This is a genomic window from Pseudomonas sp. LRF_L74 (genome assembly GCF_965644255.1).
Taxonomy (GTDB): domain Bacteria; phylum Pseudomonadota; class Gammaproteobacteria; order Pseudomonadales; family Pseudomonadaceae; genus Aquipseudomonas.
The window spans coordinates 56,881-167,978 of sequence record NZ_CBFFRH010000009.1 but is presented as its reverse complement, the minus strand read 5'-3'; the positions used below and the strand labels follow the sequence as shown (position 1 = coordinate 167,978).

Annotated in this window: 110 protein-coding genes, 1 tRNA gene and 2 pseudogenes (2 of these 113 only partly in view); 51 read left to right on the top strand and 62 right to left on the bottom strand. The window is 61.8% G+C overall.

The genetic code is table 11. The features are described from left to right. From dsbC to ffh, 8 genes are all read right to left on the bottom strand, one after another. Positions 1 to 524 carry the 5' portion of a bifunctional protein-disulfide isomerase/oxidoreductase DsbC gene (gene dsbC, locus ACSZPK_RS21685; protein WP_437883619.1) on the bottom strand. Its footprint begins 208 nt before the window's first position, so 524 of the gene's 732 nt are visible here — the first part of the coding sequence; its start codon is at positions 522 to 524; its stop codon lies beyond the left edge, outside the window. A 74-nt stretch (positions 525 to 598) separates the two neighbouring features. Beyond that, positions 599 to 1,495: a site-specific tyrosine recombinase XerD gene (xerD, locus tag ACSZPK_RS21680; RefSeq protein ID WP_437883618.1), complete on the bottom strand. Its 897-nt coding sequence runs from the start codon at positions 1,493 to 1,495 to the stop codon at positions 599 to 601. A gap of 8 nt (positions 1,496 to 1,503) precedes the next feature. Beyond that, positions 1,504 to 1,911, bottom strand: a complete 408-nt coding sequence (locus tag ACSZPK_RS21675) for an acyl-CoA thioesterase (RefSeq protein WP_437883617.1) — start codon at positions 1,909 to 1,911, stop codon at positions 1,504 to 1,506. Between the two features lie 94 nt (positions 1,912 to 2,005). Continuing rightward, complete coding sequence (rplS, locus tag ACSZPK_RS21670; protein ID WP_437883616.1) at positions 2,006 to 2,356, bottom strand: 50S ribosomal protein L19; 351 nt, start codon at positions 2,354 to 2,356, stop codon at positions 2,006 to 2,008. A 40-nt stretch (positions 2,357 to 2,396) separates the two neighbouring features. After that, complete coding sequence (trmD, locus tag ACSZPK_RS21665; protein WP_437883615.1) at positions 2,397 to 3,140, bottom strand: tRNA (guanosine(37)-N1)-methyltransferase TrmD; 744 nt, start codon at positions 3,138 to 3,140, stop codon at positions 2,397 to 2,399. Between the two features lie 18 nt (positions 3,141 to 3,158). Beyond that, positions 3,159 to 3,692, bottom strand: a complete 534-nt coding sequence (gene rimM / locus ACSZPK_RS21660) for a ribosome maturation factor RimM (RefSeq protein WP_437883614.1) — start codon at positions 3,690 to 3,692, stop codon at positions 3,159 to 3,161. Between the two features lie 5 nt (positions 3,693 to 3,697). After that, a complete protein-coding gene (gene rpsP, locus ACSZPK_RS21655; RefSeq protein ID WP_437883613.1) occupies positions 3,698 to 3,949 on the bottom strand; it encodes a 30S ribosomal protein S16 in 252 nt (83 codons plus the stop codon). A 236-nt stretch (positions 3,950 to 4,185) separates the two neighbouring features. After that, a complete protein-coding gene (gene ffh / locus ACSZPK_RS21650; protein ID WP_437883612.1) occupies positions 4,186 to 5,559 on the bottom strand; it encodes a signal recognition particle protein in 1,374 nt (457 codons plus the stop codon). A 245-nt stretch (positions 5,560 to 5,804) separates the two neighbouring features. On the opposite strand from ffh, the gene ACSZPK_RS21645 reads away from it, so the two are divergent. Both ACSZPK_RS21645 and ACSZPK_RS21640 read left to right on the top strand, forming a co-directional pair. After that, positions 5,805 to 6,605: a cytochrome C assembly family protein gene (locus tag ACSZPK_RS21645; protein WP_437883611.1), complete on the top strand. Its 801-nt coding sequence runs from the start codon at positions 5,805 to 5,807 to the stop codon at positions 6,603 to 6,605. Positions 6,606 to 6,780: 175 nt separating this feature from the next. After that, a pseudogene (locus ACSZPK_RS21640) lies at positions 6,781 to 7,479 on the top strand (transporter associated domain-containing protein); the annotation flags it as partial. A 35-nt stretch (positions 7,480 to 7,514) separates the two neighbouring features. On the opposite strand, the gene purT reads toward ACSZPK_RS21640, so the two are convergent. From purT to ACSZPK_RS21620, 4 genes are read right to left on the bottom strand one after another with little or no spacing between them, the layout of a single operon-like run. After that, the gene (gene purT / locus ACSZPK_RS21635) at positions 7,515 to 8,696 is read right to left on the bottom strand and encodes a formate-dependent phosphoribosylglycinamide formyltransferase (protein WP_437883610.1); all 1,182 of its coding nucleotides are present in this window, start codon (positions 8,694 to 8,696) and stop codon (positions 7,515 to 7,517) included. A 26-nt stretch (positions 8,697 to 8,722) separates the two neighbouring features. Next, positions 8,723 to 8,920 carry a DUF1289 domain-containing protein gene (locus tag ACSZPK_RS21630; protein ID WP_437883609.1) on the bottom strand — a complete coding sequence of 66 codons (198 nt, stop codon included), beginning with the start codon at positions 8,918 to 8,920 and terminating at the stop codon, positions 8,723 to 8,725. Further along, on the bottom strand, positions 8,920 to 9,444 hold the full coding sequence (locus ACSZPK_RS21625) for a gamma carbonic anhydrase family protein (protein WP_437883608.1): 525 nt from the start codon (positions 9,442 to 9,444) through the stop codon (positions 8,920 to 8,922). The genes ACSZPK_RS21630 and ACSZPK_RS21625 overlap by 1 nt, the downstream gene beginning before the upstream one ends. Positions 9,445 to 9,453: 9 nt before the next feature. Beyond that, positions 9,454 to 10,062: a CoA pyrophosphatase gene (locus ACSZPK_RS21620; protein ID WP_437883607.1), complete on the bottom strand. Its 609-nt coding sequence runs from the start codon at positions 10,060 to 10,062 to the stop codon at positions 9,454 to 9,456. Between the two features lie 131 nt (positions 10,063 to 10,193). Between ACSZPK_RS21620 and ACSZPK_RS21615 the strand changes: the two genes are divergently transcribed. From ACSZPK_RS21615 to ACSZPK_RS21605, 3 genes are all read left to right on the top strand, one after another. After that, the gene (locus tag ACSZPK_RS21615) at positions 10,194 to 10,745 is read left to right on the top strand and encodes an NUDIX hydrolase (RefSeq protein ID WP_437883606.1); all 552 of its coding nucleotides are present in this window, start codon (positions 10,194 to 10,196) and stop codon (positions 10,743 to 10,745) included. A 10-nt stretch (positions 10,746 to 10,755) separates the two neighbouring features. After that, positions 10,756 to 10,989 (top strand): DUF2789 domain-containing protein, encoded by a 234-nt coding sequence (locus ACSZPK_RS21610; protein WP_437883605.1) that lies wholly within the window; start codon positions 10,756 to 10,758, stop codon positions 10,987 to 10,989. Between the two features lie 156 nt (positions 10,990 to 11,145). Further along, a complete protein-coding gene (locus tag ACSZPK_RS21605; protein ID WP_437883604.1) occupies positions 11,146 to 11,649 on the top strand; it encodes a L,D-transpeptidase family protein in 504 nt (167 codons plus the stop codon). On the opposite strand, the gene ACSZPK_RS21600 is transcribed toward ACSZPK_RS21605, so the two are convergent. The 3 genes from ACSZPK_RS21600 to purL form a co-directional block, all read right to left on the bottom strand. Next, on the bottom strand, positions 11,646 to 12,008 hold the full coding sequence (locus ACSZPK_RS21600) for a DUF2388 domain-containing protein (RefSeq protein WP_437883603.1): 363 nt from the start codon (positions 12,006 to 12,008) through the stop codon (positions 11,646 to 11,648). The two genes, ACSZPK_RS21605 and ACSZPK_RS21600, sit on opposite strands and share 4 nt — an antisense overlap. Before the next feature lie 103 nt (positions 12,009 to 12,111). Further along, positions 12,112 to 12,429, bottom strand: coding sequence for an NGG1p interacting factor NIF3 (locus ACSZPK_RS21595; RefSeq protein ID WP_437883602.1), 318 nt, complete (start codon positions 12,427 to 12,429; stop codon positions 12,112 to 12,114). 164 nt (positions 12,430 to 12,593) lie between these two features. Next, positions 12,594 to 16,490, bottom strand: a complete 3,897-nt coding sequence (gene purL / locus ACSZPK_RS21590) for a phosphoribosylformylglycinamidine synthase (protein ID WP_437883601.1) — start codon at positions 16,488 to 16,490, stop codon at positions 12,594 to 12,596. Positions 16,491 to 16,784: 294 nt separating this feature from the next. Between purL and mltF the strand changes: the two genes are divergently transcribed. Beyond that, positions 16,785 to 18,257: a membrane-bound lytic murein transglycosylase MltF gene (gene mltF / locus ACSZPK_RS21585; RefSeq protein ID WP_437883600.1), complete on the top strand. Its 1,473-nt coding sequence runs from the start codon at positions 16,785 to 16,787 to the stop codon at positions 18,255 to 18,257. A gap of 10 nt (positions 18,258 to 18,267) precedes the next feature. On the opposite strand, the gene ACSZPK_RS21580 is transcribed toward mltF, so the two are convergent. The 7 genes from ACSZPK_RS21580 to ACSZPK_RS21550 form a co-directional block, all read right to left on the bottom strand. Then, positions 18,268 to 19,572, bottom strand: coding sequence for an MFS transporter (locus ACSZPK_RS21580; RefSeq protein WP_437883599.1), 1,305 nt, complete (start codon positions 19,570 to 19,572; stop codon positions 18,268 to 18,270). Between the two features lie 504 nt (positions 19,573 to 20,076). After that, on the bottom strand, positions 20,077 to 20,556 hold the full coding sequence (gene tadA / locus ACSZPK_RS21575) for a tRNA adenosine(34) deaminase TadA (RefSeq protein ID WP_437883598.1): 480 nt from the start codon (positions 20,554 to 20,556) through the stop codon (positions 20,077 to 20,079). A 4-nt stretch (positions 20,557 to 20,560) separates the two neighbouring features. Continuing rightward, positions 20,561 to 21,940, bottom strand: coding sequence for a multicopper oxidase family protein (locus ACSZPK_RS21570; RefSeq protein WP_437883597.1), 1,380 nt, complete (start codon positions 21,938 to 21,940; stop codon positions 20,561 to 20,563). A gap of 119 nt (positions 21,941 to 22,059) precedes the next feature. After that, on the bottom strand, positions 22,060 to 23,631 hold the full coding sequence (locus tag ACSZPK_RS21565) for an ABC transporter permease (protein ID WP_437883596.1): 1,572 nt from the start codon (positions 23,629 to 23,631) through the stop codon (positions 22,060 to 22,062). A gap of 2 nt (positions 23,632 to 23,633) precedes the next feature. Beyond that, entirely contained in the window at positions 23,634 to 24,653 is a 1,020-nt protein-coding gene (locus ACSZPK_RS21560; protein ID WP_437883595.1) for an extracellular solute-binding protein, read from the bottom strand. A gap of 207 nt (positions 24,654 to 24,860) precedes the next feature. Next, positions 24,861 to 26,324 (bottom strand): sensor histidine kinase, encoded by a 1,464-nt coding sequence (locus tag ACSZPK_RS21555; protein WP_437883594.1) that lies wholly within the window; start codon positions 26,322 to 26,324, stop codon positions 24,861 to 24,863. Beyond that, the gene (locus ACSZPK_RS21550) at positions 26,321 to 27,037 is read right to left on the bottom strand and encodes a winged helix-turn-helix domain-containing protein (protein ID WP_437883593.1); all 717 of its coding nucleotides are present in this window, start codon (positions 27,035 to 27,037) and stop codon (positions 26,321 to 26,323) included. The genes ACSZPK_RS21555 and ACSZPK_RS21550 overlap by 4 nt, the downstream gene beginning before the upstream one ends. A gap of 143 nt (positions 27,038 to 27,180) precedes the next feature. Here ACSZPK_RS21550 and msrB point away from each other — a divergent pair, with 143 nt between their 5' ends. The 3 genes from msrB (at position 27,181) to msrA (ending at position 30,531) form a co-directional block, all read left to right on the top strand. Continuing rightward, positions 27,181 to 27,660, top strand: coding sequence for a peptide-methionine (R)-S-oxide reductase MsrB (msrB, locus tag ACSZPK_RS21545; RefSeq protein ID WP_437883592.1), 480 nt, complete (start codon positions 27,181 to 27,183; stop codon positions 27,658 to 27,660). 313 nt (positions 27,661 to 27,973) lie between these two features. Then, positions 27,974 to 29,794, top strand: coding sequence for a cytochrome c biogenesis protein DipZ (locus ACSZPK_RS21540; RefSeq protein ID WP_437883591.1), 1,821 nt, complete (start codon positions 27,974 to 27,976; stop codon positions 29,792 to 29,794). 5 nt (positions 29,795 to 29,799) lie between these two features. Continuing rightward, complete coding sequence (gene msrA / locus ACSZPK_RS21535) at positions 29,800 to 30,531, top strand: peptide-methionine (S)-S-oxide reductase MsrA (RefSeq protein WP_437883590.1); 732 nt, start codon at positions 29,800 to 29,802, stop codon at positions 30,529 to 30,531. Positions 30,532 to 30,639: 108 nt separating this feature from the next. Here the strand turns inward: msrA and ACSZPK_RS21530 are convergent, their stop codons facing one another. The 4 genes from ACSZPK_RS21530 to ACSZPK_RS21515 all read right to left on the bottom strand — a co-directional run bounded on the left by ACSZPK_RS21530 (position 30,640) and on the right by ACSZPK_RS21515 (position 37,223). Continuing rightward, entirely contained in the window at positions 30,640 to 32,790 is a 2,151-nt protein-coding gene (locus ACSZPK_RS21530) for a TonB-dependent siderophore receptor (protein WP_437883589.1), read from the bottom strand. Between the two features lie 325 nt (positions 32,791 to 33,115). Further along, positions 33,116 to 34,696 carry a glutamine-hydrolyzing GMP synthase gene (gene guaA / locus ACSZPK_RS21525; protein ID WP_437883588.1) on the bottom strand — a complete coding sequence of 527 codons (1,581 nt, stop codon included), beginning with the start codon at positions 34,694 to 34,696 and terminating at the stop codon, positions 33,116 to 33,118. 208 nt (positions 34,697 to 34,904) lie between these two features. Beyond that, entirely contained in the window at positions 34,905 to 36,374 is a 1,470-nt protein-coding gene (gene guaB / locus ACSZPK_RS21520; protein ID WP_437883587.1) for an IMP dehydrogenase, read from the bottom strand. 93 nt (positions 36,375 to 36,467) lie between these two features. Further along, the gene (locus tag ACSZPK_RS21515) at positions 36,468 to 37,223 is read right to left on the bottom strand and encodes a sulfite exporter TauE/SafE family protein (RefSeq protein WP_437883712.1); all 756 of its coding nucleotides are present in this window, start codon (positions 37,221 to 37,223) and stop codon (positions 36,468 to 36,470) included. A 120-nt stretch (positions 37,224 to 37,343) separates the two neighbouring features. Here ACSZPK_RS21515 and ACSZPK_RS21510 point away from each other — a divergent pair, with 120 nt between their 5' ends. Then, entirely contained in the window at positions 37,344 to 38,285 is a 942-nt protein-coding gene (locus ACSZPK_RS21510; RefSeq protein ID WP_437883586.1) for a LysR family transcriptional regulator, read from the top strand. Between the two features lie 12 nt (positions 38,286 to 38,297). On the opposite strand, the gene ACSZPK_RS21505 is transcribed toward ACSZPK_RS21510, so the two are convergent. Continuing rightward, a complete protein-coding gene (locus ACSZPK_RS21505; RefSeq protein WP_437883585.1) occupies positions 38,298 to 38,849 on the bottom strand; it encodes a sugar ABC transporter ATPase in 552 nt (183 codons plus the stop codon). 400 nt (positions 38,850 to 39,249) lie between these two features. Between ACSZPK_RS21505 and ACSZPK_RS21500 the strand changes: the two genes are divergently transcribed. The 9 genes from ACSZPK_RS21500 (at position 39,250) to ACSZPK_RS21460 (ending at position 49,199) form a co-directional block, all read left to right on the top strand. Continuing rightward, entirely contained in the window at positions 39,250 to 40,140 is an 891-nt protein-coding gene (locus tag ACSZPK_RS21500; RefSeq protein ID WP_437883584.1) for a metal ABC transporter substrate-binding protein, read from the top strand. Continuing rightward, positions 40,137 to 41,030, top strand: coding sequence for a manganese/iron ABC transporter ATP-binding protein (locus ACSZPK_RS21495; protein WP_437883583.1), 894 nt, complete (start codon positions 40,137 to 40,139; stop codon positions 41,028 to 41,030). The genes ACSZPK_RS21500 and ACSZPK_RS21495 overlap by 4 nt, the downstream gene beginning before the upstream one ends. Next, positions 41,027 to 41,884: a metal ABC transporter permease gene (locus ACSZPK_RS21490; protein WP_437883582.1), complete on the top strand. Its 858-nt coding sequence runs from the start codon at positions 41,027 to 41,029 to the stop codon at positions 41,882 to 41,884. Before ACSZPK_RS21495 ends, ACSZPK_RS21490 begins: the two co-directional genes overlap by 4 nt. Beyond that, entirely contained in the window at positions 41,881 to 42,723 is an 843-nt protein-coding gene (locus ACSZPK_RS21485) for a metal ABC transporter permease (protein WP_437883581.1), read from the top strand. The genes ACSZPK_RS21490 and ACSZPK_RS21485 overlap by 4 nt, the downstream gene beginning before the upstream one ends. Before the next feature lie 43 nt (positions 42,724 to 42,766). Beyond that, positions 42,767 to 44,146 carry an exodeoxyribonuclease VII large subunit gene (gene xseA / locus ACSZPK_RS21480; RefSeq protein WP_437883580.1) on the top strand — a complete coding sequence of 460 codons (1,380 nt, stop codon included), beginning with the start codon at positions 42,767 to 42,769 and terminating at the stop codon, positions 44,144 to 44,146. Between the two features lie 76 nt (positions 44,147 to 44,222). Then, on the top strand, positions 44,223 to 45,044 hold the full coding sequence (locus ACSZPK_RS21475; protein ID WP_437883579.1) for a peptidoglycan DD-metalloendopeptidase family protein: 822 nt from the start codon (positions 44,223 to 44,225) through the stop codon (positions 45,042 to 45,044). Between the two features lie 119 nt (positions 45,045 to 45,163). Then, positions 45,164 to 45,688 carry a sigma-70 family RNA polymerase sigma factor gene (locus tag ACSZPK_RS21470; RefSeq protein WP_437883578.1) on the top strand — a complete coding sequence of 175 codons (525 nt, stop codon included), beginning with the start codon at positions 45,164 to 45,166 and terminating at the stop codon, positions 45,686 to 45,688. Then, the gene (locus tag ACSZPK_RS21465) at positions 45,685 to 46,641 is read left to right on the top strand and encodes a DUF4880 domain-containing protein (protein WP_437883577.1); all 957 of its coding nucleotides are present in this window, start codon (positions 45,685 to 45,687) and stop codon (positions 46,639 to 46,641) included. Before ACSZPK_RS21470 ends, ACSZPK_RS21465 begins: the two co-directional genes overlap by 4 nt. Before the next feature lie 125 nt (positions 46,642 to 46,766). Continuing rightward, positions 46,767 to 49,199, top strand: a complete 2,433-nt coding sequence (locus ACSZPK_RS21460; protein ID WP_437883576.1) for a TonB-dependent siderophore receptor — start codon at positions 46,767 to 46,769, stop codon at positions 49,197 to 49,199. Positions 49,200 to 49,304: 105 nt separating this feature from the next. Here the strand turns inward: ACSZPK_RS21460 and ACSZPK_RS21455 are convergent, their stop codons facing one another. Then, positions 49,305 to 49,706, bottom strand: coding sequence for a DUF6491 family protein (locus ACSZPK_RS21455; RefSeq protein WP_437883575.1), 402 nt, complete (start codon positions 49,704 to 49,706; stop codon positions 49,305 to 49,307). Between the two features lie 84 nt (positions 49,707 to 49,790). Here ACSZPK_RS21455 and ACSZPK_RS21450 point away from each other — a divergent pair, with 84 nt between their 5' ends. Beyond that, complete coding sequence (locus ACSZPK_RS21450) at positions 49,791 to 51,029, top strand: mechanosensitive ion channel family protein (protein WP_437883574.1); 1,239 nt, start codon at positions 49,791 to 49,793, stop codon at positions 51,027 to 51,029. Between the two features lie 297 nt (positions 51,030 to 51,326). Then, positions 51,327 to 53,003: a 2-isopropylmalate synthase gene (gene leuA, locus ACSZPK_RS21445; protein WP_437883573.1), complete on the top strand. Its 1,677-nt coding sequence runs from the start codon at positions 51,327 to 51,329 to the stop codon at positions 53,001 to 53,003. Positions 53,004 to 53,221: 218 nt separating this feature from the next. On the opposite strand, the gene ACSZPK_RS21440 is transcribed toward leuA, so the two are convergent. Then, on the bottom strand, positions 53,222 to 55,174 hold the full coding sequence (locus ACSZPK_RS21440) for a hypothetical protein (RefSeq protein WP_437883572.1): 1,953 nt from the start codon (positions 55,172 to 55,174) through the stop codon (positions 53,222 to 53,224). Positions 55,175 to 55,359: 185 nt separating this feature from the next. Here ACSZPK_RS21440 and ACSZPK_RS21435 point away from each other — a divergent pair, with 185 nt between their 5' ends. Then, positions 55,360 to 56,418, top strand: a complete 1,059-nt coding sequence (locus ACSZPK_RS21435) for an NAD(P)-dependent alcohol dehydrogenase (RefSeq protein WP_437883571.1) — start codon at positions 55,360 to 55,362, stop codon at positions 56,416 to 56,418. 31 nt (positions 56,419 to 56,449) lie between these two features. On the opposite strand, the gene ACSZPK_RS21430 is transcribed toward ACSZPK_RS21435, so the two are convergent. The 23 genes from ACSZPK_RS21430 to trmJ all read right to left on the bottom strand — a co-directional run bounded on the left by ACSZPK_RS21430 (position 56,450) and on the right by trmJ (position 77,592). Further along, entirely contained in the window at positions 56,450 to 57,598 is a 1,149-nt protein-coding gene (locus ACSZPK_RS21430) for a YbfB/YjiJ family MFS transporter (RefSeq protein WP_437883570.1), read from the bottom strand. Further along, positions 57,595 to 58,482 (bottom strand): LysR substrate-binding domain-containing protein, encoded by an 888-nt coding sequence (locus ACSZPK_RS21425; protein ID WP_437883569.1) that lies wholly within the window; start codon positions 58,480 to 58,482, stop codon positions 57,595 to 57,597. The genes ACSZPK_RS21430 and ACSZPK_RS21425 overlap by 4 nt, the downstream gene beginning before the upstream one ends. 143 nt (positions 58,483 to 58,625) lie before the next feature. After that, positions 58,626 to 59,408: an amidohydrolase gene (locus tag ACSZPK_RS21420; protein ID WP_437883568.1), complete on the bottom strand. Its 783-nt coding sequence runs from the start codon at positions 59,406 to 59,408 to the stop codon at positions 58,626 to 58,628. A gap of 180 nt (positions 59,409 to 59,588) precedes the next feature. Continuing rightward, positions 59,589 to 60,737: a pyridoxal phosphate-dependent aminotransferase gene (locus tag ACSZPK_RS21415; protein WP_437883567.1), complete on the bottom strand. Its 1,149-nt coding sequence runs from the start codon at positions 60,735 to 60,737 to the stop codon at positions 59,589 to 59,591. 395 nt (positions 60,738 to 61,132) lie between these two features. After that, positions 61,133 to 62,593, bottom strand: a complete 1,461-nt coding sequence (der, locus tag ACSZPK_RS21410) for a ribosome biogenesis GTPase Der (protein WP_437883566.1) — start codon at positions 62,591 to 62,593, stop codon at positions 61,133 to 61,135. A 73-nt stretch (positions 62,594 to 62,666) separates the two neighbouring features. Further along, entirely contained in the window at positions 62,667 to 63,818 is a 1,152-nt protein-coding gene (gene bamB / locus ACSZPK_RS21405; protein ID WP_437883565.1) for an outer membrane protein assembly factor BamB, read from the bottom strand. Next, positions 63,811 to 64,452 carry a YfgM family protein gene (locus ACSZPK_RS21400; protein ID WP_437883564.1) on the bottom strand — a complete coding sequence of 214 codons (642 nt, stop codon included), beginning with the start codon at positions 64,450 to 64,452 and terminating at the stop codon, positions 63,811 to 63,813. Before ACSZPK_RS21400 ends, bamB begins: the two co-directional genes overlap by 8 nt. Positions 64,453 to 64,474: 22 nt before the next feature. Further along, positions 64,475 to 65,764 (bottom strand): histidine--tRNA ligase, encoded by a 1,290-nt coding sequence (gene hisS / locus ACSZPK_RS21395; RefSeq protein WP_437883563.1) that lies wholly within the window; start codon positions 65,762 to 65,764, stop codon positions 64,475 to 64,477. 17 nt (positions 65,765 to 65,781) lie between these two features. Beyond that, positions 65,782 to 66,897: a flavodoxin-dependent (E)-4-hydroxy-3-methylbut-2-enyl-diphosphate synthase gene (gene ispG / locus ACSZPK_RS21390; RefSeq protein ID WP_437883562.1), complete on the bottom strand. Its 1,116-nt coding sequence runs from the start codon at positions 66,895 to 66,897 to the stop codon at positions 65,782 to 65,784. Then, positions 66,894 to 67,886: a RodZ domain-containing protein gene (locus tag ACSZPK_RS21385; protein WP_437883561.1), complete on the bottom strand. Its 993-nt coding sequence runs from the start codon at positions 67,884 to 67,886 to the stop codon at positions 66,894 to 66,896. The genes ispG and ACSZPK_RS21385 overlap by 4 nt, the downstream gene beginning before the upstream one ends. Then, on the bottom strand, positions 67,886 to 68,647 hold the full coding sequence (pilW, locus tag ACSZPK_RS21380) for a type IV pilus biogenesis/stability protein PilW (protein WP_437883560.1): 762 nt from the start codon (positions 68,645 to 68,647) through the stop codon (positions 67,886 to 67,888). The genes ACSZPK_RS21385 and pilW overlap by 1 nt, the downstream gene beginning before the upstream one ends. A 13-nt stretch (positions 68,648 to 68,660) precedes the next feature. Then, positions 68,661 to 69,806: a 23S rRNA (adenine(2503)-C(2))-methyltransferase RlmN gene (gene rlmN / locus ACSZPK_RS21375; RefSeq protein ID WP_437883559.1), complete on the bottom strand. Its 1,146-nt coding sequence runs from the start codon at positions 69,804 to 69,806 to the stop codon at positions 68,661 to 68,663. A gap of 29 nt (positions 69,807 to 69,835) precedes the next feature. Then, complete coding sequence (gene ndk / locus ACSZPK_RS21370) at positions 69,836 to 70,267, bottom strand: nucleoside-diphosphate kinase (RefSeq protein WP_437883558.1); 432 nt, start codon at positions 70,265 to 70,267, stop codon at positions 69,836 to 69,838. A 128-nt stretch (positions 70,268 to 70,395) separates the two neighbouring features. Further along, complete coding sequence (gene iscX, locus ACSZPK_RS21365; protein WP_437883557.1) at positions 70,396 to 70,596, bottom strand: Fe-S cluster assembly protein IscX; 201 nt, start codon at positions 70,594 to 70,596, stop codon at positions 70,396 to 70,398. A 3-nt stretch (positions 70,597 to 70,599) separates the two neighbouring features. Further along, a complete protein-coding gene (gene fdx / locus ACSZPK_RS21360) occupies positions 70,600 to 70,938 on the bottom strand; it encodes an ISC system 2Fe-2S type ferredoxin (protein ID WP_437883711.1) in 339 nt (112 codons plus the stop codon). A gap of 2 nt (positions 70,939 to 70,940) precedes the next feature. Further along, positions 70,941 to 72,806 carry a Fe-S protein assembly chaperone HscA gene (gene hscA / locus ACSZPK_RS21355; RefSeq protein WP_437883556.1) on the bottom strand — a complete coding sequence of 622 codons (1,866 nt, stop codon included), beginning with the start codon at positions 72,804 to 72,806 and terminating at the stop codon, positions 70,941 to 70,943. A 45-nt stretch (positions 72,807 to 72,851) separates the two neighbouring features. After that, positions 72,852 to 73,373, bottom strand: coding sequence for a co-chaperone HscB (gene hscB, locus ACSZPK_RS21350; protein ID WP_437883555.1), 522 nt, complete (start codon positions 73,371 to 73,373; stop codon positions 72,852 to 72,854). 8 nt (positions 73,374 to 73,381) lie between these two features. Next, a complete protein-coding gene (iscA, locus tag ACSZPK_RS21345; protein ID WP_437883554.1) occupies positions 73,382 to 73,705 on the bottom strand; it encodes an iron-sulfur cluster assembly protein IscA in 324 nt (107 codons plus the stop codon). Between the two features lie 15 nt (positions 73,706 to 73,720). Beyond that, a complete protein-coding gene (gene iscU, locus ACSZPK_RS21340; RefSeq protein WP_437883553.1) occupies positions 73,721 to 74,107 on the bottom strand; it encodes a Fe-S cluster assembly scaffold IscU in 387 nt (128 codons plus the stop codon). A gap of 47 nt (positions 74,108 to 74,154) precedes the next feature. After that, positions 74,155 to 75,369 carry an IscS subfamily cysteine desulfurase gene (locus ACSZPK_RS21335; RefSeq protein ID WP_437883552.1) on the bottom strand — a complete coding sequence of 405 codons (1,215 nt, stop codon included), beginning with the start codon at positions 75,367 to 75,369 and terminating at the stop codon, positions 74,155 to 74,157. A gap of 37 nt (positions 75,370 to 75,406) precedes the next feature. Then, the gene (gene iscR / locus ACSZPK_RS21330) at positions 75,407 to 75,898 is read right to left on the bottom strand and encodes a Fe-S cluster assembly transcriptional regulator IscR (RefSeq protein WP_437883551.1); all 492 of its coding nucleotides are present in this window, start codon (positions 75,896 to 75,898) and stop codon (positions 75,407 to 75,409) included. A 139-nt stretch (positions 75,899 to 76,037) separates the two neighbouring features. Beyond that, positions 76,038 to 76,820: a serine O-acetyltransferase gene (cysE, locus tag ACSZPK_RS21325; protein WP_437883710.1), complete on the bottom strand. Its 783-nt coding sequence runs from the start codon at positions 76,818 to 76,820 to the stop codon at positions 76,038 to 76,040. After that, the gene (gene trmJ / locus ACSZPK_RS21320; protein WP_437883550.1) at positions 76,813 to 77,592 is read right to left on the bottom strand and encodes a tRNA (cytosine(32)/uridine(32)-2'-O)-methyltransferase TrmJ; all 780 of its coding nucleotides are present in this window, start codon (positions 77,590 to 77,592) and stop codon (positions 76,813 to 76,815) included. Before trmJ ends, cysE begins: the two co-directional genes overlap by 8 nt. A gap of 146 nt (positions 77,593 to 77,738) precedes the next feature. Between trmJ and suhB the strand changes: the two genes are divergently transcribed. Beyond that, complete coding sequence (suhB, locus tag ACSZPK_RS21315; protein ID WP_437883549.1) at positions 77,739 to 78,554, top strand: type III secretion system regulator SuhB; 816 nt, start codon at positions 77,739 to 77,741, stop codon at positions 78,552 to 78,554. A 54-nt stretch (positions 78,555 to 78,608) separates the two neighbouring features. Here suhB and ACSZPK_RS21310 read toward each other — a convergent pair whose 3' ends face one another. The 6 genes from ACSZPK_RS21310 to queA all read right to left on the bottom strand — a co-directional run bounded on the left by ACSZPK_RS21310 (position 78,609) and on the right by queA (position 84,745). After that, the gene (locus ACSZPK_RS21310; RefSeq protein WP_437883548.1) at positions 78,609 to 79,157 is read right to left on the bottom strand and encodes a glycine zipper 2TM domain-containing protein; all 549 of its coding nucleotides are present in this window, start codon (positions 79,155 to 79,157) and stop codon (positions 78,609 to 78,611) included. 178 nt (positions 79,158 to 79,335) lie between these two features. Then, the gene (secF, locus tag ACSZPK_RS21305) at positions 79,336 to 80,250 is read right to left on the bottom strand and encodes a protein translocase subunit SecF (RefSeq protein ID WP_437883547.1); all 915 of its coding nucleotides are present in this window, start codon (positions 80,248 to 80,250) and stop codon (positions 79,336 to 79,338) included. Positions 80,251 to 80,260: 10 nt separating this feature from the next. Beyond that, positions 80,261 to 82,129: a protein translocase subunit SecD gene (gene secD / locus ACSZPK_RS21300; RefSeq protein WP_437883546.1), complete on the bottom strand. Its 1,869-nt coding sequence runs from the start codon at positions 82,127 to 82,129 to the stop codon at positions 80,261 to 80,263. Between the two features lie 64 nt (positions 82,130 to 82,193). After that, the gene (gene yajC, locus ACSZPK_RS21295) at positions 82,194 to 82,532 is read right to left on the bottom strand and encodes a preprotein translocase subunit YajC (protein ID WP_437883545.1); all 339 of its coding nucleotides are present in this window, start codon (positions 82,530 to 82,532) and stop codon (positions 82,194 to 82,196) included. 39 nt (positions 82,533 to 82,571) lie between these two features. Beyond that, the gene (gene tgt, locus ACSZPK_RS21290) at positions 82,572 to 83,690 is read right to left on the bottom strand and encodes a tRNA guanosine(34) transglycosylase Tgt (RefSeq protein ID WP_437883709.1); all 1,119 of its coding nucleotides are present in this window, start codon (positions 83,688 to 83,690) and stop codon (positions 82,572 to 82,574) included. A 5-nt stretch (positions 83,691 to 83,695) separates the two neighbouring features. Beyond that, positions 83,696 to 84,745 (bottom strand): tRNA preQ1(34) S-adenosylmethionine ribosyltransferase-isomerase QueA, encoded by a 1,050-nt coding sequence (gene queA / locus ACSZPK_RS21285; protein ID WP_437883544.1) that lies wholly within the window; start codon positions 84,743 to 84,745, stop codon positions 83,696 to 83,698. 110 nt (positions 84,746 to 84,855) lie between these two features. Here queA and ACSZPK_RS21280 point away from each other — a divergent pair. From ACSZPK_RS21280 to ACSZPK_RS21240, 9 genes are all read left to right on the top strand, one after another. Then, positions 84,856 to 84,939 (top strand) — tRNA-Leu (locus tag ACSZPK_RS21280). A 190-nt stretch (positions 84,940 to 85,129) separates the two neighbouring features. Next, a complete protein-coding gene (locus tag ACSZPK_RS21275; protein WP_437883708.1) occupies positions 85,130 to 86,338 on the top strand; it encodes a tyrosine-type recombinase/integrase in 1,209 nt (402 codons plus the stop codon). 506 nt (positions 86,339 to 86,844) lie between these two features. Further along, positions 86,845 to 87,432 (top strand): hypothetical protein, encoded by a 588-nt coding sequence (locus ACSZPK_RS21270; protein ID WP_437883543.1) that lies wholly within the window; start codon positions 86,845 to 86,847, stop codon positions 87,430 to 87,432. 134 nt (positions 87,433 to 87,566) lie between these two features. Beyond that, positions 87,567 to 87,788 (top strand): helix-turn-helix transcriptional regulator, encoded by a 222-nt coding sequence (locus ACSZPK_RS21265; RefSeq protein ID WP_437883542.1) that lies wholly within the window; start codon positions 87,567 to 87,569, stop codon positions 87,786 to 87,788. After that, the gene (locus ACSZPK_RS21260) at positions 87,785 to 88,444 is read left to right on the top strand and encodes a hypothetical protein (RefSeq protein ID WP_437883541.1); all 660 of its coding nucleotides are present in this window, start codon (positions 87,785 to 87,787) and stop codon (positions 88,442 to 88,444) included. Before ACSZPK_RS21265 ends, ACSZPK_RS21260 begins: the two co-directional genes overlap by 4 nt. 3 nt (positions 88,445 to 88,447) lie before the next feature. Further along, complete coding sequence (locus ACSZPK_RS21255; RefSeq protein ID WP_437883540.1) at positions 88,448 to 88,750, top strand: helix-turn-helix domain-containing protein; 303 nt, start codon at positions 88,448 to 88,450, stop codon at positions 88,748 to 88,750. Then, positions 88,747 to 89,178, top strand: a complete 432-nt coding sequence (locus tag ACSZPK_RS21250) for a metallophosphoesterase (protein WP_437883539.1) — start codon at positions 88,747 to 88,749, stop codon at positions 89,176 to 89,178. The genes ACSZPK_RS21255 and ACSZPK_RS21250 overlap by 4 nt, the downstream gene beginning before the upstream one ends. A 51-nt stretch (positions 89,179 to 89,229) precedes the next feature. Beyond that, positions 89,230 to 89,469, top strand: a complete 240-nt coding sequence (locus tag ACSZPK_RS21245; RefSeq protein WP_437883538.1) for a hypothetical protein — start codon at positions 89,230 to 89,232, stop codon at positions 89,467 to 89,469. Positions 89,470 to 89,507: 38 nt separating this feature from the next. Next, positions 89,508 to 90,122 carry a KilA-N domain-containing protein gene (locus ACSZPK_RS21240; RefSeq protein WP_437883537.1) on the top strand — a complete coding sequence of 205 codons (615 nt, stop codon included), beginning with the start codon at positions 89,508 to 89,510 and terminating at the stop codon, positions 90,120 to 90,122. Between the two features lie 16 nt (positions 90,123 to 90,138). Here the strand turns inward: ACSZPK_RS21240 and ACSZPK_RS21235 are convergent, their stop codons facing one another. After that, positions 90,139 to 90,423: a helix-turn-helix domain-containing protein gene (locus ACSZPK_RS21235; RefSeq protein ID WP_437883536.1), complete on the bottom strand. Its 285-nt coding sequence runs from the start codon at positions 90,421 to 90,423 to the stop codon at positions 90,139 to 90,141. After that, positions 90,416 to 90,730, bottom strand: a complete 315-nt coding sequence (locus ACSZPK_RS21230; RefSeq protein WP_437883535.1) for a transcriptional regulator — start codon at positions 90,728 to 90,730, stop codon at positions 90,416 to 90,418. The genes ACSZPK_RS21235 and ACSZPK_RS21230 overlap by 8 nt, the downstream gene beginning before the upstream one ends. Positions 90,731 to 91,135: 405 nt before the next feature. On the opposite strand from ACSZPK_RS21230, the gene ACSZPK_RS21225 reads away from it, so the two are divergent. The 7 genes from ACSZPK_RS21225 to ACSZPK_RS21195 all read left to right on the top strand — a co-directional run bounded on the left by ACSZPK_RS21225 (position 91,136) and on the right by ACSZPK_RS21195 (position 93,395). Beyond that, a complete protein-coding gene (locus tag ACSZPK_RS21225) occupies positions 91,136 to 91,381 on the top strand; it encodes a hypothetical protein (protein ID WP_437883534.1) in 246 nt (81 codons plus the stop codon). Beyond that, complete coding sequence (locus tag ACSZPK_RS21220; protein ID WP_437883533.1) at positions 91,374 to 91,607, top strand: hypothetical protein; 234 nt, start codon at positions 91,374 to 91,376, stop codon at positions 91,605 to 91,607. The genes ACSZPK_RS21225 and ACSZPK_RS21220 overlap by 8 nt, the downstream gene beginning before the upstream one ends. Next, positions 91,604 to 91,888, top strand: a complete 285-nt coding sequence (locus tag ACSZPK_RS21215; RefSeq protein ID WP_437883532.1) for a hypothetical protein — start codon at positions 91,604 to 91,606, stop codon at positions 91,886 to 91,888. The genes ACSZPK_RS21220 and ACSZPK_RS21215 overlap by 4 nt, the downstream gene beginning before the upstream one ends. Then, positions 91,881 to 92,363 (top strand): hypothetical protein, encoded by a 483-nt coding sequence (locus ACSZPK_RS21210; protein ID WP_437883531.1) that lies wholly within the window; start codon positions 91,881 to 91,883, stop codon positions 92,361 to 92,363. The genes ACSZPK_RS21215 and ACSZPK_RS21210 overlap by 8 nt, the downstream gene beginning before the upstream one ends. Beyond that, positions 92,360 to 92,551, top strand: a complete 192-nt coding sequence (locus ACSZPK_RS21205) for a hypothetical protein (RefSeq protein ID WP_437883530.1) — start codon at positions 92,360 to 92,362, stop codon at positions 92,549 to 92,551. The genes ACSZPK_RS21210 and ACSZPK_RS21205 overlap by 4 nt, the downstream gene beginning before the upstream one ends. Beyond that, positions 92,548 to 92,826, top strand: coding sequence for a hypothetical protein (locus tag ACSZPK_RS21200; protein WP_437883529.1), 279 nt, complete (start codon positions 92,548 to 92,550; stop codon positions 92,824 to 92,826). Before ACSZPK_RS21205 ends, ACSZPK_RS21200 begins: the two co-directional genes overlap by 4 nt. 86 nt (positions 92,827 to 92,912) lie before the next feature. Beyond that, on the top strand, positions 92,913 to 93,395 hold the full coding sequence (locus tag ACSZPK_RS21195) for a hypothetical protein (RefSeq protein WP_437883528.1): 483 nt from the start codon (positions 92,913 to 92,915) through the stop codon (positions 93,393 to 93,395). Positions 93,396 to 93,629: 234 nt separating this feature from the next. Here ACSZPK_RS21195 and ACSZPK_RS21190 read toward each other — a convergent pair whose 3' ends face one another. After that, positions 93,630 to 93,986: a hypothetical protein gene (locus ACSZPK_RS21190; protein WP_437883527.1), complete on the bottom strand. Its 357-nt coding sequence runs from the start codon at positions 93,984 to 93,986 to the stop codon at positions 93,630 to 93,632. A 3,220-nt stretch (positions 93,987 to 97,206) separates the two neighbouring features. On the opposite strand from ACSZPK_RS21190, the gene ACSZPK_RS21185 reads away from it, so the two are divergent. The 9 genes from ACSZPK_RS21185 (at position 97,207) to ACSZPK_RS21145 (ending at position 107,594) form a co-directional block, all read left to right on the top strand. Beyond that, positions 97,207 to 97,539, top strand: coding sequence for a hypothetical protein (locus tag ACSZPK_RS21185; RefSeq protein WP_437883526.1), 333 nt, complete (start codon positions 97,207 to 97,209; stop codon positions 97,537 to 97,539). Between the two features lie 36 nt (positions 97,540 to 97,575). After that, a complete protein-coding gene (locus tag ACSZPK_RS21180; RefSeq protein WP_437883714.1) occupies positions 97,576 to 97,905 on the top strand; it encodes a hypothetical protein in 330 nt (109 codons plus the stop codon). Beyond that, a complete protein-coding gene (locus ACSZPK_RS21175; RefSeq protein ID WP_437883525.1) occupies positions 97,883 to 98,092 on the top strand; it encodes a carbon storage regulator in 210 nt (69 codons plus the stop codon). Before ACSZPK_RS21180 ends, ACSZPK_RS21175 begins: the two co-directional genes overlap by 23 nt. Positions 98,093 to 98,265: 173 nt before the next feature. Then, positions 98,266 to 99,303: an SDH family Clp fold serine proteinase gene (locus ACSZPK_RS21170; protein WP_437883524.1), complete on the top strand. Its 1,038-nt coding sequence runs from the start codon at positions 98,266 to 98,268 to the stop codon at positions 99,301 to 99,303. 502 nt (positions 99,304 to 99,805) lie between these two features. Beyond that, positions 99,806 to 101,317 (top strand): hypothetical protein, encoded by a 1,512-nt coding sequence (locus ACSZPK_RS21165; RefSeq protein WP_437883523.1) that lies wholly within the window; start codon positions 99,806 to 99,808, stop codon positions 101,315 to 101,317. Beyond that, complete coding sequence (locus ACSZPK_RS21160) at positions 101,314 to 106,584, top strand: hypothetical protein (RefSeq protein ID WP_437883522.1); 5,271 nt, start codon at positions 101,314 to 101,316, stop codon at positions 106,582 to 106,584. The genes ACSZPK_RS21165 and ACSZPK_RS21160 overlap by 4 nt, the downstream gene beginning before the upstream one ends. 41 nt (positions 106,585 to 106,625) lie before the next feature. Further along, a complete protein-coding gene (locus tag ACSZPK_RS21155) occupies positions 106,626 to 106,817 on the top strand; it encodes a hypothetical protein (RefSeq protein ID WP_437883521.1) in 192 nt (63 codons plus the stop codon). Next, positions 106,814 to 107,074: a hypothetical protein gene (locus ACSZPK_RS21150; protein ID WP_437883520.1), complete on the top strand. Its 261-nt coding sequence runs from the start codon at positions 106,814 to 106,816 to the stop codon at positions 107,072 to 107,074. The genes ACSZPK_RS21155 and ACSZPK_RS21150 overlap by 4 nt, the downstream gene beginning before the upstream one ends. Next, complete coding sequence (locus tag ACSZPK_RS21145) at positions 107,067 to 107,594, top strand: hypothetical protein (RefSeq protein ID WP_437883519.1); 528 nt, start codon at positions 107,067 to 107,069, stop codon at positions 107,592 to 107,594. Before ACSZPK_RS21150 ends, ACSZPK_RS21145 begins: the two co-directional genes overlap by 8 nt. Positions 107,595 to 108,374: 780 nt before the next feature. On the opposite strand, the pseudogene ACSZPK_RS21140 reads toward ACSZPK_RS21145, so the two are convergent. Then, positions 108,375 to 108,606 (bottom strand): annotated as a pseudogene (locus tag ACSZPK_RS21140) (hypothetical protein). 526 nt (positions 108,607 to 109,132) lie between these two features. Here ACSZPK_RS21140 and ACSZPK_RS21135 point away from each other — a divergent pair. The 3 genes from ACSZPK_RS21135 to ACSZPK_RS21125 all read left to right on the top strand — a co-directional run. Next, a complete protein-coding gene (locus ACSZPK_RS21135; protein WP_187807541.1) occupies positions 109,133 to 109,345 on the top strand; it encodes a cold-shock protein in 213 nt (70 codons plus the stop codon). Between the two features lie 167 nt (positions 109,346 to 109,512). Then, positions 109,513 to 110,016: an RDD family protein gene (locus ACSZPK_RS21130; protein WP_437883518.1), complete on the top strand. Its 504-nt coding sequence runs from the start codon at positions 109,513 to 109,515 to the stop codon at positions 110,014 to 110,016. A 213-nt stretch (positions 110,017 to 110,229) separates the two neighbouring features. Then, positions 110,230 to 111,098, top strand: the 5' portion of a protein-coding gene (locus tag ACSZPK_RS21125; protein WP_437883517.1) for an imelysin family protein. Its footprint extends 481 nt past the window's final position; the window shows 869 of its 1,350 coding nt (coding positions 1-869); the start codon lies at positions 110,230 to 110,232; its stop codon lies off the right edge, out of view.

Sequence of the window (111,098 nt, the reverse complement as noted above, 5' to 3'; positions counted from 1 at the left end):
GCACACCACACGGCCTGCATCTGCTTGTCGCCCTCGGAGCCCAACCCCTGACGCGGGAACGCCAGGTAACGAACCTCGATACCACGCGTGTTCAGCTCAGCCACTTCTCCATGCAGCTTGTGGCAATAAGGGCAGGTTGTGTCGGTAAAGACGGTTATATGGGTCTTGGCTTCACCCTTGGCCGGATAAACCACCATTTCCGCTGCGGGAATGCCATTGATCAGCTTGGCCACGGAGCGCGACTCGGTGGCCTCGGTCAGGTTGGTGACCTTGTCGCCATCGACCTGGTACAGGTAACCCTGGATCACGAACTTTCCGTCGGCACTGGCATACAGCACACGCCCGCCCTGCAGTTGAACCTCATAGAGACCGTTCAATGGGCTGCTGCTGATGGACTCGACCGGCACACCGGCCTGCAGCGACTCCAGGGTCTTGCGGATGTTCTGCTCGGCATTCTGGTCAGCCTGGGCGAACAGGCTGGCCAGGGCAATGGCGGCACCGGCGAGAAAACGGGTCACGCGCATGGATACTCCTGTAGCGGGCGGAGGGCGAAAGAAGGCGCAGAGGGTAGCACAGAAGCAGGACAGGCCGCCTTAAGCTAGCCCCTCGGATGATGTTGCGCATGCAATTCCTGCAGGCGCGCCCGGGCGATATGGGTATAGATCTGCGTGGTCGACAGGTCGCTATGGCCGAGCAGCATCTGCACCACGCGAAGATCGGCGCCGTGATTGAGCAGGTGAGTGGCGAAGGCATGGCGCAGGGTATGCGGCGACAACGACTTGGAAATCCCTGCCACCTGGGCCTGATGCTTGATCCGATGCCAGAAGGTCTGCCGGGTCATCTGCACGCCGCGCAGACTGGGGAACAGCACATCGCTGGGCTTGCCATCGAGCAGGAATGGCCTGGCCTCGCGCGCATAGCGCTCGATCCAGTGGATCGCCTCGCCCCCCAGCGGCACCAGGCGTTCCTTGCTGCCCTTGCCCAGCACACGCACCACTCCCTGGCGCAGATTGACCTGTTCGAGGGTCAGGGACACCAGCTCGGTGACGCGCAGACCGCTGGCGTAAAGCACTTCCAGCATGGCCTTGTCGCGCATGCCGATGGGATCTTCCAGCACGGGAGCGGCAAGCAGCGCTTCGACATCCGCCTCCGAGAGCGACTTGGGCAGCGGCCGGCCGATCTGCGGCAAATCGACCTGCAGGGTCGGGTCCTCGGCGATCAGGTTCTCCAGCAGCAGATAGCGATAGAAGCCTCGGGCGCTGGAAAGAAAACGGGCGGTGGAACGTGCCTGGTATTTCTGCTCCAGGCGCCAGGCCAGGTAATCGAGCACGGCATCGCGCCCGGCCGTCGGCAGTTCGATGCCCCGCTCCCGCAACCAGCTATTGAAATGACCGAGATCGCTGCGGTAGGCGCTGCGGGTGTGCTCGGACAAGCCCTTTTCCAGCCACAAGGCATCGAGAAAACGGTCGATCAATGGGTGATCAAGGATAGGCATCGGCTCATTCAGTCCATCGCCAGGACGGGAACCGGCTTCTTGTCCTCGCCCACGGCCACCAGGCTGAACACGCCACCGATGGCTTTTTCGCGGCCTGCGCAGGCCATGCTTTCAACGAACACTTCGACCTCGACCTTGAGGCTGGTGTTGCCCACCGCAATGACCCGGGCGATCAGTTCTACGATGGAGCCCTCTGGAATCGCATGCTTGAAGTCGATGCGATCGCTGGACACCGTGACCAGCGGCAGCCGGCAGAAACGCGTGGCGGCGATGAAGGCGATCTCGTCCATCCACGCCAGTGCGGTACCACCGAACAGGGTGTTGTGGTGGTTGGTGGTGAACGGAAACACGGCCTTGGTCACACGGGTTTCCGACAGTTCGGTACGGCGCTGGATTTCTTGCTCTCTAGGGGTCATGCCACGACTACTCGTAATCGGGGAGCGAACGATAGCAGCCCCCGGAAATGAAAAAAGCAGCCCTTGGGCTGCTTTTCTGTAAGGAACCATCCAATCAGGACAGTTTTTCCTTGATGCGCGCTGCCTTGCCAGACAGGTCGCGGAGGTAGTACAGCTTGGCCTTGCGCACGTCGCCGCGGCGCTTGACGCTGATGCTGTCAACCAGCGGCGAGTAAGTCTGGAAGGTACGCTCCACGCCAACGCCGCTGGAAATCTTGCGAACGGTGAACGCGCTGTTCAGGCCGCGGTTACGCTTGCCGATCACAACGCCTTCGAAGGCCTGCAGACGCGAACGGTCGCCTTCCTTCACTTTCACTTGCACGATCACGGTATCGCCTGGGGCGAAAGCCGGGATCTCTTTGTTCATCTGCTCGGCTTCGAGCTGCTGAATGATCTTGTTGGTCATGCTGTGCTCCTAAGACAAACCACGGTTTGCCATCGATACGTTAACTATCGTCCCGCTGGCGGATGAATTCCTCCAGCAGCTTGGTCTCTTCTCCAGAAAGCGAGCGGCAATCCAGAAGATCACGCCGACGTTCCCAGGTTCGCCCGAGGGCTTGCTGCAAGCGCCAGCGTCGTATGTGTTCGTGGTTGCCGCTGAGCAGCACCTGCGGAACACGCTTGCCTTCGTACACCTCGGGACGGGTGTAGTGCGGGCAATCGAGGAGGCCATCGCTGAACGAGTCCTCCTCGGCGGAATCTGCATGGCCGAGCGCACCCGGTAGCAGCCGCGTTACAGCATCGATCAGCACCATCGCCGGAAGCTCACCGCCGGAGAGGACGTAATCGCCAATCGACCATTCCTCATCGACGTGCGTCTCGATGAAACGCTCGTCGATGCCTTCGTAGCGGCCCGCGATGAGGATCAATGCCTCCTCGCCAGCCAGCTCGCGAACCGCCTGCTGATTCAACTGGCGGCCCTGCGGCGACAGGTAGATCACCTTCGCCCTGCCACCGGTAGCCGCCTTGGCCGCAGCCAGGGCACCCTCCAGGGGCTTGATCTTCATCACCATGCCAGGGCCGCCGCCAAATGGCCGGTCGTCCACGGTCTGGTGACGATCATCGGTGAAATCACGCAGGTAATGACAGTTGAGCTGCAACAGCTCCTGCTTTACCGCACGACTGGTAATACCGTACCGACTTATCGCTTCGAACATCTCCGGGAAGATGCTGATCACTTCAATCCGCATGGTTTACCGCACCGCTAGTCAGAAATCCGCATCCCAATCGACGTGCATTTCGCCAGCATCCAGATCGACCTTCAGGACGCATTGCGTCGTGTAGGGCAACAGGCGCTCGCGATCATCGATGCTGCCCGCACAGGGCTTCACTGCGATCACATCGTTGGCACCGGTTTCCATCAGATGGTCGATGACACCGAACAGTTGCCCGTTCTGGTCGATCACCTTGAGGCCCACCAGTTGGTACCAGTAGAACTCGTCATCGTCGAGAGCCGGCAGCAAGCTGCGCGACACGCAAATCTCGAAACCGGCCAAGGCTCGCGCCTCTTCCCGGTCATCGAGACCTGCAAGCTTGGCCACCAGGACCTTGCCTTGCAGTCGTCCTCGCACCTGCTCGACCTGCCGGGTCTCGCCATCGCGCCGAAGCGTCCACTGGCGATAATCGAGCAGGTTGTCGATCGGGTCGGTGAAGGAGTAGATCTTCACCTCACCACGCACACCATGTACCGACGTGATCTTTCCGAGAACGATCAGATTCTCGACGGATGGCGACGTGGTCATGAGACTCAGGCAGCGGCCTTGGCAGCTTCCTTCAGCAGCTGAGCAACGCGCTCAGACGGCTGGGCGCCTTGGCTCAGCCAATAGGTGACACGCTCCTGGTTTACGGAGAGCTTCACTTCGGCACCGGTGGCGATCGGGTTGAAGAACCCCACGCGCTCGACGAAACGACCGTCGCGCGCATTGCGGCTGTTGGTCACGGTCAGGTGGTAGAAGGGGCGCTTCTTGGAGCCGCCACGGGCAAGACGGATGGTTACCATGTGAACTTCGTTCCTGTAGTCGGTGCTAGCTTATAAGGCACACATTTAATGGGCCTAGGCCCGAAAAGCCGCGCATTTTAAAAGCAAACACCCCTCGCTTCAAGTCGCAAGGGGCAAGTAACGGCAAAAAAGATGCGCGCCTGTCGTTTTTCCTCAATCGCCTGGCAAGAAGAGCGCGACTGAACGTTCAACTCAAAAGCGCCTCGGCGAGTCGCTTTGATCTTGAAGCCTACGGCTCAAAGCTTGGGCATTCCGCCTGGCATCATGCCTCCGAGGCCACGCATCATCTTGGCCATGCCGCCCTTGGCAGAGAATTTCTTCATCATCTTCTGCATCTGCTTGTGCTGCTTGATCAGCTTGCCGATGTCCTGCACCTGGGTGCCGGACCCGAGGGCGATACGACGCTTGCGTGAGCCACTGATGATCTCCGGGTCACGCCGTTCGGCCGGAGTCATCGAGTTGATGATCGCTTCCATCTGCTTGAACTGCTTCTCGGCGACGCTCTGGGCATTGCCCATCTGGCCGAGATTCATGCCGCCCAGTTGCGGCAGCTTGTCCATCAGGCCACCGAGGCCGCCCATGCTCTTCATCTGCTGCAACTGGTCGCGGAAGTCTTCGAGGTCGAAGCCCTTGCCTTTCTTCAGTTTCTTGGTCAGTTTCTCCGCTTTCTCGCGGTCCATGGTCTGCTCGGCCTGCTCGATCAGGCTGAGCACGTCACCCATGCCGAGGATGCGCGAGGCCACGCGATCAGGGTGGAACGGATCGAGCGCATCGCTCTTCTCGCCCATACCGATGAACTTGATCGGCTTGCCGGTGATGTGGCGCACCGACAGTGCAGCACCGCCACGGGCGTCACCGTCGACCTTGGTCAACACCACGCCGGTCAGCGGCAACGCATCGCCGAAGGCCTTGGCGGTATTGGCGGCGTCCTGGCCCGTCATGGCGTCGACCACGAACAGGGTTTCGACCGGCTTGATCGCGGCATGAACCGCCTTGATCTCGTCCATCATCTCCTGGTCGATGGCCAGGCGACCGGCGGTATCGACGATGACCACGTCGATGAACTTGAGCTTGGCCTCGGCGATCGCCGCCTGGGCGATGGCAACCGGCTTCTGGCTGATATCGGAGGGGAAGAAGGTCACGCCCACTTCGCCGGCCAGGGTTTCCAGTTGCTTGATCGCCGCCGGACGGTAGACGTCGGCAGAAACCAGCATCACGGTCTTTTTCTTGCGTTCCTTGAGGAAGCGCGCCAGCTTGCCCGCCGTGGTGGTCTTACCGGCACCTTGCAGGCCAGCCATCAGCACCACCGCCGGTGGCGCGGCATTCAGCGCCAGGCCTTCGTTGGCGGCACCCATCAGTTCTTCGAGCTCGGCCCGCACGACTTTCACGAAGGCCTGGCCTGGGGTCAGGCTCTTCGACACCTCGGTGCCGACCGCGCGCTCCTTGACCTTGTTGACGAAGTCCTTGACCACCGGCAGGGCGACGTCGGCCTCGAGCAGGGCCATACGCACTTCGCGCAGGGTGTCCTTGATGTTGTCTTCGGTCAATTTCGCCTTGCCAGTGACATGGCGCAATGTCTGTGACAGGCGATCGGTTAGGTTCTCGAACATGCGCGTTCCTTCAGGGAGCTGGGCAGCGTTTTGCGGCAAGGCGCGGAGTATAACCGCAGGCCCGGCGGCGTTGCAGCCGGGAGACCGAATGGCAAGCGAGATAATGATCGCTTTACCCACGCTCGCCTGGTTGCCCTCGTGAGCCATGCGGCGCGATGTCGCCCTGCGGGATTGCCCCGCGGTCTTCTAGGAATGCTTCTTATATGCCAGAATCCCCCTCTTTCGGGCTCGCCTTACAAGGACTTATGCACCCTCTGCTGCCCAGCCTGGCCGCCGCCGCTCTCTACGCCGGTGCCACTCTTTACCAAGGCCTGCGCCTGGCCAGGCGCGAACGGCCGAAAATGTCGCTACTCGCGCTCCTGGTGGTGGTCGCCCTGTTCTTCCATGGCGCCAGCCTGTTCATGCAATTGCATGCAAGCCCGGGCCTGACCCTGGATTTCTTCAACGCCTCCAGCCTCATCGCCTACTCCGTGATCGTGCTCACCTTGCTGGCCTGCATGCGCATTCCGGTGGAAAACCTGTTGCTGATATTTCTGCCACTCGGCTGCCTGACGGTGCTGTTGGCGCAGTTCCTGCCATCCGGCACACAGAACCCGGTGGATGAAGCCCCTGGCATCCTGGTGCATATCCTGTTGTCGATCACCGCCTACGGGCTGCTGACCATGGCGGTATTCCAGTCCCTGCTCCTGCTGCTGCAGGACCACCAGCTCAAGCACAAGCATCCGTCCGGGCTGATTCGCAACTTCCCGCCCCTGCAAACCATGGAGAGCCTGTTGTTCGGCTTCCTCTGGGCGGGCTGGGTATTGCTGTCGCTGTCGCTGATCTCCGGCTGGCTGTTCGTCGAGAACCTGTTCGCCCAGCACCTGGCGCACAAGACCATACTGTCCTGCTTCGCCTGGGTGGTCTTCGCCGTGCTGCTCTGGGGGCGCCACCAGCTCGGCTGGCGCGGGCACAAGGCGATCCGCTGGACGCTGGCAGGTTTCTGCCTGCTGATGCTGGCCTACTTCGGCAGCAAGCTGGTTCGCGAATTCATCCTGCATGTCTGAGTTCGATCTGCAGGCCTGCCTGCCCTGGATCGCCGCCGTGGCACTGCTGGCGACGTGCATCACCTGGCTGCTGAGTTCAGGCTTGCGCCGACGCGGACCGGGCGGCGACGGCGCGCGCGACCACGAGCCAGCCGAACGATCGCCCGACGATGTACGCCTGCAACGCCAGCAGACGCTGTTCCAGTTGCTGGAGCTGGAGAACATGACGGTCGAGGACATCATGATCCCGCGCAGCGAGGTCAAGGGCATCGACCTCGATCACGACCTGGCCGATATCGTCGAGCAATTGCGCCAGAGCACCCACACCCGCCAACCGGTGTACCACGGTGAGCTGAACCAGGTTGCCGGGATCGTGCACATGCGCCGCCTGGCCAGCCTGCTGACCCGCAACGCCTTGACCAAGGAAAGCCTGCTGGCCTGCTGCGTCGCCCCCTATTTCGTGCTCGAAGGCACGCCGCTGGCCACCCAGCTGATCAACTTCCGCAAGGAAAAGCGCCGCCTCGGCCTGGTGGTCGACGAATACGGCGACGTGCGGGGCCTGGTGACACTGGAGGACCTGCTCGACGAAATCGTCGGCGACTTCAACGACCAGGGCGATGGCGACAACCCGGACCTCCAGACCCAGCCCGACGGCACACGCATCATCGATGGCGCCGCCAGCATCCGCGAGATCAACAAGGCGTTGAACTGGCACCTGCCCAGCGACGGCCCCAAGACCCTCAACGGCCTGATCACCGAAGCCCTGGAAACCATCCCGGATTGCCCGGTATGCCTGCGCATCGGCCCATACCGCCTGGAAATCCTCGAATCCAGCGAGAACCGAGTTACTCGCGTGCGCGCCTGGCACTCAGCGCTGCGGCGTACGCAGCGCTGATCGGTGACAAGCGTCGAGCGTGGCTCTGCTCGCCCTTAAAGCTTCACATCCACCGCTGCCGCGGAGCGTGTCGCCTTGGCGCGCGCCTGAGCCTCGGACTCGGCCCGTGCCAGGGCCACGCCCATGCGCCGCTGGCCGCTGACCTGCGGCTTGCCGAACAGGCGCAGGGCGGTATCCGGCTCGGCCAGAGCCGCCTCCAGGTTGCCGAAGGAAACCTGGCTCGACTCGCCTTCCACCAGGATAACCGCCGAAGCGGACGGACCGAACTGACGGATGGTCGGCACCGGCAGACCGAGGATCGCGCGGGCATGCAGGGCGAACTCGGACAAATCCTGAGAGATAAGAGTGACCAGGCCGGTGTCGTGCGGACGCGGCGATACTTCGCTGAACCACACCTGATCGCCCTTGACGAACAGTTCCACACCGAATAGCCCCCGGCCGCCCAGCGCCTCGGTCACCGCCCGCGCAACCCGCTCGGACTCGGCCAGGGCCTTCGGGCTCATGGCCTGGGGCTGCCAGGATTCGTGATAGTCACCCGCAACCTGACGGTGGCCAATCGGCGCACAGAAACTGGTGCCGCCACTGTGGCGCACGGTCAGCAAGGTGATTTCATAGTCGAAGTCGATGAAACCCTCGACGATCACCCGTCCCTTGCCGGCACGGCCGCCTTCCTGGGCATAGTCCCAGGCCTTGTGCAGGTCCGACGCCCCTTTCAGCACGCTCTGGCCCTTGCCGGATGAGCTCATGATCGGCTTGACCACACACGGAAAGCCGACGGTCTCCACCGCCACCGTGTAGGCCTCGAAGGTATCGGCGAACAGGAACGGCGAGGTCGGCAGGCCCAGCTCTTCAGCGGCCAGGCGGCGGATACCCTCGCGGTTCATGGTCAGTTGCGCGGCACGGGCGGTCGGAATGACAGTGAACCCTTCCGTCTCCAGCTCGACCAGGGTATCGGTGGCGATGGCCTCGATCTCCGGCACGATGTAATGCGGCTGCTCGCGCTCGATCACCTCGCGCAATGCGGCACCATCGAGCATGCTGAGCACATGGCTGCGATGGGCGACCTGCATGGCCGGCGCGTCGGCGTAACGGTCGACGGCGATCACTTCGCAGCCCAGGCGCTGCAGCTCGATCACTACTTCCTTGCCCAGCTCGCCGGAGCCACAGAGCAGAACGCGGGTTGCTGTCGGCGACAGCGGAGTACCGATACGGGACATGAAGAATTCCTCGGAAAACGGGTGGTTCAGGGTTGGATCAGAAATTGTCCCGCGGCCAGGGCTCGCTCGTCGCAACGACGCAATACCTCGCGGCGCTCATGGTTGTCCATGCGGCTCCAGCGGGTGATCTCGTCGACCGTGCGCTGACAGCCGGTACAGAGGTCGTCATCGCCCAGCGCGCAGATGCTGACGCAGGGTGAACGAACGGGTCGCTCGTCGCTCATCAGTCCTCCTGCACGGCCAGGTCGCGGGCGAAACGCCGCGCATTATGAACGTAGTGGGCCGCGCTGGCTTCGAGCATTTTCTTCTGCTGCTCGTTCAACTCACGCACGATCTTGCCAGGAGACCCCATGACCAGGCTGCCGTCGGGAATCTCCTTGCCTTCGGGAATCAGCGAATTGGCGCCGATGATGCAGTACTTGCCGATCTTCGCGCCGTTGAGGATCACCGAATTGATGCCGATCAGGCTGTAATCGTCGACCGTACAGCCGTGCATCATCACGTTGTGCCCCACCGTCACGCCCTTGCCCAGGGTCAGCGGGAAGCCCATGTCGGTGTGCATCACGCTGCCGTCCTGGACGTTGCTGTCCACGCCAATGTGGATCAGTTCCATGTCGCCACGCAGCACCGCACCGAACCAGACACTGGCTCCCGGCTCCAGGCGCACCTTGCCGATCACGCTGGCATTAGGCGCGATCCAGCTCTGCGGATCGGCATCGACCCGGCTATCGCCCAGGCGATATTTCATGGACATTCCTCACGGCTTGACGATCTTCACCGATGGCCTGGGTGGTCGCTCCAGGTCGATTCCGGCATCGAACACTAGGTTGACCAACTCGACGATCATCACCGCGGTCAGCCCCCAGATCTTGTAGTTTTCATATTGATAGCAAGGCACGTAAAAACTGCGTCCCTCGTAGTCGATGCGATGCGTGACCTCGCGCGGGTCATCGCAGAAGAAACGCAACGGCACTGCAAATACGGCGGCAATCTCGGCATCGTTGGGACGATACTCGACGTAATCCGGGACCACGCCCACATAAGGCGTTACCCGAATGCCGAAACGCGAAACCAGCGGGCTCAGCGGGCCGATCACCTCCACCAGTCCTGGCGGCAAGCCGACTTCTTCCTCGGCTTCGCGCAACGCGGTGTGGATCAGGTCACGATCGTCCGGGTCCCGTCGCCCACCTGGAAAAGCCACTTCGCCGCCATGGGTCGACAGGCCGCTGGCGCGTAGGGTCAGCACCAACTCGGGCTCGTCGCTGCGGGTGATGGGCAGCAACACCGCCGCCTCGGAAAGGCGCTGCGTATTTTCCAGCGTATTGGGGGTATGGCTGCGCACGCGCTGCAGGAGCTCGTCGAGCATGGCCTGTATCTCGATCCTTGTTTTCGCCTGGCATCATGGCATGAAGCTGCGCCACGCCCAAGTTTCACCGACCACCTGGCTTGCCGCCAACTCGCGCGGCGGCGAAGATGACTGCGACCAGGAGATGACCCATGAAATTCTGCAGCCAGTGCGGCAGCACCGTCGAACACCGCATTCCCGCTGGCGACAACCGCCCGCGCTTCGTCTGCACGAGCTGCGCCACCGTGCACTACCAGAACCCGCGCATCGTCGCCGGCTGCCTGCCGGTCTGGGGTGAGCAGGTGTTGCTGTGCCGGCGCGCCATCGAACCGCGACGCGGCTTCTGGACCCTGCCTGCCGGCTTCATGGAAAACGGCGAGACCACGGCCGAAGCCGCTGCCCGGGAAACCGTCGAGGAAGCCTGTGCCCGTGTCGGTTCGCTGCAGCTCTACACCCTGTATGACCTGCCCCACATCAGCCAACTCCATGTGTTCTTCCGCGCCGAACTGGTCGACGGCCAGTTCGATGTCGGCGAGGAAAGCCTCGAGGTACGGCTGTTCGACGAGGCGCAAATCCCCTGGAACGAGCTGGCCTTCCCTACCGTCGGACGTACACTGAAGTACTATTTCGCCGACCGCCTGCAGCATAATTACCCGATCCGCAACGAAGGCGTGGCACCGATGCGGCCAGCGAATCAAGACTAAGGAGCGCACCATGGACACCAGCGACCACCACAGCCTGACCACCCTGTTCGAGCAACTGGGCCTGCCGTCGAGCAACAAGGACATTGCCGCCTTCATTCGCGACCATCACCTACTGGAAGGCCAGCGCCTGCCTGATGCGCCGTTCTGGACGCCCGCCCAGGCCACCTTCCTTGCCGAAGCCCTCAATCGCGATGCCGATTGGGCCGTGCAGGTCGACGAACTGGCCACCTCGCTGGCCAAATAAGCCCGGCGACCACCTGTCGTCGGCGGACTACCGGTACACCGCGAGGATTGAACATCCACTGCGGCATAGGCAGACTCTCGCCCATAACGATCTGCCTCCCGGGACCTTCAGTTTCTGCCCCTGAAACGGTCCCGGCACCACTCCGGAACTCTCGCAATGCGCTGGCTGCTCGCCGTACTTTGTTTTTGCTTTGTCAGCCTCACCCATGCCTCGACCACCGTCACATTGCAGGGGCAGACCGTGGACAAGGTTCTGGTGCTCAAGACCGAGCACAAGCTGCATCTCATGGCGCGCGGCGAAGTGCTCAAGTCCTATCGCATCTCCCTGGGCAAACAACCGCGCGGGACCAAGCTGCGCGAAGGCGACAGCCGCACGCCGGAAGGCTACTACTGGATCGACTGGCGCAAGACCAGTGACCGCTACAACCTGGCCATGCACGTCTCCTACCCCAATGCCCGCGACCTGGCCAATGCGCGCCGGGAGGGCTTCAAGCCCGGCGGCATGATCATGATCCACGGCACGCCGCAGGATGAAGAGTATCCCGAGTGGTACTTCAACACCCTGGACTGGACCGAAGGCTGCATCGCCATGAAGAACGATGACATGCGCGAAGTCTGGAGCCTGGTGCGCGACGGCACGCTGATCGAAATTCGGCCCTAGGGCGGCATCGCGAGGATGACCTGGGCCAGTCGCAGGTCGCTATCCGCCGCATGCTCAGGTCGCTCGCGCAAAGCCAGCAGGGCCGCCTGCAGAAACGCGCCACGGATTTCGCCGTTGCTGGCAACGAAGCTGGCGGCATCGTCGCGGGCCAGCACGAGCTTGTAGCGCATTTCATCGATGGTGAGCTGGGTGCTGACGATGGGGCTGACGACGATGCCGATCGTGGTGAATATCGGATAGAAGGTCGAAGCTTCCAGCGGTTCCTGGTCGAAATCGGGAAAACCGAGGAAATCACGGCCCAGGGCGGGCTGGATGGCCCAGGCGAACAGCAACGTGGCGACGAGAGTAGCGGCTTTCATCCTGGACCTGCGCAGCAAAGAGGTCGGCGGCGGCAACGAGCTGCTCGATGCCATCGACCCGCAGCCCGTTTCGGCCAAGCCGTCCCTCGAGACTACACGAAAATCAGAACTTCAAATCCGACAGCCGCCACACTTCAAACGCTGGCGTCTCGTAAGGATGGGCCTGCTTCAAGGCTTTCACCGAGTCGTGCAGCAACTCGTCGGCCACCACCAACTCGACCTTCCATTCCTCCAGACGGTGCAACTCGTCCCGCGTCCCCAGAAACGGACTGCTCCCCTGCGTTGGCCGATACTGCCCCTGCCCCAGCGTCTGCCAGCAGCAACTGTCGTAATTACCGATGCCTCCCGCGCCCGCCTTGAACACCGCCTCCTTGACCTCTTCCAGATGGCTTTGCGGTACGTAGAAACACAGCTTGTACATCCCCCCCTCCCCAAATCACTCGCGAATTCATTGCCTTGCGAATGATGGCATTTTGCCGGCCTCTAATACAGCAGCGATGCCGCATCTTTCGTCGAACGCCGACGGAACCCTGTAACGAAAAGCCCGCCGGGGCTAGCGGCGGGCTTTGGTGCATCGGCTACGGATCAGTCTACCCAGACCCGCGCATTGCGGAACATGCGGATCCAGCCACCATCTTCCTGCCAATCATCCGGGCGCCAGGAGTTCTGCACAGCGCGGAACACCCGCTCCGGGTGCGGCATCATGATGGTCACGCGACCATCGCGACTGCACAGGCCGGTGATCCCACGCGGCGAGCCGTTGGGGTTGGCCGGATAGGACTCGGTAACCTTGCCGTGGTTGTCGACGAAGCGCAGGGCCACGGTGCCGGACAGATCGGCCTCCAGCAGCGCCTCTTCGTTTTCGAACTCGGCATGGCCCTCTCCGTGGGCAATGGCGATAGGCAGGCGCGTGCCGGCCATGCCACGCAGGAAGATCGACGCCGACTCCTGCACCTGGACCATCGCCACGCGCGCCTCGAACTGCTCGGAGCGGTTACGCACGAAATGCGGCCAGAATTCGCTGCCCGGGATCAGCTCGTGCAGGTTGGACATCATCTGGCAACCGTTGCACACGCCGAGGGCGAAGCTGTCCTTGCGTTCGAAGAACGCCTGGAAGGCATCGCGGGCACGGCTGTTGAACAGTGCCGACTTGGCCCACCCCTCACCAGCGCCCAGTACGTCGCCGTAGGAGAAGCCACCGCAGGCGACCAGGCCCTTGAACTCGTCCAGGCTGACGCGACCAGCGAGAATATCGCTCATGTGTACGTCGATGGCCGAGAAACCGGCGCGGTCGAAGGCAGCCGCCATCTCCACCTGGCCATTGACGCCCTGCTCACGCAGCACCGCGACTTGCGGACGCACGCCTTTCTTGATGTAGGGCGCGGCGATGTCCTGATTGACGTCGAAGCTGAGCTTGGCCGACAGGCCAGGGTTTTCTTCGTCGAGCAGCAGGTCGAACTCCTGCTCGGCACACTGCGCGTTGTCCCGCATGCGCTGGATGCGATAGCTGGTTTCCGCCCACTGGCGCTGCAGCATGCGGCGCTCGCCACCGAACACCTTCTCGCCATTGAAATTGATCGCTACGTCGCTGCCGTTGACCGGCTTGCCGATCACCGCCACGCAGTCTTCCAGGCCTGCCGCGCTGAATTGCGCCAGCACTTGCGGCGTGGCGTCCTGGCGAACCTGGATGACCGCGCCCAGCTCTTCGTTGAACAGCGCGGCAGCCAGTTCAGCCTGGTCGGCGACCAGGCCATCGAGTTGCAGTTCCAGGCCACAATGGCCGGCGAAGGCCATTTCCAGCACGCTGGTCAGCAGGCCGCCGTCGGAGCGGTCATGGTAGGCCAGCAGGTGACCGTCGGCATTCAGGCCCTGAATCACAGCGAAGAAGGCCTTGAGGTCTTCGGCATCGTCGACGTCCGGCACGGTTTGGCCGAGCTTGCTGTAGACCTGGGCGAGGATCGAGCCGCCGAGACGGTTCTGGCCACGGCCGAGGTCGATCAGGATCAGGTCGGTCTCGCCCTTGTCCAGGCGCAGTTGCGGGGTCAGGGTGTTGCGAATGTCGGTGACTGGCGCGAAGCCGGTGACGATCAGCGACAGCGGCGAAGTGACGCTCTTCTCCGCGCCCTCTTCGCTCCACTTGGTCTTCATCGACATCGAGTCCTTGCCCACCGGAATGGTCAGGCCCAAGGCCGGGCACAATTCCATGCCGACCGCTTTCACGGTGTCGTACAGACGCGCGTCTTCGCCCGGGTGGCCGGCAGCAGCCATCCAGTTGGCGGACAGTTTGATGTCGGAGATTTTCTCGATACGCGACGCGGCGATGTTGGTCAGCGTCTCGCCAATCGCCATGCGCCCGGAGGCGGCGGCGTCGAGCAAGGCCAGCGGCGTGCGCTCGCCCATGGCCATGGCTTCGCCGGTATAGACGTCGAAGCTGGTGGCGGTGACGGCGACATCGGCCACCGGGACCTGCCAAGGACCGACCATCTGGTCGCGGGCGACCAGGCCGGTGATGGTGCGGTCGCCGATGGTGATCAGGAAGCTCTTGCTGGCCACGGCTGGGTGGCGCAAGACGCGGGTCACCGCTTCGGCCAGGCTCAATTCGGCAGCATTGAAGTCATCGCCCTGTTCGGCCTCGCGCTTGACCGAACGGTGCATGCGCGGCGGCTTGCCGAGCAGCACCTCCAGCGGCATGTCCACCGGGGTGTTGGCGAAATGGCTGTCGGTAACGGTCAATTGCGGCTCGGCTGTCGCTTCGCCGACCACCGCGAACGGGCAACGCTCGCGCTCGCAGATGGCCTGGAAGCGCTCGAAGTCGACGGCACTGACGGCCAGCACGTAACGCTCCTGGGACTCGTTGCTCCAGATTTCGTGGGGCGCCATGCCTGGTTCGTCGTTGGGCACGTTGCGCAGCTCGAAGCGGCCGCCACGGCCGCCGTCGTTGACCAGCTCCGGGAAGGCGTTGGAGATGCCACCGGCGCCGACGTCATGGATGAAGGCGATGGGGTTCTTGTCGCCCAGTTGCCAGCAACGGTCGATGACCTCTTGGCAGCGACGCTCCATTTCCGGGTTTTCGCGCTGCACCGAGGCGAAGTCCAGGTCCGCCGAACTGGCACCGGTGGCGACCGACGAAGCGGCGCCGCCGCCCAGGCCGATCAGCATGGCCGGGCCGCCGAGCACGATCAGCTTGGCGCCGACGGTGATCTCGCCCTTCTGCACATGGTCTTCACGGATGTTGCCCATGCCGCCCGCGAGCATGATCGGCTTGTGGTAGCCGCGCACTTCCTCGCCATGGGGCGTGCTGATCGCCTGCTCGAAGGTACGGAAGTAGCCGGTCAGCGCCGGGCGGCCGAATTCGTTGTTGAACGCGGCGCCGCCCAGCGGGCCCTCGATCATGATGTCCAGCGGCGTGACGATGCGCTCGGGCTTGCCATACGGCACTTCCCAGGGCTGCTCGAAACCGGGGATGTTCAGGTTGGATACGGTGAAACCGGTCAGGCCGGCTTTCGGCTTGGCGCCGCGACCGGTGGCGCCTTCGTCGCGAATCTCGCCGCCGGAACCGGTGGAGGCGCCGGAGAACGGCGAAATGGCCGTCGGGTGGTTGTGGGTTTCCACCTTCATCAGGATGTGCACCGGCTCCTGCACCGCGCCGTACTGGCGGGTTTCCGGGTTCGGGAAGAAGCGTCCGGCGCTGTGGCCGACGATCACCGAGGCGTTGTCCTTGTAGGCGGACAGTACGTTCTCGCTGTGCATCTGGTAGGTGTTCTTGATCATGCCGAACAGGGATTTTTCCTGGCTCTCGCCATCGATGTCCCAGCTCGCATTGAAGATCTTGTGCCGGCAATGCTCGGAGTTGGCCTGGGCGAACATCATCAGTTCGATGTCGTGCGGGTTGCGCTTAAGGCCCTGGAAGGCATTGACCAGGTAGTCGATCTCGTCCTCGGCCAGGGCCAGGCCCAGCTCGACGTTGGCCTTTTCCAGCGCGGCGCGACCGCCACCGAGGATGTCCACGGCGGTCAGCGGCTTCGGCTCGGCATGGCTGAACAGCGCGGCGGCCTGTTCCATGGCCTCCAGCACCGCCTGGGTCATGCGGTCATGCAGTTGAGCGGCGACCGCGCTCACATCCTCGGCGCTCAACTCACCGCTGACGTAGTAGGCGATGCCGCGCTCCAGGCGCTGGATCTTGGCCAGGCCACAGTTGCGGGCGATGTCGCTGGCCTTGCTGGACCAGGGCGAAATGGTGCCGAAGCGCGGCACGATGAGGAACAGGCGACCGCTGGGTTCCCGGACCGGAACACTGGGGCCGTACTTCAGCAGGCGTGCCAGGACATGCTCTTCATCGGCGGTCAGCGTGCCGGTAACGTCGGCGAAATGCGCGAACTCGGCGTACAGACCTGTCACGGCAGGGACCTTGGCGGTCAGTTGCTCGAGCAATTTGCCGTGGCGGAAAGAAGAAAGAGCGGGCGCGCCGCGCAGGATCAACATCGTGAACAGCCTCTGGGAAGGGGTGTGCTTTGAGGCCGCATATTCTAGCCTAGGTTATGTACGAAAAGTGCCTGCGCTCGGTGATGCTTCGTTAAAAACGGGTTCGGAATGCTCATTTACAACGCGTAAACTCCGCTTCCTCACCCGTTTTTGCCTCGCCTGACCTTCGCTCGACGACTTTTCGTACAGAACCTAAAGCACTCGGCCGCGGCACCTGCGGCATGCTTCGCTTATCAGAGCGCCCGACGGCTGTCGAGATATGGTGGCAGCCGGGCTTTCGATATACTGCGCCGCATGTTTCCCCAAACAGCTTTCCGCATGCGCGCTGCCGCCTGGCTGATGGCGACCGGAATCTTTCTGCTGCTCGGCAGTTGTAGTAGTGAGGAGCCCAAGCCTACTACGCTCGAGCGCATACAGAAGGAGGGCGTCCTGCGCGTGGTCACCCGCAACAGCCCGGCCACCTATTTCCAGGACCGCAACGGCGAAACCGGCTTCGAGTACGAACTGGTGAAGCGCTTCGCCGAAAATCTGGGCGTCGAGCTGAAAATCGAGACCGCCGACAACCTGGACGACCTTTATGCGCGCCTGAGCCAGGCCGACGGTCCGGAACTGGCTGCCGCCGGTCTGGTCGCCAGCGAAGGCCGCAAGAGCGTGGCCAAGTTCTCCCAACCGTATCTGGAAGTCACGCCGCAAGTCATCTATCGCGACGGTGACCGCCGGCCCTCGCGCCCCGAGGACCTGGTCGGCAAACGCATCATGGTGCTGCAAGGCAGCAGCCATGCCGAGCAACTGCGCGAGTTGCAAGCCACCCTGCCCGAGCTGAAGTTCGAGGAGTCCTCGGCGGTCGAGGTGGTCGACCTGCTGCGCATGGTCGACGAAGACCAGATCGACCTGACCGTGGTCGACTCCAATGAGCTGGCGATGAACCAGGTGTACTTCTCCAAGGTGCGCGTGGCCTTCGACTTCGGCGACTCGCGCAACCTCGGCTGGGCCATGGCGCCGGGCGCCGACGACAGCCTGCTGCAGGAGGTCGATCATTTTCTTGCCCTGGTCGAGGAAAACGGCAGCCTGCAACGCCTGAAGGATCGCTACTACGGCCACGTCGACGTACTCGGCTACGTCGGCGCCTACACCTTCGCCCAGCACCTGCGCCAGCGCCTGCCGCGCTACGAACAGCATTTCCGCCAGGCCGGCGAACAACAGAAGGTCGATTGGCGCCTGCTCGCGGCCGTTGGCTATCAGGAGTCGATGTGGCAGCCCGATGCCACCTCCAAGACCGGCGTGCGCGGCCTGATGATGCTGACCCAGGGCACCGCCCAGGCCATGGGCGTGGCCAACCGCCTCGACCCGCGCCAGAGCATTCAGGGCGGCGGCAAATACCTGGCGCTGATCCATGCCGGCCTGGCCGATGAGCTGACCGAGCCGGATCGCACCTGGTTCGCCCTGGCGGCCTACAACATCGGCATCGCCCACTTGAGCGACGCACGCAAACTGGCGCAGAACGAAGGGCTCGACCCCAACAAGTGGCTCGACGTGCAGAAGATGCTGCCGCGCCTGTCGCAGAAGCAGTGGTACAGCAAGACCCGCTATGGCTATGCGCGCGGCGGCGAGACGGTGCATTTCGTGCGCAACATCCGCCGCTACTACGACATCCTGACCTGGGTGACCCAGCCTCAGCTGGAAGGCAACCAGATGGTCAACAGTGCCCTGCACATTCCTGGCATCGCCAAGGACGACGAGCAGGACGAAGACAAGTCGACGCTCTGAAGCCTGCGCCTCAGCCCTGCTGCGCTTGCGCCTCCGGGGCCGGCTCGGGGCTGGGGCTGGTGGTCATCACGTCCTGCACGACCTGCTCGTCGACCCGTGGATCGAGCGCCGCGGTCAGCGGCGAGCTGGCCGTGCTGTCCTGCATCGGCACGTGATGCAAGGGTGCATTCTCGACCTGGTGCAGGTTGGTCACCGCATCGGGCTTGATTCGCCACACCAGGACCAGCGAGCAGAGAACGAAGAAGACGTAGAGCATGTTGGCGCCGAAATATTTCATCACCACGCCGCCGAACAGCGGCCCGATACAGGCGCCTACGCCGAACGTCACCAGCAGCATGGCCGTCAGCGAAACCCGGCGCTCGGCCTCCACGTGGTCGTTGGAGAACGCCACCGCCAACGGATAGAGGGCGAACTGCAACAGGCAGACGACGAACGCCATCGGCAGCAACAGCTCCAGTGGTACCCGCGGCAGCACCGCCAGAGGCAAGGCTGCCACGCCCATCAACAACGCGCAGCCACGAATCAGCCGGGCCCGATCGTAACGGTCCGAAAGCCAGCCCAATGGCCACTGCACAACCAGGCCGGCGAAGATGCAGACGCCCATGAACAAGCCGACCTGCTGGGTTTGCAAGCCCATGCGCGCGGCATACAGCGGCGCCAAGCCGTAGAAGGAACCGATCGTCAACCCGGCGGCCAGGGTGGTGGTCAGCGATTGCGGCACCCGCTTGATGAAAAAACGTGGCTCCAACGGTGCCGGTCGCAGTGGTGCGGGGTGCAGTTTGCGCGTCAGCGCCACGGGCACCAGGCACAGGGAAAAACACAGGGCGACCATCATCAGCAGCTCCACGCCCAGGGCGGGGTGGATCACCAGCACCATCTGACCAAGCACCAAGCCGAGGTAGGACGCCACCATGTAGCCGCTGAACACCAGGCCACGCGACTTCGCCTCGGCCTGCTCGTTGAGCCAACTCTCGATGACCATGTACTGACACATCGCCGACATGCCGATCAGCATGCGCAGCGCCAACCACGCAGGCAGCCAGTCGATCAGGCCGAAGCCCAGCACGGCGGCGGTGACCACTCCGGCGCACGATACATAGGCACGGATATGGCCGACCCGCGCGATGAGCCGGTGCCCGACCTTGCCACCCAATACGAGGCCGGCGTAGTTGGCCGCCATCATGGCGCCAACCCACAAGCCATCGACCGACTCGGCCAGGCGCAAGGCCAGGTAGGTTCCCAGCAGGCCGGTTCCGAGCAGCATCAGGAGGGTGGCGAAATACAGCGAGCGAAACGACTTCCAAATCACAGGCATGGAGGGGTACCAATCGAACGAGGCAGCACGAACCGGTCGGATAGCGGCAGCGCCAGAGGATGGCATGCCGTCTTCTTGACATGGGGCTAAACACTAGCAGCCTCGCCTCGATTCGGCAGCCCTTTTCAACGCCCCCGTCGCGTTTGGACGGGCACATGGCGAAAAGGGACAGGCTCCTAGGGTCTGTTGCCGTTTCGTCGCAAGCCGCGTTGTCGCGAGAAATAACCCCCGGTTAGGCGCAGGACGCAGGCAATGGTCATTCCCTTACCAAGTCCTGCAACGACAGCGGGGGTTATTTCTCGCACAACCCGCAGGGCCGGGCCCGTTTTTATACGATGCAGCGTTACTCGATGGCTCATTTAGCCCACTAAACTTCGCATCTCGCGCCTCGCCTCGTATAAAAACTGGCTCCGGCGCGGTCGCGACGAAACGGCAACAGACCCTAGGGTCCGTTGATGTTTCGTCGCGACCGCGCGGAGCCTTCGGGTTGCGCGAGAAATACCCCTAGGACTGGCGACGCTGCTTGAAGAAGCCGCGCAACATGGCCCCGCACTCCTCGGCCAGCACGCCGCCCTCGACCAGCACACGATGGTTGAGGAAGCTCTGGTCGAAGAACGCTCCGCGACTCTGGGCGACGCCCGCCTTCGGCTCCAGCGTGCCGTAGACGACCCGGGCGATACGCGCGTGCACGATCAAACCGGCGCACATGCTGCACGGCTCCAGGGTGACGTACAGGGTGCTGCCAGGCAGGCGGTAGTTGCACGCGGCTTCGGCAGCGGCACGAATGGCGACCATCTCGGCATGGGCGCTGGGGTCATGGCGCAGGATCGGGCAGTTGTAGCCCAGGCCGATGACCTCGCCATCACGCACCAGCACCGCGCCGACCGGCACCTCGCCCTGCTCGGCGCCCAGGCGCGCCTGTTCCAGGGCCAGGCGCATGAAGCGCTCGTCCTGGCTACGGTCGATGATCGCTACCTTGCTCATCGCCTCAAACCACCGCGATCGCCGCCATCAGGCCGGTTTCCATATGGTCGATGACATGACAGTGGAACATCCACACCCCCGGATTATCGGCGACCAAGGCAATGCGCGCGGTCTCGTTCTTGCCCAGCAGATAGGTGTCGGTGAAGTACGGAATGATGGCCTTGCGATTGGAGTCGAGCACCTTGAAGGCCATGCCATGCAGATGGATCGGGTGCTGGTACTGGGCCATGTTGCGCAGCACGAATATGTAGTGGCCGTCCTTCTTCAGCGTGGCGATGGGCCGGTCGGCGCAGGTCTTGTCGTTGATGTCCCAGGCCTGGCCGTTGATCTGCCAGTATTTGTAGCGCCCCGCCGCTTCGTCGGCGGGCGAGGCCAGCGCGGCGGCCCACTCGAAATTGAAGCGCAGGGTCTCGGCGCGACTCAGGTCGGGCTCTGCCACCGGGTTGTCCGGCAAGGGCGCCGGCCACTCTGCGGCCGGCTCACTGCTGGCGACCGACTTGATCGTTGCCAGGCGCAGCGGGCCATTGCGCAACGGCAATTCAGTGCCGACCTCGGGAACCTTCAAGCCCAGGTCGATGCGCATGCCTGGCCCCAGCCAGTACTCCTTGCCCAGGGGACGCGGCTGGACCGGGTGGCCGTCGAGTGCGTAGATACGCACGTCGACATCGCTGGAAGCCAGGTTCAGTCGGTAGGTCACCGTATTGTCCAGGTTCAGCAGGCGCAGACGCACCACCTGGCCGGCCGGCAATTCGAGGGTCGGAATCGACACGGAGTTGACCGTGCTCAGCCGCCCGCGCGTGCCTTCCCGCGCCGCTTCGCGCGGCACGCTGAACGCGGTGAAGGCGCCCTGCGCATCGATATGCCAGGTTTTCAGGCACAGCACCCGTTCGTGCTTGAAGCCGCTGGCTTCGCGCTCCTCGATGATCAATGGGCCGACCAGGCCACGGCCCAGTTGCTCGGCGCTGGTGGTATGCGGGTGGTACCAGTAGCTGCCGGCATCCGGAACGAGGAACTCATAGTCGAAGTATTCACCCGGCAGCACCGGCGCCTGGGAGACATAGGGCACGCCGTCCATTTCCAGCGGCAGGCGGATGCCGTGCCAGTGGATGGTGGTCTGCTCGGGCAGCTTGTTGATGAAGCGCACCCGGAGCATGTCGCCCTGGCGACAACGCAGTTCCAGGCCAGGAGCTTGGCCGCCGTAGGCCCAGGCCGGCGTGACATGGCCGGCGACCAGTTCCATATCGAGCGGCGCGGCGATCAGTTCGTAGTCATGGGTCTTGGGCGCGGCCACGCGGCCCAGCCAGTAACGTGCGCCACCAGCACCGAGGCCAACGACGCCGAGGCCGGCGATACCGGCCAGGATCTGTCTGCGGGTAAAGGACATGGTTCAGGCTCCTGCAGCGAAACCGCCGACGCTAATCAGGGTGATCCGTACACGCCTCTGGCGGACGCTGGGGTGGCGCGCACGATACACCCTGGTAGACGAAAAGGTAAGCGAACGACTCACCCGCGCCGCTGGGCGTAGGCACGGGTGGTCAACAGATAGACCGGCAAGCCGGAGACCAGCACGATCAACGCCGCATAAGGCGCCGCACCGGCGTATTCGAGGTTGCCGGTGTGCGACCAGACCTTGGTGGCCAGGGTTTCCAGGCCGGTCGGGCCGAGGATCAGGGTCGCCGTCAATTCCTTCATGCAGTCGAGGAACACCAGCACGAAGCCGGCGCCGATGGCAGGGAAGATGATTGGCAGGGTTACCTTGAGAAAGGTCGAGATCGGTGTATGACCCAGGGTGCGTGCCGCCTCTTCCAGTTGCGGCGAGGCTTTTTCCAGGGCGACGCGAATCGGCCCCTGGGCCATCGGCATGAACAACAGCGCGTAGGCCACCAGCAGCAGGATCGCGGTCTGGTAGAGCGACGGCATGTAGCCGAGGGCGAAGAACACCAGCGACAGGGCGATGACCAGCCCCGGCAAGGCATGCAACAGGTACGGCAGGCGATCCGCCAGGTTCGCCATGCGTCCGTGGTAGCGCACCACCACCAGGCACACCGGCAGCGCCAGCAGGCAACTGAGCAAGGCGCCGCCGAAGGAATAGGACAGCGACGACCACAGCGTCTGCAGGATCTCGTCCAGCGGGAAGGCTGCCGAGCTGCCTTCGACGATCCAGAAACCGAGCATGGTCAGCGGCGTACCGCAACCGATGGCCACCAGCACCACCAGCGCCAGTTGCGCCGGTACGCTCCACGCCCCCAGCCGCACCGGCGCCGCGCTACGCGCCACGCCCTGGCCGGTACGCGCATAACCGCGACCGCGCAGACGGAACTCGCCCCACAGCATGATCATGCACATCGCCAGCAGCAGCGCCGACAACATCGCCGCGTTGCTGCCGCTGAACTCCAGCTCGAACTGTTGGTAGATCGCCGTGGTGAAAGTCTGGTAGCGCATGATCGACGGCGCGCCGAACTCCACCAGCATGTGCACCGCCACCAGCAGGCTGGTGGCCATCAGCACGGGGCGCAGCAGCGGCAAGGTCACCTTCCAGAACACCTGGCGGCGGTTGTAGCCGAGCATCCGCGCGGATTCTTCCAGCGCCGGATCAAGACTGCGCAGCATCGCCACCAGCGGCAGGTAGATCAGCGGATACTTGGACAGGATCATCACCAGCACCGTACCGCCAAGGCCTTCGAACATCGGACTGATCGAGACCCAGGTGAAACCGCTGACGAACGACGGAATGGCGAACGGCAGGCACAGCAGCACGTTCCAGTGCTTGCGCCAACGCAGGTCGCTGCGCTCGACCAGCCAGGCCAGGGCCAGGCCGATGAACGCACAGCCGATGGTGACCAGCACCATCAGCTTCATGGTGTTGGCCAGCAGGCCGAACACGAACGGTCGCCAGAGCAGCGCCCAGGCCTCGTGCCAACCGGTCTGCGCCGCACGGGCGACCACGAAGAACAGCGGCAAGGCCGCCACCAGCAGCAACGCCAGTACGGGAATCTGCAGCCAGATCGGCGGCGACTTGCGCCGGTATCGGCTTACAGGTGCGGGCAATGGTGCGCTTGCGGCCTCGGTTTGCATGGTCAGTTCAGTCCGACTTCGCGCTGCAGGTCGAGGGCATCTTCGGCCAGGCCGATTTCGTCGGCGGTAATGGCCGGCGGCTTGAGCTGGTCATAGGGCTTGAGCAACGGATCGGCCTGCACCTTCGGATTGACCGGGTACTCCGCCGACTTGCTGAGAATGGCCTTCTGCCCTTCTTCGCTGATCATGAAGGCGAGGAACTGCTGGGCCTCTTTCTGGTGCTTGCTCGACTTGACCACCGCCGCGCCGGAAACGCTGGACAGCCCGCCGGCGTCGCCATCGGCGAAGTAATGCAGCTTGGATTTCAGCTCGCCCTTTTCTTTCTTCAGGGCGGTCCAGTAGTAGCTGTTGACCAGCGCCGCGCCGACTTCACCGTTCTCCACGGCCTTCATCGCGATCACGTTGTTGGTGTAGGTGCCGCCGAACGCCTTGAGTCCGGTCAGCCACTCCTCGGCGGCTTCGCGGCCATTGATACGAATGACCGCTGCTGTCTGCCCGAGGAACTCGCCGCTGCTCGGCACGAAGGCGATCTTGCCAGCCCATTCGGGCCCTGCGACGTCGAGCACATGGCTCGGCAACTCGTCCTCGCTGACCAGATCGGGGTTGTAGGCCAATACCCGCACGCGCGAGGTGATACCCAGCCACTGGCCGCTGCTGTCGGAAAACTTGGCGTCGATCTGCGACAAGGTGCTGTCATCGACCTTGGCCAGCAGGCCCTGGCTGGCCAGCTTGATCAGCGGCGGCGCTTCCTCGGTATAGATGACATCGGCCGGCGAACGCTCGCCCTCTTCGGCGATCTGGTTGGCCAGTTGGCCACCACCGCCCTTGCGAATCACGACCTTGATCCCGGTTTTCTTCTGGAAGGCATCCGCGACGGCCTTGCCGGTCGCCTCATGCTGGCCGTTGTAGAGCGTCAGGGTCACCGGGTCGTCGGCCCGTGCGGTAGCGCTGCAAAACAGAGCGAACGACAGAACACCAGCGCCGATAGCGCGCGCCAGTCCGGTTACACGATGTGCTGACATAAGCCACTTTCCTCTCGGTAAGCCAAAGATTCGCGGGAGATTATACGGGCCAACTGCACCTCATTCTCAACTGTCAGGTTTCAACCTGTGTGAGCCAGACGGGTGCAGGGGCATGGCGGAACAGCGCGGACGAGGCAGAGGACGCCCGGCGCAAAGGGCGCACAGGATACAGGAAGGAGGCGCGGCGTGCTTCCCTGTGGGCAGCCGTCAGCTCGCCGTCGATAGCGAAAAGCGCAACGCCGCGCCCTGCGACGGGTCATCGAGCAGCCTGATGTCACGGCCATGCAGGTGCAGGATGCGCTGCACGATATGCAGCCCCAACCCACCGCCACGGCGCTCGCCGCCGACCGTGAACGGACGACGGAACAGCCCCTCGCGCAACTCCATTGCGATCCCCGGACCGTCGTCGCAGACCGTCACCTGCACACCATCGCCGGCAGCCGCCAGCACGACCCGGACATGACCGCCGCCCGGCGTATGGCGCAAGGCGTTGTCCAACAGATTGCTGAGAACCCGCTCGATCATGCCCAGGTCGGCCTGCACCGCCGGCAAGCGCGGCGGGAACTCCGCCAGCAGGGCCACGCTGCTGGCCTCGGCGCGCAACTCGAACTTTTCGAATACATCCTGGACCAGGTCGACCATGGAAAACGATTCCGGCTCGATCTGCACGAAGCCGTATTCCAGTCGCGCCAGCTCGAAGAAGCTCTGCGCCAGCGCGCCAACCTTGCGGCTCTGGTCGAGGGCGATGCCCAGGTAACGCCGGCGCTCCTGGGGTTCCAATGAGGCATCCTTGAGCAGCAGGGTTTCCAGGTAGCCCTGCACGGATGCCAGCGGTGTGCGCAGGTCATGGGAGACGTTGGCGATCAGCTCGCGACGCTCCTGGTCCTGCCGCACCAGGGCCTGCCATTGCTCGCCGATGCGTCGTTGCATCTGCCGGTAGGCCGAATCCAGCACGGCAATCTCATCAGGGCCTGACTCGCTCGGCGCAGGCGCTGCCTCGGGCGGTTCCGGCGGCGCGCCCTGCATGTCGAACCGGCGTACCGAGTCCGTCAGCTTGCGCAGCGGCCGGGTGATCAGGGTGAACGCCACCAGGCCAGCGGCGAGGCACAGCAGCGCGACCATGCCGATCGACCAGAGCGCGGTCTTCAACACCGCATCGGCCGAGTCGCGCGCCGCCAGCAGGTCATGGGCCTCGCCCAGCAGCACCACATAAATGAAGCCGACCTCGCGTCCATCCACCGCCAACGGCGCGGCGCTGAATACCTTGCGCCCGTCGACACTGCGTGGATCGTCGCCGAGGATCGGCAGCATGCGGCCATCGAGAAACTGGCGGATCGGCCGCAGGTCCACCGCCTCCCGGCGCAGTCGCCCTTCCGGCGCCGCGTGCCCGGCGATATGCCCGTCGGGCTCGAGCAGATACACCTCGACGCTCGGGTTGACCATCATCAACTGGCTGAACAGATCACGGATGGCATCGGGCCTGAGACCGTTGGCGTCGGTGAGCTGCACGTCACGGCCGATGCTTTGCGCCACATCGCGGGACAGCGCCTGGACCACCTCCTGCTCGTGCATGCGGTTGGAGCGCACCTGCATCCACGCCGAGGTGCTGCTGCAGACCAGCAACAAAAGAGCGAACACCAGGGACAGGCGCTGGGTCAGGGTCAGCCTCATGCCGCACTCCCCGTCTCGACGAACTTGTAGCCCTTGCCCCAGACCGTGAGGATGCGCGCCGGCTGCGACGGATCGTCCTCGATCTTGCTGCGCAGGCGATTGATATGGGTGTTTACCGTGTGCTCGTAGCCTTCGTGCCGATAGCCCCAGACGGCATTGAGCAGGTCCATGCGTGAAAACACCTTGCCCGGCTGGCGGGCGAAGAAATACAGCAGGTCGAACTCGCGTGGCGTGAGTTCGAGGCGCGTACCGTTCAAACGCGCCTCGCGAGCCACCGGGTCCATCGCCAGGCCATCGATGAGCAGGCTGCCCGATTCCAACCGGGCGTTCTGCGCCAGGGCCTCCACCCGCCTCAGCAGCGCCTTGACCCGTGCCACCAGTTCCAGCACCGAGAACGGCTTGGCCAGGTAATCGTCGGCGCCGATTTCCAGGCCCAGGATGCGGTGCACCTCGCTGGAGCGGGCGCTGATAATGATGATCGGTGTGTAGCGGGTCATCGCCCGGGCCTGGCGGCAGATTTCCAGGCCATCCACGCCGGGCAGCATCAGGTCCAGCACCAGGGCATCCCAACCGCCGCGCTGCAGATGGGCCAGGCCTTCGTCGCCACGGGCGCAATGCACCACCTCCAGGCCTTCGTCGCGCAGGTTCAGGGCGAGCATGTCGGCGATATGGATATCGTCTTCGACAAGCAGGATGCGGCGGGGTGTGGGCATCGGCAGGTTCTCAGGAGGTGCAGGCCAGGACATTGTGCGTAATCCGCGCCATTCGAGTTATCACGAATCGTTTAACTCTGCGTGAGGACTTCGCGAGCGTTGCTTCGTAGTCTTGTCCATGTTGCCCCAAGAAGGATAAAGCCATGATCAGCCGAAGACGCCTGCTGCTCGCCACCACCGTCGCCTCTGGCGCTGTCGCCCTGGGCCTGCTGCGCACCGGTGTCGCCGAAGAACGCTTCGAGATCGAGTACACCGACAGCCAATGGCGGGCGCGCCTGACGCCCCAGCAATACGCGGTGTTGCGTCACGAAGGCACCGAACGCGCCGGCAGCAGCCCGCTCAACGACGAGCACCGCGCCGGCACCTTCGCCTGCGCCGGCTGCGACCTGCTGCTGTTCTCGTCCGAAACCAAGTTCGATAGCGGCACCGGCTGGCCGAGCTTCTGGAAACCGCTGGATAACGCGGTCGCCACGCGCCAGGACCGCAGTTTCGGCATGCTGCGCACCGAGGTGCATTGCCGGCGCTGCGGCGGCCACCAGGGCCACCTGTTCGACGATGGCCCGGCACCGACCGGCTTGCGCTATTGCATGAATGGCGTGGCGATGACGTTTATACCGGCATGAACGCTAGAGGCATACAGCCTCCATGAGGCGGCGCGGACACTTCGATATACCGTCACTCCCGCGAAGGCGGGAGTCCAGATGCGCGAGTTCTTTGGATTCCCGCCTTCGCGGGAATGACGAATATTCCAAAGTATCCCGGGTCGTTTATAGCGCCTGCCTAAACCCAGCGAGTAGGGTGGACCGGGACGCGCAGTTAACGCGAAGCTTGTCCACCGCTCTGCATGGCCAATGGTGGGCAAGCTTCGCGCTGACCACCCTACAGCTGCTTCGACCTTTGCTGCATGACGATTCATCAATATCCAAGAGACCAACCATGCTGATTTTCCTGCTCGCCTACCTGGGCGGTGTGCTGACCATCATCAGCCCGTGCATCCTGCCGGTACTGCCCTTCGTCTTCTCCAGGGCCAGCCAGCCGTTTCGTCGCAGCGGCCTGCCGCTGCTGATCGGCATGGCCTTGACCTTCACCGCCGTGGCCTCGCTCGCCGCGGTTGGCGGTGGCTGGGTGGTGGCCGCCAACCAGTACGGCCGCTGGGCGGCCCTGGTACTGATGGCGCTGTTCGCCTTGACGCTGCTCTGGCCCGGTCTTTCCCAGCGCCTGATGCAACCGCTGGTCGCCGCGGGCTCGCGTCTTTCGGAGCGCGCGCAAGGCGACGCCACACCACGCATCGGCACCTCGCTATTGCTGGGCGTCGCCACCGGTCTGCTGTGGGCGCCCTGCGCCGGACCGATCCTTGGCCTGATCCTCACCGGCGCAGCGCTGCAAGGCGCCAGCGCCACCTCCAGCCTGCTGTTGTTCGGTTATGCCGCCGGTGCGGCGACTTCGATGGCCGTTGCGCTGCTGCTCGGCGGCAAAGTGTTCGCGGCCCTCAAGCGCTCGCTCGGCCTGGGCGAATGGCTGCGCCGTGGGCTGGGTGCATTGATACTGGCCGGCGTCGCGGCCATCGCCCTGGGGCTCGATACCGGCATCCTCGCGCAACTGTCGACCGCCTCGACCACTCCTCTCGAGGAAAAACTGGTCGAACGCCTGGGCAAGCCGCAGGACGACGGCGCCATGGCCATGAGTGGCAACAACGCGATGATGATGCAAGGCCTCAGTGATAACGGCGCAATGATGTCGGCCAATCCGGCGATGGGCATGAGTCGCTCGGCGAGCGCTGCCCCTGCCCTGCCCGACGAAGGCCTGGCACCGACACTCGACGGCGCCAGCCAATGGCTCAACTCCGCTCCGCTGAACAGCCAGGACCTGCGCGGCAAGGTGGTGCTGGTCGACTTCTGGACCTACTCCTGCATCAACTGCCTGCGCGCCCTGCCCTACGTCAAAGCCTGGGCCGACAAGTACAAGGACCAGGGGCTGCAGGTGATCGGCGTGCATGCCCCGGAGTTCGCCTTCGAGCGTGACGTCGACAACGTGAACCGCGCCATGAAGGAACTGGGTATCGACTACCCGGTGGCGGTCGACAACGACTATGCGATCTGGCGCGCCTTCGGCAACCGATACTGGCCGGCCCATTACTTCATCGATGCCAATGGCAAAATTCGCCACCACCACTTCGGCGAAGGCGGCTACGGCGAATCCGAGCGGGTCATCCAGCAACTGCTGAAGGAAGCCGGCTCAGCCAAGACCGCCCAGGGGCTGGTCGAAGTCAACGGCCAAGGGGCGCAGATGGCGGCGGACATGGACTCGATAGGCTCGCCGGAAACCTACCTGGGTTACCAGCGCGGCGAGAACTTTGCCTCCAAACCTCAGGTCGCCGCCGATCAACCTACGGTCTATACAGCCCCAGAGAACTTGTCGCTTAACGCATGGGGCCTGACGGGTAAATGGCAAGTCGGCCCGGAAAGCGCCAGCCTCGTCGAAAACAGCGGGCGCATCGTCTATCGCTTCAAGGCACGTGACCTGCATCTGGTACTCAGTCCTGGCGCAGATGGCAAACCGGTGCGCTTCAAGGTCAGTATCGACGGCAAGGCACCCGGCGCTGCCCACGGCACGGACACTGCCGCAGATGGCAGCGGCACCGTTACCGAACAACGCCTTTATCAACTGATCCGCCACCCTGGCGAAGTCGGCGAACACACCTTCAGCATCGAGTTTCTCGATCCTGGCGTGGCCGCCTACGCCTTCACTTTCGGATGATCGCCATGAACGCACGCCTTGCATCGCTCAAACAGCACCGACGCACCTCGTTGCTTGGTTTGACGGCTGCCGTACTCCTGATCGGCGCCGGCACGCTCTGGCAGCCCAGCGCCTTGTCGGCGGCCGAGGAAGCCGTCGTCATCCCGGCTCCCACGCAGGATCTGCCGACAGGCGGCCAGAGCCCGCAAAAAGCGATCTTCGCCGGTGGCTGCTTCTGGGGTGTGCAGGGCGTGTTCCAGCACGTCAAGGGCGTACAACGCGCTGTCTCCGGCTACAGCGGCGGCACGGCGGGCACTGCCGATTATGAAATCGTCAGCAGCGGCAGCACCGATCATGCGGAATCGGTGGAAGTCACCTACGACCCCGGCCAGATCAGCTACGGCGACCTGCTGCAGATATTCTTCTCGGTGGCTCATGACCCAACCTTGCTCAATCGCCAGGGCCCGGATATCGGCAGGCAATACCGCTCGGCCATCTTCGCCACCAGTCCCGCGCAGTATCAGGTCGCCCACGCCTACATCGCCCAACTCGACGCCGCGCACGTATACGCCAAGCCCATCGTCACGCGCCTGGAAGACAAGCCCAGCTTCTTCCCGGCAGAGATGTACCACCAGGACTTCCTCAGCGAGAACCCGAACTACCCCTACATCGTCTACAACGACCTGCCCAAGGTAGAGAACCTCAAACGGTTGTTTCCTGAGCGTTACGTCAGCGATCCCGTTCTGGTTAAAAAATGACCGCACAAAAAAAAGCGCGAACCTTGTGGTCGCGCTTTTTTAACTTCAGGCAAATCCTGAGCACATCGTCTCTCGGACACAGATTTGCCCGAGAAGCGACGTATCGACTTACCAGTTGTAACTCACCTTGGCGGTGATTTCGCGGCCCGTGTTGTAGTAGTCCGCAGTACCACGCCCCACCACATGCTGCTCGTCGAACAGGTTGTTGACATTGACGGCCAGGTCGGTGCCCTTGGCGATCTGGTAGTTGAACGCCGCATCGAACAGCGTGGTGCCATCGCTCTTACCGGTGTTGTTACGCTCGCCGAAGTAGTAGGAGCCTACATAACGGGCTCCCAGGCCGACACTGACGTCAGTTCCCGGCACGCTGTAATAACTCCAGAGCGAGGCAGAATGCTTAGGTGCGATCGCGAGATTGTTGCCCTTGATCGATACGGCATCATAGCTCGCCCCGTTCCATACCTGCAGCGCACCACGAAGCACCTCGGTGTCCATATAGGTGTAACCACCAACCAGCGTCAGGTTCTCGGTCAGCTCAGCCTTGGCCTCCAGATCGAGGCCCCGTACACGCTGCTCGCCAATAGTCTGCGACTGAATAGTGCCATCACCTTGAATAACAGCAGTGGCAACGTCCTCCTGAGTCAACTCATAGATCGCAGCGGAGAACAGCGCATTCATCGCCATCGGCGAATACTTCGCGCCCAACTCGTACTGTATGCCACTCTGCGGGGTAGTACCGACCGCGGGTGGAGAGACGGACTCCACAACGCTGACGTAGGTAGAAACCTCGTCATTGACGATATAGGTCAGCGCGCCACGATACGATGTTTTCGAATAATTATCCGAGGTCTTGCTGTTCGCAAGATAGTCAGCCTCGGAAATTTCCATGGAGTCATGACGCATACCGACAGTGACGATAAAACGCTCGTAGAACGACAAGTTCTGCTGCAGGAACGCAGACTTGATGCTGGTCTCCTGATTCTTGTCTTGATAGATGGTGGGTGCTGAAACACCAACGTATCGCGGGTTGCTCACATCGATTGGGTCTGTCGAACCATATACGGAAACCCACTTGTTCGAGGAATCGAGATATTCCACGCCCACGATGCTGCTGCTATCGATATTTTCGAAGCGCGCGTCGTACTGCAGGATCACGTTGCCATTGAACTGCTCAGCGTCACTGTCATTCCCTAGATAGCCGCGATTAACAGTGCTTCCGACATGCCCGTTAGCATCACTGAGATAAACATAGCCGTAGCCATCGGACAGGTCGCTGTAGCGCAGGTTGCTGCTCAGCGTGAAGCCATTGTCGAAGTTATGACTGAAGCTGCCACTGATATTGGTGCGCTCAACATCATGGAAGTTGTAGCTCGGCTCGCCAAAGAACTCGTCGCGGTCGTATTCCCTGTCCATCGGGGCACCACCACTATTCGGTGTGCTCTTGGTCTTGAGGTGATCGACGACCAGGGTGGCCGAGGTAAAGGCAGTCGGCGCCCAGGTCAGGCCGCCCATGACAAAGCCGCTGTCGTCCCGTGAGTGGTCATATTCACGATCGCTATCCTGGTACTTGCCGGTAAAGCGATAGGCCAGGGTCTGATCCGCGTTCAGCGAGTCGCCAACGTCAATGCCGGTTTCCTTGTGATTGAAGGAGCCGTATGAGCCGTAGATCTGGCCAAATTTTTCGAAGCGCGGCTTCTTGGTCACGAAGTTGACAGAACCGCCTGGGTCGGCTGGGCCGAACAGTGTGGAGTTGGCGCCACGCAGCACCTCGACACGTTCGTAGGCGAATGAATCTTCACGCACGCCGCGCATCGAACCCAGGGTCAGACCGTCACGATAAGTCGTGGCATTGAAGCCACGAATCTGGAAGTAGTCATTACGATCATCGGCGCTGTAGTAGTCGGCAACGACACCCGGCGTGTATTTCAGCACCTCTTCAGTGGTACTGGCGCTGCGTTGCTCGATTTCTTTCTGGGTAATCACGGAAACCGAAGCTGGCGTATTGAGAATGTTGGTGGCTACCTTACCGCCCACCCAAAGCTCCTGCGCGACCACTGAGTTGGCATCGTCACTCGCCGCTGCATTGGAGTTAACGATGATCGGCGCGAGGCGATAGCTCTCCTCCTCACTGTTAGCGTTAGCCTCCTGGGCATTCACACCGAGGGGAACTGCCACCAGCGGGGCACAGAACATGGCTGCCGTAGCAGCCCGCTGCCAAGCAGCAGGCGCGTTGATAACCCTGGTTTTACTGTCGGTCATGCTCAAAATCCTTGATCGTTTTGACGGCTTCTGCCGTAGGCCCTGTTCAGCATTGTCGCGACCAACTCGGTAAAGGTCGTACGATCAATGGCATTCGGCAATACCTATCGCAACGATAGGCATTCCCATACATAGCCGGACTCGCGCATGAAACCCGCCAATTTTTTAACGACACAGATAGGATCGCGCCCCGCCGATGAAACACAGGCTCGCAGCGCTGAGCGCAGTTGGAAAATGCCCGTCCTAAAATAGAAAAAGCCCGCTCGGTTAAGCGGGCTTTTCGTTTTCTGCTAGCAGGCACTGTCGCTCAGTGCCAGACGCGGGATCATTCCCACTCGATGGTCGCTGGCGGCTTGCTCGACACGTCGTAGGTGACGCGGGAGATGCCTTCGATTTCATTGATTATGCGGTTGGACACCTTTTCCAGCAGCTCGTAGGGCAGATGCGCCCAGCGCGCGGTCATGAAGTCGATGGTTTCCACCGCGCGCAGGGCGACGACCCAGGCGTAGCGGCGGCCGTCGCCGACCACGCCGACCGATTTCACTGGCTGGAACACCACGAAGGCCTGGCTGGTCTTGTGGTACCAGTCGAAGGCACGCAGTTCTTCGATGAAGATGTGGTCGGCGCGACGCAGCAGGTCGGCGTATTCCTTCTTCACTTCGCCGAGGATGCGCACGCCCAGGCCCGGGCCCGGGAACGGGTGGCGGTAGACCATGTCGTACGGCAGGCCGAGTTCCAGGCCGATCTTGCGCACTTCGTCCTTGAACAGTTCACGCAGCGGCTCGACCAGCGAGAACTGCATGTCTTCCGGCAGGCCGCCGACATTGTGGTGCGACTTGATCACGTGGGCCTTGCCGGTCTTGGCGCCCGCCGACTCGATCACGTCCGGGTAGATGGTGCCCTGGGCGAGGAACTTGACGTCCTGCAGCTTGGTGGCTTGCTCATCGAACACTTCGATGAAGGTACGGCCGATGATCTTGCGCTTCTGCTCCGGGTCGCTGACGCCGGCCAGACGGCCGAGGAACAGCTCTTCGGCATCGGCACGGATCACCTTGACCCCCATGTTCTCGGCGAACATGGCCATCACCTGGTCGCCTTCCTTGTGACGCAGCAGGCCATTGTCGACGAACACGCAGGTCAGCTGCTCGCCGATGGCCTTGTGCAGCAGCGCCGCGACCACCGAGGAGTCGACACCGCCAGACAGGCCCAGCAACACCTTGGAGGTGCCGACCTGGGCACGCACGGTGGCAATGGCGTCTTCGACGATGTTGGCCGGCGTCCACAGGGCTTCACAGCCGCAGATGTCGAGGATGAAGCGCGAGAGGATGCGACCGCCCTGCTTGGTGTGGGTCACTTCCGGGTGGAACTGCACGCCGTAGTAGCCACGGGCATCGTCGGCCATGCCGGCGATCGGGCAGCTCGGGGTGCTGGCCAGGACGTGGAAGCCCTCGGGGATCTCGGTGACCTTGTCGCCGTGGCTCATCCATACGTCGAGGCCGAGGACGCCGTCGGTGTCGACATGGTCTTCGATGCCGTCGAGCAGGCGTGCCTTGCCGACCACATCGACACGGGCGTAGCCGAACTCACGCAGGTCGGAGCCCTGGACCTTGCCGCCCAGTTGCTCGGCCATGGTCTGCATGCCGTAGCAGATGCCGAACAGCGGCACGTTCAAGTCGAACACGGCCTGAGGCGCGCGCGGGCTGTTCGCCTCGTGCACCGACTCCGGGCCACCGGCGAGGATGATGCCGCGCGGCGCGAAGGTACGAATGGCTTCGTCTTCGATGTCGAACGGGCGGATTTCGCAATACACGCCGATCTCACGCACGCGGCGGGCAATCAGTTGGGTGTACTGGGAACCGAAATCCAGGATCAGGATGCGGTGGGCGTGGATATCTGGATGGGCCATGGCCGTCTCTCTAGCGAAAGTCTCAAATAACACGGGGCTGATTGGCAGCCCCGTGTACAGAAGAAGTTAAAAATGGATTTGCCACGTCGCGAGCGCAGTGCCAGCAAGGCGGAGACAAGCGAGAAAGCGGAGTTTGCTGAAGCAAATGAGCATTTCGGGTTTGTCTCCAACGCCGCTGGCGCAAGCGCAGCAGCGGCACATCCATTTTTTAGCCGACGCGGTAGTTCGGCGCTTCCTTGGTGATCTGCACGTCATGCACGTGCGACTCGGCCATGCCGGCGCCGGTGATGCGCACGAACTCCGGCTTGGTGCGCATGTCCTCGACGGTGGCGCAGCCGGTGTAGCCCATGGAAGCACGCAGGCCGCCCATCAACTGGTGGACGATGGCGCTCATCGCACCTTTGTAGGGAACGCGGCCTTCGATGCCTTCCGGCACCAGCTTCTCGGCACCGGCCGAGGAGTCCTGGAAGTAACGGTCGCTGGAGCCCTGGGCCTGGGCCATCGCACCCAGCGAGCCCATGCCACGGTAGGCCTTGTAGGAGCGGCCCTGGAACAGTTCGACTTCGCCCGGCGCCTCTTCGGTGCCGGCCAGCATGGAGCCGATCATGACGGCGGATGCGCCGGCGACGATGGCCTTGGACAGGTCGCCGGAGAAGCGGATGCCGCCGTCGGCGATCAGCGGCACGCCAGTGCCAGCCAGTGCCGCGGCGACGTTGGCCACGGCGGAGATTTGCGGTACGCCGACACCGGCGACGATGCGGGTGGTGCAGATCGAGCCCGGGCCGATACCGACCTTGACGCCGTCAGCGCCGGCTTCGGCCAGGGCCTTGGCGGCTGCGCCGGTGGCGATGTTGCCGCCGATCACCTGGACGTCCGGGAAGTTCTGCTTGACCCAGCGCACGCGGTCGATCACGCCCTTGGAGTGGCCGTGGGCGGTGTCGACGATGATCACGTCGACACCGGCGTTGACCAGCGCAGCCACGCGGTCACCCGTGTCGGCGCCGGTGCCGACCGCCGCGCCGACGCGCAGACGGCCCTGGTCGTCCTTGCTCGCCAGCGGATAGGCCTTGGCTTTCTCGATGTCCTTCACGGTCATCATGCCCTTGAGCGCGAAGGCATCGTCGACGATCAGCACTTTCTCGATGCGGTGCTTGTGCAGCAGCTCGCGTACGGCTTCCTTGGTCGCGCCTTCCTTGACCGTGACCAGGCGCTCTTTCGGCGTCATCACGTCGCGTACGCGGGCGTCCAGGCGGTTCTCGAAACGCACGTCACGGGAGGTGACGATGCCGACCAGGTCGCCGTTGCTCAGCACCGGCACGCCGGAGATGTTGTGCTGGCGGGTCAGGTCGAACAGGTCGCGTACAGTGGCGTCGGCCTCGATGGTGATCGGGTCCTTGACCACACCCGCCTCGAACTTCTTGACCTTGCGCACTTCAGCAGCCTGCTGGTCGATGGTCATGTTCTTGTGGATGATGCCGATGCCGCCTTCCTGGGCCATGGCAATCGCCAGGCGCGCTTCGGTGACGGTATCCATGGCAGCCGACAGCAGCGGGATATTCAGCGAGATGCCGCGGGTAAGTTGGGTCTTGAGGCTGACGTCTTTCGGCAGGACTTCGGAATAACCCGGAATCAGGAGGACGTCGTCGAAAGTCAGGGCTTCTTGGCTGATACGCAGCATGGCGGGGCTCCCGGGCGGGAAAATAAGAAGCGCGGCATTATACCCAGACAGCCCGCGAGGCTCAACGCAAACCGAGCATTTCGCCAGCACGATTCACGCGCTGAAATATCGCCCGATCAAGGCGATGCCGCTGACCAGCACCAGCCAGGTCACCAGGCGCACGAATTGCTCGCGCGACATGTTCAGCGTCAACCGGCGCCCCACCCACAAACCGAGCGCCATGGCCGGCAGCAGGCAAGCGGCGAGCGCCAGCAGCGACCAGTCGGCATAGACCCCGGCGATGAGGAACAGCGACAGGCGCACCAGAGTGCTGCAACTGATCAAGGCACTCTGGGTCGCCCGTGCCTGGTCCTTATCGCGGGTGCGCGCGTTCAGGTAGATCGCATACAGAAAGCCACCACTGCCGAACAGAGCACCGAACAGGCCACCGACCACACCCGCCGGCACCGCCCACAACGGCGACAGGTTGGCAGGTCGCACGTTGACCGCCAGGCTGTAGATCGCATAAGCGGTGACGAAAACGCCCATCGCCAACAGCAGCAGGTCCGACTTCAGGCTGAGCAGGAACACCACGCCGAGCGTACATCCCAGCGCCATGCACGGCAGCAGGCGCAGCAGTTCGCCACGGGCCACGTCCTTGCGCGACGGCAGCAGGTTGCCGAAGGCGGCGATGAAGTCCAGCAGCACCAACAACGGGATGATCTTCGACAAAGGCAGGAAGTGCAGCAGCACCGGGGCCGCGACCAGCGCCGTGCCAAAACCGGCTATACCGAACACCACGTAGGCGCTGGCGATGCCTATCGCGATCACCAGCCAGTCCATGGCTGAAAACGGCAGCGAAGCGAACAGTGCGGCGAGATCCATCGAACGGTCTCCTTATATAGATGTCGCCGCGCACTCTAGCGGCGTTCGAGCCATGCCGACCAATATGATAAAAAACCACAAGCCATCTCCATAAGGCATGACTCGATGATCTCCACCCGCCAGTTGCACTACTTCGTCGCCATCGTCGAAAGCGGTAGTTTCAGCGCGGCTGCCGAGCGCTTGTTCATCGCCCAGTCGGCGTTGAGCCGGCAGATCAAGGAACTGGAAAGCCAGTTGCAGACTCCGCTGTTCATCCGAACCGCACGCCAGCCGCTGCTGACCGAAGCCGGCGAAGCATTCTTCGCCCACGCCAGCGGCCTGCTGATCGAACTGCAGACCGCCAGTCAGCAGGCCCGTGAAATCGGCCAGGGGCAACGCGGCAGCCTGCGCTTGAACCACTCCAGCACGGTGCCATTGAGCGGCGTTCTGATGGACGGCCTGACTCGCTATCTCGCCGCGCATCCCGGCGTGCGTATGGAAATAGCCCAGCAATCCTCGGAAATCCAATTGCAGGAGCTGAGCGAACGACGCCTCGACGTCGGCCTGCTGCGCCTGCCCGTGCTGCGCCAGCATGACGGCGTGACGCTGTATCCACTCTTCGATGAGCCCATGCTGCTGGCCGTTGGTAGTCGGCATGCCCTGGCGAACGTCGGCTCGGTCAGCCTTGCCGACTTGAAAGACGAACCCTTCGTCTCCATCCCCCATCCGCAACGCGGTGGGCTCAGCTATCGGGCTGCGGAGATATGCACCCGCGCCGGCTTCTATCCCAAGGCGGCGCATGTGGTGTCGCGCAAGACCACGCAACTGCAATTGATCCAGGCAGGTTTCGGCATCGCCCTGCTGCCACAGAGCATGCAGGCCATCGCGCCAGCCGGGGTCAGGTTCATAGCCCTTGCAGACGAAGATTGCCGCACCACGGTCGCCCTCGCCTGCCGACAACCCGACAGCGCATTGGTCGAGGGATTCGTCGAATACTTTCGCCAGTCCGTAACGGAACAAAAACCACTCCAGGACGTGGCCTGGACGGGCTGCGGGGAGGCCCGATGAGAAGGCCGCGACTCAGGGCTCGACGATCACCTGCGCGACAGCAAATCCCACACGCTCGGTGAACGCTTCGAGAAACGCCGGCGTGAATCCCGCCGCCTCCCAGCCATTGAAAATGAAGCCCAGGTCGGAGAAGGCACAAGGCTGCAGGAACAGGAAACCGTTCACTTCATTCTCATGCCCGCATTCCGGACAGGTGAAGTTATCGGTGTCGCCCGGCGTCCACTCGTCGAGGCTTTCGAAGAAGGCTTCGCCGATTTCCTGGCGACATTCCGGACAGCCAGCTTCGTCGTGAAAATCGCGGGTTGGGGTATAGATGCAGCGCCGCGTGATGATTTCCAGGCCGTTGAACGGCTGGCCGAACGGCAGTCGCTCGGGACGCTGTACCACCCGTCGCGCGCCGGCGGCGATGGCGTAGGCCATGCCTCCACGGCCACGGCCGCAAGTGGTCGGCAGGGCTTCGACGATCTCACGCCTGACCAGCCAGTGCAGGACAGCTCGCGCCCGGGCCTCGTGCTCGGGCACACGAGACAGACGGGGAACGAGGATGAGTTGACGGTCGCTCATAGGGTATCCAATGCCGCAAAAAGCGCGCAGCTTAGAGGCAGCCTGCAAGCGGGATCAATCGGGGCAGGCCGAACATGCAATGTTGCCTCTGAAAACGCTCGAAGCCATGCTGCCGGCGCCCAGGTGATCGGTTGTTTTGCGAACCACTCGGCATGGCCGGCAGGCGGCAGACACGGAACCGCCAGCTCGGCACCAAGGTCGCAACGACAGACAATCCTCACGTCAGCGAAGCGCCCAGGAAAACAGTTGCCATGGCGAATTGACGTGCATACCGCCAAGAATCAATAATTATTCGCATTAAAGAACCATTGCTTTCCTTCGTTGTTGTCGGAAGATCGAAGCTCCGCTACATCGCAAGGGCGCGCCGAGCCACGCATCAATCGTTCAGCCAGGACCCGCCATGCCGACAACCGCCAAGATGCTTCTGCTCATCCTGCTCGCCACGGTACCAGGCCTGGCGGACGCCGCGGAAAAGTTCAAGGTGGTCACCACCTTCACAGTGATCGCCGACATGGCCAGCAACGTCGCCGGCGACGCAGCCGATGTCGTGTCGATAACCAAGCCCGGCGCGGAAATCCACAATTACCAACCCACGCCAGGCGACATTCTCAAGGCCCGCGACGCCAAGCTGGTGCTGTACAACGGCCTGAACCTGGAACTGTGGTTCGACAAATTCTTCCAGCGCCTGGATGGCGTGCCACGCGCCGTGGTCTCCGAGGGTGTTGAACCAATGGGCATCAGCGAAGGGCCTTACAGCGGCAAGCCCAACCCCCATGCCTGGATGTCCCCCGAAGCGGCCGTGATCTACATCGACAATATCCGCAACGCCCTGGTCGCACACGACCCCGTGCATGCCGATACCTACAAGGCCAACGCCGAGGCCTACAAGGCTCGCCTGCAAGCAACCATGGCGCCGATCCGCACCCAGTTGCAGCAGATTCCCGAGGCACGTCGCTGGCTGGTGTCCAGTGAAGGGGCATTCAGCTACCTGGCTCGCGACTTCGGCCTCAAGGAGCTGTACCTGTGGCCGATCAACGCCGACCAGCAAGGCACGCCGCAACAGGTGCGCAAGGTGATCGACGCCGTGCGTGAACATTCGATTCCCGTGGTGTTCAGCGAGAGCACCATTTCCGCATCGCCCGCCCAGCAGGTTGCCCGGGAAACCGGCGCCAACTATGGCGGCATGCTCTACGTCGACTCCCTCAGCGAAGCGGACGGCCCGGTGCCGACCTATCTCGACCTGCTGCGCGTCACCTGCGAAACCGTGGTCAAGGGCCTTAGCGCACCATGAATGAATCCATCGACCAGAGTCGGGGCAGTGGCCTCGACATCGAGGCCGTCAGCGTCACCTATCGCAACGGGCATACCGCCCTCACCAACGCCACGTTCGATACCCCATGCGGCAGCATCACCGCCCTGGTCGGGGTCAACGGCAGCGGCAAGTCCACCCTGTTCAAGGCCATCATGGGCTTTGCCCGCCTCAGCCAGGGGCGCATCAGTGTGCTCGGCATGCCGGTCGCTCAGGCGCTCAAGCGCAACCTGATCGCCTATGTACCGCAGAGCGAGGACGTCGACTGGAACTTCCCGGTGCTGGTCGAGGACGTGGTGATGATGGGCCGCTACGGTCACATGAACCTGCTGCGCATACCCCGCGCCACCGACCGCCAGGCCGTCGAGAACGCCCTCGAGCGGGTCGGCATGCTGGCCCTGCGCAAGCGGCAGATCGGCGAGTTGTCCGGCGGCCAGAAGAAACGTGTGTTCCTCGCCCGCGCCCTGGCCCAGGAAGGCCAGGTGATCCTGCTCGACGAGCCCTTCACCGGCGTCGATGTGAAGACCGAGGAAGCGATCATCACCCTGCTCGGCCAGCTGCGCGCGGAAGGCCGGGTGATGCTGGTCTCCACGCATAACCTGGGCAGCGTCCCGGAGTTCTGCGACCGTACCGTGCTGCTCGCCCGCACCGTGCTCGCCCATGGCCCGACGCAGACGGTGTTCACCCGCGAAAACCTGGAGCGCACCTTCGGCGGCGTGCTGCGGCACTTCGAGCTGCCCCAGGATCGCCTCGACCAGCCACGCGGCATGGTCGGCATCATCACCGACGACGAGCGCCCGCTGGTGCTCTATGACGGCATATCCACGGTGCGTGGCCGCTACGACGATCAGTCGGACGAAAAACACCGATGAGTACGATCCTGGAACCCTTCACCTACGGCTATATGCTCAACGCCATGTGGGTATCGGCCCTGGTCGGCTGTGTCTGCGCGCTGCTCTCGGCGTACCTGATGCTCAAGGGCTGGTCGCTGATCGGCGACGCCTTGTCCCACTCCATCGTTCCCGGCGTCGCCAGCGCCTACATGCTCGGGCTGCCCTTCTCCCTCGGCGCGTTCTGCTCTGGCGGGCTGGCCGCCGCTACCATGCTGTTCCTCAACCAGCGCACCAAGCTGCGCGAGGATGCGATCATCGGCCTGATCTTCTCGTCATTCTTCGGCCTCGGCCTGTTCATGGTCTCGCTGTCACCGACCTCGGTGAACATCCAGACCATCGTGCTTGGCAACATTCTCGCGATCACCCCGGCCGACACCCTGCAACTGGTGATCATCTGCGGCGTGACCCTGCTGGTGATGGCGCTGAAATGGCGCGACCTGATGGTGGTGTTCTTCGACGAGAGCCACGCCCGCTCCATCGGCCTCAACCCGCCACTGCTCAAGCTGGTGTTCTTCGCCCTGCTCTCGGCTTGCGCGGTGGCGGCGATGCAGACCGTCGGCGCATTCCTGGTGATCGCCATGGTGGTGACCCCCGGCGCCACCGCCTACCTGCTCACTGACCGTTTCTCCCGGCTGCTGCTGATCAGCATGGCCATCGGCACCCTGACCAGCTTCATCGGCGCCTACGCCAGCTACTTTCTGGATGGCGCCACCGGCGGCATCATCGTCGTCCTGCAGACCATGTTGTTCCTGCTGGTGTTCTGCCTGGCCCCCAAACACGGCCTGCTCGCCGCGCGCCAGCGCGCGGCCCGGCAACGGGAGGCACAGGCATGAGCGACATTCTGCTGATGCCGCTACAACTCGACTTCATGCGCTACGCCCTGATCATCTCGGTGCTGGTGGCGATTCCCGCCGCGCTCCTCTCCTGCTTCCTGGTGCTCAAGGGCTGGGCACTGATGGGCGACGCCACGTCCCATGCGGTATTCCCCGGCGTGGTCCTCGCCTACATGGTCGGCATCCCCTATTCGGTCGGGGCCTTCGCCGCCGGCATGCTCTGTGCCGTGGCCTCGGGCTATTTGAAGGACAATAGCCGGGTCAAGCAGGACACCATCATGGGCGTGGTCTTCTCCGGCATGTTCGCCCTCGGCCTGGTGCTCTACACGCAGATCCAGAGCGACGTGCACCTCGACCACATCCTGTTCGGCGACATGCTCGGGGTGAACGACGCCGACCTCGTCGAAAGCGCACTGATCGCCCTGTTGGTGAGCTGTTTCGTCGGCCTGAAATGGCGCGACCTGCTGCTGCACGCCTTCGATCCCGTGCAGGCCCGTACCGTCGGCCTGCCCGTACGCTTCCTGCATTACGGCCTGCTGGCCCTGATGTCGCTGACCATCGTCGGCGCGCTCAAATCGATCGGCATCGTGCTCACCGTGGCCATCCTGATCGCCCCAGGCGCCATCGCCTTCCTGCTGACGCGGACCATGGGCGCGATCCTGCTCACCGCCGTCGGCATCGCCGTTTTCGCCGCGCTGGCCGGGGTCTACCTGAGCTTCTACCTGGACAGCGCGCCGGGGCCGACCATCGTCCTGCTGCTGAGCATCCTGTTCATCCTCGCCTTCGTCACCTCGATCCTGCGCACGCGCCGTGCCGAACGGTTGCGCAGCGCGACGTGACGATGGTTCCCGCCGGGACTCGGGCGGCTTATCATGCCGCCCCATGATCAAAGACCCCTTCGAACGCCTCGGTCTCGACCGTGAAGTCCTCAGCGTCGGCCAACTGAACAACCGTGCGCGGCTGTTGCTGGAGGACGTGTTCGCCCAGGTCTGGGTGGAGGGCGAAATCTCCAACCTGGCCAAGCCGGCATCCGGACACATGTATTTCACCCTCAAGGACAGCCAGGCCCAGGTCCGTTGCGCGCTGTTCCGGCAGAACGCCAGCCGGGTGCGCCAGGCCCTGCGCGACGGCCTGGCGGTGAAGGTGCGCGGCAAGGTCTCGCTGTTCGAAGGGCGCGGCGACTACCAGTTGATCCTCGATAGCGTCGAGCCAGCCGGCGATGGCGCCCTGCGCCTAGCCTTCGAGGCGCTGAAGGAAAAGCTCGGCGCCGAAGGCCTGTTCAGCGCCGAACGCAAGGTCGCCCTGCCCAGTCATCCGCGCCGCATCGGCATCATCAGTTCGCCGACCGGCGCCGTGATCCGCGACATCATCAGCGTGTTCCGGCGCCGCGCCCCGCAGGTCGCGCTGACCCTGATCCCCACCGCCGTACAGGGCCGCGAGGCCACGGCGCAGATCGTCCGCGCGCTGGAACTGGCCGACGCCCAGGGTTTCGACGCACTGATCCTGGCGCGTGGCGGCGGCTCCCTGGAAGACCTCTGGTGCTTCAACGAAGAAGCTGTGGCCCGTGCCGTGGATGCCTGCGTCACGCCCATCGTCAGCGCCGTGGGGCACGAGACCGATGTGTCGATCAGCGACTTCGTCGCCGACGTGCGCGCGCCCACGCCCTCGGCCGCCGCCGAATTGCTGGCACCGGACAGCAGCGACCTGGTGCATCGCGTGGAAAACCTGCAGCGACGCCTGCTCCTGCGTATGCGCGACCGCCTTGCCCGCGAGCAGTTGCGTCTCGACGGCCTGACCCGGCGCCTGCGTCATCCCGGAGAACGCCTGCGCCAGCAAGCGCAACGCCTGGATGATCTGGACATGCGCCTGCGCCGCGCCCTGATCCAGCAGATGAACACGCGTGGCGAACGCCTCGCCCGCCTCGACACGCGCCTGGCCGCACAGCATCCGGGCCGCCATCTCGCGCTGTTGCGCCAGCGCCTGGACAGCCTCGCCGAACGCCTGCCACGCAGCATGCGGCAGACCCTCAAGCAGCAACGCCGCCAGCTCGACGGTCTGATGCAGAACCTGCACCTGGTCAGCCCCCTGGCGACCCTCGGCCGTGGCTACAGCATTCTGCTCGACGAACGCGGCAAACCGATCCGCAGCGCCACCCAGACCCAGCCCGGCCAGCGCCTCAAGGCACGCCTGGGCGAAGGCGAACTGGAGGTGCGCGTGGAGGACAATCACCTGGCTCCGGTGACCTTGTCGCTGCTGGACTAAACACGATAAAAGCGCTGGCGGCCCAGTGCCTCGCCCATTCTCCCGCGCGTCTTTCGCGCTCTTGCATAGGTCTCCCATGTCCCGTCTGATCATCTGCCTCACCCTGCTAATGGCCTTGCCCGCCCACGCCGATGGCTTCATCAGCCGCCTGCTGAACAAGCCCGTGCCTGGCGGCGTTGCCGTACTGGCGCTGGGCGATGCGGCCGCTGCGCCCAAGGTGACCTATCAGGGCAAGCGGGTACTGGTGGTACGCGAAGAAGGCAGGCAGTGGCTGGCCATCGTCGGCATCCCGTTGAAGACGCCCACCGGCCAGCAAAGCGCGCTGGTCGATGGCAAGGCGGTCGGCTTCAAGGTGGGCAGCAAGCATTATCGCGAGCAGCGCATCACCCTGAAGAACACCCAGCAGGTCAATCCGAACGCCGACAACCTCAAGCGCATCGAACGTGAGCTGGACGAGCAGAATCGCGCCTACGCCCAGTTCAGCCCGCGCCAGCCGAGCAACCTGATGTTCGACAAACCGGTCGATGGCCCGCTGTCCAGCCCGTTCGGCGTGCGCCGTTTCTTCAATGGCGAAGAGCGCAACCCGCATGCCGGCCTGGACTTCGCCGTCGGCGCCGGCACGCCGATCAAGGCTCCGGCGGCCGGCAAGGTCATCCTCGTCGGCGACTACTTCTTCAACGGTCGCACGGTGTTCGTCGACCACGGCCAGGGGCTGATCAGCATGTTCTGCCACATGTCGAAGATCGACGTGAAACTCGGCCAGGAACTGACCCGCGGCGGTCTGATCGGTCGGGTCGGAGCCACCGGGCGCGCCACCGGTCCGCACATGCACTGGAACGTCAGCCTCAACGACGTACGTGTCGATCCGGCGATCTTCATCGGCCATTTCCAGCCCTGACAATCCCGGCCCTATAGTCCAACAGGATCGTGCCATCCATCGAACCGTGAACCACGGCATTGCAAAGCAACGCGTCGCCAATGACAATGCGATGAATTATCAAATGCAATAATGCAGTCATGCCCGTCCTCGATCCGCCGCAACGCAACGCCCTCCACACGCTCTACAACGACCACCACAGCTGGTTGAAGTCATGGCTGCGCGGGCGCCTGGGCAATGCCAGCGATGCGGCGGACTTTGCCCATGACACCTTCCTCAAGGTGATCCAGCGCTGCGACCTGAGCGCCATCGAGACACCGCGCGCCTTCCTGCGAACCGTTGCCCGTGGCCTGGTGATCGATCACTGGCGCCGTGAGGAACTGCAGCGCGCCTGGCTGGAAAGCATCGCCCACCTGCCCGAGGCAGAAGCGCCTTCGCCCGAAACGCGCGAGACCGTACTGGAGTTGCTGGAACGTATCGCGGTGATGCTCGACGGTCTCAAGCCACGGGTGCGCAGCGCATTCCTGCTGGCCCAATGCGAAGGGCTGGCCCACAAGCAGATCGCCGAGCGCCTGGGTATCTCCGTGCGCTCGGTGGAGCGCTACATCGCCGACGCGCTCTATCACTGCTACCTGCTGCGCTACGCCGACGAGCCACGGCCTTGAGCACAGCGGACGCCGAAGAACAGCGGATTCGCCAGGCAATCGCCTGGCTGGTCCGCCTGCAACACGACAACGATCCCGCGCTGCACCGGCAATGCGAGCAATGGCGGCGACAGGACGCCAGGCATGAGCGCATCTGGCAACGCGTCAGCGGCCTGCAGTCGGAGCTCTCCCATGAGCTCGGCGCCCTGCCCTCGGGGACAGTGGCCACGCTGGAGAACTCGGCCACGCGCCTGCATCGACGCCAGGCCTTGAAGCTGCTCTCGCTGGGCGCGGCCCTTGGCGGCGGCACCTGGCTCGCTCGCGACCTGTCCATCGTTCAACCGTTGCTGGCGGACCAGGCAACCAGTGTCGGCGAGCGCCGCCATCTGGCGTTGAATGATGCCATTGCCCTGGATATCAATACCGACAGCGCTCTCGACCTGCACACGGACGCCCAGCGCCAATCGATCGATCTGCGTCGTGGCGAGCTGTTCGTCAGCAGCGCTCAAGACAACCCCCTGTCCCTCGGGGTACGCACCCCCCACGGGCTGTTCGAGGTGCCGGCCTTCAGCGAAGCGGCCTTTGGCCTGCGCCTCGGAGAAGCCAGTACCAGCCTGACGGTCGAGCGCGGCCAGGTCGGCATCGCCGCCATTCCGGCCTTTCAGGCCGTTTCAGGTCAGCGCTACCGGGTCAACGCTGGCGAAGTATCGCGACAGGACGGCAACGGCCTCGACCCGAGCGCCTGGCGCGAGGGGCTGATCGTCAGCCGTGACATGCGTCTCGGGGATTTCCTCGGCGAGGTCGAGCGCTATCGTCCCGGGCACATCGGTTGCGCCGCCGACATCGCCGAGCTGCGCCTGTCGGGCGTATTTCGTCTGAGCGATACCGACGAACTGCTGAACATCATGGCCCAGACCCTGCCCGTACGCGTGCGCTACATGACGCGCTGGTGGGTCAGCGTGCAAGCGGCCTGAAACATTGCAAAGCATGTAAAGAATTTCTGTCGGGTTTTCTGCGCTGGATCGGCAAGGAAGAAAAACCATTCCTATTTACGAGCCCATCCTTCGACATGATGACCCCTTACGTCCGCCTCACTCCCATGACCCGCGCCCTGCGCAGCGCCCTGTTCGGCGCAGCCATCGGGCTCGCAGCCCCAACCAGCCTGCTCGCCGCTGAGTCGGGTAGCAGCGTCAGTACGCAACGTTTCTCGATCGCCGCCGGCCCACTGGCCGACGTGCTCAACCAGTTCGCCAGGGCCGCCGGTATCACCCTGGCCAGCACGCCACAGCAGACCGCAGGCAAGAGCTCGTCGGGGCTGCAAGGCGATTACTCGATAGACCAGGCCCTTGGCCAGCTGCTTCAAGGTACCAACCTTGAAGTGGTGAATCATGGCAACGACAGCTATGTCCTGAGCGAACGCGTCGACGCTGGTGCGGCCCTCGAACTGGGCGCCACCGCAATCAGCAGCACGGGCCTGGGAAGTGTCACCGAAGGCACCAGTTCCTACACCACCGGCACGCTGTCCATCGGCAAGACTCCGCAATCACTGCGCCGCACGCCACAGTCGGTGAGCGTGTTGACTGCGCAACGCATCGAAGACCAGCACCTCACCAATCTGACCGAGATGCTGTACCAGACGCCCGGTGTGGCTGTCGATTATGTCGACAGTGAACGGGTCACCTACTACGCCCGTGGCTACCAGATCGACGCCATCCAGTTCGACGGTGCGCGGATCAACCAGAACGCCGGCGCGGGCAACTTCATCCAACCCGACGCAGCGACCATCGACCACGTCGAAGTCCTGCGCGGGGCGAGCGGCATGCTACGAGGCTCCGGCAATCCCTCGGGCACGGTGGATATCGTGCGCAAACGTCCGACGTACGATTTCAAGGCCTCGGGTAGCTATACCTTGGGCTCGTGGAACGCCAATCGCTACGTCGCCGACGTATCCGGGCCGTTGCTGGAAGGTGGCAAGATTCGTGGCCGCTTCATTGCCGTGCATGACGACGGCGACTCGTTCCAGGATTCCAAGATGGAACGCAAGAGCGCCCTGTATGGCGTACTGGCCGCAGACCTGAATGAAGACACTACCGTCACCGCCGGCCTGGAATACATCGACCTGGAAACGACCGGCACTTGGGGGAACATCCCCGCCGACTTCGACGGCTCGGCCTTGAAGATGTCGCGCGACACCTTCCTCGGCGCCAACTGGAATCGCTGGGACCGTACCAACATGCGCCTGTTCACCGAGCTGGAACATCGTTTCCAGAACGACTGGAATCTGAAGGTGAGCGCCAGCCACTCCCGCTTCGCCTTCAAGGACCATGGCTTCCAGCAGACCTATATCCAGCGCTCGAGCACAACCAATCCATATCTGTTCAACGTTTCTGGAACGTTCAACGACGGCGGCGGTGAAACGCTCTACGATAATTTCTCCAGTGTGCTCAATGGTCCTTTCCAGCTATTGGGTCGAGAGCATCGCCTGAGCGTAGGCGCGGAGTACAACGAAGTCGATCAGACCGGGACCGAGACGGGCGCGGTCAACCTGTTGAGCAACGTGGACATTCGTACCTGGAATCCCTCTGCCATTCCTCGTGGGACGTTTACGCCCTCGCCCGCCAGCCGCACGGTAACCACCGAGAAAGCGATCTTCGCCACGCTCAGCCTGTCGCTGGCGGAGCCCCTGACCGCGCAACTCGGCGCGCGAATGAATTGGTATGACTACGATATCCGTACCAGTGCCACTGGCGACTACAGGGTCAGCCAGGAAATCGTGCCATACGGCGCCCTGGTCTACGACCTGAGCGACAACCTCAGCGCCTATGCCAGCTACACCGAGATCTTCGCGCCGCAAAGCAGCTACGACGTCTCGGGCTCGCTCCTGCAACCCATGACTGGCGAGGTCTACGAGGTCGGTCTCAAAGGGGAATACTTCGAGGGTCGCCTGAACAGCGCCATCTCGGTATTCCGTACCAACCTGATTGGCAAAGCGCTGGCGGATGCCGATGCAGTCAATCTGGCCTGCCTGCCCAACAACGTCGTCGGCTCGTGCATGGTCTCCGCCGGCAAGAGCCGCAGCGAAGGCCTGGAAATGGAGCTGTCCGGAGAAATCCTGCCTGACTGGCAACTCAGCGCGGGCTACACCTACACCAAGACCGAGTACCTGAAGGACTCCGCCACCAATCAGGGCAACGCCCTGCGTACCAACGATCCCAAGCATCAGTTGCGGTTGTTCACCAGCTATCGCCTGCCCGGCCAGTTGTCCGCCTGGAACATCGGCGCTGGAGTGCAGGCACAGAGCGACATCTATGCCACCGGCACCTACAACGGTCGCGCGGTACGCGCTGAACAGGGCGGCTACGCGATCTACAACGCCATGCTCGGCTATCGCTTCAACGACCACTACTCAGTGCAGTTCAACGCCAACAACATCTTCGACAAGTACTACTACAAGAAGATTGGCGCGACCGGCATCAACTACTACTACGGCGATCCCCGCAACTTCGCCCTGACCCTGCGCGGAGAGTTCTAAGGCTCCAGCTTCGCGCGCATGGCACGCCTGCGGGGCGGGGTCTGCTACGACCCCAGCAGGAGCGCCATGCGCGCGAGGCGATGTCTTGCTTTTGTCGCGGATCGCTCACTCGCCCTTCTTCGCCACCTTCTCCAACCGATGCATCTCCCCGACCAGGCAATGTTCGGGAAAGCCGCTGCCGTCGGTGGAAACGATCCGGTCCAGCTTCGTCAGGTTGCCGACCGTGGTGCTGTAGCCAAGCGTGTTGCTGAACGCCAGGTTGCGGCAGGGCCGGCTGAAGCTGATCAGGTAGGCCCTGCCCACGCCCTGGCCAAGGACGATGTGCTGCTTGTCCAGGTACTGCCAGCCGTCGATGTCAAAGCGCTGCACCTGATCGACCGCCTCGGCCTGTCGATAGCCAAGCCGTGCCAGACGCTCGTCCAGCGGCGCGCTTTCATCCAGCTTCGGAGCGCCCGCACAACCCGCCAGCAGCAAGGCCAATGTTGCGGTGACGATTGCTTTCTTCATGTGTCATACACCTCCGCTCGCCCTATTTCGCAATGCTTCATTTGATAAGGTACGCGCCCCACGCCCTCGGCAATAGAGAGAACCATGCCCGAACAGTACAACGCCGCGCTCGACTGGCTACAGCGCTATCCCCACCTGTACACGCTGGTCTGCCTTGGACTGCTGGTCCTTGGCGCATGGCTGGCCAGTTGGCTGGTCAAGCACCTGCTGGTGCGCACCTTGGTCCGCGCCTTGCGCTCGACCGCGCTGGGCCAGGACCCATCGCTGAAAGATGTGAACATCATCCGCCGTCTGGCCAACATCGTGCCAGCGCTGATTCTCTCGGTCGGGGTCAAGCTGGTCCCGGAGCTGCCCGATGCGCTGGTAGAGATCGTGCGCAATGTCTGCGGCGCCTTCATCGTATTGACCATCGCCCTGGCCCTTGGCGGCTGCCTGACCCTGGCCAACACCCTCTACCAGCGCCGCGCCGACGCTCACCTGAGGCCGATCAAGGGCTACATCCAGGTCAGCAAGATCGTCCTCTACGCCGTTACCACCATCCTCATCATCGCCACCTTGATCGACCGCTCGCCGCTGATCCTGCTATCGGGCCTTGGCGCCATGGCCGCGGTGCTGATGTTGATCTTCCAGGACACGTTACTGTCGCTGGTGGCCAGCGTGCAGATTTCCTCCAACGACCTGATCCGCGTCGGCGACTGGGTGGAGATGCCGACCCTGAGTGCCGACGGCGACGTGACCGACATCGCCCTGCACACCGTGCAGATCCAGAACTTCGACAAGACCATCACCACAGTACCGACCAAGCGCTTCCTCACCGATCCGTTCAAGAATTACCGGGGCATGCGCGAGAGCGGCGGACGGCGGATCAAACGCAGCGTGCTGATCGACCAGAGCAGCGTGCATTTTCTCGATGGCGAGGAGTCGCGCCGCCTGCATCGCTTCAGTCTGCTCGACGACTACCTGACCAAGAAAGCCGAGGAACTCGCCGCCTGGAACCAGAAGCTGGAAGAGCGCGGCAAGGAACCGGTGAACACCCGCCGGGTGACCAACATCGGTTCGTTCCGCGCCTACGTCGAACGTTACCTGCGCAGCCACCCCGGCGTGCATCAGCACATGACCCTGCTGGTGCGCCAGCTCAGCCCAACGTCGGACGGCCTGCCACTGGAGGTCTACTGCTTCACCAACACCACGGTCTGGGCGCAGTACGAAAGCATTCAATCGGACATCTTCGACCACTTGCTGGCGATCCTCCCGGAGTTCGGCCTGCGGGTGTTCCAGCATCCAAGCGGTAACGATTTCCAGGCCGTGATGAAGGCTCGATGAGGATTGGCGCGCACCGTGAAGGTGCGCGCAAGCCAGCACAATGAAAACCCACTTCCAGCACAAAAAAATTAATCCGACACGCACTTCAACGCAATAAAACAGCGTTTTTCGAGCGAGACTTGCCAGCTTTAACCTGCGAAGCGTAGGGTTTGCTCCATGAACATCGCCCACACCCTCATCCTGTTGCGCCAACACGCCTGCCTACGCCTGGTCAGCCCCCGACTGCGTAGCTGAAAACCGCTGTTCGCCAACCCTTTCGTTTTCCCCGGCCTGCCCGCCGACACCAGGATTTTCCCGATGACCATGCTCAAAGACCCGTCGCAGAAATACCGCGCCTTCACGCCGATCAACATTCCCGACCGCACCTGGCCGGACAAGATCATCGACCAGGCGCCGATCTGGCTGTCCACCGACCTGCGCGACGGCAACCAGTCGCTGATCGAGCCGATGGACGCCGAGAAGAAGATGCGCTTCTTCAAGTGCCTGGTGGCCGTGGGCCTGAAGGAAATCGAAGTGGGCTTCCCCTCCGCCTCGCAGACCGACTTCGACTTCGTCCGTGAGCTGATCGAAGGCGGCCACATCCCTGACGATGTGACCATCCAGGTGCTGACCCAGGCCCGCGACGACCTCATCGAGCGCACCTTCGAATCGCTCAAGGGCGCCAAGAAGGCCATCGTCCACTACTACAACGCCTGCGCGCCGAGCTTTCGCAAGATCGTCTTCAACCAGGACAAGGCCGGCGTCAAAGCCATCGCCGTGGCCGCCGGCAAGACCATCAAGCGCATCGCCGACGCCACGCCTGGCACCGAGTGGGGCTTCGAGTACTCACCGGAAGTGTTCAGCAGCACCGAGATCGACTTCGCCGTCGAGGTCTGTAACGCGGTGATCGAGGTGTTCCAGCCGACCCCGGCGAACAAGCTGATCCTCAACCTGCCGGCCACCATCGAGAACGCCACGCCGAACAACTACGCCGACCAGATCGAGTGGTTCGGCCGTCATGTCGAGCGGCGCGACAGCGTGCTCATCAGCCTGCACACCCACAACGACCGTGGCACCGGCGTGGCCGCCACCGAGCTGGGCCTGATGGCCGGCGCCGACCGCGTCGAGGGCTGCCTGTTCGGCAACGGCGAGCGTACCGGCAACGTCTGCCTGGTCACCGTGGCGCTGAACCTCTACACCCAGGGCATCGACCCGAAACTGGACTTCTCCGACATCGATGCCGTGCGCAAGGTGGTCGAAGACTGCAACCAGATCCCGGTACACCCGCGCCACCCCTATGTCGGCGACCTGGTCCACACCGCCTTCTCCGGCTCGCACCAGGACGCCATCCGCAAAGGCTTTGCCCAGCAACAGGCAGACGCCCTCTGGGAAGTGCCGTACCTGCCGATCGACCCGGCCGACATCGGCCGCGACTACGAGGCGGTGATCCGTGTCAACAGCCAATCGGGCAAGGGCGGCATCACCTTCCTGCTCGAACAGGAGTACGGCATCAGCCTGCCGCGCCGCATGCAGATCGAGTTCAGCCAGGTGGTCCAGCGCGAAACCGACCGCCTTGGCCTGGAAATGACCGCGCAACAGATCTACAGCCTGCTCGAGTCCGAATACCTCAAGGCCGATGCGCCCTACACCCTGAAGAGCCATCGCCTGCAGGAAGAGAACGGTGATAGCAGCGTAGAACTGCAAGTGCAGCAGGACGGCCAGGTACAGCGCTGGAACGGCGCCGGCAAAGGCCCGCTGGAAGCCCTGGTATCGAGCCTTCCGGTGGCGGTGGAGATCATGGATTACCATGAGCACGCCATCGGTGCGGGGGCCAATGCCAAGGCGGCGTCCTACATCGAGATCCGCCTGGAGGGCCAACGCCCGCTGCACGGCATCGGCATCGACGCCAACATCACCACGGCGAGCTTCCGCGCCCTGTTCAGCGCCCTGAACCGTGCACTCAGGCAAGCCGAGGAAAAAGCCCAGGCGGCCTGATCCGCCTCATCAAAAAGCCCGGAACATCACAAGATGCTCAGGCTGTGTGAAAACGTAGCGAGCGACGGTCAGGCAAGGCAAAAACCGGCGAAAAAGCGCAGTTTACGCGTTGTAAATGAGCATTTTGACTGGGCTGGCATTCCAGCCGGTTTTTAACGCCGCATGAGCGAGCGCAGTAGTTTTCACACAACCTGATGCTCCGGGCTTTTTCATGGGGACTACGCCTCATTCACCACTCGCCGTCCCTGGTGGTAATCCTCGGCCGCCATCAGCAGCGGCGCCCACTTCAGGTATTGCCGGCGGGTGCGTGGGTCCTGGAAGAACATCCGGTAGTCGCCCGGCGTGTAGGCACTGACATTGAACAGCTCATCGAACGGCACGCTCAGGGTCGCGCGAACCAGCCCCTGCCCACCTCCCGAACGGCGTTCCCGCAGCCAGGCGAACATCGCCTGCCGCGCCTTCGGCCTGATCGTGGCGGGACGCGCCAGGTAGCCAGGGCCAGGATCGCCCTCGGGCTCGAACAGCCGTGGCCTGCGAGTGCCGTTGTTGCTGCGCGGGTCCTTGTCGATCCGGCGGCACTCGCGCTCGGCTTCTCTTTGCATCCACACCAATTGCTGGCCAACCAGAATCGAATCGCGGTCGATCAGCGCATTGCAACGCGCCCGATAGGACTCGAAACAGGGTGGTTCGGCATGAGCCAGCCCGGCGCCGTCGTAGACCAGCTCGATGGCCCGCTCGAAGCCCTCGGCAGTCCAACCCTGTACGGGCGGATGCGGCTCCAGGCAGTCGGAGCGATCGAACAGCCCCTGGATGATCACCGCGACCCGATTGTATTGCCTGACCTGCGCGGCCATGCCGGCGAGCGCTTCGTCGTAATGCACGTTGCTGGCATCGAATGGCTCCCAGTCGCCGGGCTGGAAGGCATGATCGCCATCCTCGCGCAAACGGTGCGGGTTGGCCCGGTAATAGTTCTGGCCGGGATGCTGCGCCTCCCAGGCGGCACGCGGATGCGCGCGCTCCCAGGCATCGAGGCGCATCTGCCATGCCTCATGGGCAGCGAGCCGCGAGTCGAACTCGCGGCGGGTGATGCGCTGGTCGACCCGTTTGCCGACCCGCTTGATCATCATCGGCTCGGCGGGGTCGAAACCGGCGCGGTCGGGGAAGATCAACTCATCGAATTGCAGGGCGGTGCTGATGCGATACAAGCGTTCGCCGTTGCGAATGAACAGGAATGTGCTGGCATCGGCCTCCTGCAGCGCCAGGTTGTGCATCAACAGCAGCAACGAACCGTCGTTGTCACGCTCCTTGGCCTCGCGCCGGACGCGCATCGCCACCAGGCAACGTGGAAACGGCAGGATACGGTCACGGTTGCGAGGCTGCTTCAGCCACGCCTGGAAGGACGCCAGGTCGCTGATCTCCAGACCACCGCTGTCATAGGCGAGCAAAGCCTCCTCGTCGCAGAACAGCATGCGCTGGAAGACCCGCAGCTTCTCGTTCGCGGCAGCCGGCTCGCCATCGGCGAACCGATGCACGTCCTCGGCCAGGCCGGCGTACAGCTCGATACTGAACATCCGTTCATGGATCTGCTCGACCACATCGGTGCTCTGCGCGGCGAGCGCCTGCAGCGGTATCATCTCGGCGCCGATCCAACTGGCCAGGGTCTCGTTGGCCTGGCGCAGTTGTGTGCGCAACCTGGGCAGTGCCTCTTTCTGCGCCAGCAGCAGCGCCTGCTTGTAGGCCTCGATATCGCTTCGTGCCCCGATCCGCGCCAGCTCCGTGCTGGCCGAGACGTGGGAGTACTCCAGGGCGTGTTTCGGCGCCACGCCAAGGCTCGCCGTCAGGACCTGGACTTCAGTCATCAGCTCACTGACCCGCGCCTTGCTCTGCGCGATTTTCTCACCCAGCACCCGCTGGTGATCCGGCTCATGGCATAGCGCCTCGGCGACTTCATCGAAATGGATGCGTGCCCGATGGCTGGCATTGCCGCTGGCCGGCCCGGTCAGTTCGACGAAATTGCTGCCGATGGCCACGACGCAACCAAACCAGTCGCCGCGCACCCAGAACCACTGCCCAACGCTCGGTCGCCCGGAGTCAGGCGCCAGACGTTCAGCCCGTCCTTCGCTCGAAAGTTGCGGCGTGGCGTCAGGGACGAGAGGCGTGCGGCTAGTCATCGCAAAGGCCTGAAGGTTCATGGTGGACAGACAGGCTAGCGGGCGTGGGAGGCTGCGGCAAGACCGGCAACGGCTGCCTTACCCATTCCTCCAGCCCAGATCGACAGGATCGGGCAACCGGACTGCCGCACGCCTGTATTAGGCTTTTTCGCTCGGCAGTTTCCCTCACGCTCAAGGAGCCTTCCATGACCCAGAGTCTCGGCTATGCCGCCCAAGACGCCAAAAGCCCACTCGTACCGTACAGGTTCCAGCGCCGTGGGGTTGGCGCGAATGACGTGCAGATCGACATCCTGTTCTGCGGCGTCTGTCACTCGGACCTGCACACCGTGCGCAACGAGTGGAAGAACACCCTGTACCCTTCGGTTCCCGGCCACGAGATCGTTGGCAAGGTGACGGCGGTCGGCAGCGATGTCAAAGGCTTCAAGGTCGGCGACCTGGCCGGCGTCGGCTGCATGGTCGACAGTTGCCAGAGCTGCCCGTCCTGCGCCGACGGGCTGGAGCAGTATTGCGAGAATGGCTTCACCGGCACCTACAACGGCCCGGTATTCGGTGGCGAAAACACCTATGGCGGCTACTCGGACCACATCGTGGTGGACCAGAAGTTCGTCCTGCGCATCAGCCACACCGATAACCTGGCCGCCGTCGCCCCGCTGCTGTGCGCCGGTATCACCACTTACTCGCCGCTGCGCCAGTGGAACGTGCAATCCGGGCACAAGGTCGGCGTGGTCGGCCTCGGCGGGCTCGGCCACATGGCGGTGAAGATCGCCGCCGCCATGGGCGCCCACGTGGTGCTGTTCACCACCTCGCCGAACAAGCGCGAAGACGCCTTGCGCCTGGGCGCCGCCGAAGTGGTGGTGTCGAAGAACGCCGACGAGATGGCCGCCCACGCGAGCAGCTTCGACTTCATCCTCAACACCGTCGCCGCGCCGCACAGCCTCGATGCCTTCCTCGGCCTGCTCAAGCGCGACGCGACCATGACCCTGGTCGGCGCGCCCGAGTCGCCGCACCCGTCGCCGGAAGTGTTCAGCCTGATCTTCAAGCGCCGCCGCCTGGCCGGATCGCTGATCGGCGGCATCGCCGAAACCCAGGAAATGCTCGATTTCTGCGCCCGCCACAAGATCGTCTCGGACATCGAGCTGATCGACATCCAGAACATCAATGAGGCCTATGAGCGCATGCTCAGGAGCGATGTGAAATACCGCTTCGTGATCGACATGGCCTCATTGGGCAAATCGGCCGCCTGAACGCCTGACGGTGCGCCGGGCTGGCGCACCGTCATCCTGCCCGCCTGGTATGGCTGAGCAAGGCCGCCAGCCAGAGCGCAGCCGCGGCGATCCACAGGGAAGGAGAAAACGAGTGGGTGCGCGCATAAAGCCCCCCGGCCAACAGGGGACCGGCGATCTGCCCAATGCCGTAGGCGGCGGTCATCGCCGCCATCATGTTGATCCTCGGCGAGACACTCAACCGCTTCGCGGCCGGCATCGCGATGGTGACCGTGCCCATGAACGTGGCGCCCACGATGAGAGCACTCGCCAAATACGCCAGCAATGACCCGCTCAACGCCGGAAGCACGACACCACTCCCCTGAAGCACCAGGTTCAATGCCAAGGCTTTTTGGCTACCGAGCCGGACGTTCAGGCGATGCCAGAGGTAACAGGAAGGCACTGCCCCCAGCCCGAATACCGCCCAGAGGTGAACCGGGTTGATCGACTGCATGGCAGCGCCGATGAGCAGCGGCAGGTAGGTCGCAGTGATGATGTACCCCAGCCCCGCCAGCCCGTAGATCAGGATCAGAGTCGCAGCGTTCGGCGACTCTCCTCCTCCCGCAGCGTGTTCGCCAGGCCTGGCTTCGGCAGGGTCGCTCTCGAGTCGAAGCAGGCCGATACCGCCGATGATCGAGGCCACGACCGCCAGTGCCCCCCACAGCGCATGGGAGTCCAGTCGAAGGCTCTGTCCGAGCGCCAGCAGTTCGGCCGAGACGGCGATGCCGAAGCCGACCCCGGCAAACAGCAACGGAGCGCCTTGTGGATGCGCGCGATGCTGGAACAGCCATACCGATGCGGCAATCATCGAAAGCGCACTGAACACACCGCTTATCCCACGGATCACCACGATCCAGGCCGGGCTCGCGACCCATGCCAGGGACGCCAGGCATAGCACCGTCGCCCCTACCGCCGATATCGCCCACGCCCGCGCGTGATGCGCCCCCAACTTGGCGGCAAGCAATGCACCGAGCAGATAGCCGAGGTAGTTGGCTGAAGCAGCGAGCGTGCCGTCACCCACGGACAAGACACCTTCGCTGACCATCGCCGGATAAACGCCGGTAAATGCGAAGCGGCCGAAGCCCATGCCAACCGCAATCACCAGGGCAGCCGCGAGTGCCGAGCTGGAATCGCTGTGGCTACGGTGACTGACAACGCTCACGATGCAGCACCGCCTGTACTACCACTGGCCATCGTATCGCTGAACGCCTGCAGCGCCGCGGTGGCGAATCCACGCCGCCAGACCAGCCAGGTCGGCACCTGGGCCAGCGCCTGTATTGGATAGTTCTGGGCTTCCGCTTGAAGCTGCAGGAGGCTTCTCGGAAGCACGCAGACGCTTTGTCCGGCGGCAACACAGGCCATCATCGCGTGATACGAACCCACCTCATGGGTTGTCAGGGCTCGCCCGCCATAACGCGCGTCGAGGAAGTTCTGGGCCAGCAGGCGGTAGGTACAGCCCTTGGCGAAGGCCGCCAGCGACAAGCTGCCCATGTCGGAGATCATTACGCCGGGAGGGGTCAGCAGCAGCAACTCCTCCTCGTAAGCCAGAGCGCCTTCCAGGCCCAGGGCCAGTAAGACATCGCCAACGGCAGCCCCCTTCTCTGCCGCTATCGCCACCAGGGCGCAATCGATATCACCCAGCAGCAAGCGATCGATGAGCGACTGGGAAGTCCCTGTCACTATGCTCAGGCCAACCTGGGGCAAGGCCCGGTGGAACCGGCTGAGCACGGCAGGCAGCCGGCTTGCCGCAGTGCTTTCCATCGATCCCAGGCGCAACGTTCCCCGCGGCTCTTCGGGATGCATGGCTTGAATCGCTTCATCCGCCAGGGCACGGATGCGCCGGCTGTACTCGAGGAATCGAGCGCCATCGTCGGTCAGCCGCAGGCGATTGCTGTCCCGAATGAACAGGTCGGTGCCGATCTGCTGTTCCAGGGCCTTGATGCGTGTGGTCACGTTGGATTGCACACGCCCCATCAGCGCGGCCGCTTTGGTGATACTGAGTTCAGCGGCGACAGCCTCGAAAATTTCGAGAGAGGAAAGATCCATGGCACATCTTCCGAGGAGAATGATGCCATCAATATATTCTTATTTTGAGATCAATAAAATCCTATCCATCTCTTAAAAAGATTTCCAGTCACTCCGGCGGTCACAGCAAACGAAACCAGGCAGCGGGCAACATCTCCAAGCGCCTAGCCGATCATGAAAGCATCGGCATCCTTGTAGGCCGGGAATCGCTCCCGGTAGTCATGCAATGCGCTGGCACTCAGTGAAACCTGGAAGACCCCATCCGCATCCCCGGCGTCAAGCAGCGAATCCCCCTGGAAGTCGAGCACCTGGCTGTCGCCGCTATAGGGATGCTCCTTGCCATCGAGGCCGATACGATTGACCGCTGCCACGTAGCACAGGTTCTCGATGGCCCTGGCAGGCAACAGCCGATTCCAGTGCTTGCGTCGCGCAGCCGGCCAGTTGGCGGTGTACAGCAGCAGGTCGGTGCCCTCGGCATCGCGGCTCCACACCGGAAAGCGCAGGTCGTAGCAGATCAGCGTACGCACCTTCCAGCCTGCCACCTCCAGCACCACTTGCTCATCGCCGGCCGTGTAGTGCTTGTGTTCGCCCGCCATGCGGAACAGGTGGCGCTTGTCGTAGTGCGCGAGGCTGCCATCCGGGCGCGCCCAGAGCAGGCGGTTACGGTAGCTGCCATCGGCGGCCTGGATGATCAGGCTGCCGGTGACCACCGCGCCGATACGCCTGGCCTGCTCCAGCAGCCATGTCGTGGTCGGTCCGTTTTCCGGCTCGGCCAGTTCGGCCGAATGCATGGAAAAGCCGGTGCTGAACATTTCCGGCAGGACGATCAGGTCGCTGCCACGGGCCTGCTCGATCAAGGGCTCGAAACGCGCGCGGTTGGCGGCAGGATCCTGCCAATCCAGTTCGCTCTGGATCAGCGCCAGCTTGAGGTCGGCTCGTTGGGTCATGATCGTTTCCGGGACTATTGAAGGTTCGGGTGGTTAGAGGCAGAAGTCGCCGTGATCGGTGACCACTCGTCATTCCCGCTAAGGCGGGAAACCAGATGCCTCGAGTCTTCTGGGCTCCCGCATTCGCGGAAATGACGGTAAGGCGAAACATCCACTACTGCCTCATCGAGCCGGTAAACACTAGATGGCAGCCAACTTCTGCGCCGCCTCGCGCAAGGTCTCTTCGCGCTTGGCGAAGCAGAAGCGTACCAGTCGCAGGTCCTTGGGCGGCTGTTGGTAGAACACCGAGACCGGGATGGTCGCCACGCCGTGCTCACGGGTCAGCCATTCGGACATTGCCACGTCGTCCAAGTCCGGACGAATCGCCGAGTAGTCGGCCACCTGGAAATACGTGCCCGGCGTGCGGGTGAAGCTGAAGCGCGACGACGCCAACAGGTCGCAGAACAGATCACGCTTGGCCTGGTAGAACGCCGGCAGTTCGTCGACATGCTGCGGATCGCTGGCCATGAAGTCGGCCAGGGCATGCTGCAAGGGCGTCACGCCGCAGAAGTTGACGTACTGGTGGATCTTGCGCAGTTCGGCGGTCAGGGCCGGCGGCGCCACCACGTAGCCGGTCTTCCAACCCGTCACGTGGTAGGTCTTGCCGAAGGAACTGACCACGAAGGCACGCGCGTAGAGTTCCTCGTGGGCCAGCACACTGGCATGGCGCTGGCCATCGTAGATCAGGTGCTCATAGACCTCGTCGCTGATCACATGGATATCACGGCCTCGGATCAACGTCGCCAACTGGTCGAGATCGGCACGGGACAGCAGCGAGCCACTGGGATTGTGCGGCGAATTGATGAAGATCAGCCGGGTACGCCCGGTGATCGCATCCGCCAGGCGCTGCCAGTCCACGGCGAAGTCGGGCAATGCCAGTGGCACATGGACGCAACGGCCACCCGCCAGCTCGACCGACGGTTCGTAGCTGTCGTAGCAGGGGTCGAGGACGATGGCCTCGTCTCCCGGATGGATCAGCGCCTGTACCGCGCAGAAGATTGCCTCGGTGGCGCCTGGCGTGATGGTGATCTCGCTGTCCGGGTCACGCTCGACGCCATAGAGGCGGCTGATCTTGGCCGCCACCTGCTGACGCAACGCCGGCAGGCCGGTCATCGGCGAATATTGGTTGCGCCCCTCCAGCACATGGCGCGCGACAGCCTCGCGCAGTGCCTGCGGCCCGTCGAAATCGGGAAACCCCTGGGACAGGTTGAGCGCGCCGACTTCGGCGGCGAGCTGGGACATGCGAGTGAAAATGGTGGTGCCGACATTCGGCAACTTGCTGGTCAACATGCAGCGCTCCTGCTGGCTGGCGCGAAGCCGGCAGGATAGCCGATGCGGCTGAGCGAGAGCAGCCGCGGGCTTATGAAAATAAGCGGAGGGCTTATTCAAAAAGTGAAGACTAAGAGCTGTTTAAGTTTCAGCTTGAATGACTGCTAGGAGGCAGGAGCGGGCGTTCGTGCTATGACCATTATTGCGCGGTATGTTTAGTCGTCATTCCCGCGAAGGCGGGAACCCAGAAGATCTGGCCCATTTGGATTCCCGCCTTCGCGGGAATGACGGAGGAATAAAGAAGCTCCACTTCTGCCTCAACCCTGCCAATCAGAAACAGGCAAGGCTAAAGGATTTACCACGCACAGCCAAAATCTGCTGGAGCGCGCTATGCGCGCTCCAATGCTTCCCCGGACCTAGCGCTTGTCCTTGCGCTTCTTCTCGGCCTTCTTGTGGTGGCTCATCAAGCGGCGCTTCTTGTTCACCTGGCGGTCGGTGAGGGTGTTCTTCTTGCCCTCGAAGGGGTTCTCACCGCCCTTGAACTCGATGCGGATCGGCGTACCGACCAGCTTGAGCACGCGGCGGAAGGTGTTCTCCAGGTAGCGCACGTAGGACTTCGGCACCGCCTCGACCTGGTTGCCATGGATCACGATCAGCGGCGGGTTGGCGCCACCGAGGTGGGCATAACGCAGCTTGATCCGGCGACCGCTGACCATCGGCGGCTGGTGCTCCTGCACCGCGTCTTCGAGAATCTGCGTCAGGCGGCTGGTCGGCCAGCGGGTGATGGCCGACTTGAACGAAGCCTGTACCGACTTGTACAGGTTGCCCACACCGGTGCCATGCAGTGCCGAGATGAAGTGGATGTCGGCGTAGTCGACGAAGAACAGCCGGCGCTCCAGCTCGGTCTTCACGTAGTCACGCTCACCCGGTTCCATGCCATCCCACTTGTTCAGGGCGATGACCAGGGCACGGCCGGACTCGATGGCGAAGCCGAGCAGGTTGAGGTCATGGTCGACCACGCCTTCGCGGGCATCCATGACGAACACCACGACGTTGGCGTCCTTGATCGCCTGCAGGGTCTTCACCACCGAGAACTTTTCCACTTCCTCGTGGATCTTGCCGCGTTTGCGCACCCCGGCGGTGTCGATCAGCGTGTACTTCTCGTCGTTGCGCTCGAATGGAATGTAGATGCTGTCGCGGGTGGTTCCAGGCTGGTCGTAGACCACCACGCGCTCTTCGCCGAGCATGCGATTGACCAGGGTCGACTTGCCGACGTTGGGCCGGCCGATGATGGCGATCTTGATGCCATCCTTCTCGCTCGGACCGGGGATGCGCTTGGCTTCCTCGCCCTCGGCGACGTCTTCGTCGACTTCTTCTTCCGCATCGCGGGGAAAATCGCCCAGCGCCGCTTCGAGCATCTGGTTGATGCCACGGCCATGGGCACCGGCGATCGGCAGGGCTTCGCCCAGGCCCATAGGCGCGAACTCGGCGCGGGCGATGTCCGGGTCGATGTTGTCGACCTTGTTCACCACCAGGAAGCTGCGCTTGTTGCGCTTGCGCAGGTGCTCGCCAATCATCTGGTCGCTGGCGACCATGCCGGCGCGGGCATCGACCAGAAACAGCACCACGTCCGCCTCTTCGATGGCCAGCAGCGACTGTTCGGCCATCTTCTCGTCGATGCCCTCCTCGTCGCCGGTGATGCCACCGGTGTCTACCAGGATGTAGCTACGCCCTTCCCACTTGGCTTCACCGTATTGGCGGTCGCGGGTCAGGCCCGACAGGTCACCGACGATGGCGTCGCGGGTGCGGGTCAGGCGGTTGAACAGGGTCGACTTGCCCACGTTGGGGCGGCCCACCAGGGCGATTACCGGAACCATTGGGCTCCTCCACATCCAGAAAACACAACGGCCGCTACCGTCAGGCGGCAGCGGCCGAACATTGCAACTCAGCTTAGCGAATGGTCAGCGCGACCAGTTTTCCGCTGTTGCCGAATGCATAGATCCAATCGCCCACCACCAGCGGACGGGCACGCAGGCCGTCGCTGTCGATGCGCTCGCGAGCGACGAAGTGGCCATCGACCTGGCTCAGCAGGTGCAGATAGCCTTCCAGATCGCCGACCAGCACGTAGCTGGAGAACACCTGGGGCGCGGACAGTTGGCGGCGGGCCAGGGCGTCGTTGCTCCACAACGCGGTGTTGGAACGCTCGTCGAGGCTCTCCACGGTGCCATTGGCCAGGCTCAGGTACAGGCTGCCGAAGCCCTGGGCCAGGCCGACGTAGCTGGACGCATCGCGCTGCCAGAGAATACGACCGCTCTCGACATCGAGACCGGCGACCTTGCCCTGGTAGGTGACGACATACAGGGTCTCGCCACTGAGCAGCAGATCACCGTCGATATCGACCACCCGCTCCAGTTCGGAACGGCCCTGGGGCAGAGCCACGCGCTGCTCCCACACCGGGATGCCGCGCTGGGTATCGACAGCGATGATCTTGCCGGTAGACAGGCCGGCGATGGCCAGGCGGCTGGTCAGGATCGGCGTGCTGGTTCCGCGCAGGGTCAGTACGGCCGGCGAGTTTTCGTAGATCCAGCGCTGGTTGCCAGTGCTGGCATCCAGCGCGATCAGGCGGTCGTCCTGGGTCTGGATGACCACCACGTCGCCGTTGACGGCGGGTGCGGACAGCACTTCGCTGGTGACCTTGGCGCGCCATTTTTCTTCGCCGGACTCGGCATCCAGCGCGATCACGTCGCCGCGCAGGGTGCCGACCAGCACCAGGCCGTAACCGAAGCCGACCGCACCGGAGATCGGCAAATCGGTGTCGACCTTCCAGAACACGTCGCCATTGTTACGGTCCAGCGCCATGATCCGGCCATCGGCCGAAGCGGCGTACAGGCGCTCACCGTCGACCACCGGTGTCAGCATGTTGTACAGGTCGCCCTGGCCGTCGCCGATGGAACGGCTCCACTGGGTCTTCAGCGATACCTCGGCATCGAACTTGGTCAGTTCGGCCGGTGGCAGTTCATTCTTGCTAGTGCTGCTGCAACCTGCGGCCATGACGGCCAGTGCCAGCAGTGCGGCGTATTTCCAGCGCTTCACGTCACGCATCCCCTTTCGCCAGGTCGTCTAGTTTGATTTGCAGGCCGCCGACGGCGGCATCATCGGCCAGGCTGGCCTTGGCCTTTTCGTAAGCCGCGTGGGCTTCGTCGCTACGACCGAGCTGGACCAGCAGGTCGCCACGGATTTCTTCGCGGCTGGACTGCCAGGCCTTGTCGGTCTCGCCGTCGAGCAGCTTCAGACCTTCCTCGACCTTGTTCTGGGCCGCCAGGACGCGCGCCAGACGCTGGCGAGCCAGTTCGCCAGTGGCTGCGTCGACGGGCTTGTCGACGATGGCCTTGAGCTCGTTGGCCGCATCGTCCAGCTTGCCGTTCTCCACCGCGTATTTGGCGGCGAACAGGCGGCCGAACTGAGCGTAGTGGCTGCCGGCGTAGTCCGTGTTGAGCTTCTTCACCAGTTCGGCGACCTTGGCTCCATCCGGCTGGCCTGTCTGGCTCAGGCTGGTTTCCAGCAACTGCTGGTAGACCAGGGACGCGCCCTCGGCCTGGTTGATCTCGTGCTTTTTCCAGGCCTGCCAGCCGAACACCAGGGCCAGCGCCAACACACCACCGGTTACCAGGGGTTTGCCATTGCGCTGCCACCAGTCCTTCATCTGTGCCAGTTGTTCTTCTTCGGTCATGCTCACCGCGATAACTCCTTGTTCAATCTCAGGCCAGTTCGAGACTGGTCGCAAGATGCGCAGCGAGCGCATCCCAGGCAATGCTTTGTTGCTCGCCGTCGGCGCGCAGGGGTTTGCAACCTACCACGCGGCCGGCCAGTTCGTCGTCACCCAGAATCAGGGCGAAGCGCGCGCCGCTCTTGTCGGCCTTCTTGAACTGGCTCTTGAAGCTGCCCGCTCCGGCGTTGACCAGCACACGAATGCCCGGCAGCGCATCGCGCAGTTGCTCGGACAGCCGTAGCGCGGCCAGTTCGGCGGCCTCGCCGAACGCGCAGAAGAACACGTCGGCCGGCTCGCTCAGGGATTGCGGCACCAGGTCGAGGGTTTCCAGCAGCAACACCAGGCGCTCGACGCCCATGGCGAAACCCACGCCCGGCGTCGGCTTGCCGCCGAACTGGCTGATCAGCCCGTCATAGCGCCCACCGGCGCAGACAGTGCCCTGGGAGCCGAGCTTGTCGGTGACCCACTCGAACACGGTGCGCCCGTAATAGTCGAGTCCGCGCACCAGCTTGGGATTGATCACGTAGTCGATGCCAAGTGTATCCAGGCGCGCCTTGAGCCCTTCGAAATGCACGCGGGACTCATCGTCCAGGTAATCGTGCAGGGTCGGCGCATCGGCCAGCAGTGCCTGGGTCTGGGCATTCTTGCTGTCGAGGATGCGCAGCGGATTGGTGGTCAGGCGACGCTGGCTGTCTTCGTCCAATTGATCGAAACGCTGCTGCAAGTAAGCGACCAGCGCATCGCGATAGGTCGCGCGCGCTTCGCTGGAGCCCAGGCTGTTGAGCTGCAGGGTCACCGCATCGGCCAGGCCCAGGGCACGCCACAGGCGGGCGGTGAGCACGATCAGTTCGGCGTCGATGTCCGGCCCCGGCAGGTTGAACACTTCGATGCCGATCTGGTGAAACTGGCGGTAGCGCCCTTTCTGCGGCTTCTCGTAGCGGTACATCGGGCCCGCGTACCAGAGCTTCTGCACCTGGCCACCGCCGGTCAGGCCGTGTTCGAGTACCGCGCGTACGCAGCCGGCGGTGCCTTCCGGGCGCAGGGTCAGGGATTCGTTGTTGCGGTCGAGGAAGGTGTACATCTCCTTGTCGACCACGTCCGTGCCTTCACCGATCCCCCGCGCGAACAGCTCGGTGAACTCAAGGACCGGCAGGCGGATTTCCTGGTAGCCATAGCCCTTGAGCAGGTTGGCCAGGGTGTTTTCCAGATAGCGCCAGGTCGGCGTCTGCTCCGGCAGGATGTCGTTCATGCCACGGATGGCTTGCAGGGTCTTGCTCACTTGGGTTCCTTAGCGGGTCAGCCGCGGGCGATAACGGCCGCCTCGGCCTCGGCCTTTTCGGCCGCCTTCTCGCGGATGAGCCGTTCCAGCTCGTCCACCAGGTTGTCATTGGTCAGTTTGCTGGCCGGTTTGCCATCGATGTAGATCAGGTTGTTCGGCGTCCCGCCGGTCAAGCCGATATGTGCTTCCTTGGCCTCGCCCGGACCGTTGACCACACAGCCGATCACCGCGACATCCATCGGCACCAGCAGGTCTTCCACACGGTTTTCCAGCTCGTTCATGGTCTTGACCACATCGAAATTCTGCCGCGAGCAGCTCGGGCAGGCGATGAAGTTGATGCCACGCGAGCGCAAGCGCAGGGACTTGAGGATGTCGTAGCCGACCTTGATCTCCTCGACCGGATCGGCGGCCAGGGAAATACGGATGGTGTCGCCGATGCCATCGGCCAGCAACATGCCCAGACCAACCGCGGACTTGACGGTGCCCGAGCGCAAGCCGCCAGCCTCGGTGATACCCAGGTGCAGCGGTTGTTCGATCTGCTTGGCCAGCAGGCGATAGGCCTCCACGGCCATGAACACGTCGGAGGCCTTCACGCTGACCTTGAAGTCCGGGAAATTGAGGCGATCCAGGTGCTCGACGTGGCGCAGCGCGGATTCCAACAGCGCCTGTGGCGTCGGCTCGCCATACTTCTTCTGCAGGTCCTTTTCCAAGGAGCCGGCGTTGACCCCGATACGGATCGGAATGCCCTTGTCGCGGGCCGCCTCGACCACCGCCTTGACCCGGTCCTCACGGCCGATGTTGCCCGGATTGATGCGCAGGCAATCGACACCCAGCTCGGCCACGCGCAGGGCGATCAGGTAGTCGAAGTGGATATCCGCCACCAGCGGCACACGCACTTGCTGCTTGATCTTGCCAAAGGCCTCGGCGGCCTCCATGTCCGGCACGGAAACCCGCACGATATCGGCACCGGCATCCTCCAGGCGGCGAATCTGCGCCACCGTGGCGGCGACGTCGCAGGTCTCGGTGTTGGTCATGCTCTGTACCGCGATCGGCGCATCGCCGCCAACCGGGACGGAACCGACCCAGATCTTGCGCGACTGCCGGCGCTTGACCGGGGACTCACCGTGTTTCATTGCTGCGCTCCCAACTGCACGCGGGCGGTCTCACCACGCACGAACGGCGCGATATCGAACGGCTGACCGTTGAGCTGGACCTGAACAGCGCGGGCATAACCGAGGCGCAACTCCATCGGCTGCTTGCCAACCAGCTCGACGCTTTCGCCACTGCGCTTGAGGGCGCTGAGCAAGATCTTGCCGTTGGCATCGGTCAGTTGCGTCCAGCAATCGGCGCTGAACTGCAGGCCCACCTTGACCTCGCCCTGGGCCGGCGCGGCAGGCGTAGTCTGGACAGCCTGGGCATTGGCGGGAGCGGCAGACACAGCCGGCGCTACAGGCTGGGTCGGCAGCGGAGCCTGGGCTGGCGGAGTCGCCCCAGCAGGCGAGACCTGCGTGTCCACAGGCGCATCGGCAACGGTCGGCACCTCCGGTTGTGCAGCAAGCTCCGGCGACAGTTGAACGGGCTGCCCACTTTCCGGTTGAGCGTCGGCCACGGCCTGGTCTTCGGGCTCATCGAGGGGATGGATTTCAGTCGTACCGTCGGCGCCATCGACTTCGACGTGTTCCATGCCGAGGCTGGAAGTGATCGACGCTTCATGACCACTGTCTTGCCACCAGAAAAAGGCACCTACGGCCAAGGCGACCAGCAGGATCAGGGTGACTATCTTCAGCAGGTTCTGCGACAGGCGCACCGGCTCTTCGATACGGCCAAGGCTATGCACATCACTGCCACTGGCGTTACTACCGGTGTACTGGTCGAACGCGGCGACCAGCGACGCCTGGTCCATCTCCAGCAACTTGGCATAGGCGCGCAGGTAGCCGCGGGCAAAGGTATGCCCCGGTAACTGGTCGAACTCGCCCGCTTCCAGTTGACGCAAGGATTGCACGGTAAGGTTGAGCTGCGCGGCTACGTCCCCGAGAGCCCAGCCACGGGCTTCGCGAGCCGCGCGCAGGGTTTCGCCAGGGTTGACGCTCGTCGCGCCGGCTTCTGCATGCGACGTTTTCATCACTGCTCCGACAGATATTGCTGGTACTCCGGGGTCCCCGGATAAAGGCGCTTCAACTGCAGACCGAGGCTGGCAGCCTCGTCACGCTGGTCGAAGACTTTCGCCAGGCGAATGCCGAGCAGCAGACTCTGTGGCGTCTGCTGGCCTTGCTGGCTGTAGCCCCGGTAAAAATTGCGCGCACTGACATAGTCGCGCTTCTCGTAGGACATCTGCGCCATCTGAAACAGCGCGACCGGGCGACGGGCGTTGAGTCGCAGTGCACGCTCGAAGAACTGTGCGGCCTCAGCCTTGCGGTCGAGCTGGATGCAAGTCAGCCCAAGGTTCTCGAATACCCGGGAACGCTCGCTGTACATATCGTCCTGGGTGGCCTTGAGGTAGACATCATAGGCTTCCTTGTAGCGTTTCTGCTCGTACAGGAAACCACCATAGTTGTTCATCAGCCGTGCATCGTTGTCGCTGTTGGAAAGCGCCTTGCGATAGTGCTGCTCGGCCAGCTTGGGTTCCATCTCGCGCTGGAATACCGCGGCCAGGGCGCCATGGGCCTCGGCGCTGGAAGAGTCGATGGCCAGAGCCGACTTCAGCGGCTCCTTGGCCTTCTCGGTAGCCCCCTGGGACAAGAAACCCAGCCCCAACTGGATGTAGGCATCGCGCGCCTTGTCACGCCCTTCCTGAGTCTTCATCGGATCGACACGCCCGCCTGTACTGACACATGCCCCGAGCATGCCAGCCATCAGCAGGAGGAATACGGCGCGAAAAATCATGAATGCCCTCTCTTTAGTTTCGATTGGCAGCGCCTTGGGCGGCGGCCTCGACAGCGAGTTGCCGCACCGCGATATAACGCTCGCTCCTGCGGGTACGGTCCTGCACCTGGCCGACCAGTTGGCCGCAGGCCGCATCGATGTCGTCACCACGGGTGGTGCGCACGGTCACATTGTGCCCGGCCTTATGCAGCAGGTCCTGGAAGCGGCGTATCGCGTTGTTGCTGGGGCGCTCGTACCCCGAATGCGGGAACGGGTTGAAGGGAATCAGGTTAATCTTGCAGGGGAAGTCGGCCAGCAGCGCGATCATCTGCACCGCGTGCTCAGGCTGGTCGTTGACGTCCTTGAGCAGGGTATATTCGATGGTCAGGAAGCGTTTCTCGCCCAGTCCCTCGATATATCGACGGCAGGCCGGCAACAGCACCGCCAGCGGGTACTTCTTGTTGATCGGCACCAGCGTATTGCGCAAGGCGTCGTTCGGCGCATGCAGCGACAGTGCCAGGGATACGTCGATCACCTCGCCCAGCTTGTCGATCATCGGCACCACACCCGAGGTGGACAGCGTGACCTTGCGCTTGGAAATACCGTAGCCAAGGTCGTCCATCATGATGCGCATGGCTGCGACGACGTTGTCGAAGTTCAGCAACGGCTCGCCCATGCCCATCATCACCACGTTGGTGATGGCGCGATCGATCTTGGCCGGCACGGTACCGAAGGATTTGTTGGCGATCCATACCTGGCCGATGATCTCGGCGGCGGTCAGGTCGCTGTTGAAGCCTTGTTTGCCGGTGGAGCAGAAACTGCAGTCCAGGGCGCAACCCGCCTGGGAAGATACGCACAAGGTGCCGCGTCCGCCCTGGGGGATGTAAACGGTCTCGACGCAACTGCCGGACGCCACGCGCACCACCCACTTGCGGGTGCCATCGCTGGAAATGTCCTGGCTGACGATCTCGGGACCGCGAATTTCGGCACAGGCCTTGAGTTTCTCGCGCAAGGCCTTGCCCAGATTGCTCATGGCGTCGAAATCGTCGACGCCAAAGTGGTGAATCCACTTCATGACCTGGCCGGCACGGAAGCGCTTGTCTCCGATGGACTCGAAGAATCGCTCCATTTCAGGCTGGGTTAGGCCCAGCAGGTTGGTTTTGCCAGCTACATCGGTCATGGATTCACTCACCTTCGCAATACGCCTGCTCAGCGGATGCGAGCGTGCACTTCGGTAGCGGAGAAGAAGTAGGCGATTTCACGAGCGGCAGACGCTTCCGAGTCGGAACCGTGTACGGCGTTTTCATCGATGGAAACGGCGAAATCGGCACGGATGGTGCCAGCAGCAGCTTCTTTCGGGTTGGTGGCGCCCATCAGTTCACGGTTTTTCAGGACGGCATTCTCGCCTTCCAGAACCTGAACGACGACCGGACCGGAAGTCATGAAGGCAACCAGGTCCTTGAAGAAGCCACGCTCGCTGTGCTCGGCGTAGAAACCAGCGGCTTCACGCTCGGACAGTTGGACCAGCTTCGAAGCGACGACGCGCAGGCCGTTCTTCTCGAAACGGGTGAGGATCTCGCCGATGACGTTCTTGGCGACGGCATCCGGTTTGATGATGGAAAAAGTACGTTGAACGGCCATTTGAAACTCCACGATTTAAAGCGAACGATTAAACCCGCGGAGTATACGCGGGTTCGGGAAAAAAAGCGTAGACGGGCACAGCAAACGCTGCGCGACGAAGCGCTACGAGACAGAACGTCCGATGAACGCTACTCGAGCTCTTCGATCCAGGCGGCTTGAATGGCCTCGAGAACCTTCTCGCCACCACGCTGCGGGTCGTCGGAAAACTCGGGAAGCGCCAGCACCCAGCGCTGCAGCTCGACGAAATTGACGTAGCGCGGATCGACATCCGGCTTCTGTTCGGACAACTGGATGGCGATTTCCAGCACATCAACCCATTTCAGACTCATCGATCAATGCCCTTCGGAAACCTGGTTGATGGTGTATTTCGGGATTTCGACGACCAGATCCTGATCAGCGACCTGTGCCTGACAGGATAGTCGCGACCTGGCTTCCAGGCCCCAGGCCTTGTCCAGCATGTCATCCTCGAGTTCGTCGGAGGCCTCGAGCGAAGCGAAGCCCTCGCGTATCACCACGTGGCAAGTCGTGCAGGCACAGGATTTCTCACAGGCATGCTCGATATCGATGCCACTGCGCAGTGCGGCATTCAGGACCGTTTCGCCCGGCTGCGCTTCGATCACCATACCTTCCGGACAGTGCTCGGGATGGGGCAGAAAAGTAATCTGCGGCATCGTCATTCCTCGATTTCGTTGAGTCGGCGCCCGGACAGGGCCGCCTTGACCGTCGCGTCCATACGGCGCGCGGCGAAGGCATCGGTAATCTGGGACAGGCGCTTGATCTGCTGCTCGATGGCGACCACGTCGTCAGCGGCGGCCAATTCGCGCAGGCTGTCCATGTTCATGGCGATGGCCAGGCGCTCTTCTTCGTCGAGAAGGCGCTCGCCGTCGGCATCCAGGGCCGACTGCACGGCTTCGAGCAGGCGCTGTGCCTCGACCTGCTGCTCGCGCAACGCCCTCGCCTCTTTATCGCCACCGGCATTGTGGAAGGAGTCCTGCAGCATGCGCGCGATTTCGCCATCGGTCAGGCCGTAGGATGGCTTGACCTGGATGCTCGCCTCCACACCAGAGCCCAGTTCGCGGGCACTGACGCCCAGCAGGCCATCGGCATCGACCTGGAAGGTCACGCGAATCTTCGCCGCCCCCGCCACCATCGGTGGAATGCCACGCAATTCGAAACGCGCCAGGGAGCGGCAATCGCTGATCAGCTCACGCTCGCCCTGTAGCACGTGGATCATCATGGCCGTCTGGCCATCTTTGTAGGTGGTGAAGTCCTGGCCACGGGCGACAGGAATCGTGGTGTTGCGCGGAATCACCCGCTCCATCAGGCCGCCCATGGTCTCGAGACCAAGCGACAGGGGAATGACATCCAGCAGCAACAACGCCTCGCCATCACCGCTGCGGTTGCCCGCCAGGGTATCGGCCTGGATCGCCGCACCGATGGCCACCACCTGGTCCGGATCGATATCGGTCAGCGGCTGACGGCCAAACATCTCGGCCACGGCCGAGCGCACCCGCGGGACACGGGTAGAGCCACCGACCATCACCACCGCGCCCACCTCTTCCAGCTCGATAGCGGCATCACGCAGTGCGCGGCGGCATGCCTTGAGACTGCGGGCGATCATCGGCTCGATCAGCGTGTCGAAACAGGAGCGCGACAAGGTCGCCTGCCAGACGCCATGGGCAACCTGGACCGACTCCGCGCCGGTCAGCGCCTCCTTGGCGGCACAGGCACTTTGCAACAGGCTGCGCTGGGTCGCCGGATCGAGGCTCGTCGGCAGGCCCGCCTGCTCAATGATCCACGAGGCGATGGCATGGTCGAAATCATCCCCGCCCAAGGCACTGTCACCGCCAGTGGCCAGCACCTCGAACACACCGCGAGTCAGGCGCAGGATCGAGATATCAAACGTGCCGCCGCCGAGATCGTAGATCGCCACGACACCCTCGGCCTGCTGGTCGAGCCCGTAGGCCACGGCCGCAGCGGTCGGCTCGTTGAGCAGGCGCAGCACATTCAGGCCAGCCAGGCGCGCGGCGTCCTTGGTCGCCTGGCGCTGGGCGTCATCGAAATAGGCCGGGACGGTGATCACGGCACCGACCAACTCACCGCCAAGCGCGGATTCGGCGCGCTTGCGCAGCGTACCGAGGATGTCGGCAGACACTTCGACCGGGCTTTTCGCGCCCTGCACCGTCTCGATGAACGGCATGTGCGACTCGCCTTCGGCGAAACGATAAGGCAGCTGTTCGCCCAACTGCTTCACGTCCGAGAGACCACGTCCCATCAGGCGCTTTACCGAGAGAATGGTGTTGAACGGGTCCTGCGCCGCCGCAGCCTTGGCGCCATGCCCAACGTCGATGCCCGCAGCCAGGTAGCGCACGGCGGACGGCAGGATGACACGGCCCGCCTCGTCGGCAAGCGGCTCGGCCAGGCCGCTGCGCACGGCAGCGACCAACGAGTTGGTGGTACCCAGGTCAATACCCACAGCCAAGCGGCGCTGATGGGGCTGTGGACTTTGACCGGGCTCAGCGATCTGCAGTAAGGCCATGATGATCGGAATTCACAGGCGCGCCGCCAGGAGCAGCGCGAGGGGTTAATCGTCGAGGCGCTCTTCCAGGCGACGCACCTCGTGGGACAGCTTGTCGAGGAACTGCATGCGACGGACCAAGCGTTCGGCTTCGTCACGCTGCACAGCATCGTCCCAGCATACGGCGAAGCGCTCGTCGAGCTGCTCCTGCGTACTTTTGAGACGCTTCTTGAAGGCCTCGACACCCGCCAGATCGGCATTGTCCTGCAGCTCTTCCAGCTCCTCATGCCATTGCATCTGCTGCATCAGGAACTCAGGGTCCTGAACGGTCGACTCGAGCGGTAACTCGCGACCTCGCAAGGCCAGCAGATACAAGGCTCGCCGCGGCGCACTCCTGAGCGTCTGGTAGGCCTCGTTCAAGCTTGCCGAGCGCTCCAGCGCCAGACGCCGCTCACGCTCTGGCGCATCAGCGAAACGATCCGGATGCACGGCCTTGGCCAGCTCGCGGTAACGCGAGGAAAGCATGGCCTGATCGAGCAGGAACGCGGGCTGCAGGTCGAACAAGGCGTAATGACAAGGCTTACCCACGGGATGCCTCAGACATTGAAGCTTTCGCCACAGCCACACTCGCCACGCACGTTCGGGTTATTGAACTTGAATCCCTCGTTCAACCCTTCGCGGACGAAGTCCAGTTCGGTGCCGTCCAGGTAGGTCAGGCTTTTCGGGTCGATGATGACCTTCACGCCAAAACTCTCGAAAACCTGGTCTTCATTCGCCAGCTCATCGACGAACTCCAGCACATAGGCCAGACCGGAACAGCCCGTGGTACGCACGCCTAGGCGGATACCCGCCCCCTTGCCGCGCCCGTCCAGCGAGCGCTGCACATGACGCGCAGCGGATTCGGTCATGGTGATGGCCATGGCATTCTCCTCAGTTCAGAGCAGACCTTTCTTCTGCTTGTAGTCACGCACGGCAGCCTTGATGGCATCTTCGGCGAGAACGGAGCAGTGGATCTTGACCGGCGGCAATGCCAGCTCTTCGGCGAGCTGGGTGTTCTTGATGGTCTCGGCCTCGTCGATCGTCTTGCCCTTCATCCACTCGGTGGCGAGGGAGCTGGAGGCGATCGCGGAGCCACAGCCATAGGTCTTGAACTTGGCGTCTTCGATCACGCCGTGCTCGTTGACCTTGATCTGCAGGCGCATCACGTCGCCGCAGGCCGGCGCGCCGACCATGCCGGTGCCTACATCCGGGTCTTCCGCATCCATCTTGCCGACATTGCGGGGGTTTTCGTAGTGGTCTATGACCTTTTCACTGTATGCCATGGTGCCATTCCTCTCTCATCAGGTGCCGCTCTGTAGGCGACTAGAACTCAGTGCGCCTGCCATTCGACCTTGGACAGATCGACACCTTCTTTGAACATGTCCCACAACGGCGAGAGCGCGCGCAGCTTGTCTACGGCCTCGCGAATCTTCGACGCGGCGTAATCGACCTCTTCCTCGGTAGTGAAGCGGCCAAAGGTGAAACGGATGGAGCTGTGAGCCAGTTCGTCGTTGCGCCCAAGGGCGCGCAGCACGTAGGACGGCTCCAGGGAGGCCGAGGTACAGGCCGAGCCGGACGACACCGCCAGGTCCTTGAGCGCCATGATCAGCGACTCGCCTTCGACGTAGTTGAAGCTCAGGTTCAGGTTGTGCGGTACGCGGGCAGTCATGCTGCCGTTGATGTACAGCTCTTCCATGCCTTCGACGATCTTGTAGAAACGGTCACGCAGCGCACCGATGCGCTGGTTTTCCTGGGCCATTTCTTCCTTGGCGATGCGGAAGGCCTCGCCCATGCCGACGATCTGGTGGGTCGCCAGGGTGCCGGAACGCATGCCACGCTCATGACCACCACCGTGGATCAGCGCTTCCAGGCGCACGCGCGGCTTGCGACGCACGTAGAGGGCACCGATGCCTTTCGGGCCGTAGGTCTTGTGGGCCGAGAAGGACATCAGGTCGACCTTCAGGGTCTCCAGGTCGATGTCCACCTTGCCAGTCGACTGCGCGGCATCGACGTGGAACAGGACGCCACGCGAGCGGGTCAGCTCGCCGATGGCAGCGATATCGTTGATCGTGCCGATCTCATTGTTGACGTGCATGATCGACACCAGAATGGTGTCTTCGCGCAACGCCGCCTCGACCATCGCCGGCGTTACCAGGCCATCTTCGCCCGGCTCGATATACGTCACTTCGAAGCCTTCGCGCTCCAGTTGGCGCGTGGTGTCCAGCACGGCCTTGTGCTCGATCTTCGACGTGACGATGTGCTTGCCCTTGGAGGCGTAGAAGTGAGCGACACCCTTGATCGCCAGGTTGTCGGACTCGGTGGCCCCGGAGGTCCAGACGATCTCGCGCGGGTCGGCCTTGACCAGGTCAGCGACCTGGCGACGGGCGTTCTCGACTGCTTCCTCGGCTTTCCAGCCAAATACGTGCGAGCGCGACGCGGGGTTGCCAAAGTTGCCATCGACCAGCAGGCACTCGCTCATTTTCTGCGCGACGCGAGGGTCTACCGGAGTGGTTGCGGAATAATCCAGGTAAATCGGCAATCTCATCGGTTATCTCCTAAATTCAGGCTGACGGCGCCCTTGCTCACTCGACGGCGGACGCTTCGATCTTATCCATGCGAGGTACTCTGGCATTCGAGCGGCGCTGGTCCTGACGGCGCGCCACTTCCTGCACCTCGCGGCGGGTGACCAAGTCGGCCAGACTAATCCCGCTGAGAAATTCGTGAATCTGCTGACTGAGGTCACACCACAGATGGTGGGTCAGGCATATGTCGCCAGAATGGCAACCACCCTCGCCGTTGCAACGGGTGGCATCCACCGACTCGTTCACCGCATCGATCACCTGGGCGACCTGGATGCCGCGCATGTCACGGGAGAGCTGATAACCGCCGCCCGGGCCACGCACGCTGGATACGAGATTGTTACGGCGCAACTTGGCGAAAAGCTGTTCCAGATACGACAGGGAAATACCCTGGCGCTCCGAAATGTCAGCCAGCGATACCGGGCCCTCCTGGGCATGCAGCGCCAGATCGAGCATGGCGGTCACGGCATAGCGGCCTTTGGTGGTGAGTCGCATGGAAATACCAGGTAATCGCTGAATTGCTGCGCATTATCCTATTCCCGACTATTTGAGTCAACTATAAGACCGATTGAAATAGTCAGGATTAGGCTCAGCAAGGGGCGCAAATCATAGCAGACCTTCTCCAATAAGGGCATCAGGCTGCAGGCTTGTCGCTCTGCCCTTCCTTGCAAACGTCAGCGAAATCCTCATCCTTCAGCTCTGGCAGCCGGCTGGCAGAGTAATCACTGCCCAGCGACGTCAGCGCCTCGCACATCCCCTCCAGGCGACCATCAACAGCATGCAGATGATCCAGCAACTGACCGATCGCCTTCGCCACCGGGTCCGGCATGTCCGGACCGACGCCATAGGCATCGAAGCCCAGTTTCTCGGCCATGGCCTGGCGCCTGGCCACCTGATCATCATCGACCTTGATGATCACCCGCCCCGGAATACCCACAGCCGTGGCGCCAGCCGGCACCGCCTTGGTCACCACCGCATTGGAGCCGATCTTGGCTCCCGCGCCGACCGTGAACGGACCGAGCACCTTGGCCCCCGCACCGACCACGACACCGTCTTCCAGGGTCGGATGACGCTTGCCCTTGTTCCAGCTCGTACCGCCCAAGGTAACGCCCTGGTAGAGCGTCACGTCATCACCGATTTCAGCGGTTTCACCGATGACGATGCCCATACCGTGGTCGATGAAGAAACGCCGGCCGATCTTCGCCCCCGGATGAATCTCGATCCCGGTCAGCCAACGACCGAAATTGGAAACCAGCCGCGCCAGCCACTTCCAGCCATTGCGCCACAACGCATGACCGATCCGATGCAGCCAGATCGCATGCAGCCCCGGATAGCAAGTCACCACTTCAAAGGCATTGCGGGCAGCAGGGTCTCGGTGAAACACACTGCGAATATCCTCGCGCATACGCTCAAACATCATCGTTTCTCCGCTTGTGAGGCGCGCCCTGCACCACTTTCTGCGTCTCCGTGAGGATGCCGCGCAGAATATTCATCTCCAGCTTGCTGATCCCGGCACGCCCATAGAGCCGACGCAGGCGACTCATCAGGTGCCGGGGATTGGCGGGATCAAGGAACCCGATATCGGTCAGCGTTTTCTCCAGATGCCCGTAATACAACTCCAGCTCATCGGCAGTGACCAACTGCAAATCGAGCGGCGACGCGCCCTCGACCTTGCTCATCTTGGTCGGCTGCTTTTGCTCGATCAGCCAGGCCATGCGCAGCTCATAGACCAGCACCTGCACGGCTGAGGCCAGGTTCAGCGAAGCGAAAGCCGGATCGGAAGGAATATGCACGTGATAATGGCAGCGCTGCAGCTCTTCGTTGGTCAGGCCGGCGTATTCACGCCCGAACACCAGCGCCACTTCGCCACCTTGCGCAGCATGCTGGCAAGTTGTGGTGCCACACTCGCGCGGATCGAGCAAAGGCCAGGGAATACTGCGATCACGGGCGCTGGTGCCGAGCACCAGGCTGCAGCCGACCAGCGCCTCTTCCAGGGTACCGACCACCTGCGCCCGCTCCAGCAGATCACTGGCCCCAGAAGCCCGCGCATCTGCCTCAGGACTGGGGAAATCGCACGGATCGACCAGCACCAGGCGCGACAAGCCCATGTTCTTCATGGCTCGAGCGGCACCGCCGATATTGCCGGGATGACTGGTATTGACCAGCACGACACGCACGTTCTGCAGCACGATCAGCCCTCGAGGTGTAGCGAAAGGGCCTGAATCTTACAGAAGCGCCTGCACACGTGCCACGCAAGAACTGCCGCGCGCCCTTCTTCGACGGATTTTTTCTGCTAGAATTGCCGGCTTTCTTTAACGACCTTGGTGAACCCCCCATGCAGCCTATGCTGAACATCGCGCTGCGCGCAGCCCGTGCCGCCGGCGAACTGATCGCACGCTCCGTCGAGCGCCTGGACGTCATCTCGGTCAGCGAGAAGGACGCGCGCGATTACGTCACGGAAATCGACCGCGCCGCCGAACAGACGATCGTTCAAGCCCTGCAAAAGGCCTACCCGAGCCATGCCATTCTCGGCGAGGAAGGCAGCAATATCCTGGGCTCTGGCGAAGGCGCCGATTACCAGTGGATCATCGACCCCCTGGACGGCACCACCAACTTCATCCGCGGCGTCCCCCACTTTGCAGTCAGCATCGCCTGCAAATACCGTGGCCGACTGGAACATGCGGTAGTCCTCGACCCCATCCGCCAGGAAGAATTCACCGCCAGCCGCGGTCGTGGCGCCGCGCTCAATGGCCGTCGCCTGCGTGTCAGCGCACGCAAGAGCCTGGAAGGCGCCCTGCTGGGCACCGGCTTCCCGTTCCGCGACGAGCAAATGGACGATATTGACAACTACCTCGGCATGTTCCGCAGCCTGGTTGGCCAGACCGCCGGCCTGCGCCGTGCCGGCGCCGCCAGCCTGGACCTGGCCTACGTCGCCGCAGGCCGTTACGACGCCTTCTGGGAGTTCGGCCTGTCGGAGTGGGACATGGCGGCCGGCGCCCTGCTGATCCAGGAAGCCGGTGGCCTGGTCAGTGACTTCAATGGCGGCCACGACTTCCTCGAGAAAGGCCAGATCGTGGCTGGCAACACCAAGTGCTTCAAAGCCGTGCTGACTGCGATCCAGCCGCACCTGAGCGCATCGATGAAACGCTGAACGAAGCAGCCATAAAAAAACGCCCGGAAGGGCGTTTTTTTATGGACGACGAAATCAGCGTGCCGCTTCGCCCTGCTGGGCCAGTTGCAGGCGGCCGTCCTTGTCGACCGGGATTCGGCGACCCGGATCATGATCCATGCGCACCTGGCTGGTACGCCCATCGAGCTGGTACTTCACGTCGTAGCCGACCAGCTTCTGGCTGGTATCGGTCACCGTGCTGCAACGGGTCTCAGTGGTCGTGTAGGTATCATTGGCCTGCATGTGCCCCTGAACCTGATTACCGGCATAACCACCACCCACAGCGCCCGCCACGGTGGCGATCTTCTTGCCATTGCCACCACCGACCTGGTTGCCCAACAGGCCTCCAGCCAGCGCGCCGATGGCGGTACCGGCGATCTTGTACTGGTCCTTGACCGGACGCTGGCGGGTCACCGCTACGTCCTTGCATACTTCGCGCGGGGTCTTGATGGTTTCGTTCACCGGCTGCACGGCGAGCACTTCGGCGTATTCGGGACCACCGACCAGGCTGTACGTAGCCACAGCGCCGCCAGCGGTAACCCCCACTGCACCCAAAACCGCGCCAACAATCAATGACTTGTTCATCTGGTCCTCCTGAGACACTACCTCGGCAGCATTCCTGCCTTATTCCCAGCCTTGGAGAGCCGAGAGCCCCTCAAGTTCCATCGAGACGACCAGCACACGCATCCAGGAATGCCCTCACCCACCATGAAAGCAAGAAGCCCGGCACAAGGCCGGGCTTCGTTACCACACGGACAATCGATCAGGGACGATCGTCGACCGACTCGGCGGCAGCCGGAGGAATCAGGTCTTCGCTGTTCAGGTTGAGCCAGATCAACACCACGTTGGCGATGTAGATCGACGAGTAGGTACCCGCCAGCACACCGACGAACAGGGCAATGGAGAAGCCGAACAGGTTGTCGCCGGCGAAGAAGATCAGCGCGACGATCGCCAGCAGCGTGGAGATCGAAGTCGCCATGGTGCGCAGCAGGGTCTGGGTGGTCGAGATGTTGATGTTCTCGATCAGGCTGGCCTTGCGCAACACGCGGAAGTTCTCGCGCACGCGGTCGAACACGACGATGGTGTCGTTCAGCGAGTAGCCAATGATCGCCAGCAGCGCCGCCAGGGTGGTCAGGTCGAAGGTGATCTGGAAGAACGACAGGATGCCCAGGGTCACGACCACGTCATGCACCAGGGAAACGATCGCACCGACGCCGAACTTCCATTGGAAGCGGAACGCTAGGTACAGCATGATCCCACCGAGCGCCAGGAGCATGCCCAGGCCACCCTGGTCACGCAGCTCCTCGCCGACCTGCGGGCCGACGAATTCGACTTTCTTCACATGCACCGGGTTTTCCGCGTTGGCTTTCTGCAAGGCTGCAGCGACCTGATTGCCAAGTTGCGGATCATCGCCCTGCATGCGCACGACCACTTCGGTAGTGGCGCCGAAGCTCTGCACCACCGCTTCGGGGAAACCGGCAGCATGCAACTGCTCGCGGATCTGCCCCAGGTCGGCGGCCTTCTCGTAGGACAGCTCGATCTGCGCGCCGCCGGTGAAGTCGAGACCGAAGTTAAGTCCCTTGAAGAACCAGCTGCCCAGCGCCAACAGCGTCAGCAGCATGGTCAGGGCGAACGCCAGGTTGCGTACGCCCATGAAGTTGATGGTATTCAGTTTCATATCAGGCGCCTCAGATCCACAGCTTCTTGAAGTCACGACCACCGAAGATCAGGTTGACCATCGCGCGGGTCACCATGATCGCGGTGAACAACGAGGTGACGATACCCAGCGACAGGGTCACGGCGAAGCCCTTGATCGGGCCAGTCCCCATGGCGAACAGGATGCCACCGACCAGCAGGGTGGTCAGGTTAGAGTCGAGGATCGCGGTAAAGGCACGGTCGAAACCTTCATGGATCGCACGCTGCACCGCCATGCCGTTGTTCAACTCCTCGCGAATACGCGAGTAGATCAACACGTTGGCGTCCACCGCCATACCCATGGTCAGGACAATACCGGCAATACCCGGCAGGGTCAGGGTCGCCCCTAACAGAGACATCAGCGCCAGCAGGATCACCATGTTCAGCGCCAGTGCCACGGTCGCCAGGATGCCGAAGAAGCGGTAGATGGCGATGATGAACAGCGAGACGAACAGCATGCCCCACAGGGACGCATCGATACCCTTCTGGATATTGTCGGCCCCCAGGCTCGGGCCGATGGTGCGTTCCTCGGCAAAGTACATCGGCGCCGCCAGGCCACCGGCGCGCAGCAGCAGCGCCAGCTCGGACGACTCGCCCTGACCGTTCAGGCCGGTGATGCGGAACTGGTTGCCCAGGGCAGACTGGATAGTGGCAAGACTGATGATCTGCTTCTCTTCCTTGAAGGACGGTACGGCGACCTCCTTCTCCACACCATCGACGACTTGCTTGACGTAGTTGGTGACCGGTTTCTGCTCGATGAAAATCACCGCCATGCTGCGCCCGACGTTGTTGCGGGTGGCGCGGTTCATCAGGTCGCCGCCATGGTTGTCCAGACGGATGTTGACCTGCGGCCGACCGTTCTCGTCGAAACTGGCCTGGGCGTCGGTAACCTGGTCACCCGTGATGATCAGGCTGCGTTCCAGCGCCACTTCTGGACGACCCGGCTCGCGGAAGCCGAAGGACTCGGTGGTCGCACGCGCCGCATCCACTTCAGCCTGCAGACGGAATTCGAGGTTGGCGGTCTTACCGAGGATACGCTTGGCCTCGGCGGTGTCCTGCACACCCGGCAGCTCGACGACGATGCGGTTGGCTCCCTGGCGCTGTACCAGCGGCTCGGCGACGCCCAACTCGTTGACCCGGTTGCGTACGGTGGTCAGGTTCTGCTTGATCGAGTATTCACGGATCTCGGCCAGCTTGGCCTGGGTCAGCGCCAGGCGCAGCACCTGGGAACCATTGCGCTGGACAGTGGTGACCTCGAAATCGGTGAAGTTCTTGCGCACCAGGCTCTCGGCCTGGCTCAGCGAGTCGCCATCGGCAAAGCCGACCATGATCGCTTCATCTTGCTGCGGCATGCTGCGATAACGCACACGCTCCTTGCGCAGCAAGGTCTTGACCTCGTTCTCGTAGATTTTCAGACGGGCGCCGACGGCCTTGTCCATGTCCACTTCCAGCAGGAAGTGCACACCACCGGACAGGTCGAGACCGAGCTTCATCGGGCCTGCGCCAATGTTGCGCAACCACTGCGGCGTGGTAGGCGCCAGGTTGAGCGCGACGATGTAATCATCCCCCAGCAGTTTGCGCGCCAGCTCCTGGGCCGGAAGCTGGTCCTGGGAACGCGCCAGGCGCACCATGCCGCCCTGCCCCTTGGCCGACAGGCTTGCAGCCTTGACCTGCAGGCCGGCATCGGCGAGCGCCTTGCCAAGCCGGTCGAGATCGCTCTGGGTGATCTGCCGAGCCGAACTGGCACCCGTGATCTGGATGGCCGGATCGTCCGGGTACAGGTTCGGCGCGGAATAAATGAAACCGACCGCCAGTACGACCAGGATCAGCAGGTATTTCCACAAGGGGTATCTATTGAGCATGACGTCGCCCGTTATGACGCGGGGCGCCTAAGGCGCCCCGTCGTGGTGAAGAATGAAACGTTGTTTAGATCGCTTTCAGCGTGCCCTTCGGCAAAGTCGCCGAAACGGCCTGCTTCTGGAACTTCAGCTCGACACCGTCGGCAACCTCGACGACGACGAAATCATCGGCGACCTTGGTGACGCGCCCGGCGATACCGGCGCTGGTGACCACTTCGTCACCTTTCTGCAGGCCGCCGAGCAGGTTCTTGTGCTCCTTGGCGCGCTTGGCCTGGGGACGCCAGATCATCAGGTAGAAGATGACCAGGAAACCGACCAGGAAAATCCACTCGAAACCACCGGCGCCCTGAGCGGCGGCTGCCGGTGCGGCCCCATCGGCGTAGGCGGCGGAAATCAGAAAGCTCATTAACGAAACTCCTATTGCATGAAACTCGAATTATTGGGCTCAGGGCGCCAGAGGCGGCGTTGGCAAGCCGCGCCGAGCGTAGAAGGCATCGACGAAGTCGGCCAATTTACCCTGTTGAATTGACTCGCGCAAACCAGCCATGACGCGCTGGTAATAACGCAAGTTATGGATCGTATTGAGCATGCTTCCCAGCATTTCGCCACACTTGTCCAAGTGATGGAGATAGGCGCGGGAAAAGTTGCGGCAGGTATGGCAGTCACAGGTCGGATCCAGCGGCGAATCGTCATGCTTGTGCACGGAGTTGCGGATCTTCACCACCCCCGTATCCGTGAACAGGTGTCCGTTGCGCGCATTGCGCGTGGGCATCACGCAGTCGAACATGTCGACGCCACGGCGCACACCTTCGACCAAGTCCTCGGGTTTGCCCACACCCATCAGGTAACGAGGTTTGTCCACCGGCAGCTGTGGCGGCAGGAAATCCAGAACGCGGATCATCTCTTCCTTGGGCTCGCCCACGGAAAGACCGCCGATGGCCAGGCCATCGAAGCCGATCTCACAAAGCCCCTCCAGCGAACGCATGCGCAGCTCTTCATGCATGCCACCCTGGACGATGCCGAACAGCGCAGAAGGATTACCCTCATGGGCCGCCTTAGAACGCTTGGCCCAGCGCAGCGACAGCTCCATCGAGCACTTGGCCACGTCGAATTCGGCCGGATACGGCGTGCATTCATCGAAGATCATCACGATATCGGAGCCCAGGTCGCGCTGGACCTGCATCGACTCTTCCGGCCCCATGAACACCTTGGCGCCATCGACCGGAGAAGCGAAATACACGCCCTCCTCCTTGATCTTGCGCATGGCCCCCAGGCTGAACACCTGGAAACCGCCGGAGTCGGTGAGGATCGGCCCCTTCCACTGCATGAAGTCATGCAGGTCGCCATGCTGCTTGATCACCTCGGTGCCTGGACGCAGCCAGAGGTGGAAAGTATTGCCGAGAATGATCTGCGCACCGATTTCTTCGATATCACGCGGCAGCATGCCCTTGACCGTGCCATAGGTGCCGACCGGCATGAACGCCGGTGTATCCACCACACCACGGGGAAAGGTCAGACGCCCACGGCGCGCCCGGCCGTCGGTCGCCAGCAGCTCGAAGGACATGTGACTCATTGGGATTCCTCGGGGCCGCGCGCGGCCGGATTGCGGGTGATGAACATGGCATCGCCATAACTGAAGAAGCGGTACTGCTGCTCGACGGCCGCCGCGTAGGCCGCCATGGTCTCGGGGTAACCGGCAAAGGCGGATACCAGCATCAGCAAGGTCGACTCAGGCAAGTGGAAGTTGGTGACCAGGGCATCGACCACATGGAACGGACGCCCAGGGTAAATGAAGATGTCGGTATCACCGGCGAAAGGCGCCAGCACGCCATTGCGCGCGGCGCTTTCCAGGGAGCGCACGCTGGTCGTGCCCACTGCGATCACACGACCGCCACGCGCCTTGCAGGCAGCCACGGCATTGACCACAGACGGGCTCACCTCCAGCCACTCACTGTGCATGTGGTGGTCTTCGATGCGTTCGACCCGCACCGGCTGGAAGGTTCCAGCACCGACGTGCAGGGTCACGAAAGCCTGCTCAACACCTTTGCCCTGCAACGCTTCGAGCAACTCTTTGTCGAAATGCAGTCCTGCCGTCGGCGCCGCAACCGCACCTTCACGGGCGGCATAGACGGTCTGGTAACGCTCGCGATCATCGGCCTCATCGGCACGATCGATATAAGGAGGCAGCGGCATGTGGCCAACCCGCTGCAGCAGTGGCAACACGTCTTCGTCGAAACGCAGCTCGAACAGCGCCTCGTGCCGCGCCAGCATTTCGGCTTCACCGCCACCTTCTATATGGATTCGCGAACCAGGCTTGGGCGACTTGCTCGAACGCACATGAGCCAACACCCGACGCTCATCGAGCACACGCTCGACAAGAATCTCCAGCTTGCCGCCAGAAGCCTTGTTGCCAAACAGCCGCGCCGGGATGACCCGGGTGTCGTTGAACACCATCAGATCGCCCGCACGTAGATAGCCGAGCAGGTCGACGAACTGCCGGTGCGCCAGCGCACCGCTTTCGCCATCCAGCACCAGAAGGCGGCTGGACCGACGCTCGCTCAATGGATGGCGGGCGATCAGGGAATCGGGAAGATCGAAATGGAAGTCGGCAACGCGCATGATGTGGATCGTCTTTCAGGGGGCGCAGAGCTTACCGGAAAGCACCGTTCCTGGCCACGCGAGACGATTGACCGGCCGCAAACGCATCCCTATACTGCGCGCCCATCCGTGCCCCGGTGGCGGAATGGTAGACGCGGCGGATTCAAAATCCGTTTTCGAAAGAAGTGAGAGTTCGAGTCTCTCCCGGGGCACCACTAATACTTTCCCAGACTTCCCAATAAGTCCCGGAAACCCTAGAAAACCGGCCACTGAGCCGGTTTTTTATTGCCTACAATTCCCAGCAATTACCTTGCAAGCCCAAAGTTTTAGGGGCATGTTTAGGGGCATTTCCAGTTAGGTCATGATTCATGCCCCTACGTAGGTGCCCCAATGCCACGTAAAGCCATTCCACTCACTGACTCCGCGATCAAAGTCGCCAAGCCCAAGGGCAAGCCTTACAAGCTGACTGATGGCCAAGGCTTGTATCTAGAAGTGATGCCTGGCGGATCAAAGCTCTGGCGCCTGAAGTACAGCTACGCCGGCAAAGAAAAACGCCTGGCTTTAGGGGCATATCCAACCGTGCCCCTACAGCAAGCGCGCCGCCGTCGTGATGAGGCACGCCAGCAACTTGCAGAAGGACTCGATCCTGGAGAGCTGAGGAAGGCAGATAAAATGGCCTTGCTGGCAGATGTACTGACCTTCGAAGCACTCGCCCGGGAATGGCATCGCTATCGCACGCCGCGCTGGGCGCCATCTACTGCAGTCAAAACATTGGCCTATCTCGAGTCAGACCTTTTGCCGGCCCTAGGCAGGAAGCCGTTCGACTCAGTGACACGCCCTGACTTGGTTGAACTGATCCGCAAAATCGAAGGCCGCGGCGCGCACAACGTCGCCAAAAAGGCGCGCCAATGGCTGAATCAGATATTCCGTTACGGGCTGGCCAAGGGAGTGATAGAGCAGAACCCTGCCACGGATCTGGACGTAATTGCCGCCCAGGCACCAGCAATCAAGCATCATCCGCACATCACCTTCGCCGAATTGCCTGAACTGCTAGCCTTGGTCGAAACGGCCAAGATCCACGCCCTGACCCGGGGAGCCATCCAACTGCTGGTCCTGACTGCCGTTCGCCCTGGCGAGCTACGCGCCGCGCCCTGGGCTGAGTTCGACCTAGACGCCGCTACTTGGACCATCCCCAAGGAGCGGATGAAGGCGCGTCGCCCGCACATCGTCCCCCTCCCTCGCCAGGCCGTGGCCATCCTGCGCCAACTTCATCAGATAACTGGCAAATACCCAATGGTGTTCGCCGGCCGACATGACAGCAGCCGGCCGATGAGCGAGAACACGGTGAACCTGGCCCTACAGGCAATTGGCTACAAGGATCGCCAGACCGGCCACGGTTTCCGGCACCTGCTGAGCACCGAGCTGAACAGCCGTGGATACAACCGAGACTGGATTGAGCGCCAGCTAGCTCACGGTGATCAGGATGAAATCCGCGATGTTTACAACCACGCCACCTACCTTGAGCAGCGCAGAGAAATGATGCAGGCATGGGCTGATTCGGTGGATGCACTGTGCGCTGGGGCCAATGTGGTGAGCATCAAGCTAAAGGCGTGATAGCCTGATCAGCTCTGCTCGATTTGCCAGAGCGAGCGCACTAGTTGGTGCGCTCCATCTACGGACAAACCTCATGAGCAGGAGCAGCCGCAAAAAACCTATTCGGGGAGTCACCACCGCCACCAGTGAGCGAGTCGATAAACAGACTTGGCATCGCGCCTTCCGCAAAGCCGAGCGTCAACGCTTGGCTGTCGCGCCTCACTCAGAGCCCCATCACTTCCGAGAGTTCTACGACCCCTGGTCTATGGACAAAGACGGGAAGTGCTATTGGGGGCAGGAGCACCTTGGCGCACGCTGGCTACGCAAATAGTTATCCCCAAACCTCCCGACGATTCCCCTTTGTGCTCAGACAACTGCCACGCTAACATCAGGCTATCACTGTTTGGATAGCCAGTACTGAGTAACAGCGTTTGGCCAGCCTAGCCCGGCGGGGCGAAAAGCTGACGCCACACCCGCCTGGCAGACCGATCCATTCAGAGCGAGGGAAAGTCCGAGAGGGTGTTTAAATGAGTGAAAACAAGAAGGCTCAAAATGCGCGGGGACTTAGTCCAAGTCCGCTCGTTATTCAAGATACGCAACCAGCCCGCTGGGCTCCAGGGGTTGAGGTCGACTCCAAGGAAGACTACGACCGCTTTACTCATCAGTTGGCACTGGAACTTCTGGACGAATGCACGCCTGTACACATTGCAGTGGTCGCGGCCCAGCACATGATGTTCTCGGACTTACTGAGCCGTGCTCTGGACGAAAGTCGCCGTGCCCTAGACGTAAGTCACAGACTTAATCGCGCAAAAGCTGCTGTTAGCGATGCGAAGTTAGAGTCATATCGCGAGCGCCTTAATGATTTGAGAAACAACTGGAATGATTACACGGACATTGCAATTGACTTTTATAAGAAGAAAACATGGGGAGCAGTTGGAAAAAAACGACATGCGGAAACAACAAAGATGAAGGGAATTGCTCTTGCTCAATGGAATGAGCACGGCGCCAATGTCAGTAGCATGTCTGCCTTTGCTCGTGCTCGGCACAAGGAGTTCGGAGTAACTGAACGTACTTTGTACGAATGGATCAGAAAACACCGTAACGCGAAGTCTTAGCTCTTACGGTCTACGCGCACACTGTACAGTCTGCGCGCACACTGTACAGTCTGCGCGCACGCTGGACTGCAAGAGACCGCTCACAAACGCCAGCATTGCCATCGTTCCCCACAACGCCTCAGGAGGCGTAGAAGATGGCAAGCACAATCAGCACCACCCCACCCCGCCGCTTTATCAAACGCCAGGCCGTTGAAGAGATCACCGGCCTGTCGTGCTCCGAGATCTATCGCCGGATCGCTGCCGGTACTTTCCCAACGCAAGTCACCCTTGGTCCTAAATCCGTTGTATGGGTTGAGTCTGAGGTAACCGCATGGTGTGACGCTCGCATTGCTGAATGTCGCGGGGTGGCTGCATGAGCCACGTCAACGACGGCATCACCACCTGCCAATTCGGCAACCACGTCCTGGCTTTCGATGACTCCGGCATGATCAACGCCAGCCTGCTGGTAAATCCGCTTCGCGTGGCGCAGGTCAAAGAGTTTTTCCGCGCCACTGGCGTTATTGATGAGGTGGCCGATCTGGTCAAGAGCTCGGGCCGTATGCTGCCACCGCAATGGCTCGATCCTCATTACGCGAGAGCTAACCGCAAGGATCTCATTCTTTATCTAGGCAAGATCAATATCCTTCGAGAGGAACCGGGCTCGGTAGGCGGCCATGTCCCGGCAGCACCTGGCGTACCTGGTTCGGGCGTGATCAACCTTCGCGCCGGATTGTGGGTGCGGCATGAGCTGGCTGTCAGGCTGGCCCGTTGGGCAGAGCTGGGACAAGACGACTCGCGCGAAAGCCCGCTGGCCAACTTCGTAGAACAAGCCCTGGCAGATCAAGGCAACAAGCCGATCAAGGTGTGTGCTGCGATAAGTGCTGCCAACGTGCTTTTCGATCAGGTGAGCCCGGCGATGCTAGCCAAACTTCGCGCCATGGATCAGCGCATGATCGAGGATGGCCTTTCTGCTGTAGACCGTTTCGACATCTTGAAAGCCCTGGTCGATCTGCCGTCCACTGCCGAGGCCTAACCCATGAAAAAGAAAAAGGCCGACCCGAAGGCCAGCCCTAAAAATACGCAGCCCAATAATACCAGTGCCGAGGCGCAACGCGCTCGTCTTCTTGAGCGTCTGCAGGAAGGCCCGGTTAGCACGATCGAAGCGCGCCGTGACCTGAACATTCTGATGCCGGCCGCTCGCGTGAAAGAGCTACGCACTGCCGGTCATGTGATCCAGACGCACCGTATGCGTTTGCATGATGACCAGGGGCGCCCTCATAGCGGTGTCGCCCTGTATCTGCTCAGTAGCGTGCCGGCGAACAGCGAGGCATCAGCATGATTCAGATACAGCGATTCGAGCGAAACACCCGAGGCCACGACTTCGCAGTTGGCGATATTCATGGGCACTTCAGGGCGCTGATGCATGCTCTCGACCGGATCGGCTTTGATCGGTCCATCGACCGCTTGTTCTCGGTCGGCGATCTGGTGGACCGAGGTCCAGATAGCCCTGGCGTCGGTCGTTGGCTTGATCAGCCTTGGTTCCATGCGGTGCGCGGCAACCATGAGCAGATGGCGATACAAGCAGCTCAGGAAGCGATGGAGCAAAGTCTGTATCTGCGCAACGGTGGTGGCTGGTTTCTGGACCTCTCCTCAGATGAGCAGCAGGCCATCGCCAAGAAGCTCGCTGATTTGCCGCTGGCCATTGAGGTCGATACGCCTGCGGGGCTGGTCGGCCTGGTCCATGCCGATATCCCCTACGACAACTGAAAGACCTTCAAGGACTGCCTCGCACACGGCTCGCCGGAGGAACGCGACCAAGTGCAAGCGCTGGCCCAATGGTCCCGCCATCGCATAGACGAGCAGGCTCAGACGGTCATCCCTAACGTGCATGCCATGGTAGTCGGCCATACGACGGTTCGCCGGCCTGTGGTGCTCGGCAACGTTTACCACATCGACACCGGTGGCTGGCTCGAGCATGGCTATTTCACCCTGCTGAACCTGACCACCCTCGAAGCTATTCCACCGATTCCGGCGAAGCTGGATTGGGAGGCTGCATGAGCACTCGCATAGTTCCACTCGACTTCAATGGCCAAGCGGTGCGTTTCAACGCTGACGGCTGGATCAATGCCGGCGACGCGTCGGCTCAGTTCGGCAAGCGTGTTGACCACTGGCTGGCAAATGCCGAAACCCAGCAGTACATCGAGGCGCTGGCCGCCGCCTTAAATACCCGAGATTCCAGGGATTTGATTCATTCCCGCCGTGGCCGTGGTGGTGGAACCTGGCTACATCCGAAACTGGCCGTAGCCTTTGCCCGCTGGCTGAATGTCGACTTCGCTGTCTGGTGCGATATGCGAATCGACGATCTGCTGCGCGGCCAGGGGCAGGCCTGGACCAACACCAGACGCGAGGCTGCCATTGGCTATCGTGCCGTGTGTGATGCAGTGCTGCTCAACTGCGAGGCCCGGGGCAAAACGCCCCAACGGCACCACTTCATCAATGAAGCTCGGCTGATCAATGAGGTAATCACCGGCACGTTCGCCGGTCGTGATCGCGATCAGCTCAATGCCCGTGAACTGGAGATCGTCACCCTGGTGGAACTGCGCGACTCGGTGCTGATCGGCCAGGGGCTGGCCTACAGCGAACGGAAAGCCAACCTCCTGCAATACATGCAGCAGTTGCTCAGCAAGCGTATAGGGAGGGACGCAGCATGAGCGCCAGTCGCCAACGTTACGCTACCTGCAGATCCCGCAATGCTTCGGGGTGCTTCACCGCAATGCGCAGCAGTGTCTTGGCTGCGCCGGACGGTGATCGCCTCCCCTGCTCCCAGTCCTGCAAGGTGCGCAAGCTCACGCCCAGCAAGTCAGCAAAGGCGCGTTGTGAAACGCCAACCTTGGCCCGTGCCTCTGCCACCGGCGAAAGCTCCACTTGCGTGGCGTGCATCGCCTTGCCCGCTTTCATATCGCGGACAGATCGCAGCAAATCCGCCTGGAACTGCTCAAGCTCTTTATCCATGATCGATTGCCTCTCTCAGTTGGTTCAGGAAGGCCGCCGGCAGATTATCGAACTTCGCCTTGGTGTAGGCGATCAGCAGCCAGATATGGCCTTCAGCCAGCGCGTTGTAATAGATCACCCGCGCGCCACCACGTTTCCCCATGCCTGCGCGAGACCATCGAACCTTGCGCAAGCCGCCCGTGCCGGGGACCACATCGCCGGCCAGCGGGTTTGCAGCCAACCAGGTGATGAACTCTTCACGCTCACCGTCGGCCCAGATGGGACCGGCGTAGCGCTGGAACACTTCCGTTTCGAAGACCGTATACATGGTGAAGATAGTACGGCAATGCCGTATTACATTCAATCTACCACTCGCCAATCTGATGGTGCAGTCGCGCTTGCCTTCCCTGAATTTCGGCGCTATCGTTCGGCCGTCGCGGTCAATCCCGCGGCCGACCTTGGCCGGTCGAACATCGTTAGGCGCACAAGCGCCCTCCATCCGATTGCAGGCGCTTTTTTTGTGCTCGCAGCATCGTGTTATGGCGGCTGTGCGTGGGACACCTTCGGGTGTGCCGGGTGCCTAACGTCCCGGTCGGCCAACCCGCGTACAGCCGTCACCATTCCTTGCTTGGCCGCAAGCGGTGGCGGTTCCTCAACGTTAGGAGCTGCACCCATGTACACCCGAAATCCGTCTGTAATTCGCTGCCGCGCCATTGCTCACCGAGCCATGGCAATGGCCGCACTTCGCTCCAACACCTCCCGCCGTCATCGTCAGGCCCGTTACGAGAACCACATTCGCCAGGCTCGCGAGCTTGACCAAGTGGCCCGCCAGTACCTGATCGAAGTTCTCGACGCCACCGGTGCCGCGGCTGATCGGCATGGCCCTTTTCCTGAAACCACTCGCCTGAGCGATCTGCAGAACAACCACCCCGAAATGGCTGGCCGCAAGCTGCGCGCTCTGGAGGTGAGCCATGCGTAATCAACTGACGGTCAGAACCAGCATCATTCCAGAGGTGAAGTACTCCGCTGTCGGCCTGCTCGATGGCCACGCTGTAGACGTGCACGCCTGGGGCAAAGAGCGCGTAGTCGTCAATTTCGGTATTGGCAGCATTGCCCTGTCGCGCGCTGCGGTAGCTGAGCTGGTTAAGCACCTGGACGAAGCGATAACTGCTTCTGGAATGCAAAGTGTTGGAGGTGAAGCATGAGCGGCTTTCCAGGCGTGTATCCAATCGAGGGCGAGGTGCTGCAGGACGCAGCTCTGAGCCCGAAGGAAATGAGTTCAATGAACTTCGCTCGGGAGGAGTTCGACAAGCTGTATGCCCTTTTGTGGCCAATGCTCAGCCCGATGTTGTGTCGCGAAGAAAAGACAGTCGCCTCTGATATAGCGCGACACCTTGAGCAGGTCCGTATCTTCAGCTCCAACTTTTGCTGGAGGCATCGCCACATCGGCCGTGAGCATGATGCTCAGGAGGCGAGCCATGTGTAATGCTGCCCAGGGTCAGGAACACAAGCCGCGCCGTCCATTGGCAAAGCACAAAAAACGGATCAGAACCAGGAAAGATTTAAGCTTCACACGCATGGACCCTCACCCGCATTTCCCAGGGCGCGAGCTATTCACTAACTGGGTCACCCCGGACTCCGACAAAGACACTATATGGAGTGACGAACTGGATATCGGACTGGCCATGTCGGTAGAGATTGCCGAGCTAGCTCGCAGTGACATGCGCGAGGCCTATCTCGCGGTCCAATGCGCGCTTACCTCTGAAGCCTGGAGAACCGAAGGGTGGGGCCAGGAGTACGGCTTTGCTAGTGGTGTCGCGGTTCTGGCTATGTTCGGTCTGCAGTATCTGGAAGTTCTTGGTGAGCCTTTTGATCCCGAACGTCAGCAGCAAAACTTGCTTAAACGCAAGATGGGAGTTCGCGAAGCCATTGCAGCGGCTGGCCTGGAGGTAAAGCCATGAGCCCGCTTGAAGAAATTATCGGTCACCTTCCAGAGCTAGAGCGCAAAAGGCTGGTGCGAATCTGCGACGCGATGACTCGTCGTGTGGTCATCGCTGACGGGGAAGCCTGGGTTCCTGTTACCGACGTGATTCAGGCGTTGACGGAAGTTGGCGCGGTCGAAGCGCTCAAGCGTGAGGCATCTGTATGAGCACCAATTGGAGCGACCTTATCGGAAGCCCGCGTTTGTTTGAGCTGATGCCTGAAGATTCAGAGTCGCGGAAAAAGGCTCATGAAGCGTCGACGCATTACATTGCTCAGCTCGCAATGGGAGTGTCAGGTATCGGCAATCTGATGGCCTGCACTGCTTCCAACACCGAGACCGGCGTTTGTGAGGACTCCATCGAGAAAGTTGGCTGGATGCTGATCGCCGTGGGGGATTTGATGATCCGCCTGAGCGACATCGCCGAAGCCTCCTCGCCCTAGCGTACCACCACCGTGAAGAACTTCCCGCCCCGCGCAATCGCCGGGGTCGGGATCGGCTTGCCCGCAGAATGCTGTAAGGAATGAAATTGGCTAGAAATCTCAGAAAATCCAAGGGGCGCGAAGAGTCCGGAACCTATGCTGGCATCCCGCACGCGGTGATGGACAGCGAGGACTTCCGGATGCTGAGCGGCAGCGCCCTGAAGGTGTTAATGGGATTGTTGCGCCAGTATCGCGGAACCAACAATGGTGACCTTAGTGCCTCATTCACTCAGGCTAGGGACTGGGGCATGAACAGCCGAACCACCCTGGCTAAATGCTTGGAAGAGCTGCAGGCCAAGAATCTCATCCTTCGCACTCGGGAGGGGCGCTTTACGAAGCCAGGTGGGTGCTGCGCGCTCTATGCGATCACTTGGCGAAAGATTGATGAGTGTGAGGGCAAGATCGAAATAGGGTCGACGGTGACCGCTCCACGCAAATTCAGCTTGGAGCGCGCTTCAGAAAGAACAAAAAACCCAGTCCAGAAAATGGACTCAGTGCGTCCAGAAAATGGACTCACGACAGCGAATTAACCAATCCATAAATCCACCATCGGTCCAGAAAGTGGACGCATGGGGACGCTTCACTTAGTCCAGATTCTGGACTCCTTTATATATATACCAAGGGCGTAGCCCTTTCCTCTTCCTGCTCTACAGCTCTGCCCAAGCTCTACAGACACCCGTGGTCATCGCGCGGCAACTGAGCGGACTGGGAAATGGCACGACAACGTCATGCGTGATGCTCGGCGCCTGGTGGCTGAGGTTTCCTCAATCTGAGGAGACCTGTACGTCCATCCGCAGAATGGACAGATGCACCCTGAGCTCCTTCTGAGTCAGCGCAACATCCTGGCGATGCTGGCTGACCTGAAAGCCGATGTCCTCAAGTTTGAGGATATCTACCGCGACGGCAGATACCGCGCAGCACCGAAGCGTCGGCGTGAGCGCAAGGCTACCCCCCGCAAATGGCGCACCCGGTGAAAATGGCGCAGGGGCGCGGGGCAAAAGGCGAGTTTTCTGCATACCAGATTGCGGGTTTTCTGCATCCTTGTTTGCAGGTTTTCCGCAAACTGGATTGCGGGTTTTGTTCGCCAAAAAGGCGCAGGAGGGTATGGTGAATATCTCCATGCCTCGGTCGAAGGCCCGCCAGGCCTGCCGTGATCCATCTTCCACCAATGGTGGAAGTTAGAAATCACCGTACAGGTCGAGGTACAGGTCGAGACTGCCAATTTTGGTAATTTCGACTGATCGGCACCGGCCATTCCAACCCACGAAAAGTCGTGGGTTAAAACGTGATCAGCAGTCCCGATAAATTCGGAACAGCTCCCGAGAAAGTCGGAGTGTGATTCTGGTCAGCAGCAGAGATGCATCCAAAACTGGACGCATCGGACTTCATATTCTGTCTCGGAGACAGGGTTGGGAACTCACTCAGTCTGAGGCCCCATACACCAATGATATGCGGCCTTGGCAAGCTGGATTTCTGAATCGGGCATCGACTTGAGAGCGTCCAGCTCCATGCCTTTGTCAAGGCAGGTGCCAGCCACTTCCAACAGGCCATCGCCGAGGGCTTCTGCGCGAGCTACGTGCCGGTTGATATCTTGCTTGGATTGACCCGTAACAGAGTCCGTGTCTGCGGCAAACTGCTTTTCATGCTGCTGACCAGCCTTTCTGCCGTCGAGAAGACTGGTGGAACAAATTGTTCCACCAGCCGCCAAGGGTGGGAAAACTTTTCCCACTATGTCCTGTCGCGGCTAAAGTGGGCGCATTCCGCCCACTTTGCGAGGCTCGCATCTCCCAGATCTCCTTGTGCCGCCTCGCCCGTCAGCTTGAGGTGGGACAACTTGTCCCACCTCAAAACCATTGCAACATCCCTCCATCGGTGGGCAGATTTCGTCCACCTTCGCAACAGGCGGCTCAAGTTGAGCCACCTGTTGAGGGTTCTACAGAGTTTCTGGGGCAGTTTGTCCGGAAGCGTTTTCCCAGTATTCCGTATTCCCCGCCAAGGGTGGGCGAAATCCGCCCACCCTCTGGTTCCCCGATCTGTCCTCGCTAAAGTGGGACAACTTGTCCCACTTTGAGAGGCTCGCATTTCCCATATTTCTTTGCGCCACCACGTCCGCCAGTTTGAGGTGGAACAAATTGTTCCACTTCAAAACCTCTTGTCGAGGCAAGAAGGTCATTGCCTAGGGCTTCGGCGCGCGCTACGTGACGATTGATGTCTTTTTTTGTCTGCCCTGTGGCGTTGGCGGTATCGGAAGCGAACTCCGTTGGCCTCCCCGGCTTGCGCGGAATTTCGGGACAATTTGTCCCACTATCCCCCGCCTAAACCGGCCGAACTTTGGCCGGTTTCTCTTCCTACCTGGCGCATATCCCAGATTTCCTTCCGCCGCTTGATCGCATACGAGCGTTGCGATGGGTTCAATTCGGCCCGGTACAGATTTTCGTCGTGGTTAGCGCACATACCTGCATCACCCATATGGCTACGCAGCTTCCAGGGACGGCCAAGAAAGTGGTCGGATTAACCGGTTACCAGGCAAAGCAGGTGAATTGATAGCCTGCAGGACCGGCGAAAAAGTGCAGGTGTTGTAAAAATGTGCAGGTCCAGCATAAATGTGCAGTCGGTACCGACGCATCCTGGCCGGAGATCGGTCAGCCGGCTTTGACGATCCTCAAGCCACCAAGCCATGCTTCGCTCATAGTCGAGCAGAGGGGTGCAAAAATACTGCATCCCTCCCCTGTTCAGGTTAAGCAGGTCGCCACGCGCAGCTTGGCCCAGGATCTTCAGTATTGGTTGAGACACTCCCCGGGCACCCTTGCCGATGCGTTTCATTTTTTAGTGAATGCAATACTCCGATTTCAAATCGGGGAAATGCCCTTGCGCTTGATTCCCCAACTCCGGGGAATCAATGCTGCGGACTGAGGTTCACAGAAGATGGCTCAGATCTGAGCCATGCCGGCGCAAGGGAGTGAATCTGTTTCACACCCTAGGCGTAAAATCCGGAGTGCCCCTGATGGTTCATCACTCACGGTGATCAACAGGCCCTCTTGAAGAGGGTCTGTTCTGCGGCCACCACAATGCCGGCCATGGAATGTCACGCCACGTTGTCACGCTGCGCTCTAGCGAGTGAGGCGTTTTGGTCTCAGTGAGATGATTCAGTCGCACTGGGCCGGAATTTCAGTTCAGCTAGAGCCGACTGAGCCGGTACGCATCGAGGTGGTACGCAAGGCGGTACGCAGCGACAGGCGCTTAAATTTGACGCAGGATCACGTTTAGAATTTCCAATTGCATCGGCAAGGGCTGTTGAATGTGTCCGGTGACGACAGCATCGAAGGTGCCATCAGATCGGCCGGGGAGCTTTACGCAAACTGCTATTTTCGTAGCAGTTTCCAGCTCGCTCACAACCTCTGCTATCAGCCGCTGTCTGGACTACATGCCAGTCAGACATCATTTTCCGGTTTCAAACCGGAGAACCCAAGTTACCCGCGCATGAAAGGCATTTCGGCCATCTTCTTTTTCAGAAGGAAGATGGGGCCAGCGCCCCGGCACTGAGTATCAAATACCCCGTTTCTGGGGCATTTAGACGCGCGAGGCTAGATCGTTGCTGGCAAAGCGCCTCTGAGGTGTGTGGTTGAAACGATCGACGTGAAGCCAAGGGCAAGCATGGCATGCTGCGATCTCGCGGAGAGCGACACTCCAGAGCAATGTAGAAGGTCGACGTCATTGAGAGCTGATGCGCCAAGCAATTGCTGACGCAATCTCAGCATCCCTGAAAGAGATGCTGTTACACCCTTCGATACTTCCCCCATTGGGGGAAGTTGCTCGGTATCCACGCTGGTATCCACGGATACCAGCAGTTTTGCCCAGGCTTGTGGCACTGTCGGAAACTTGGATACACCACGAAACGCGCACCTGTCGTGCCGGGCATGGTGAACATCACCATCCCTTCGAGGATTGCGGAACAACGAACGGATTACGGTTCACTGAACAGACGATCGCGCAGATCTGCGCCATCCGTCCTCAGGTTGAGGATGGATCTTGCCGGTCGACATGAGCAAATCTGCTCAAATCTGGCCTGGAGGATGTCCGAGTCAGACCATCTGATCCGACTCGGACACTTCTGGCCGATTCGGATCAATAGGTCAGTCTCGATGAGTCTATGCGGAGACATGTTGGCCCTGCTCGTTGAAGCGCTCAGGCTCAAGCGCATTGCAATGCTTCGCGCCCACAAGCAGAATCTGCACGATTCGCGGCACTAAAAACCAGCGTTTCAAGGCTCAGCTCTGCGGAAGATCAGGCTCAAAAGTCCCCCAAGACATCAGCTATGCCGACCATCACAAGGACGTAATCATGAAGCTACATGTTCTCGCTGCACTTTTGCTCACCGCAGGCTCCGCTATCGCAGCCGAAACCCCTCTCGCGGTCCCCAGCGACACAAAGGCCAGCTATACCATCCTCGAGCGCGACACCAAGGGTAACGAGCGGAAGATCACAACCAAGCGTGTCGGTCCGAGCGGCACAAGCTACTCACAGCGCCTCTACAACTGCTCTGCAAACACCGTCAAATATCTGGGCGATGGCGATACTCTTGAGGAAATGAAAGCCTCGAAGCCGGACGACAAAATGGCTCCGATCGTTCAGGGTGCAATCGCCTATTACGTTGGCCAGGCCGCCTGCAAGTAACGCAACTCCTGCTGGCGTATGGAGGCGCTCTACCCTATGACGAAATCACGCATGGTCGTCTGTATTGCAGCCATGGCCACCCTATTCTTCTATGGCATCTGGCAAGCAATCGATTCCTCGCTCGAGCTATTGCATGGCCTGGATAGTGGATACCTCACTCTCATGGTTGAGAATCACCTCCATAAGCGCTTCCGATCGGATGATCCAGGAGCGTTTCAGGTGATGGCTGTCATGAAGGTGATCGGGATATTCATCACGGGGATACTGACCCCACTCGTTGCCGTCGCTGCGTCGACCAGAGTCATTAAGTCCTACAAGCGCAAAGCGTACGGAGGCGCACCGCATGCTCGTACTCTCACGCCGTGAATGCGAAGAAATTCACCTGTCGATTGCGCCAAGCGCCAATGCTGAGCAACTCTTGCAGAAGCTGGCTCGCGATGGAATTATCATCCGCCTAGGCGAAACGTCAGGGAGCCAGACCAAGGTGGGGATCGAAGCGCCTATGGAAATCCTCATACTGAGAGATGAGGTGGCGATACGGAATCGTTCATAGGCCGCGTCATCTGGCGAGACGGGGATTTGTGGAATCTCCTGGAGGTGGTAGCGGCCTGTAGATTGTGGCGATCTAGAGTCACCACAATCAGAGAATCGTATCGTGGCCAAGATGATGCCAAAAAGGCATCATTCACATGGACTGTGCACGGATCCACAAATAAGGAGATTAAGGTGTCAAAGGCAAAGACGGCCGGAGGAGAAAAAGTGAAGATAGAGGATGCTCTTCATTTAATAGGCAAGTTAAGCAAAGAAGATGAAGTTGACTGTTACCTCTACATTGGTGGAGTCAAGAGGCTAGGCTACGAGCGCTTTTCAGAGGAAGCAAAGCGCCGCAAGCACAAAAAAGCCTATCTCTTCTTGTCTACCTATGGGGGTGAGCCAGCTACCGCCTATCGGATTGCGCGAGGCCTGAGACACTACTATGAGCACCTGACAGTTGTCGTTCCGGCTTACTGCAAGAGCGCTGGAACCTTGCTCGCGATAGGCGCAGACCACCTGATAATCTCAGATAAAGGTGAGCTAGGCCCGCTGGATATGCAGCTAAAAAAACCGGATGAACTGTTCGACATGTCTTCCGGTCTAGACATTACACAGGCCATGGCATTTCTGAGGGCCCAGTCTGCAGAGATTCTCAAAAGCAATCTGGTCGATTTGAACGTGAAGTTCTCAGTCACCACCAAGACAGCTGCAGATATCGCCACTAAGCTAGCCATAGGCTTGGTTTCACCGATATACGCCCAAATTGATCCCTATAAGATCGGGGAGTCGCAAAGGGCGATCAACGTTGCTTTTGCCTACGGGAAGAGACTCAATGACAAGGTTAAAAACCTCAAAAGTGACGACTCGCTGAAGACGCTCGTCCTAGAGTACCCAGATCATGGGTTCGTGATAGATCGCAAAGAGGCGTCAACCTTGTTCAACAAGGTCAGCGCCCCTCAGGGGCTTTTGAAAGAGATAGCAGATGCGCTGTTCCCGATCTGCAAATCGCCAGGAGGCAATCCAATTGTCTTTCTGATTCCAGAAATAGAGCAATCTGACGAAGATGAGAGTACCGAAAATGTCGAGAAACAGCCCAAAACCTCGGAAGGAAGCGATGATGCTGGGTCTGATAGAGCAACTCCACATAGAGGAGGCGCCGCGGTACCCAGAGCAGGTAGTGGAAAGCGGAGAGCAAAAGACCATCCAGGAAGCGATGGCGGATCTGCTTGAACAAGTAAGCTCAACCCAATCGTTGGGTCAGTGTGAGGTGTTCGATATCATTCAGTCTCAAGTCGACGCCTCAAAGCGTTTTCCAGCGCCTAAAGCCATAGACTTCAGCGTCTAGAGAAAGCCCCGCTCATGCGGGGCTTTTCATTTCTGCCTCACGGCCTCTTCCGCTCAGGCGCTCTCCTCTCTGCATCCTGCTCTGCCTCAGCGTACGAGCTGAACGGCCCCGCCGCCACGCCCTCCCCTGTGAACACCACCCAGCCCTTCGCGTTCTCCATGATCTGGTAGCCGTTCACGCGACGAATATCTGGTCCTCTCCTGTTCATACCTGCCCCCAGAATTGGGAGCAGTGGCCTACTACTACAGCCGAAGTAACCGTAGCGACCTCGGCCGTCTCACTGCTCTGACGGTACAAAATTTCCCGCGCTGCCCTCGCCAAAAGCGGCTTGCAGACCATTTTCAGTCACATAACGTCCCTTCAAATTCCTATTTGAGGTGGCTCGGCATGGCGACAGTAACGACGATTACCGATGGCAGCGAAGGCGATCTGGCGCAGATCAAGCGCAAGAAACAGAGCTCCTTCGACATAACCAATACTCCGCTGGATAAGAACGGCCTGCGTCCCTCCAGGCTCGAGGACGCCATGCCTGGCTCGGCACGCGCTCAGCAGATGCAGCAGCAGTACCAGCAGCCGGTAGTCAAAGGCACGCCTCAGGGCAATGGATTGGGCAGCGGCCTGGCGAACCTCGGCAACGGGATCGTCAACACTGCTGTGGGAGCGGCAGAAAGCCTGCTGGCCGCTCCCTTCGATCTGGCTCGCAACTCTGCCACTCGTCTGGTTGGCGGTGATCCTGCAAGCCTCCCTGGTGGTGAAACGGCATTCCGTGATACCGCCTCGAACCGGCTGAACCGAGGGCTCGACCAGCTTTCCACCACTGGTGATCACCTCTCCAGCGCCGGACGCTCGCTACTCGGTGCGAGTCGTCTTGAGGATGGTTGGCTGCTGTCTCAGCAGCAACAATCGCCAACGGCGAGCATGATGCCCGCTGCCACTTCACCGCAGGCTAATCAGGCGCCAGCACGTAAATCATCGCTGCGCGACGCCAACCTCTACCACAACACCTCAGTGGACGGGATCGTCGGCCGGGTGAATGCCAACGGCGTGACCGAGTTTTCGAATGCTCCAGCAGATCGACAGCAGGCCGCCAGCCTAGAATCGCTCCGTCCGGGCGGGCCGTTGCAAAAGCCGGCTCCGTCCAGCCTGAACTCGCTCATGCCTGGTGGCCCAGATGCGCCATCTGGCAATGGCAGCTTTGCGTCTCTCGGCTCGACACAAAACCTCGGCAACGGCGTCGGCACCTTCAGTCAGATGGACCCAGGAACCAGCCAGCTCGCCATACAGCGCTTCGAACGTGCCAACCAGATTCGCCGCGACCAGGCCAACCAGAGCCGCCTGGAAGACGCACTGCTGCGCCAGGACCTGGCCAACAGCGTTACCATCGTCCGGGATAGCAGCACCGCGGAAGGCCGCCGCCTAGCTAAGTCCGACCTGCGCCGCGACGCACTGATGAGCACGCAACTACAGGCCAACGTCGATGCCGCCCAGGGCGTGATCACCAATGAGCGGGCTCGCCGTACCGGGGCTCTTGAAGAAGACACCAAGACCCTCGAACTGCAATCGCGCCAACGAATCGCCCAACTGCAAGCACTGGTCGCAGATGAGCGTGTTCCTCAAGCCCAGCGTGAACGTGGCCAGCAACTGCTGGATGCGCTACGAGGGCCTGACAAGAATCAGTATCAGGCCATCCAGACCATTATCGGCACCGATGCGATGGGGCAGCCGATCGTTGGCCGCGACGTTGTGGACACTCGAAATAATCGCCTGCTTGGGCAGTCGCTCATGCAACAAGGTGGCGGAATCGCAGCTGATGCCAGGGCGATCGCTATCCGCGACAACGCCAGCCTGACGCGCGAACAGAAGGTCGCTCAGCTCCGAGCGCTGGGGTACAGCCAATGACCTCAATCGATGATTTCCTGGATGGTAAATCGGCATCCAGCGCCAGCGGCATGGCAAGCTCCGGAATGTCGCAGATCGACGATTTCTTGGGGCCTGAAGAACCTCAGGAGTCATCGAGCATAATCCGCAGAGCGGTGGGCGACACCGGTCTATCCCTCCTGAAAGGCGCAATTGCCATACCTGAAACAGTAGTCGGCCTGGCGGACATCCCCACCGGTGGACGTGTCGGAAAATCGCTCGAAGAGCTGGGCTTCCGGCCCCGAGAAGCCCGCGAGATGCTCGACGACTTTTACTCGCCCGAACAGAAGGCCGCGAATGCTCGCGTTCAGGAGGCTGATGGTTTCGTTGATACCGCCAGTGCGATGCTGAGCAATCCCAGCACCATCATCCACACTGGCGTTGAGGCAGCGCCTTCCATGTTGGCCGGCGGCATTGCTGGCCGAACTATTCGCGCGCTCCCTGCGATTGGCCAGAAGATCGCCCCCTGGGCTGCTGGCGCGATTGGCGAGGGAATCGTTTCCGCTGGCATGTCCGCCGAGAATATCCGGCAGCAGACGGACGACGGCCTGCTCACCCCTGAGCAATCAGCACTGGCGGCCACCTCTGGTGCGGCGACAGGCGTTATCGGTGCTGGTGGTGCGCGACTGGCGCAACGGTTCGGAGTTGGCGAACTCGATACGCTGCTGGCCGGCGGCACGACCCGGGCAAGCGGCAAGAGCCTGCCACGTCGGGTCGCTGAAGGTGCATTGATCGAGGGCGGCCTGCAGGAGTTGCCACAATCCGCACAGGAGCAAGCTCTGCAGAACATCGCCCTGGACCGCCCAACGTGGGATGGCGTTGGCTCGGCCGCTGCCGCTGGCTTGATCACCGGCGGCGTTATGGGTGGCGTGGTTGGCCCGCTCGGCCATCGTCAGAGCGCCGCCCCCGCAGCACCACCTACAGATCAGCAGGCTCCGGCCGGGCCAATCGCCCGTGCAGCAACGATGGCGCCCCGCCGGGTCAACGATACACAACGTGCCACGTTGCTAAATGACCTGCCCGGCGATCAACAGGCCAGTTCAGGTTATCGCCCCGCAGATCTGGAAACAGCGGTTGCTCAGCAGCTTTTCCACACTGAAGTGGACGACCAGCAAACCGGCACGCTGAAGTTTTACCGCCGAGATCCCGATCTGCAGCGCATGGTCGAGGTATCGGAGCGCGATGCACTCAACGCTGCTCGCAGCTACATCGAACAATCCCGGCTGACTGGCGACGACCCGTCCGTGCCGCGCGACCTTAACCGGCTACTGCCGGTGGTCGAGCAAGAGTCCGGCCCCGGTCAAACCGAGTCGATCACCCCTGCTGCAGCTTTCAATCCTGGCGAGCAGGTGACCTGGGCGAATGCCGATTTCGATCAACCTGTTCAGTTCTTGGGCTTTGAGCCAGAGCCGGGCGCGGATGGTCGCCTGTATGCGTCTGTTCGGCTGGCTGGCCGTGATGGCTACGTTCCTGCCGATGAGCTACGCCCGCGACAACCGGAGCAGCCGCCGCTGGCCCAGGTGGATTTCGACAGCGGACCGCAGTCCGTCGATCAGGTGCGGATGGCTCCGCTTTCGGCCAACGAACTATTGCCCACCGTGCGCGCTCGTGCGACTGCTAATGAGCCGCTTGATGCTCAGGTTATTGCCCGCGAGCTGGGTGTTACGCACGCTGCCGCTGAGCAGGCCGTGCGTGGTGTTCAGGCAGAGCAGCAAGCTGTCTCGCGATCCTTTCCAGGAAAGCCCGGAGCCAATGCAGCACTGAGAGGCCTGCTCAATCCAGAGGCCTTCGAGGTTGTCAGGGCAGGCCAAGGCGACTGGCGCATCCAGCAGCGGGCCAGCTCGACCGATGCCATCGATCGCTTCCTTGATGGAGAGTCGAGTCCTGAGCAGCAGAGTAACGGGCAATACTCCAGGGCCAGCTATCGCCAGCCGTCACCAGGCAGCACACGTGCCGATGCCCTCCGCACCCAGGTCGCCGAGCTGACCTCTGGATGGAAGAACGCACCGCCTGTAGAGGTGGTTCAGTCCGTCGGCCAACTGCCTGCTGATCTGCAACAGCAGGTGCAGCGCGATCGAGCATTTGACCTTGAAGGTGCCTATTCCGGAAACACCGTCTACCTGGTGGCCGACAACCTGAGCAACCAGAAGCATGCTGCGTTTGTGCTCCAGCATGAGGTACTGGGACATGCCGGACTTCAGGGGGCTTATGGTTCCAGGCTGCGACTGAAGATGCTGGAAATCTATAACGACCAGCCAGGGATCAAGGCTCAGGCCGATCAACTGATGGAGCGCTTCGGCTATAGCCGCGAGGTAGCCGTCGAAGAAGTGCTGGCGGACCTGGCGGCCGACGGCACCATCCGACAGCAAGCATTCTGGCCGCGCCTGGCCACAGCCATCCGAAACGCCCTACGCGCGATCGGTTTGCGTATGACGTGGAGCGATACAGATATCCAGGCGATGCTGGCCAACTCTCGCAGGTACATCACCGGTCAGCGCCAAGGCACGAGCCAGCCCGGGACCGACGCGGCTCGCTACCGCCGTGTCGATCAGCGCATTGGCGATGCCTTGAACCGGATCACCGGGCCACGCCCGCTCGACCCTAACGATCCCTTCGCCGCGGAGAACCGCCGCCTTCGCGAGGACGACAAAACAATCTGGGCCAAGGCCAAGCAGCAATTGCGCCGGCAGTTCGCGCCTGGCGGTCTGCTGCCTGAGGCAGTATTCAGCGAGAAGATTCGCAGAGACAGCGAGTTCCAGGCAGTGGAGTTCGACGTGCGTCACATCGCTGGCGGGCTTGAGCAGGCTGTGAAGGCTGACTTCGGGAAATCGATCGACAAGCTCTCAGCCGAGCAGATGACCACGCTCGCCGACGCACTGGCTGGAAAAGTCGATCCAAGCCTCCCAGAAGCCACCCGCACCGCCGTTGTCACCATGCGGCAGTACATCGACAGTCTGTCCGGCGAGTACATCGGCATTCTCCAGCAGCAGGTACGGGACAAGCTGGACGGGGCTGATCCTGCTCTGATCGACAAGATCACCGGCAACCTGGGCAGCTACGTCCACCGCAGTTATCGCGCTTTCGATGATCCGACTTGGTACCGGAACGTCCAGACTGAAACCGTCAACGCAGCGCGTCGCTACCTGGCAGCAAGCTATCAGGAGCAAGGCAGCGACGTTACTGAAGCCAATCGCCTGGCTGACGTGGTGATAAATGAGATGCTCAAGACCGGCACCGCCTACGACTCCATGGATGCGTTCATCGCAGAAGGGAAACTGGGCGCCAAGGATCTGAGCGTACTGATCAAGCGCAAGGAGATTGCTCCGCAAATCCGTGCGCTGCTGGGTGAGTACACCGACCCGCGCCTGAACTTCGCCAAGTCGGCGACCAAGATGGGGCGCCTGATCTGGAATCAACGCTTTCTGGATCGAGTGCGGGACGTGGGGCTTGGCACCTTCCTGTTCGAGGGCAAGAACCGGCCGGCTGCCGCAACCTCGCAGATCGTCGGTGAACAATCTGACTCCTACTCGCCGCTCAACGGCTTGTGGACTTTCCCTGAGGTGGCGCAGTCCTTCAAGGATGCCCTGGGCAAAGAGCAGATGAGCGACCTGTATCGCACCATCGTGCGCCTGAACGGCATGGTGAAGTACGGCAAGACCATCCTCAGCCCGACCACCGCCATGCGTAACTGGCAATCGGCGATGTTCTTCAGCCTGGCCAACGGTCACTTCGACCTGACGCAGATGAAGAAGAGCTGGGCGGCTTTCCGCGAGCAGGTCACGCAGAACGCCAAGGGTGATGACCTCGCCTACCTGCGCAAGCTCAAGCAGTTGGGTGTCGTATACGACACGCCCTATGCCGGCGAGATGATGGACCTGCTGCGCGATGCGCGCATGGATGAGTTGCTGAGCAGCAAGACCGGTACCGGGATCAAATACCTGCGCAAGATGAACCAGGTCGCTCAGGGCTTCTATTCGTTCGGCGATGACTTCTGGAAGATCATCGGCTTCGAGAACGAGAAGGCAGGCCTGATCAAAGCTGGCATTCCCAGCGCCCAGGCCGAGCTGATGGCCGCCGAGCGCATCCGCAATACCTACCCGACCTATTCGATGGTAGGCCGCGGCATCAACTGGTTGCGCCGATTCCCACTGGCCGGTTCCTTCGTGAGCTTCCCAGCCGAGATCATCCGCACTTCTGCCAACATGCTGCGCCTGACGGCCTCCGACCTGAAGAGCAACAACCCGGCTATCCGCACGCTGGGCATGAAGCGTGCTGCAGGCATGGCGCTGGTATCGGCTGGTTTCTATGCGCTTGCCGCAATGAGCAAGGCGGCATTCGGCGTCGGTGATGACGAGGAGGAAGCCGTCCGCGATCTATCGCCGCCCTGGCAGCGTAACTCCACCTTCCTGTTCACCGGCCGTGATGCAGACGGGAAGCTGCGTTACTTCGACATGAGCTTCCTTGACCCCTACGGCTACTGGAAGCGGCCGATCACCGCCATGCTGCGCGACCAGCCCTGGCAGCAGGCCGCCACCAGCAGTATTGGTGACATGCTCTCCCCTTTCCTAGGAACGGATATCGCCGCCGGCGCAATCTTCGAGGTCATGTCCAACAAGAAAGGCAGTGGTGGCCAGGTCTACCTGGAGAACGGCGATCCGGTTGATCAGACCTTGGATATTGCCAACCACCTGCGCAAAGCACTGCAGCCTGGCTTCGTCAGCAATGCCGAGCGTCTGCTGCTCGCCGGCAAAGGCGCTCGCCGTGAAGGGAGCGGTCAGCCCTATGACATGCGTGACGAACTGGTCAGCCTGCTGGGATGGCGCGCATCCACGCTCGATACGCAGACGGCACTGTTCTATCGGTCCTTTGAGTTCACCGATGCACTCGGCGATGCCCGCAAAACCCTGATGCGCACCGTGCGCAGCGCCAATCAGGTTTCGGATAGCGACATTCGCAGCTCACGGCAGGCCGCCGAGCAGCAGTACGAGAAAGCATTCAAGGAGATGGGACGCCTCGTCGCGTCGGCGAAGTCTGCCGGCATGGGGGCGCCCCAGATCGTCAGGACACTTCGACTGAGCGGGATCAGCCAGGCCAACGTCATGGCCTTGATGGCCAACCGGGTACCGCCACTGATGATCGGCACGCAAACCCAGGCATCAGCCATGAAGCAGGCTGCGGCAATGCAGGGCCGAGATCAGGCTGTCGAGGTCGCAAGGCGCTTCGCCGTAGCCAGGGCTGCCAGCAACTGACGCTCCAAGCGTTACTTCACCGTTACCAAGAGGGCAATGTCATGCAGAACGAGTTTTCAATGAATGCCGAAGTCACGCTTGTGGCGCCGGTGACCAAGACGGCAATCGAGTGGGCTAAGGAAATGGGCATCAACTGGGAGACCGTAAAGCGCCGTCGCTACCGTGGTTGGGCGTGGGAACAGGCTCTTTCTCCTCGCCGTCGCAGGCTGCCGATCATGGAGAAGAATGCATGAGCGCCCAGAAACTGAAGCTGCATCGGCATCAGGTGGATCAGCTATTTGCCGAGTGGCGGACGAAGGCCGAGCAGTTGTCCCAGGAGATGAACGAGATTCAGGCCTCTGGTGGCGATCAGCGAAAACTGGCGGCATTCGCTGATTGCGCCGCGAGACTGAGTGCGCAGAGCGAAAGGCTCACCGAACTGATCAAGGTCGACATCGGACTGTCACTCGCCGAGGAAAAGCACCGCAGGGCAATGCAGATCAATGGCTAAGCGCAAGAAAGAACCCGACTGGGAAGCCATTCAGGCCAGCTATCGAGCGGGCCAACTGTCCGTGCGTGGCGTCGCCGAGCACCACGGTATCAGTGAGAGCACTTTGCGCAGTCGAGCGAAAGCCTGTAACTGGTCGAGAGACCTTACAGGGCCAGTAGCAGCGGCCACTCGGGAAAAGGTTTCGCGCATGGTTTCGCGCACCTCCGACGATGCGCAGGATTTGCGCAACGACGAGGAAATTATCAGCGCCAAGGCCGATGAGGGCGCAGCCGTAGCGTTTCGGCACATCACATCATTGGCCGAGTGGGAACAGACCGCCAACCGCGTGCGTGCGAGTCTCAAAGATATGGAGATCAACGCGGACAACTATCTCGACGTCACCAGGGCGATGAACACCGGCATCGACGCGCAGTTGAAACTGATCAGCGCCCAGCGCAAGGCATTCAACCTGGATGCGCTGCACGAGGAGAGCTACGAAGACAGGCTGATGCGCGTGCTTGGCGTCGAGGCGTTTGATTGAGCGCTGCCCCCTTCAGCGGAAACACTGTTTCCATCGAAGGAAACACCCTCACGCGGGAACTGGGGCCGATATTGGCGGGGTTCGGACTTCTGGTGCGGTCGTGCAACCTAGCCAGGTTGCCAATTGGTGGTTGCCAGCCTGGTTGCCACGAACAACCCCGCCTGATCCAGAGTGCAAATTCCGCTACTCAGTGTTGGTTTCAACACACTGTGGCGTTTTCAACACACTCTGACTCACCGGAAGTCTCAAAGCCCCCTGCGAAACCGAAGTGGGATTTCCTCACTTTGGTTACAGCCACTTGTGATTCAGTCACATTACATAACCACCGCCGAGATATTCCGAGCGGGGGTGAATCATGTCGTGCATGGCAGAGGCTGCAACTACGGTGCGTGTACCACGCCTGGCGCATAGGCCAACTACCTGCGCCGGCGCGACGCTGGTGACGATCAACGGCCAGACCTACCCGGCGATAGAGTGGGCTGCGCGCCGGGGGTTGAAGTGGCAAACCGTGAAGATGCGCCGCATGCGGGGCGACAACTGGGTCCAGGCGCTGGAGCCTGAGTTACGCAGATCGAGTTGGATGGGTTCTTGGATAATGAAACGGGGCCGTGAAACGCTACACCATCTTGAACAGACCGAGCACTGCCTAGGTGGTGCCTAGCCCGGTGCAAGTATGGTGCCCGGATGATCGCCCACCAGGGTGTAGGGATATGCCCATACCTTGAGGTGTTGCTATGACAGCAACACCCAAGGCCTACATCTGCGCTGGCGGTGGACCAATCAACTGCACTTCGGGTGCGCCCATGCATCTTTCAGTACCATGGCAACTAGATCATTCTGCTGGCCAGCCTGATAGGCCGCCCAGTCGACATACCACAGCTTCCCTATTTGTTCACCTAGGATGATGCCGTTTCTGAGGTAATTGCGAATCGCTTGAGGGCAAGGTGGGGTTCCATTCTCCCCCCCAGCGCCGTCGGCGAAACTCGCTGATTTTGATCAGTTCGGTCTTCATTTGACTTCCTGCTGTGGAGCCATAAAAGGGCGCTTCGGCTCTTGCAGAAGCCCCATATCTGCGCATAGGATGCACGCCCTCGAATCGCAATATCGCCTTAACGGGATGGGGCATTTTGCTTTTTAGGGGCATATTTAGGGGCATGAAGCCAAGGCCGCAATGGCTGAGGTGAGAAGCCAAGCGGCCTACAGGGAAAGCTTCGAGTCTCTCCCGGACCACAAATTTCTTCTTGCAGCCATCGGGCTGTAACCTTTCTTCCCATCATCTGCACCACTCGCAATAGGTCTTTGCAGAATCGCGCAAAGCCACTGAAAACGTAGCCTCCGAAGGGGTTGGCAAACGAGTTTCAGTTAGCGTAGAGTGTGCCCACTGTGTTTGCATGGGTCGCCTTGAATCGTGACCTGGTGCAGTAGATCCTAGATCCGCTACATCCCGCTCGACTTCTCTTACTCTCTGCAACCAGTCCCAGCCCTCTTCGCGCATTCGCAAGAGGCTGTCATCAACTCTAGTTTCAAGGAAATAAGACATGTCGAATCGTCAAACCGGCACCGTTAAATGGTTCAACGACGAGAAGGGCTTTGGTTTCATTACCCCCGAAAGCGGTCCGGATCTGTTCGTGCACTTCCGCGCTATCGAAGGTAATGGCTTCAAGAGCCTGAAAGAAGGCCAGAAAGTCACCTTCGAAGCCGTGCAGGGCCAGAAAGGCATGCAAGCTGACAAAGTCCAGATCCTGGGCTAAGTAGCGGCTCCGAAAGCCCCTGATGGCAACATCAGGGGCTTTTTTGTGCCTGCGTTTTCTCTAGCCGTTGATCGCCGTCATGGCGCCTCGCGACCGCGAAGGCGAAAATCCCCCATAACCACGCGGTATCGAGCCCGACTCGCCCACTCTCTTGCAATGAGTCCCGCATGCCTACGCACAAGCTTCAGCCCCAAGGCGATTTCCCTCATGCCGGACTGATCCGCCGCCTCGCGGCGATGTTCTATGACTTCCTGCTGTGCATCGCTATCGCCATGGTCGTTACCCTGATCTATCAACAGGGCATCCTGCGCTCTATCTTTGGCGGTGATGCGCTGATGGAGATGTCGAGGACAGGTGCGCTGGACCGTGACCCACTGCTCGCCACGCTGGTGCTGCTCAGCCTGTTCGGCTTCTTCGCCAAGTTCTGGACCCACAATGGCCAGACGCTTGGCATGCAGGTCTGGGGCCTGCGCGTACAGAACGCCGATGGTTCGGCCATCAGCCTGTGGCAGGCGCTGCTGCGCTTCGTTGTTGCCATCGCCTCCTGGCTGGTCGCCGGCCTGGGCTTCTGGTGGATGTTGTGGGACGAGAACAAAGACACCTGGCACGACAAGTACTCGGAAAGCCGGATCGTGCGTCTGCCAAAGGATATCCACAAACAAGGTAAATGATCGGCGCAGGCCGTGGCCAGTAACACCAGGAATAGCGCCGAGACAAATAGGCCTTTGCATAAAATGCAAATCTTTCGCATTATTGCGCGGTTTTATCGTGCGTCAGCGGCCATTTCCAGGCCGGCGTGGTTGCGTCGGAGTATGGAACACTTCATTCCCTCAGGCCCTGACACCCCAGGCATAACGACCCAAGAAGCAGCAAAGGAACCCGCCATGACCCGTATGCCCCTGGCTACCGCCAGCCTATTGGCTATCGCCATTTCCCTCGCCGGTTGCGGTGACGACAAGAAGGAAGCTGCGGCGCCACAAGCCGCTGCCCCGGCAGCTTCGACCAGCGCCCCAGCCGCCACTCCCGCAAGCGACGTAAAAGTCGATGAAGCCACCGCCAAGGCCGTGGTGAACAACTATGCCGAAATCGCTTTCTCGGCCTACAGCGACGCCCTGAGCACCGCCAAGACTCTACAAGGCGCCGTCGATGCCTTCCTTGCCAACCCGAACGACGAAACCCTGAAGGCCGCCCGCCAGGCCTGGTTCGCCGCTCGCGTTCCGTACATGCAGACCGAAGCCTTCCGCTTCGGCAACACCTTCATCGACGACTGGGAAGGCCAGGTCAACGCCTGGCCGCTGGACGAAGGCCTGATCGACTACGTCGACAAGGACTACCAGCACGCCCTGGGCAACCCGGCCGCCAGCGCCAACATCATCGCCAACGAAGAAATCCAGGTCGGCGAAGAGAAGATCGACGTCAAGGAAATCACCGGCGAGAAACTGGCCGAACTGAACGAAGTGGCCGGCTCCGAAGCCAACGTCGCCACCGGCTACCACGCCATCGAATTCCTCCTCTGGGGCCAGGACCTCAACGGCACCGGCCCAGGCGCCGGCAACCGTCCGGCCAGCGACTACCTGACCGGCGAAGGCGCCACCGGAGGCCATAACGACCGCCGCCGCACCTACCTCAAGGTCGTCACCGACCTGCTGGTCAGCGACCTGGAAGTAATGGTCAACGACTGGAAACCGAATACGCCGGACAACGAGCGCGCCAAACTGGAGGCCGAACCTGTCGCCAACAGCCTGCGCAAGAT

What these genes read in the sequence shown, in the direction of transcription:
- rlmN (WP_437883559.1), bottom strand. Translation starts at nt 69,806, where the DNA reads ATGACCGATGTAGCTGGCAAAACCAACCTGCTGGGCCTAACCCAGCCT.
- ACSZPK_RS21385 (WP_437883561.1), bottom strand. Translation starts at nt 67,886, where the DNA reads ATGAAAACGTCGCATGCAGAAGCCGGCGCGACGAGCGTCAACCCTGGC.
- ACSZPK_RS21475 (WP_437883579.1), top strand. Translation starts at nt 44,223, where the DNA reads ATGTCCCGTCTGATCATCTGCCTCACCCTGCTAATGGCCTTGCCCGCC.
- ACSZPK_RS21460 (WP_437883576.1), top strand. Translation starts at nt 46,767, where the DNA reads ATGACCCGCGCCCTGCGCAGCGCCCTGTTCGGCGCAGCCATCGGGCTC.
- ffh (WP_437883612.1), bottom strand. Translation starts at nt 5,559, where the DNA reads ATGTTCGAGAACCTAACCGATCGCCTGTCACAGACATTGCGCCATGTC.
- xseA (WP_437883580.1), top strand. Translation starts at nt 42,767, where the DNA reads ATGATCAAAGACCCCTTCGAACGCCTCGGTCTCGACCGTGAAGTCCTC.
- iscX (WP_437883557.1), bottom strand. Translation starts at nt 70,596, where the DNA reads ATGAGTCTGAAATGGGTTGATGTGCTGGAAATCGCCATCCAGTTGTCC.
- ACSZPK_RS21555 (WP_437883594.1), bottom strand. Translation starts at nt 26,324, where the DNA reads ATGAGGCTGACCCTGACCCAGCGCCTGTCCCTGGTGTTCGCTCTTTTG.
- purL (WP_437883601.1), bottom strand. Translation starts at nt 16,490, where the DNA reads ATGTTGATCCTGCGCGGCGCGCCCGCTCTTTCTTCTTTCCGCCACGGC.
- ACSZPK_RS21440 (WP_437883572.1), bottom strand. Translation starts at nt 55,174, where the DNA reads ATGACTAGCCGCACGCCTCTCGTCCCTGACGCCACGCCGCAACTTTCG.
- xerD (WP_437883618.1), bottom strand. Translation starts at nt 1,495, where the DNA reads ATGCCTATCCTTGATCACCCATTGATCGACCGTTTTCTCGATGCCTTG.
- ACSZPK_RS21180 (WP_437883714.1), top strand. Translation starts at nt 97,576, where the DNA reads ATGACGAAATCACGCATGGTCGTCTGTATTGCAGCCATGGCCACCCTA.
- ACSZPK_RS21190 (WP_437883527.1), bottom strand. Translation starts at nt 93,986, where the DNA reads ATGGAGATATTCACCATACCCTCCTGCGCCTTTTTGGCGAACAAAACC.
- ispG (WP_437883562.1), bottom strand. Translation starts at nt 66,897, where the DNA reads ATGAAACACGGTGAGTCCCCGGTCAAGCGCCGGCAGTCGCGCAAGATC.
- ACSZPK_RS21130 (WP_437883518.1), top strand. Translation starts at nt 109,513, where the DNA reads ATGCCTACGCACAAGCTTCAGCCCCAAGGCGATTTCCCTCATGCCGGA.
- ACSZPK_RS21490 (WP_437883582.1), top strand. Translation starts at nt 41,027, where the DNA reads ATGAGTACGATCCTGGAACCCTTCACCTACGGCTATATGCTCAACGCC.
- mltF (WP_437883600.1), top strand. Translation starts at nt 16,785, where the DNA reads ATGTTTCCCCAAACAGCTTTCCGCATGCGCGCTGCCGCCTGGCTGATG.
- ACSZPK_RS21470 (WP_437883578.1), top strand. Translation starts at nt 45,164, where the DNA reads ATGCCCGTCCTCGATCCGCCGCAACGCAACGCCCTCCACACGCTCTAC.
- cysE (WP_437883710.1), bottom strand. Translation starts at nt 76,820, where the DNA reads ATGTTTGAGCGTATGCGCGAGGATATTCGCAGTGTGTTTCACCGAGAC.
- ACSZPK_RS21230 (WP_437883535.1), bottom strand. Translation starts at nt 90,730, where the DNA reads ATGTATACGGTCTTCGAAACGGAAGTGTTCCAGCGCTACGCCGGTCCC.
- ACSZPK_RS21630 (WP_437883609.1), bottom strand. Translation starts at nt 8,920, where the DNA reads ATGAGCGACGAGCGACCCGTTCGTTCACCCTGCGTCAGCATCTGCGCG.
- ACSZPK_RS21485 (WP_437883581.1), top strand. Translation starts at nt 41,881, where the DNA reads ATGAGCGACATTCTGCTGATGCCGCTACAACTCGACTTCATGCGCTAC.
- purT (WP_437883610.1), bottom strand. Translation starts at nt 8,696, where the DNA reads ATGTCCCGTATCGGTACTCCGCTGTCGCCGACAGCAACCCGCGTTCTG.
- ACSZPK_RS21265 (WP_437883542.1), top strand. Translation starts at nt 87,567, where the DNA reads ATGGCAAGCACAATCAGCACCACCCCACCCCGCCGCTTTATCAAACGC.
- pilW (WP_437883560.1), bottom strand. Translation starts at nt 68,647, where the DNA reads ATGATTTTTCGCGCCGTATTCCTCCTGCTGATGGCTGGCATGCTCGGG.
- ACSZPK_RS21550 (WP_437883593.1), bottom strand. Translation starts at nt 27,037, where the DNA reads ATGCCCACACCCCGCCGCATCCTGCTTGTCGAAGACGATATCCATATC.
- ACSZPK_RS21310 (WP_437883548.1), bottom strand. Translation starts at nt 79,157, where the DNA reads ATGAACAAGTCATTGATTGTTGGCGCGGTTTTGGGTGCAGTGGGGGTT.
- leuA (WP_437883573.1), top strand. Translation starts at nt 51,327, where the DNA reads ATGACCATGCTCAAAGACCCGTCGCAGAAATACCGCGCCTTCACGCCG.
- iscU (WP_437883553.1), bottom strand. Translation starts at nt 74,107, where the DNA reads ATGGCATACAGTGAAAAGGTCATAGACCACTACGAAAACCCCCGCAAT.
- ACSZPK_RS21610 (WP_437883605.1), top strand. Translation starts at nt 10,756, where the DNA reads ATGGACACCAGCGACCACCACAGCCTGACCACCCTGTTCGAGCAACTG.
- ACSZPK_RS21605 (WP_437883604.1), top strand. Translation starts at nt 11,146, where the DNA reads ATGCGCTGGCTGCTCGCCGTACTTTGTTTTTGCTTTGTCAGCCTCACC.
- ACSZPK_RS21675 (WP_437883617.1), bottom strand. Translation starts at nt 1,911, where the DNA reads ATGACCCCTAGAGAGCAAGAAATCCAGCGCCGTACCGAACTGTCGGAA.
- guaB (WP_437883587.1), bottom strand. Translation starts at nt 36,374, where the DNA reads ATGCTGCGTATCAGCCAAGAAGCCCTGACTTTCGACGACGTCCTCCTG.
- iscR (WP_437883551.1), bottom strand. Translation starts at nt 75,898, where the DNA reads ATGCGACTCACCACCAAAGGCCGCTATGCCGTGACCGCCATGCTCGAT.
- ACSZPK_RS21600 (WP_437883603.1), bottom strand. Translation starts at nt 12,008, where the DNA reads ATGAAAGCCGCTACTCTCGTCGCCACGTTGCTGTTCGCCTGGGCCATC.
- fdx (WP_437883711.1), bottom strand. Translation starts at nt 70,938, where the DNA reads ATGCCGCAGATTACTTTTCTGCCCCATCCCGAGCACTGTCCGGAAGGT.
- ndk (WP_437883558.1), bottom strand. Translation starts at nt 70,267, where the DNA reads ATGGCCGTTCAACGTACTTTTTCCATCATCAAACCGGATGCCGTCGCC.
- ACSZPK_RS21225 (WP_437883534.1), top strand. Translation starts at nt 91,136, where the DNA reads ATGGCCGCACTTCGCTCCAACACCTCCCGCCGTCATCGTCAGGCCCGT.
- ACSZPK_RS21175 (WP_437883525.1), top strand. Translation starts at nt 97,883, where the DNA reads ATGCTCGTACTCTCACGCCGTGAATGCGAAGAAATTCACCTGTCGATT.
- secD (WP_437883546.1), bottom strand. Translation starts at nt 82,129, where the DNA reads ATGCTCAATAGATACCCCTTGTGGAAATACCTGCTGATCCTGGTCGTA.
- ACSZPK_RS21615 (WP_437883606.1), top strand. Translation starts at nt 10,194, where the DNA reads ATGAAATTCTGCAGCCAGTGCGGCAGCACCGTCGAACACCGCATTCCC.
- tgt (WP_437883709.1), bottom strand. Translation starts at nt 83,690, where the DNA reads ATGTCCTTCGAGCTGCTGGCGACCGACGGCCGGGCGCGCCGTGGGCGT.
- ACSZPK_RS21510 (WP_437883586.1), top strand. Translation starts at nt 37,344, where the DNA reads ATGATCTCCACCCGCCAGTTGCACTACTTCGTCGCCATCGTCGAAAGC.
- bamB (WP_437883565.1), bottom strand. Translation starts at nt 63,818, where the DNA reads ATGCGTGACGTGAAGCGCTGGAAATACGCCGCACTGCTGGCACTGGCC.
- ACSZPK_RS21505 (WP_437883585.1), bottom strand. Translation starts at nt 38,849, where the DNA reads ATGAGCGACCGTCAACTCATCCTCGTTCCCCGTCTGTCTCGTGTGCCC.
- yajC (WP_437883545.1), bottom strand. Translation starts at nt 82,532, where the DNA reads ATGAGCTTTCTGATTTCCGCCGCCTACGCCGATGGGGCCGCACCGGCA.
- ACSZPK_RS21150 (WP_437883520.1), top strand. Translation starts at nt 106,814, where the DNA reads ATGAGCGCCCAGAAACTGAAGCTGCATCGGCATCAGGTGGATCAGCTA.
- ACSZPK_RS21435 (WP_437883571.1), top strand. Translation starts at nt 55,360, where the DNA reads ATGACCCAGAGTCTCGGCTATGCCGCCCAAGACGCCAAAAGCCCACTC.
- secF (WP_437883547.1), bottom strand. Translation starts at nt 80,250, where the DNA reads ATGAAACTGAATACCATCAACTTCATGGGCGTACGCAACCTGGCGTTC.
- ACSZPK_RS21450 (WP_437883574.1), top strand. Translation starts at nt 49,791, where the DNA reads ATGCCCGAACAGTACAACGCCGCGCTCGACTGGCTACAGCGCTATCCC.
- rplS (WP_437883616.1), bottom strand. Translation starts at nt 2,356, where the DNA reads ATGACCAACAAGATCATTCAGCAGCTCGAAGCCGAGCAGATGAACAAA.
- ACSZPK_RS21255 (WP_437883540.1), top strand. Translation starts at nt 88,448, where the DNA reads ATGAAAAAGAAAAAGGCCGACCCGAAGGCCAGCCCTAAAAATACGCAG.
- ACSZPK_RS21560 (WP_437883595.1), bottom strand. Translation starts at nt 24,653, where the DNA reads ATGTCAGCACATCGTGTAACCGGACTGGCGCGCGCTATCGGCGCTGGT.
- ACSZPK_RS21580 (WP_437883599.1), bottom strand. Translation starts at nt 19,572, where the DNA reads ATGCCTGTGATTTGGAAGTCGTTTCGCTCGCTGTATTTCGCCACCCTC.
- ACSZPK_RS21565 (WP_437883596.1), bottom strand. Translation starts at nt 23,631, where the DNA reads ATGCAAACCGAGGCCGCAAGCGCACCATTGCCCGCACCTGTAAGCCGA.
- ACSZPK_RS21645 (WP_437883611.1), top strand. Translation starts at nt 5,805, where the DNA reads ATGCACCCTCTGCTGCCCAGCCTGGCCGCCGCCGCTCTCTACGCCGGT.
- ACSZPK_RS21260 (WP_437883541.1), top strand. Translation starts at nt 87,785, where the DNA reads ATGAGCCACGTCAACGACGGCATCACCACCTGCCAATTCGGCAACCAC.
- der (WP_437883566.1), bottom strand. Translation starts at nt 62,593, where the DNA reads ATGGTTCCGGTAATCGCCCTGGTGGGCCGCCCCAACGTGGGCAAGTCG.
- ACSZPK_RS21220 (WP_437883533.1), top strand. Translation starts at nt 91,374, where the DNA reads ATGCGTAATCAACTGACGGTCAGAACCAGCATCATTCCAGAGGTGAAG.
- hscA (WP_437883556.1), bottom strand. Translation starts at nt 72,806, where the DNA reads ATGGCCTTACTGCAGATCGCTGAGCCCGGTCAAAGTCCACAGCCCCAT.
- ACSZPK_RS21625 (WP_437883608.1), bottom strand. Translation starts at nt 9,444, where the DNA reads ATGAAATATCGCCTGGGCGATAGCCGGGTCGATGCCGATCCGCAGAGC.
- guaA (WP_437883588.1), bottom strand. Translation starts at nt 34,696, where the DNA reads ATGGCCCATCCAGATATCCACGCCCACCGCATCCTGATCCTGGATTTC.
- ACSZPK_RS21205 (WP_437883530.1), top strand. Translation starts at nt 92,360, where the DNA reads ATGAGCCCGCTTGAAGAAATTATCGGTCACCTTCCAGAGCTAGAGCGC.
- ACSZPK_RS21530 (WP_437883589.1), bottom strand. Translation starts at nt 32,790, where the DNA reads ATGACCGACAGTAAAACCAGGGTTATCAACGCGCCTGCTGCTTGGCAG.
- rpsP (WP_437883613.1), bottom strand. Translation starts at nt 3,949, where the DNA reads ATGGTAACCATCCGTCTTGCCCGTGGCGGCTCCAAGAAGCGCCCCTTC.
- msrB (WP_437883592.1), top strand. Translation starts at nt 27,181, where the DNA reads ATGATCAGCCGAAGACGCCTGCTGCTCGCCACCACCGTCGCCTCTGGC.
- ACSZPK_RS21200 (WP_437883529.1), top strand. Translation starts at nt 92,548, where the DNA reads ATGAGCACCAATTGGAGCGACCTTATCGGAAGCCCGCGTTTGTTTGAG.
- trmD (WP_437883615.1), bottom strand. Translation starts at nt 3,140, where the DNA reads ATGCGGATTGAAGTGATCAGCATCTTCCCGGAGATGTTCGAAGCGATA.
- ACSZPK_RS21455 (WP_437883575.1), bottom strand. Translation starts at nt 49,706, where the DNA reads ATGAAGAAAGCAATCGTCACCGCAACATTGGCCTTGCTGCTGGCGGGT.
- ACSZPK_RS21425 (WP_437883569.1), bottom strand. Translation starts at nt 58,482, where the DNA reads ATGGATCTTTCCTCTCTCGAAATTTTCGAGGCTGTCGCCGCTGAACTC.
- msrA (WP_437883590.1), top strand. Translation starts at nt 29,800, where the DNA reads ATGAACGCACGCCTTGCATCGCTCAAACAGCACCGACGCACCTCGTTG.
- ACSZPK_RS21135 (WP_187807541.1), top strand. Translation starts at nt 109,133, where the DNA reads ATGTCGAATCGTCAAACCGGCACCGTTAAATGGTTCAACGACGAGAAG.
- ACSZPK_RS21165 (WP_437883523.1), top strand. Translation starts at nt 99,806, where the DNA reads ATGGCGACAGTAACGACGATTACCGATGGCAGCGAAGGCGATCTGGCG.
- ACSZPK_RS21540 (WP_437883591.1), top strand. Translation starts at nt 27,974, where the DNA reads ATGCTGATTTTCCTGCTCGCCTACCTGGGCGGTGTGCTGACCATCATC.
- ACSZPK_RS21415 (WP_437883567.1), bottom strand. Translation starts at nt 60,737, where the DNA reads ATGTTGACCAGCAAGTTGCCGAATGTCGGCACCACCATTTTCACTCGC.
- ACSZPK_RS21595 (WP_437883602.1), bottom strand. Translation starts at nt 12,429, where the DNA reads ATGTACAAGCTGTGTTTCTACGTACCGCAAAGCCATCTGGAAGAGGTC.
- iscA (WP_437883554.1), bottom strand. Translation starts at nt 73,705, where the DNA reads ATGGCCATCACCATGACCGAATCCGCTGCGCGTCATGTGCAGCGCTCG.
- ACSZPK_RS21210 (WP_437883531.1), top strand. Translation starts at nt 91,881, where the DNA reads ATGTGTAATGCTGCCCAGGGTCAGGAACACAAGCCGCGCCGTCCATTG.
- ACSZPK_RS21145 (WP_437883519.1), top strand. Translation starts at nt 107,067, where the DNA reads ATGGCTAAGCGCAAGAAAGAACCCGACTGGGAAGCCATTCAGGCCAGC.
- rimM (WP_437883614.1), bottom strand. Translation starts at nt 3,692, where the DNA reads ATGACCACGTCGCCATCCGTCGAGAATCTGATCGTTCTCGGAAAGATC.
- ACSZPK_RS21570 (WP_437883597.1), bottom strand. Translation starts at nt 21,940, where the DNA reads ATGTCCTTTACCCGCAGACAGATCCTGGCCGGTATCGCCGGCCTCGGC.
- ACSZPK_RS21270 (WP_437883543.1), top strand. Translation starts at nt 86,845, where the DNA reads ATGAGTGAAAACAAGAAGGCTCAAAATGCGCGGGGACTTAGTCCAAGT.
- ACSZPK_RS21155 (WP_437883521.1), top strand. Translation starts at nt 106,626, where the DNA reads ATGCAGAACGAGTTTTCAATGAATGCCGAAGTCACGCTTGTGGCGCCG.
- ACSZPK_RS21500 (WP_437883584.1), top strand. Translation starts at nt 39,250, where the DNA reads ATGCCGACAACCGCCAAGATGCTTCTGCTCATCCTGCTCGCCACGGTA.
- ACSZPK_RS21215 (WP_437883532.1), top strand. Translation starts at nt 91,604, where the DNA reads ATGAGCGGCTTTCCAGGCGTGTATCCAATCGAGGGCGAGGTGCTGCAG.
- ACSZPK_RS21620 (WP_437883607.1), bottom strand. Translation starts at nt 10,062, where the DNA reads ATGCTCGACGAGCTCCTGCAGCGCGTGCGCAGCCATACCCCCAATACG.
- ACSZPK_RS21185 (WP_437883526.1), top strand. Translation starts at nt 97,207, where the DNA reads ATGAAGCTACATGTTCTCGCTGCACTTTTGCTCACCGCAGGCTCCGCT.
- ACSZPK_RS21420 (WP_437883568.1), bottom strand. Translation starts at nt 59,408, where the DNA reads ATGACCCAACGAGCCGACCTCAAGCTGGCGCTGATCCAGAGCGAACTG.
- ACSZPK_RS21160 (WP_437883522.1), top strand. Translation starts at nt 101,314, where the DNA reads ATGACCTCAATCGATGATTTCCTGGATGGTAAATCGGCATCCAGCGCC.
- ACSZPK_RS21235 (WP_437883536.1), bottom strand. Translation starts at nt 90,423, where the DNA reads ATGGATAAAGAGCTTGAGCAGTTCCAGGCGGATTTGCTGCGATCTGTC.
- ACSZPK_RS21335 (WP_437883552.1), bottom strand. Translation starts at nt 75,369, where the DNA reads ATGAGATTGCCGATTTACCTGGATTATTCCGCAACCACTCCGGTAGAC.
- ACSZPK_RS21250 (WP_437883539.1), top strand. Translation starts at nt 88,747, where the DNA reads ATGATTCAGATACAGCGATTCGAGCGAAACACCCGAGGCCACGACTTC.
- suhB (WP_437883549.1), top strand. Translation starts at nt 77,739, where the DNA reads ATGCAGCCTATGCTGAACATCGCGCTGCGCGCAGCCCGTGCCGCCGGC.
- ACSZPK_RS21495 (WP_437883583.1), top strand. Translation starts at nt 40,137, where the DNA reads ATGAATGAATCCATCGACCAGAGTCGGGGCAGTGGCCTCGACATCGAG.
- queA (WP_437883544.1), bottom strand. Translation starts at nt 84,745, where the DNA reads ATGCGCGTTGCCGACTTCCATTTCGATCTTCCCGATTCCCTGATCGCC.
- tadA (WP_437883598.1), bottom strand. Translation starts at nt 20,556, where the DNA reads ATGAGCAAGGTAGCGATCATCGACCGTAGCCAGGACGAGCGCTTCATG.